The sequence below is a fragment of the Bacillus sp. AY18-3 genome (assembly GCF_008042305.1).
GTDB lineage: Bacteria > Bacillota > Bacilli > Bacillales > Bacillaceae_G > Bacillus_A > Bacillus_A wiedmannii.
On the sequence record NZ_QKQR01000035.1, the window covers coordinates 1 to 115,343 of the forward strand.

100 protein-coding genes and 4 pseudogenes (1 of these 104 running past the window's edge) are annotated in these 115,343 nt (G+C 34.7%); 78 read left to right on the forward strand and 26 right to left on the reverse strand.

The window, feature by feature from the left end:
* The 3 genes from DM800_RS24995 to DM800_RS25010 form a co-directional block, all read left to right on the forward strand.
* The coding region (locus tag DM800_RS24995; RefSeq protein ID WP_303740938.1) for a thiol-activated cytolysin C-terminal domain-containing protein at positions 1–234 on the forward strand (234 nt) is incomplete at its 5' end.
* 322 nt (positions 235–556) lie between these two features.
* Complete coding sequence (locus DM800_RS25005; protein WP_088064021.1) at positions 557–1,786, forward strand: serine hydrolase domain-containing protein; 1,230 nt, start codon at positions 557–559, stop codon at positions 1,784–1,786.
* A gap of 768 nt (positions 1,787–2,554) precedes the next feature.
* The gene (locus tag DM800_RS25010) at positions 2,555–3,304 is read left to right on the forward strand and encodes a DUF7225 domain-containing protein (protein WP_098134390.1); all 750 of its coding nucleotides are present in this window, start codon (positions 2,555–2,557) and stop codon (positions 3,302–3,304) included.
* A 25-nt stretch (positions 3,305–3,329) separates the two neighbouring features.
* Here DM800_RS25010 and DM800_RS25015 read toward each other — a convergent pair whose 3' ends face one another.
* A complete protein-coding gene (locus DM800_RS25015) occupies positions 3,330–3,428 on the reverse strand; it encodes a YjcZ family sporulation protein (protein WP_088064019.1) in 99 nt (32 codons plus the stop codon).
* 43 nt (positions 3,429–3,471) lie between these two features.
* On the opposite strand from DM800_RS25015, the pseudogene DM800_RS25020 reads away from it, so the two are divergent.
* Positions 3,472–3,705 (forward strand): annotated as a pseudogene (locus DM800_RS25020) (DUF5360 family protein); the annotation flags it as partial.
* A 154-nt stretch (positions 3,706–3,859) separates the two neighbouring features.
* Here DM800_RS25020 and DM800_RS25025 read toward each other — a convergent pair.
* Positions 3,860–4,405: a transcriptional regulator gene (locus tag DM800_RS25025; protein WP_088064018.1), complete on the reverse strand. Its 546-nt coding sequence runs from the start codon at positions 4,403–4,405 to the stop codon at positions 3,860–3,862.
* A gap of 127 nt (positions 4,406–4,532) precedes the next feature.
* Here DM800_RS25025 and DM800_RS25030 point away from each other — a divergent pair, with 127 nt between their 5' ends.
* From DM800_RS25030 to DM800_RS25040, 3 genes are read left to right on the forward strand one after another with little or no spacing between them, the layout of a single operon-like run.
* Complete coding sequence (locus DM800_RS25030; protein ID WP_087984180.1) at positions 4,533–4,772, forward strand: PLD nuclease N-terminal domain-containing protein; 240 nt, start codon at positions 4,533–4,535, stop codon at positions 4,770–4,772.
* Positions 4,769–5,674, forward strand: coding sequence for an ABC transporter ATP-binding protein (locus DM800_RS25035; protein WP_088064017.1), 906 nt, complete (start codon positions 4,769–4,771; stop codon positions 5,672–5,674). Before DM800_RS25030 ends, DM800_RS25035 begins: the two co-directional genes overlap by 4 nt.
* A complete protein-coding gene (locus DM800_RS25040; protein ID WP_088064016.1) occupies positions 5,671–6,459 on the forward strand; it encodes an ABC transporter permease subunit in 789 nt (262 codons plus the stop codon). Before DM800_RS25035 ends, DM800_RS25040 begins: the two co-directional genes overlap by 4 nt.
* A gap of 63 nt (positions 6,460–6,522) precedes the next feature.
* Here the strand turns inward: DM800_RS25040 and DM800_RS25045 are convergent, their stop codons facing one another.
* From DM800_RS25045 to DM800_RS25055, 3 genes are all read right to left on the reverse strand, one after another.
* Positions 6,523–7,782: a serine hydrolase domain-containing protein gene (locus DM800_RS25045; RefSeq protein WP_087984183.1), complete on the reverse strand. Its 1,260-nt coding sequence runs from the start codon at positions 7,780–7,782 to the stop codon at positions 6,523–6,525.
* Positions 7,783–7,883: 101 nt separating this feature from the next.
* Positions 7,884–9,083, reverse strand: coding sequence for an MFS transporter (locus DM800_RS25050; RefSeq protein ID WP_087984184.1), 1,200 nt, complete (start codon positions 9,081–9,083; stop codon positions 7,884–7,886).
* A gap of 15 nt (positions 9,084–9,098) precedes the next feature.
* Positions 9,099–9,515 carry a MarR family winged helix-turn-helix transcriptional regulator gene (locus tag DM800_RS25055; protein ID WP_046954781.1) on the reverse strand — a complete coding sequence of 139 codons (417 nt, stop codon included), beginning with the start codon at positions 9,513–9,515 and terminating at the stop codon, positions 9,099–9,101.
* A 174-nt stretch (positions 9,516–9,689) separates the two neighbouring features.
* Between DM800_RS25055 and phaZ the strand changes: the two genes are divergently transcribed.
* The 4 genes from phaZ to DM800_RS25075 all read left to right on the forward strand — a co-directional run bounded on the left by phaZ (position 9,690) and on the right by DM800_RS25075 (position 12,395).
* Entirely contained in the window at positions 9,690–10,607 is a 918-nt protein-coding gene (phaZ, locus tag DM800_RS25060) for an intracellular short-chain-length polyhydroxyalkanoate depolymerase (RefSeq protein ID WP_147787860.1), read from the forward strand.
* Positions 10,608–10,667: 60 nt separating this feature from the next.
* On the forward strand, positions 10,668–10,901 hold the full coding sequence (locus DM800_RS25065; RefSeq protein WP_000546484.1) for a hypothetical protein: 234 nt from the start codon (positions 10,668–10,670) through the stop codon (positions 10,899–10,901).
* A gap of 113 nt (positions 10,902–11,014) precedes the next feature.
* Complete coding sequence (locus DM800_RS25070) at positions 11,015–12,211, forward strand: MFS transporter (protein ID WP_088064012.1); 1,197 nt, start codon at positions 11,015–11,017, stop codon at positions 12,209–12,211.
* A complete protein-coding gene (locus DM800_RS25075; RefSeq protein WP_000166305.1) occupies positions 12,195–12,395 on the forward strand; it encodes an NETI motif-containing protein in 201 nt (66 codons plus the stop codon). The genes DM800_RS25070 and DM800_RS25075 overlap by 17 nt, the downstream gene beginning before the upstream one ends.
* 101 nt (positions 12,396–12,496) lie before the next feature.
* Here DM800_RS25075 and DM800_RS25080 read toward each other — a convergent pair whose 3' ends face one another.
* Positions 12,497–12,907, reverse strand: coding sequence for a DUF4279 domain-containing protein (locus DM800_RS25080; RefSeq protein ID WP_088064011.1), 411 nt, complete (start codon positions 12,905–12,907; stop codon positions 12,497–12,499).
* Between the two features lie 363 nt (positions 12,908–13,270).
* Here DM800_RS25080 and DM800_RS25085 point away from each other — a divergent pair, with 363 nt between their 5' ends.
* Positions 13,271–13,729 carry a VOC family protein gene (locus tag DM800_RS25085; protein ID WP_147787861.1) on the forward strand — a complete coding sequence of 153 codons (459 nt, stop codon included), beginning with the start codon at positions 13,271–13,273 and terminating at the stop codon, positions 13,727–13,729.
* A gap of 129 nt (positions 13,730–13,858) precedes the next feature.
* On the opposite strand, the gene DM800_RS25090 is transcribed toward DM800_RS25085, so the two are convergent.
* The gene (locus tag DM800_RS25090) at positions 13,859–14,959 is read right to left on the reverse strand and encodes an S-layer homology domain-containing protein (protein WP_147787862.1); all 1,101 of its coding nucleotides are present in this window, start codon (positions 14,957–14,959) and stop codon (positions 13,859–13,861) included.
* Positions 14,960–15,356: 397 nt separating this feature from the next.
* On the opposite strand from DM800_RS25090, the gene DM800_RS25095 reads away from it, so the two are divergent.
* Complete coding sequence (locus tag DM800_RS25095; protein ID WP_087984191.1) at positions 15,357–15,689, forward strand: DUF3895 domain-containing protein; 333 nt, start codon at positions 15,357–15,359, stop codon at positions 15,687–15,689.
* A 99-nt stretch (positions 15,690–15,788) separates the two neighbouring features.
* On the opposite strand, the gene DM800_RS25100 is transcribed toward DM800_RS25095, so the two are convergent.
* Positions 15,789–16,496 carry a DNA alkylation repair protein gene (locus DM800_RS25100; RefSeq protein ID WP_147787863.1) on the reverse strand — a complete coding sequence of 236 codons (708 nt, stop codon included), beginning with the start codon at positions 16,494–16,496 and terminating at the stop codon, positions 15,789–15,791.
* Positions 16,497–16,845: 349 nt separating this feature from the next.
* On the opposite strand from DM800_RS25100, the gene DM800_RS25105 reads away from it, so the two are divergent.
* Positions 16,846–17,304, forward strand: a complete 459-nt coding sequence (locus DM800_RS25105; protein ID WP_147787864.1) for a hypothetical protein — start codon at positions 16,846–16,848, stop codon at positions 17,302–17,304.
* 144 nt (positions 17,305–17,448) lie between these two features.
* On the opposite strand, the gene DM800_RS25110 is transcribed toward DM800_RS25105, so the two are convergent.
* Entirely contained in the window at positions 17,449–18,699 is a 1,251-nt protein-coding gene (locus DM800_RS25110) for an MFS transporter (protein WP_147787865.1), read from the reverse strand.
* 224 nt (positions 18,700–18,923) lie between these two features.
* Between DM800_RS25110 and DM800_RS25115 the strand changes: the two genes are divergently transcribed.
* The 5 genes from DM800_RS25115 (at position 18,924) to DM800_RS25140 (ending at position 26,621) form a co-directional block, all read left to right on the forward strand.
* Complete coding sequence (locus tag DM800_RS25115) at positions 18,924–19,505, forward strand: TetR/AcrR family transcriptional regulator (protein ID WP_147787866.1); 582 nt, start codon at positions 18,924–18,926, stop codon at positions 19,503–19,505.
* A gap of 284 nt (positions 19,506–19,789) precedes the next feature.
* The gene (locus DM800_RS25120; protein ID WP_147787907.1) at positions 19,790–20,719 is read left to right on the forward strand and encodes a phosphotransferase; all 930 of its coding nucleotides are present in this window, start codon (positions 19,790–19,792) and stop codon (positions 20,717–20,719) included.
* A gap of 568 nt (positions 20,720–21,287) precedes the next feature.
* Positions 21,288–23,069 (forward strand): S-layer homology domain-containing protein, encoded by a 1,782-nt coding sequence (locus tag DM800_RS25125; RefSeq protein WP_147787867.1) that lies wholly within the window; start codon positions 21,288–21,290, stop codon positions 23,067–23,069.
* Between the two features lie 332 nt (positions 23,070–23,401).
* Positions 23,402–24,151 (forward strand): DnaD domain-containing protein, encoded by a 750-nt coding sequence (locus DM800_RS25135; protein ID WP_147787868.1) that lies wholly within the window; start codon positions 23,402–23,404, stop codon positions 24,149–24,151.
* 79 nt (positions 24,152–24,230) lie between these two features.
* Positions 24,231–26,621, forward strand: coding sequence for a penicillin acylase family protein (locus DM800_RS25140; protein WP_147787869.1), 2,391 nt, complete (start codon positions 24,231–24,233; stop codon positions 26,619–26,621).
* A gap of 223 nt (positions 26,622–26,844) precedes the next feature.
* Here the strand turns inward: DM800_RS25140 and DM800_RS25145 are convergent, their stop codons facing one another.
* The 3 genes from DM800_RS25145 to DM800_RS25155 all read right to left on the reverse strand — a co-directional run bounded on the left by DM800_RS25145 (position 26,845) and on the right by DM800_RS25155 (position 30,853).
* The gene (locus DM800_RS25145) at positions 26,845–28,632 is read right to left on the reverse strand and encodes a helix-turn-helix transcriptional regulator (protein WP_147787870.1); all 1,788 of its coding nucleotides are present in this window, start codon (positions 28,630–28,632) and stop codon (positions 26,845–26,847) included.
* A 114-nt stretch (positions 28,633–28,746) separates the two neighbouring features.
* Positions 28,747–29,325 (reverse strand): sensor domain-containing protein, encoded by a 579-nt coding sequence (locus tag DM800_RS25150; RefSeq protein WP_147787871.1) that lies wholly within the window; start codon positions 29,323–29,325, stop codon positions 28,747–28,749.
* A gap of 202 nt (positions 29,326–29,527) precedes the next feature.
* On the reverse strand, positions 29,528–30,853 hold the full coding sequence (locus tag DM800_RS25155) for an erythromycin esterase family protein (protein ID WP_147787872.1): 1,326 nt from the start codon (positions 30,851–30,853) through the stop codon (positions 29,528–29,530).
* A gap of 360 nt (positions 30,854–31,213) precedes the next feature.
* Between DM800_RS25155 and DM800_RS25160 the strand changes: the two genes are divergently transcribed.
* On the forward strand, positions 31,214–32,095 hold the full coding sequence (locus tag DM800_RS25160) for a CPBP family intramembrane glutamic endopeptidase (protein WP_147787873.1): 882 nt from the start codon (positions 31,214–31,216) through the stop codon (positions 32,093–32,095).
* 742 nt (positions 32,096–32,837) lie between these two features.
* On the opposite strand, the gene DM800_RS29990 is transcribed toward DM800_RS25160, so the two are convergent.
* Entirely contained in the window at positions 32,838–33,014 is a 177-nt protein-coding gene (locus DM800_RS29990; RefSeq protein ID WP_157835323.1) for a SpaA isopeptide-forming pilin-related protein, read from the reverse strand.
* A 752-nt stretch (positions 33,015–33,766) separates the two neighbouring features.
* Between DM800_RS29990 and DM800_RS25175 the strand changes: the two genes are divergently transcribed.
* The 17 genes and pseudogenes from DM800_RS25175 to DM800_RS25255 all read left to right on the forward strand — a co-directional run bounded on the left by DM800_RS25175 (position 33,767) and on the right by DM800_RS25255 (position 58,983).
* On the forward strand, positions 33,767–34,996 hold the full coding sequence (locus tag DM800_RS25175; protein ID WP_147787874.1) for a helix-turn-helix domain-containing protein: 1,230 nt from the start codon (positions 33,767–33,769) through the stop codon (positions 34,994–34,996).
* Positions 34,997–36,351: 1,355 nt separating this feature from the next.
* Positions 36,352–37,671 (forward strand): hemolytic enterotoxin HBL lytic component L2, encoded by a 1,320-nt coding sequence (hblC, locus tag DM800_RS25180; protein ID WP_147787875.1) that lies wholly within the window; start codon positions 36,352–36,354, stop codon positions 37,669–37,671.
* 62 nt (positions 37,672–37,733) lie between these two features.
* The gene (hblD, locus tag DM800_RS25185; RefSeq protein ID WP_002128070.1) at positions 37,734–38,954 is read left to right on the forward strand and encodes a hemolytic enterotoxin HBL lytic component L1; all 1,221 of its coding nucleotides are present in this window, start codon (positions 37,734–37,736) and stop codon (positions 38,952–38,954) included.
* Between the two features lie 36 nt (positions 38,955–38,990).
* Positions 38,991–40,118, forward strand: a complete 1,128-nt coding sequence (gene hblA / locus DM800_RS25190; protein ID WP_000591974.1) for a hemolysin BL binding component B — start codon at positions 38,991–38,993, stop codon at positions 40,116–40,118.
* Between the two features lie 325 nt (positions 40,119–40,443).
* The gene (gene hblB, locus DM800_RS25195) at positions 40,444–41,841 is read left to right on the forward strand and encodes a hemolysin BL regulatory component HblB (protein WP_147787876.1); all 1,398 of its coding nucleotides are present in this window, start codon (positions 40,444–40,446) and stop codon (positions 41,839–41,841) included.
* 411 nt (positions 41,842–42,252) lie between these two features.
* Positions 42,253–43,800, forward strand: coding sequence for a spore germination protein (locus tag DM800_RS25200; protein ID WP_044444144.1), 1,548 nt, complete (start codon positions 42,253–42,255; stop codon positions 43,798–43,800).
* A 4-nt stretch (positions 43,801–43,804) separates the two neighbouring features.
* Complete coding sequence (locus DM800_RS25205) at positions 43,805–44,908, forward strand: GerAB/ArcD/ProY family transporter (RefSeq protein WP_044444145.1); 1,104 nt, start codon at positions 43,805–43,807, stop codon at positions 44,906–44,908.
* Positions 44,905–46,008 carry a Ger(x)C family spore germination protein gene (locus DM800_RS25210; RefSeq protein WP_044444146.1) on the forward strand — a complete coding sequence of 368 codons (1,104 nt, stop codon included), beginning with the start codon at positions 44,905–44,907 and terminating at the stop codon, positions 46,006–46,008. Before DM800_RS25205 ends, DM800_RS25210 begins: the two co-directional genes overlap by 4 nt.
* Positions 46,009–46,199: 191 nt before the next feature.
* Positions 46,200–46,409, forward strand: a pseudogene (locus tag DM800_RS25215) (IS4 family transposase); the annotation flags it as partial.
* A 600-nt stretch (positions 46,410–47,009) separates the two neighbouring features.
* Positions 47,010–49,415, forward strand: coding sequence for a PAS domain S-box protein (locus tag DM800_RS25220; protein WP_147787877.1), 2,406 nt, complete (start codon positions 47,010–47,012; stop codon positions 49,413–49,415).
* A gap of 275 nt (positions 49,416–49,690) precedes the next feature.
* Positions 49,691–51,907 (forward strand): binary toxin-like calcium binding domain-containing protein, encoded by a 2,217-nt coding sequence (locus DM800_RS25225; RefSeq protein WP_098920589.1) that lies wholly within the window; start codon positions 49,691–49,693, stop codon positions 51,905–51,907.
* Between the two features lie 370 nt (positions 51,908–52,277).
* Positions 52,278–52,991, forward strand: a complete 714-nt coding sequence (locus DM800_RS25230; protein ID WP_147787878.1) for a response regulator transcription factor — start codon at positions 52,278–52,280, stop codon at positions 52,989–52,991.
* The gene (locus DM800_RS25235; RefSeq protein ID WP_137015031.1) at positions 52,988–54,046 is read left to right on the forward strand and encodes a sensor histidine kinase; all 1,059 of its coding nucleotides are present in this window, start codon (positions 52,988–52,990) and stop codon (positions 54,044–54,046) included. The genes DM800_RS25230 and DM800_RS25235 overlap by 4 nt, the downstream gene beginning before the upstream one ends.
* A 98-nt stretch (positions 54,047–54,144) precedes the next feature.
* A complete protein-coding gene (locus DM800_RS25240) occupies positions 54,145–54,642 on the forward strand; it encodes a DM13 domain-containing protein (RefSeq protein ID WP_002017161.1) in 498 nt (165 codons plus the stop codon).
* Positions 54,643–55,758: 1,116 nt separating this feature from the next.
* Positions 55,759–56,457, forward strand: a complete 699-nt coding sequence (gene sdaAB / locus DM800_RS25245; protein WP_033716175.1) for an L-serine ammonia-lyase, iron-sulfur-dependent subunit beta — start codon at positions 55,759–55,761, stop codon at positions 56,455–56,457.
* A gap of 22 nt (positions 56,458–56,479) precedes the next feature.
* Complete coding sequence (sdaAA, locus tag DM800_RS25250; RefSeq protein ID WP_002128063.1) at positions 56,480–57,370, forward strand: L-serine ammonia-lyase, iron-sulfur-dependent, subunit alpha; 891 nt, start codon at positions 56,480–56,482, stop codon at positions 57,368–57,370.
* Between the two features lie 293 nt (positions 57,371–57,663).
* Entirely contained in the window at positions 57,664–58,983 is a 1,320-nt protein-coding gene (locus DM800_RS25255; protein WP_088063991.1) for an aromatic amino acid transport family protein, read from the forward strand.
* Between the two features lie 448 nt (positions 58,984–59,431).
* Here the strand turns inward: DM800_RS25255 and DM800_RS25260 are convergent, their stop codons facing one another.
* Positions 59,432–60,745 carry a condensation protein gene (locus DM800_RS25260; protein WP_088063990.1) on the reverse strand — a complete coding sequence of 438 codons (1,314 nt, stop codon included), beginning with the start codon at positions 60,743–60,745 and terminating at the stop codon, positions 59,432–59,434.
* A 516-nt stretch (positions 60,746–61,261) separates the two neighbouring features.
* Here DM800_RS25260 and DM800_RS25265 point away from each other — a divergent pair.
* The 7 genes from DM800_RS25265 (at position 61,262) to DM800_RS25295 (ending at position 67,301) form a co-directional block, all read left to right on the forward strand.
* On the forward strand, positions 61,262–61,459 hold the full coding sequence (locus DM800_RS25265) for a hypothetical protein (RefSeq protein ID WP_255447050.1): 198 nt from the start codon (positions 61,262–61,264) through the stop codon (positions 61,457–61,459).
* Between the two features lie 289 nt (positions 61,460–61,748).
* A complete protein-coding gene (locus DM800_RS25270) occupies positions 61,749–62,816 on the forward strand; it encodes a glycoside hydrolase family 113 (RefSeq protein WP_147787879.1) in 1,068 nt (355 codons plus the stop codon).
* 89 nt (positions 62,817–62,905) lie between these two features.
* Positions 62,906–63,097 carry a DUF378 domain-containing protein gene (locus DM800_RS25275; protein ID WP_000670803.1) on the forward strand — a complete coding sequence of 64 codons (192 nt, stop codon included), beginning with the start codon at positions 62,906–62,908 and terminating at the stop codon, positions 63,095–63,097.
* Between the two features lie 210 nt (positions 63,098–63,307).
* A complete protein-coding gene (serC, locus tag DM800_RS25280; protein WP_147787880.1) occupies positions 63,308–64,390 on the forward strand; it encodes a 3-phosphoserine/phosphohydroxythreonine transaminase in 1,083 nt (360 codons plus the stop codon).
* A gap of 12 nt (positions 64,391–64,402) precedes the next feature.
* The gene (locus tag DM800_RS25285; protein ID WP_087984206.1) at positions 64,403–65,575 is read left to right on the forward strand and encodes a 3-phosphoglycerate dehydrogenase family protein; all 1,173 of its coding nucleotides are present in this window, start codon (positions 64,403–64,405) and stop codon (positions 65,573–65,575) included.
* 15 nt (positions 65,576–65,590) lie between these two features.
* Positions 65,591–66,838 (forward strand): DUF1015 domain-containing protein, encoded by a 1,248-nt coding sequence (locus DM800_RS25290; RefSeq protein WP_147787881.1) that lies wholly within the window; start codon positions 65,591–65,593, stop codon positions 66,836–66,838.
* An 85-nt stretch (positions 66,839–66,923) separates the two neighbouring features.
* A complete protein-coding gene (locus DM800_RS25295) occupies positions 66,924–67,301 on the forward strand; it encodes a hotdog family protein (protein WP_048544764.1) in 378 nt (125 codons plus the stop codon).
* A gap of 219 nt (positions 67,302–67,520) precedes the next feature.
* On the opposite strand, the gene DM800_RS25300 is transcribed toward DM800_RS25295, so the two are convergent.
* Together DM800_RS25300 and DM800_RS25305 are read right to left on the reverse strand one after the other, a co-directional pair.
* Positions 67,521–67,931, reverse strand: a complete 411-nt coding sequence (locus tag DM800_RS25300; protein ID WP_088063988.1) for a DUF3224 domain-containing protein — start codon at positions 67,929–67,931, stop codon at positions 67,521–67,523.
* A 126-nt stretch (positions 67,932–68,057) separates the two neighbouring features.
* Complete coding sequence (locus DM800_RS25305) at positions 68,058–69,089, reverse strand: S66 family peptidase (RefSeq protein WP_147787882.1); 1,032 nt, start codon at positions 69,087–69,089, stop codon at positions 68,058–68,060.
* Positions 69,090–69,359: 270 nt separating this feature from the next.
* Here DM800_RS25305 and DM800_RS25310 point away from each other — a divergent pair, with 270 nt between their 5' ends.
* Both DM800_RS25310 and DM800_RS25315 read left to right on the forward strand, forming a co-directional pair.
* Positions 69,360–70,001: a hypothetical protein gene (locus DM800_RS25310; protein WP_147787883.1), complete on the forward strand. Its 642-nt coding sequence runs from the start codon at positions 69,360–69,362 to the stop codon at positions 69,999–70,001.
* A 177-nt stretch (positions 70,002–70,178) separates the two neighbouring features.
* On the forward strand, positions 70,179–70,448 hold the full coding sequence (locus DM800_RS25315; RefSeq protein WP_147787884.1) for a 2TM domain-containing protein: 270 nt from the start codon (positions 70,179–70,181) through the stop codon (positions 70,446–70,448).
* Between the two features lie 312 nt (positions 70,449–70,760).
* Here DM800_RS25315 and DM800_RS25320 read toward each other — a convergent pair whose 3' ends face one another.
* Entirely contained in the window at positions 70,761–71,633 is an 873-nt protein-coding gene (locus DM800_RS25320; RefSeq protein ID WP_147787885.1) for a LysR family transcriptional regulator, read from the reverse strand.
* Between the two features lie 183 nt (positions 71,634–71,816).
* Between DM800_RS25320 and DM800_RS25325 the strand changes: the two genes are divergently transcribed.
* The 9 genes from DM800_RS25325 to DM800_RS25365 all read left to right on the forward strand — a co-directional run bounded on the left by DM800_RS25325 (position 71,817) and on the right by DM800_RS25365 (position 81,762).
* Positions 71,817–72,545: a (Fe-S)-binding protein gene (locus tag DM800_RS25325; RefSeq protein ID WP_147787886.1), complete on the forward strand. Its 729-nt coding sequence runs from the start codon at positions 71,817–71,819 to the stop codon at positions 72,543–72,545.
* On the forward strand, positions 72,542–73,954 hold the full coding sequence (locus tag DM800_RS25330; RefSeq protein ID WP_147787887.1) for a LutB/LldF family L-lactate oxidation iron-sulfur protein: 1,413 nt from the start codon (positions 72,542–72,544) through the stop codon (positions 73,952–73,954). Before DM800_RS25325 ends, DM800_RS25330 begins: the two co-directional genes overlap by 4 nt.
* Before the next feature lies 1 nt (position 73,955).
* Positions 73,956–74,648, forward strand: a complete 693-nt coding sequence (locus tag DM800_RS25335; protein ID WP_147787888.1) for a LutC/YkgG family protein — start codon at positions 73,956–73,958, stop codon at positions 74,646–74,648.
* A gap of 40 nt (positions 74,649–74,688) precedes the next feature.
* Positions 74,689–76,041 (forward strand): MFS transporter, encoded by a 1,353-nt coding sequence (locus tag DM800_RS25340; protein ID WP_179955712.1) that lies wholly within the window; start codon positions 74,689–74,691, stop codon positions 76,039–76,041.
* A gap of 568 nt (positions 76,042–76,609) precedes the next feature.
* Positions 76,610–77,449 (forward strand): YitT family protein, encoded by an 840-nt coding sequence (locus DM800_RS25345; protein ID WP_088063984.1) that lies wholly within the window; start codon positions 76,610–76,612, stop codon positions 77,447–77,449.
* Positions 77,450–77,629: 180 nt separating this feature from the next.
* Positions 77,630–78,307 (forward strand): response regulator transcription factor, encoded by a 678-nt coding sequence (locus DM800_RS25350; RefSeq protein WP_002013739.1) that lies wholly within the window; start codon positions 77,630–77,632, stop codon positions 78,305–78,307.
* A gap of 1 nt (position 78,308) precedes the next feature.
* Complete coding sequence (locus DM800_RS25355) at positions 78,309–79,685, forward strand: sensor histidine kinase (RefSeq protein WP_088063983.1); 1,377 nt, start codon at positions 78,309–78,311, stop codon at positions 79,683–79,685.
* Between the two features lie 341 nt (positions 79,686–80,026).
* Positions 80,027–81,091 (forward strand): ABC transporter permease, encoded by a 1,065-nt coding sequence (locus DM800_RS25360; RefSeq protein ID WP_147787890.1) that lies wholly within the window; start codon positions 80,027–80,029, stop codon positions 81,089–81,091.
* The gene (locus DM800_RS25365; protein WP_147787891.1) at positions 81,091–81,762 is read left to right on the forward strand and encodes an ABC transporter ATP-binding protein; all 672 of its coding nucleotides are present in this window, start codon (positions 81,091–81,093) and stop codon (positions 81,760–81,762) included. The genes DM800_RS25360 and DM800_RS25365 overlap by 1 nt, the downstream gene beginning before the upstream one ends.
* A 49-nt stretch (positions 81,763–81,811) precedes the next feature.
* On the opposite strand, the gene DM800_RS25370 is transcribed toward DM800_RS25365, so the two are convergent.
* Together DM800_RS25370 and DM800_RS25375 are read right to left on the reverse strand one after the other, a co-directional pair.
* The gene (locus DM800_RS25370) at positions 81,812–82,930 is read right to left on the reverse strand and encodes an LPXTG cell wall anchor domain-containing protein (protein WP_147787892.1); all 1,119 of its coding nucleotides are present in this window, start codon (positions 82,928–82,930) and stop codon (positions 81,812–81,814) included.
* 150 nt (positions 82,931–83,080) lie between these two features.
* Positions 83,081–83,662, reverse strand: a complete 582-nt coding sequence (locus tag DM800_RS25375; protein WP_147787893.1) for an ATP-binding protein — start codon at positions 83,660–83,662, stop codon at positions 83,081–83,083.
* A gap of 220 nt (positions 83,663–83,882) precedes the next feature.
* Here DM800_RS25375 and DM800_RS25380 point away from each other — a divergent pair, with 220 nt between their 5' ends.
* The 5 genes from DM800_RS25380 to cuyA all read left to right on the forward strand — a co-directional run bounded on the left by DM800_RS25380 (position 83,883) and on the right by cuyA (position 89,628).
* Positions 83,883–84,797, forward strand: a complete 915-nt coding sequence (locus DM800_RS25380) for a class I SAM-dependent methyltransferase (protein ID WP_142293507.1) — start codon at positions 83,883–83,885, stop codon at positions 84,795–84,797.
* Between the two features lie 553 nt (positions 84,798–85,350).
* Complete coding sequence (locus DM800_RS25385; RefSeq protein WP_098134431.1) at positions 85,351–86,892, forward strand: serine hydrolase domain-containing protein; 1,542 nt, start codon at positions 85,351–85,353, stop codon at positions 86,890–86,892.
* Positions 86,893–87,088: 196 nt separating this feature from the next.
* Entirely contained in the window at positions 87,089–88,321 is a 1,233-nt protein-coding gene (locus DM800_RS25390; protein ID WP_088063976.1) for a DUF4073 domain-containing protein, read from the forward strand.
* 78 nt (positions 88,322–88,399) lie between these two features.
* On the forward strand, positions 88,400–88,633 hold the full coding sequence (locus tag DM800_RS29380) for a hypothetical protein (RefSeq protein WP_179955711.1): 234 nt from the start codon (positions 88,400–88,402) through the stop codon (positions 88,631–88,633).
* Complete coding sequence (gene cuyA / locus DM800_RS25395) at positions 88,633–89,628, forward strand: D-cysteate sulfo-lyase (protein WP_088063975.1); 996 nt, start codon at positions 88,633–88,635, stop codon at positions 89,626–89,628. Before DM800_RS29380 ends, cuyA begins: the two co-directional genes overlap by 1 nt.
* A gap of 169 nt (positions 89,629–89,797) precedes the next feature.
* On the opposite strand, the gene DM800_RS25400 is transcribed toward cuyA, so the two are convergent.
* The gene (locus tag DM800_RS25400) at positions 89,798–90,088 is read right to left on the reverse strand and encodes a hypothetical protein (RefSeq protein WP_088063973.1); all 291 of its coding nucleotides are present in this window, start codon (positions 90,086–90,088) and stop codon (positions 89,798–89,800) included.
* 102 nt (positions 90,089–90,190) lie between these two features.
* Here DM800_RS25400 and DM800_RS25405 point away from each other — a divergent pair, with 102 nt between their 5' ends.
* From DM800_RS25405 to DM800_RS25420, 3 genes are all read left to right on the forward strand, one after another.
* A complete protein-coding gene (locus tag DM800_RS25405) occupies positions 90,191–90,613 on the forward strand; it encodes a YhfM domain-containing protein (RefSeq protein ID WP_147787894.1) in 423 nt (140 codons plus the stop codon).
* Positions 90,614–91,557: 944 nt separating this feature from the next.
* Positions 91,558–93,003, forward strand: coding sequence for a L,D-transpeptidase family protein (locus DM800_RS25415; protein WP_147787895.1), 1,446 nt, complete (start codon positions 91,558–91,560; stop codon positions 93,001–93,003).
* Between the two features lie 325 nt (positions 93,004–93,328).
* Positions 93,329–93,544 carry a hypothetical protein gene (locus DM800_RS25420; protein WP_001104093.1) on the forward strand — a complete coding sequence of 72 codons (216 nt, stop codon included), beginning with the start codon at positions 93,329–93,331 and terminating at the stop codon, positions 93,542–93,544.
* A 192-nt stretch (positions 93,545–93,736) separates the two neighbouring features.
* Here DM800_RS25420 and DM800_RS25425 read toward each other — a convergent pair whose 3' ends face one another.
* Together DM800_RS25425 and DM800_RS25430 are read right to left on the reverse strand one after the other, a co-directional pair.
* A complete protein-coding gene (locus DM800_RS25425; protein WP_088609342.1) occupies positions 93,737–95,110 on the reverse strand; it encodes a sensor histidine kinase in 1,374 nt (457 codons plus the stop codon).
* Positions 95,107–95,781, reverse strand: coding sequence for a response regulator transcription factor (locus DM800_RS25430; RefSeq protein ID WP_088609343.1), 675 nt, complete (start codon positions 95,779–95,781; stop codon positions 95,107–95,109). Before DM800_RS25430 ends, DM800_RS25425 begins: the two co-directional genes overlap by 4 nt.
* 176 nt (positions 95,782–95,957) lie before the next feature.
* On the opposite strand from DM800_RS25430, the gene DM800_RS25435 reads away from it, so the two are divergent.
* From DM800_RS25435 to DM800_RS25450, 4 genes are all read left to right on the forward strand, one after another.
* Positions 95,958–96,428: a hypothetical protein gene (locus DM800_RS25435; RefSeq protein WP_147787896.1), complete on the forward strand. Its 471-nt coding sequence runs from the start codon at positions 95,958–95,960 to the stop codon at positions 96,426–96,428.
* 20 nt (positions 96,429–96,448) lie between these two features.
* Positions 96,449–96,772, forward strand: coding sequence for a PepSY domain-containing protein (locus DM800_RS25440; protein ID WP_147787897.1), 324 nt, complete (start codon positions 96,449–96,451; stop codon positions 96,770–96,772).
* 695 nt (positions 96,773–97,467) lie between these two features.
* Complete coding sequence (locus DM800_RS25445; protein ID WP_147787898.1) at positions 97,468–98,712, forward strand: MFS transporter; 1,245 nt, start codon at positions 97,468–97,470, stop codon at positions 98,710–98,712.
* A 14-nt stretch (positions 98,713–98,726) separates the two neighbouring features.
* Positions 98,727–99,986, forward strand: a complete 1,260-nt coding sequence (locus DM800_RS25450) for an ATP-grasp domain-containing protein (RefSeq protein ID WP_142310450.1) — start codon at positions 98,727–98,729, stop codon at positions 99,984–99,986.
* A gap of 392 nt (positions 99,987–100,378) precedes the next feature.
* Here the strand turns inward: DM800_RS25450 and DM800_RS25455 are convergent, their stop codons facing one another.
* Entirely contained in the window at positions 100,379–100,711 is a 333-nt protein-coding gene (locus DM800_RS25455) for a DUF1904 family protein (RefSeq protein WP_001120967.1), read from the reverse strand.
* A 1,074-nt stretch (positions 100,712–101,785) separates the two neighbouring features.
* Here DM800_RS25455 and DM800_RS25460 point away from each other — a divergent pair.
* From DM800_RS25460 to DM800_RS25475, 3 genes are all read left to right on the forward strand, one after another.
* Complete coding sequence (locus tag DM800_RS25460) at positions 101,786–102,232, forward strand: MarR family winged helix-turn-helix transcriptional regulator (protein ID WP_000817662.1); 447 nt, start codon at positions 101,786–101,788, stop codon at positions 102,230–102,232.
* 32 nt (positions 102,233–102,264) lie between these two features.
* A complete protein-coding gene (locus DM800_RS25465) occupies positions 102,265–103,209 on the forward strand; it encodes an acetyl-CoA carboxylase carboxyltransferase subunit alpha (protein WP_147787899.1) in 945 nt (314 codons plus the stop codon).
* Between the two features lie 326 nt (positions 103,210–103,535).
* Complete coding sequence (locus DM800_RS25475) at positions 103,536–104,195, forward strand: protein kinase family protein (RefSeq protein WP_141555665.1); 660 nt, start codon at positions 103,536–103,538, stop codon at positions 104,193–104,195.
* A gap of 284 nt (positions 104,196–104,479) precedes the next feature.
* Here DM800_RS25475 and DM800_RS25480 read toward each other — a convergent pair whose 3' ends face one another.
* The gene (locus tag DM800_RS25480; RefSeq protein ID WP_147787901.1) at positions 104,480–104,857 is read right to left on the reverse strand and encodes a hypothetical protein; all 378 of its coding nucleotides are present in this window, start codon (positions 104,855–104,857) and stop codon (positions 104,480–104,482) included.
* A 103-nt stretch (positions 104,858–104,960) separates the two neighbouring features.
* Positions 104,961–105,329 carry a hypothetical protein gene (locus DM800_RS25485; RefSeq protein WP_060486482.1) on the reverse strand — a complete coding sequence of 123 codons (369 nt, stop codon included), beginning with the start codon at positions 105,327–105,329 and terminating at the stop codon, positions 104,961–104,963.
* Positions 105,330–105,686: 357 nt separating this feature from the next.
* Here DM800_RS25485 and DM800_RS29385 point away from each other — a divergent pair, with 357 nt between their 5' ends.
* The gene (locus tag DM800_RS29385; RefSeq protein WP_033691926.1) at positions 105,687–105,848 is read left to right on the forward strand and encodes a hypothetical protein; all 162 of its coding nucleotides are present in this window, start codon (positions 105,687–105,689) and stop codon (positions 105,846–105,848) included.
* A 267-nt stretch (positions 105,849–106,115) separates the two neighbouring features.
* Entirely contained in the window at positions 106,116–106,502 is a 387-nt protein-coding gene (locus tag DM800_RS25490) for a DUF1259 domain-containing protein (RefSeq protein WP_097858734.1), read from the forward strand.
* A 342-nt stretch (positions 106,503–106,844) separates the two neighbouring features.
* Here DM800_RS25490 and DM800_RS25495 read toward each other — a convergent pair whose 3' ends face one another.
* Positions 106,845–107,447 carry a hypothetical protein gene (locus DM800_RS25495; RefSeq protein ID WP_088081580.1) on the reverse strand — a complete coding sequence of 201 codons (603 nt, stop codon included), beginning with the start codon at positions 107,445–107,447 and terminating at the stop codon, positions 106,845–106,847.
* A 450-nt stretch (positions 107,448–107,897) separates the two neighbouring features.
* Between DM800_RS25495 and DM800_RS25500 the strand changes: the two genes are divergently transcribed.
* The 6 genes and pseudogenes from DM800_RS25500 to DM800_RS25535 all read left to right on the forward strand — a co-directional run.
* On the forward strand, positions 107,898–109,376 hold the full coding sequence (locus tag DM800_RS25500; protein ID WP_147787902.1) for a DHA2 family efflux MFS transporter permease subunit: 1,479 nt from the start codon (positions 107,898–107,900) through the stop codon (positions 109,374–109,376).
* A gap of 505 nt (positions 109,377–109,881) precedes the next feature.
* Positions 109,882–113,079, forward strand: a complete 3,198-nt coding sequence (gene cypD, locus DM800_RS25505) for a bifunctional P-450/NADPH--P450 reductase (RefSeq protein ID WP_147787903.1) — start codon at positions 109,882–109,884, stop codon at positions 113,077–113,079.
* Positions 113,080–113,907: 828 nt separating this feature from the next.
* Positions 113,908–114,414: a GNAT family N-acetyltransferase gene (locus DM800_RS25515; protein WP_088063957.1), complete on the forward strand. Its 507-nt coding sequence runs from the start codon at positions 113,908–113,910 to the stop codon at positions 114,412–114,414.
* Positions 114,415–114,418: 4 nt separating this feature from the next.
* A pseudogene (locus tag DM800_RS25520) lies at positions 114,419–114,784 on the forward strand (zinc ribbon domain-containing protein); the annotation flags it as partial.
* Between the two features lie 278 nt (positions 114,785–115,062).
* Positions 115,063–115,281 (forward strand): annotated as a pseudogene (locus DM800_RS25530) (hypothetical protein); the annotation flags it as partial.
* Positions 115,282–115,341: 60 nt separating this feature from the next.
* On the forward strand, positions 115,342–115,343 hold a 2-nt sliver of the coding sequence (locus DM800_RS25535) for a monooxygenase (RefSeq protein ID WP_073515595.1). The gene runs 304 nt beyond the window's last position; just 2 of its 306 coding nucleotides fall inside the window; only part of the start codon is in view: it crosses the right edge, with 2 bases visible at positions 115,342–115,343; its stop codon lies beyond the right edge, outside the window.

Genomic DNA, 115,343 nt, shown 5'->3' on the forward strand with positions numbered 1-115,343 from the left:
CTAACACATAAAACATGGGAAGGTAGTGGCAAAGACAAAACGGCTCATTACTCTACAGTTATCCCTCTTCCACCAAATTCAAAAAATATAAAAATTGTAGCAAGAGAATGTACAGGTCTTGCATGGGAATGGTGGAGAACAATTATTAATGAACAAAACGTTCCGTTAACAAATGAAATAAAAGTTTCAATTGGAGGAACAACATTATATCCAACTGCTACTATTAGTCATTAGGTTGGAGTAAAGCGCCCTGGTTATAGGGCGCTTTTTTACTTGTTTGAAAGAATATCGGTGTTTTTAGATGTATCATAATCAATTCGCAAATCTTGTAATCATATTTTTTTATGGCTGTATCAATGTTATTAATGATTGCATTTCCCATTATTAAATCCCCATAAATGTAGCCTATCTTAGGTTGATAGTGATGCATGGTGCCTCCATGTATATAAATGCATTTTGTCGAAATTATTAAAAAGGGGAATTTTTCTATTTGAAGAACTAATAATTGATTGTCAATATGTATTAGAAATCTCAATCTAAACTAAAGGAGAACAAAATGGGACAAAACAATAAGGGCTTTTCTGAAACAGGATTGCGCAAAATGCGCAATATATTGGCGCGGCATGTCGATTCTGGAAAGATTCCTGGGCTCGTCGCCTTAGTCAGCCGAAACGGCGAGACGTATGTCGAAGCGCTTGGAACAATGAGGCATGATGGTGGTGCACCAATGCGTCGGGACACGATTTTTCGATTGGCGTCCACTAGCAAGCCAATCGCAGTTTCACCAGTAATGGTTCTGCTCGATGAGTGCAAACTGCATTTAGACGACCCAGTAGACAAATGGCTACCGGAACTCGCCGACCGGCAAGTGTTGAAACAGCCCGATGGCCCGCTAGAAGAGACCGTCCCAGCACGACGTCCTATCACTGTACGAGACTTGTTGACCTCCACATTCGGGCTCGGAGTGGATCTCACGTTGATGGGTTCTCCAATCATGAACGCGTTCTTCGAGAGTGGGATATTCGACACGCCAGGTCAGGATATGCCCGATCCAGATGAGTTTATGCGTCGCCTAGGTGCACTTCCGCTAAGCTATCAGCCCGGAGAGCGGTGGCAGTATCATATCAGTATAGAAGTAATCGGCGTTCTTGTTGCCAGGGTCACGGGTCAGACGTTCGAGTCGTTCTTGCGCGAACGCATATTCGATCCGCTAGGAATGAAGGACACTGGATTCTACGTACCTCAGCTCAAGATTGATCGGCTTCCACCAGCCTTCAACCCCAATCCGCAGACAGGTGAATTCATCGTGTGGGATGAGGGGGCGGGTGGACGTTACAGCAAACCTCCAGCATTCCAAGCAGGCGGTGGTGGACTGCTTGGAACCGTCGACGATTATCACGCGTATTTGCAGATGCTTTTGAATAAAGGGGTGCACGGTACTAAACGGATCTTGTCTAGGCCCGCAGTCCAGCTGATGACCACCAACCGTCTTACTCCGGAACAACAAGTATACCGAGACGATTTGGCCAAAAATAACGTCCATTTGTCGTTCGGACAAGGGATCCAAGGTGGCTGGGGCTTTGGGATGGCGGTGCGTACCTATCTTGGAGACTACGCGTCTATTGGTCAATTCGGCTGGGATGGTGGAACCGGTACTTCAGCTTACGCTGATCCAGATAAACAGTTTATTGGAATTCTGTTCACCCAGGTTGGGATGTCCACTCCGGCCCCATCGCATCTTATCCAAGACTTCTGGACCACGACCTATCAAGCGATCGAAGACTAGGGTATCGTTTAAAGGAAAACGCCAAGACGGATAGATAATCATAGGCTTGATGGCCACGATCAACACCATGGTTAAAAGCTAGGATAGGACCGTGTTGGAAGTACTGCGGTAATAGTTGGGCATTATTAATAATAGCACAACAAAAAATCCCCTTGGATGCAAGAGGATTTTTTTATTGGGAATAGTAAGGACGAGAGGAGGTGCATTACATATGGGAAAAGGTAGAAGTAATAATGCTGGTAAAAAGCAACCGAATTTCAATGATTCATCTAATTTCGCTAAACAAAGCCAACCGACAGAAAAGAAGAAGAAGTAAAAAAAGGATCTCTCTTGATAAAGAGAGATCCTTTTTTAATATATTGACGTTTCGGCACAACATATCGATTGCTCAACCAAATAGTCATTATAGTCATTCAGGCAAGGCTTAAACTCCTTCGAATGGAAGTTAATTTAATATTATTGCCCTGCTTTTTATAATGCTTCTTCACGTTTACCTTATTTAAAAAGCCAATAAAAAAAAGACACGTTTCCTAAATAAACGAGCTCTTAATGGAGTATTATCTTTATTTTGAGCATTTAATAAAATTCTCCAATTTATATTTTACTCTAATAGTCTATGAAATTTAATTAATTAAATGTAAAATTTATATAGTAAGTTATAAAAAATTATGAAGAACTTTAAATATATTATTCTACAATTAGGCCAAATTATAGAGTGCAAGTTCTACTAGGCTTAAAACTATTGACAAACATGAGGAGAGGATTACATTGACTATTTATGAGCAATTTATAGAGGCTCTTAAAGAAAAGATAGGCGATACTGTAACATCTGCAGAGATAAAGGACAGATTAATAACAAAATTTAATACAAAACCGGGGAGTATTAATCCTGCTGATTATTGTTATAACCGTTATAACAAAGGGAGAGCTGTTAATGAAAATCTGTTTATATATATAAATAAAAAAACTTTTAGATATGTAGGTGGAAATTATCCTTATACAGGATTAGTTTTTCACAAACCTAAAGGGACAGATTGTGAATCTGTTGTAGGTGAGTGGGATAATGGGAAACTTCTTGTCTATGGGGATAAGGATAAAATAGGAATCTCACAAATTAAAAAGTTATATGAGGCATATTTTGAAATGTTACGATTTGAAATGAATGTTCTTGGTTGTAAGGCGACTGAATTAAGGCATCTTATAGGTCGTCTAGGTGAATTTTTTTGTGTTATTTATACGAATGGTGAGCTATCCAAAGTGACGAATCAGCATGGATATGATGTCATTAAAGATGGACGAAGAATAAGTGTTAAAACAACTGCCCAAGAAAAAGGGTTTATCACGATCAATCAAAACACATTTGACCAATTTGATGACTTCTTTGTAGTTCAGTATAAAGATGATGAGTTGAAAGTATTATTTTATGGGCCAAAGGAAGAACTTTCGGCGCTTAGACCATATGGGAATAATTATGAGGTCGATATAAATTCTTTAAAGAGAATAGAAAAGACACTATGATAAGAGTGTCTTTTCTTATAGTTTTTTAGCAGAAGCAAGCAGCTCCAACGATGATTAATAAAATAAACAATACAACTAATAAAGTAAAACCTTCAGCAAAATCGCAACTACCACCAAATCCCATAATAGTTCCTCCTTTAATAAGAGGGAACAACAGGGGTATGCTCATGTATTTACATTCTAAACAAAAACATATTTGGAGCCACTTGGCGTTCGTATCATTAATTTTAACTTTTTGTTCAGGAATACAAGCTCTAGCATTTTGGACAATCCGTTTAGATTTCGATATTTCTTGGTGGATTCCTAATTTATATTTATTAGTTTACCCATGCTTCTTTTTAAAAAGTGTTTGGAGAGAGTGTGGATGGTATGAGAGTAGCATGAGAAAAGAATTCATTTAATACAAGAAAGACAGGATCTTTAAGCATATTCGAATTTCTAAATCAGTTTTTTCGATAGCCATACAGTAGAAGTCAAAACAATTTCCGAAATGAAGATAGCCGATGTTTCCTATGGTAAGGAAACATCGGCTTGTATTATTTATATTGAGTTAGTTTACGTTTCTGGAATAATTGTAATAGCGACGGTCCGAACAGGAGCCTCTTTTTCGTCACCTTTACTTTGGGTATGGTAGTATTTATTCATTAATTCATTAAGTTCGTTTTGAAAGTTCATAAAGTGTTCTTCATCTAGCTTTAATTCCACTACAGAAAAAGTAGCATTATCTTCTTGACTGTTTTGTTCCTCTAATTTTTTAAGGTAACTTTGATATTGTGTCATAAGTGATAATTGGTAATAGGAAATGTAATTTAACTTTTCCTCATCACATAATCCTTTCCACTCACTTCCTTCAATTTTTGCATCTTCTTCATTGATTGCGTAATATTTTTCAGAAACAGATTTTACCTTTTTTTCGTTAATTACATGGACGATATCAGAATCAACCATAGTTTGTAGATGTCTATATAGAGTTGCTTGTGGTACATTTTTAATGATTTTTACCATTTCTAATGGTGTTAGTCCATCTTCTTTATTTCTCATTAATACTTGGCAAATTTTCATTCTTACTGGATGCATTAAGATTTCAACTTTATTACTCACTATATATCACCTTATTCATTATTTATTCTCATTATAAATAATGAGAATAATGTTTGCAATGCATCTGCTCTTGATTTATCATTATTATTATCAATAATGATAATGAGTTTAGGAAGGAATGATAAAAATGCAACTACATTATGGATGGAATGATCTTAAAGACATGGATATTATGGCGTTTCTCCCAATCATATTGCCAGTTATTGCAGTCGGGGTACTTTTAGTTTTCATTGCACTAATTGATTTATACCGACATAGAAAAACAAGAAAAAATGTACTTGTATGGGCGCTAATTATTCTTTTTGTTAACGTATTGGGACCTATTCTATACTTTGTTATAGGGAGAAAGGACAGTGAGAAATTATGAAATTAGAGATTAGAAATGTAACAAAATCATTTAAAGGGAAAATTGCTGTCAATACTTTCTCGATGGAATTGCAATCAGGGGAATGTGTAGGGTTAATCGGACCAAATGGAGCAGGGAAATCTACATTAATAAAAGTGATTTCGGATATTATTAATCCAGATGTGGGTGAAGTGTTATTGAATGGGATAAAAATATCAAAAATGAAAAGGGAAATTGGCTACTTACCGCAATACCCTAATTTTTTTCATTGGATGACAGCGCGAGAAACCCTTATGTTTATGGGGCAACTTTCAGGGATGAAAAAAGAAGCATTGTCAAAGTCGATACCAAAAATTTTGGAGAAAGTTGGATTAAGTGGGGAAGAAGATTCGAAGGTGAGTACCTTTTCTGGTGGAATGAAACAAAGACTCGGTATTGCACAAGCATTACTGCATAAACCGGCGCTTATTGTCATGGATGAGCCAGTATCCGCATTAGATCCAATAGGTAGAAGGGAAGTATTAAATCTCATTGAAGAAATAAAAAAAGATACGACTATTTTATTATCAACCCATATATTGAGTGATGCAGAAGAAATCTGTGAACGATTTGTCATGATTAAAGATGGAACAAAGATAGAAGATACAACAATTACTGAGCTTTTACACCGTAATAGCGAAAATAAATTAATCATTGAAATCACAGCTAAAGATCGAGAGTGGATTGACGTTGTAAAAAATTTGCCTTATGTGAAGGATGTAGAAGTGATTGGACTTAAAGTCAAAGTGAAGGTTGAAAGTATCAAAATAAATAAAAATATGTTACTGCAAAATGCACTCGAACATAAAGTGGACATCGTTAAGTTTGAAATAAACAACGATACTTTAGAAGAAATTTTCTTGAAATTGGTGGTGCAAAAATGAATAACTCAATGATATTGATAAAAAAAGAATGTGTTCAAATGTTACGTGATTTTAAGATCATTTGGCTACCAATTGTTTTTATATTTTTAGGGGCAACACAGCCAATAGTAACGCATTACTTACCATCCATTTTAGGAGCATTAGGTGGAGGGCAGGGAATTACCATCGATCCAAGTATGACATCACAAAAAGGAGGCGAAGTATTAGCGAGTACTTTGGGGTCTCAGTTTGATCAGCTCGGACTTATGATTCTAGTGATTTCTATGATGGGTGCTATTCAAACAGATAAAGCTAACGGTATGTTGGCCTTTATTTTAACGAGACCTGTTACGGTTACTTCATATATAGTGGGGAAAATAGTATCAAATTATGTAATAGTAGCGCTTAGTGTAATGATTGGATACTTTACCTCTTATCTATATACAAACTATCTTTTTACTGTTGTTCCGTTTTCGCACATGATTACTGGATTACTATTTTATTTAATTTGGGTTCTTTTTATCGTATCTTTCACAACAATGATAAGTGCTATTTTTCACAGTCAAGGTATTATTGCACTAATTTCAATTGTTGTTCTTTTAGCTTGTAGAATAATCGTCGGTTTGAGTCCAATAATAGATCAAGTTAATCCAGCCAGTATGAGTAAACACGCAATGGAAACGTTAGTCACAGGGGGAGTGAATGCAACTGCAATGGTCAATGTACTACTAACGATTATTTGGATCTTATTGACACTCTTCGTGACAAATTATTGGATTGCTAATAAAAAATTCACGTATGAATAAGAAAAGAATAATCGTGATGAGGGTATTTATTAAAATAAATACCCCAATAAGAAGAAGCTTCCACTACTGTGGAAGCTTCTCTAAATGATGTGCAATATCAATATACATATTTGAGTAGACTGAATGTATTTCATTACTTGGCGTAGCGTTAGAAGAGAAGTGGACAATGACCATATTTGCTTTCGGATCGATGTAAAGTGTTTGTCCGTAACTACCTAACACTTCAAAAGCACCTTGTTCATTGTGCGGAATCCACCATTGATTATGATAAGAAATGGAAGCTCCAGGGCCAACTGCAAGTTCACCTTCTTGGACATTTTTTATATCTTCAGTAATAGAAGAAGGGAGAATTTGTTTTCCATTATATTCCCCGTTGTTTAATAGCAATTGCCCGAATCTAGCCATATCTCTAGCGGTTGCATTTAAACCAGCGCTTGCTTGTTCTACTTTCGTTTCATCTGTAACGTAATACGCGTTTTCTTCCATACCAATTTGAGACCAAATTCGTTCACTAACATTTTCCGCTAATGATTTACCTGTGATCTTTCGAATCACCCAAGCGAGTGTTTCAGCTGATCCGTTATCGTAAGAAAAATCGGAACCAGGCGGTGCAGTTTCTTCTGCTTCTCGTAACATATCATAAATTTTCATCGGACCGTCGTAGTTTTTACCTCTAGGTAAAATATTGCTCGCTAAATATAGTTGTGCATCTTGATTTTCTAACGCTGGATGTTCATATCCGTGAGTAGGGTATTCTACAGAAACTTGCATATCCAATAATTGCTGAAGTGTGGCATTACCGAACGGTGTATTTTTTAATTCTTTTATATATGCGTCAGCTGTTTTTTCTAAGTCAATACGGTTTTCTTCAGCGAGAGATTGTATAATTGCTCCGGTAAAGACCTTTGCTAATGACGCCATGCCATGAGGTTCACTCTCGTTATATCCATTGAAATATCGTTCATAAACAAGTTGTCCATTATGTACAACGACAAAAGCATCCGTTTTGTTATCGTCTAAAAGTTTTTTTAGAGGAGTTGTATTTCCAAATCTACGCTCGACAGCAAAATCGTCTAAGTTTTGTGATGCGGTAGAGAAGTGGGAAACGTGATCCGGGTTATTATTTACCTCGTTAATTAAAGTGAATTCTTTCATATGTGTGTACGACCAACGTAAGTAAGGATCATCTAACCAATTTTTTTTCGTCACGTTATTTTTCGATGGGATTGTTTTATTATGTTTGAAGTATGTAAAACCGAGCCCTGTAATTACAAATATGAATGTGATTATGAGTAAGAGTAGGGGAGATTTTTTAAGTTTCATATCGGTCCCTCCTTTTTTATTTCTATTATAAGTATACGCTTCTATTAAAAGAAATACAAAATAAGGAAAGTAAACGGGGAAGTTTACTTTCCTTATTCATGTTAAGCGGAAACTTTTCCATCTGTATGTTGTTTCTTGAATTTTTGTTTTCGTCCGTGTAATCCATAATATAGAAGTAAAGTGAAGGCAACGATAATAGCTGCGATAAAATACATATTATGGTAACTGGATTTCGCTGCGACGATACCTAAAATGAAAGAACCAAAGCCAATACCACTATCAAAGAATGAGAAGTAAGTAGCTGTCGCAGAACCACGTCGGTGGTTTGGAGCGGCAGAAATCGCAATCGTTTGGAAGCTAGGAATTAATGTCCCGTAGCCTAAACCGATTAGCATACCTGCGCCAAGGAACCAAAATGAAGTTTGTGCTTGGCTTAAAATAAACATCCCAATTGTGAAAATAATGATAGCAGGGTAAACAAGTACATTTTCACCGAAGCGATCAAAAATCTTTCCTGTAAATGGACGAGAAATTACAACAACAAGTGCGTATACAATAAAGAAGTAACTAGCAACTTCTCCTAAACCGATCTCTTTCGCATAAATAGGAATAAAGGATAAAATGCCACTATAAGAAAAGGCTAAAACAAATCCTGTCAGAGCGATCGGAATAGAGGATGGTTCAATTAAGTCCTTCCATTTCATTTTTTCTCGTTTTTGTTTGTTCACTGGTGCTTCATGCGGAATATTTACAAGTAGTCCTAATAAAAATGCAAGCAATGAAAATACGGAACAAACGATAAATAGTACAGTAAATGAAAAATGAGAAATAATTGTTAAACCTAAAAAAGGACCAATTACCATCGGCAGACTCATGAATACGCCGAAATAGGCAAGTGCTTCGCCTCGTCTATGAGCTGGCGCAACATCTGTGACAATCGTACCAGTTGCTGTCGTTGCCATACCGAACCCAATACCATGTAAGAAGCGAAGGGCAAGTAATAAAAATAAACTTTGCGCACCGAAATACATAACAGTAGCAGCTAAAAATAATGAAAGTGAAATAAATAATATTTTCTTTCTTCCTAAATCATCGAGCCATTTACCTGTAAATGGTCTACATAAAACAGATGAAATAAGAAAAACAGTTGCAACTAAACCAATTTCCTCAGGTTTTCCTTTTAGGCCGTCTATTACATAGACAGGCAGAGTAGTCATAAGCATGTAAAATGTTAAGAAGAGAAATAGACTACTAAAACAAGTTCCGAGGAAATCCTTCGTCCAAAGTTTCTCACTTTGCATCGTCATCCCTCCAATTTAATCTAAATTTTTAATAATTTGTTGTAACACTTCAAATGCTTGATGTAAATCATCTTCGTTAATATCTTCTAGTGTTTTTTCTTCGAAAGTATCAACTTCTTCTTGCCATACCGGAATCATTTTTATCGCTGTCTCTGATAAAGAAATGAGCTTCTCACGACGATCTTTTCCTTCTGTACGAATAATCCAGCCCATCGTTTCCATACGTGTTAACGTACGAGTCATCGTTGGTGATTCAACATTTAAGTACTGGCACAATTCTGTTTGCGTACAAGAACCGGTTTGATTAATGCGGAAAATAACAGCCCATTGCGCACTGAATAGCCCAGTTGGAGATACGCGTTCATTAAATTTCTTTGTGAATTTTCGAGAAGTCTGGCTGACAATGTGAAAAAAATGTTGTTTTTCGTCCATGTATTTTGATCCTTTCAAATTAGTTACCTAGCTAACTATATACTTTTTCATTATAATTGTCTAGTAATAGACATGTTGATTTATGTAAAAATTTCGTATAGGTTTTATGTTGCGAACGTATATTCTGCATGCTATTCTTTAAGTAAGTAAAGAATTTTCTTTCTATTAAAAAGAATGGGGGAACTTGTGATGATTAAGCCTGCAACAATGGAGTTTGTTTCACTATCGAACGGAGAAACGATTGCGTATCAGGAAGTTGGAAGGCAAAATGCAGAAATTCTTGTACTCATTCACGGAAACATGACATCGTCACAACATTGGGATTTAGTAATTGAAAAGCTGCAAGACCGATACCATATTTACGCTCTTGATTTAAGAGGATTTGGACAATCAACATATAGTCAATCGATAGATTCATTACAAGACTTTGCAAGAGATGTAAAACTATTTATTGATCAATTAAAACTAGAGAAATTTTCATTAATGGGCTGGTCAATGGGTGGTGGTGTTGCGATGCAATTTACAGCGAATCATCCAACTTTTGTTGAAAAGTTAATTTTAGTAGAATCAGTAGGCATGAAGGGATATCCAATTTTTAAAAAAGATATTAACGGGCAACCGATCGTATCAAGTTTAGTAAAGACGAAAGAAGAAATCGCGCAAGATCCCGTACAAATTGCTCCAGTGCTAGATGCGATAAAAAATATGAATAAATTATATTACCGTACAGTATGGAATCTATTAATATATACACATAATCAACCGGAACCGGATCGTTACGAAAAGTATTTAGACGATATGTTAACGCAACGTAATTTCGTGGATGTAAATTATGCGCTCATTACATTTAATATTTCGGATGAACATAACGGGGTTGTAGAGGGAAATAAGCAAATTCATCATATTAAAGCTCCAACACTCGTCATACAAGGTGACAGAGATTATGTCGTACCGCAAGTAGTCGGTGAGGAATTAGCAAAACATTTGCCGAATGCAGAGTTGAAAGTGTTAGAGGATTGCGGTCATTCGCCGTTTATTGATTGTTTAGATGTATTTATAAAACATGTAGAGGATTGGTTAGAAGAGAAATAATCCCCGAAATGATAAGTATTGCATATACTATAACATTGTAGGTAAAAGGGGAGATTATCCATGCATCATCCGTTCTTAATTGCGCATTCGCCATATAATCATCACTTATATACAAAAATAATGATAGCTCCGATGTATATGCAAGTTTCACCAGCTGTAGTTCCTTTACAAATGCAATACCCGCAGCCACCAATTGCTCATGCACAGCAATACGTGTATGAAACTGCTTTTTATAAACATCCGTATTTCAAGCAATTCCATAACAATGTGAAAGCGCAAGTATGGGAAGGATAAGAAGCTAAAAGATTCATTCTTTTAGCTTCTTTTTTATTCATAATATTCGTACACGCATTTGGAGAAACAGTTTATAATGAAAAGTGGAAAGCGTGAGAAGGAGAGGGAAAAGGATGTCGATGCGTTTTACTTTTTGGATTATGGTTGGAATTGTAGCAATCTCGGGTTTGTCACAAGGGATGCTTTTACCGGCCATTGCAATGATTTTTGAACAAGAAGGGGTAAGTTCAAGTATTAACGGTATTCATGCGACGGCATTATACATTGGGATATTAGTTATTTCACCGTTTCTTGAAAAACCGATGCAAAAGTTTGGAATGAAGCCAATTATCGTTATTGGTGGGTTTCTCGTTATTATTTCATTATTCTTTTTTACACAAACTTTTTCATTTTGGGTATGGTTTATTCTTAGATTTCTAGTTGGAGTCGGAGATCATATGCTTCATGTCGGAACACAAACATGGATTACGACAACATCAGACCCGAGTAAAATAGGGAGACAAGTATCGATATACGGTGTATTCTTCGGAATTGGTTTTGCCGTTGGTCCGTATTTAGCAAGCACTGTGCAGTACGGTCTTGCAACGCCATTTATTATATCTACTATACTTTGCTTAATAGGTTGGCTATTATTACTTCCAACGAAAAATGCATTCCCGGCGCAAGATGAAAGAGAAGTGAAGAGTGAATCATCATTTTCTCGTTATAAACAAGTTGTTGGATTAGGGTGGATTGCATTACTAGGACCACTTGCATATGGCGTACTAGAAGCAATGTTAAATAGTAACTTACCAGTATACGCGCTTCGTAAAGGATGGTCTGTATCAGATGTATCCTTCTTATTACCAGCGTTCGCAGTTGGGGGCATTATTACACAAATTCCACTCGGTATATTAAGTGATAAATACGGAAGAGATCGTATTTTAACGTGGACGTTCAGCGTAAGTACGGGCATTTTCCTACTTGCAGCAGTATTTGATCACTATTACTGGATCGTCTTTGCCTGTATGCTGTTAGCGGGTATGGTCATTGGATCATGCTTCTCACTAGGTCTTGGATTTATGACAGATTTATTACCGAGACATTTACTACCAGCAGGTAATATATTATCTGGAATCGCCTTTAGTTTAGGAAGTATTATGGGACCTGTATTAGGAGGCGTATTTATAGAAAAAATACAGTATACAAGCTTTTTTATTGCGGTTATGATTATAATGGGAATTCTCGCAATGGTATATATGGTCTACATGAAGAATCAATTCGCATCAAGAAAAATAGAAAGTAGGTTAGGGCATGACAAAACAACCTAATAAAAAGAAATTTGAAGTACTCGAAAACGAAACAATTACAGACTGCTTAGCACGTATGGAACAAGAAGGCTATGCACCGTCTCGTCGTATGGAAGAACCAATCTTTCATGAAGTGAAGAAAAACGGCAAAACAGAAGTTGAACCGTGCGGTAGAAAGATTGTCTTTGAGGGGAAATTGAAGTAATACGTTATATAAAAAGAATTTGCTTTTGGGTACAAACAAGATAAAACATAAAGTCACATAAGAAAACGCTATTGATTCCAATATCAATAGCGTTTTTATTTTTAACAAATATATAGATCAAAATGAATTTCTGCTTGAATGGAACTAACAAAATCAATAATGTTTTTTTGTAAATACATCGCGGGTGATTCGTTATTCTCCACTTGCATTACTACCATAAAAAGAAACTCTAAACTATACTTCTTCTTGAGATGTTTTAATTGCTCTGTTTTTCCTTCAAGGGATTTTAGAATAACTTGTAACTGATTATTTATATCATATGATTCTTGATAGCCGGTGCTGAAAGTCCAATTAGTTTCTTTTCTATATAGGGTTTTGGTGGATACAAGATTCGGATTATCACGTTTTGCAACAACATCACCTTTTTTATAAGTTCTTGTAGGCTCGATACTTAGGGCGTCGGTAATTGCTTCAACAGGGAATATATTACCCGTTGCACTAAAATAAGCCATAACTTTTGTTTTATCCAGAATGGCTCCTCCTCTAGTAATAAGATGTTAATCTTATTACATTATAAAAATTTATGAATGTAAATAGAATTTTTATCCTGCTATTTGTGGGCAGTAAAACTTCTAATGGGAGGAAATTAGGTGAGAGCCAATTATCCATAAAAGCATGATTAGTGTGGGGAATAAAACCTCATTAGTTTCATTGTATTGAATTCCGGCGTTGAGGCATTAGTTAAAGATGGATACCTATACATTTGTAGGACAGAACAATTATACAAAAGTAGGATGCTTAAAAATATAAATATTTGTATGATAAAAACAAAATATATTTTAAAAATCAGAATGTAGAGGAGAGGGAAATATATAATGATACAAAGCATATATGAAACTCATTTACATGTAAGAAATTTAGAAAAGGCGATAGATTTTTATCAAAATAAGTTAAGCTTAACAGTAGCAAAAAAATTATCGGAAAGACGAGTTGCGTTCTTTTGGATAGGCGAAAATAAAGAGCAAATGCTCGGATTATGGGAAGTACATACGAATGAAGAGTTTGAGACGAAACACTTCGCTTTTCGTGTAGATTTAGAGTTTTTAAAGATTTCTAAATTATGGCTAGAGAAGCGTGGAATAGAGGTAGTAGGGAGTCAAGGGAAAGGAAATCGAGAACCAATTGTCCAAAGGTGGATGCCAGCTGCAAGTGTATATTTTCTAGATTGTGATGGAAATAAATTAGAGTTTATTTCTATGTTACATGATGATCCAGATAAACTAGAATATGCAACGTATTTAAGTGAATGGAAAGCGGAGCATCAAGAAAAATAAAGTTTAATCAGTAGGAGTTTTATAGCTTTGTATTATGTTAAATAGATAGACACAAATAAAATCCCTCAAGAAAAGGCATGTTCTTGAAGGATTTTTTATGCTTTATATATTTATATTGTTTGTAACTTATTAATTATATTCATGATTAGATATTTCAGCGCGTTGAATATAACCATCAGAGAAGCTGAAATAAAGATAATAGCTTCCTCGATTATATATAAAGCCTTCGCTAGTCATATCCCCTCCGATTTCATCGGGTTCACCAAACCACTCTTTTAATTCATTGATAGTCATATCCATTTTTACCCATATATGTCTTGCGTCCGAAGGGTACATGTCAATATTATAATCGCCGTATACCGCTATATTAGGTGCATCACATTCTGTACATGAAGCTTGCTTCCAAACATCAGGCGCTCCAAATTCTTTTTTCACTTCAGATATATCTTTACCTAGTGCATCTAATTTAAATGGACCAAACGTCCCATTCTGTAAAGCTGTTGTTAACATTTGTTTCATTTCTTCTTTTGTATTGATGTTGAAATTATAAGATCGGTTCTTTGCTATTGCATTATAGAAAAATTGTGCATATTGCTCACGCTTCACAATCATGTTGCCATTAAAATTACCTGATTCGTCACCTTGTGCTATACGGTTACTACGCACTGCATTTACAGATTCATAGGCCCAATGACCTTTTGGTACATCTTTAAAGCTCCCTTGTCCTTTTGATTCTAAATGAAATGCTTTTTGTAACACTACTGCCATTTCATATCGAGTTAATACATCATCTGGACGAAATGTACCTGATCCATCACCTTTCATAATTCCAGCTTGCGCAATGGCTTTAATATCCTTTTCAAACATATGATTTGTAATGTCACTAAACATATTCGCCTGTTTATCATCTGCTATTAAACCTAAATGTCGATTGACTAAAGAAGCTACCTGTCCTCTAGTAACATTGTCCCCAAAACCAAATTTCCCATTTCCGTATCCTTTATAAATTCCTGCTGACGCTAAGTAATCGATAGCATCTTTTGACCAGTGGTCCTTTGGTACATCTGTAAATACAACGTTCGCATTGCTAGCTACCTTATAGCTATTTTCATTACCGTTTGTTTTCGTAGTTGTTTCTCCATTTACTGTACCTACCATCGTTGTAGTTGCTAATGCTGCAGTGATTATGAAACCGAAAAATTTTTTAGCTTTGCTTGTTTTCTTGCCCATTTGCGCAAGCCTCCCCAGTTTAATTTAACTTTATTAAATATACGTATTACACATTTAATATAACTAAATGCATGCATCGTAATTATAACATGTAAATTATAATTATTTGTCATTTATTTCCGCAATATGGATAAATTTTTGATAATATAACTGAAAATGTAATATTTGGATAATGGATATTCAGCTCTATTTAATAATGGTATATACAGTAAAACATTCTGCTTTCCAATCTGTAATAGAAAACAGAACGTATATTTGGTATAATCGAAACATACTATATGAAACGATGTACATGAGTTTGACATTTACGTAATAAGGTAAGTACTACATAATAATAACTACGCTATAGAATTCAGTTCATGTTATACAAATCAATCGTTAGAAAGGAAAAGAAGTAATGAATCAAATTTCATTTGAAGATTTATTTGAAGAAGAAAACAAACCAGAAAAGGTGGAGGTAGCTGATATACCAGTACCTTTATCGCCATTGCAAAAAGATATATTGGAATTAGTGGATTCTGAAGAAATAAGTACACTTGAGCTATGTGAACAATTAATACGATCCGGCAAAATATCAGATGAAAGATTCACAACGAATAAGCCGAAAGCATATGGACAAGTATGCTTAGTATTAGAAGATTTTGTTAAAGAAGGAAAGCTTATTTTTGTCAAAAGCGATGAGAAAAGAGATAGGGTTTATAAATTAAAAGAAGAAGTTTCTAACATATAAGTTGTCCAGAGGTAAATGAATGTTTTCTAAGAAGAGAGTTCAGTAGTCAAAGAAAAAGGTGGTATCAATCAAGAAAGATTGATACCACCTTTTTCTTTTTTAACATCTTACATACTTACGTTTGAAACCAAGTCTGCCTCTATCAAGTTCTTTCTGAATACTCCCTGCAGCATTTAGAAAACTGCTTTTTTTATTATCACGTTTTACTTCAACTATACCAACTTCTTTTGCAATCTCGACTACCTTTTCGTGTAGTGGCACATATGAAATTGCTACAGTGTTTAGAAAATTATTCATAGCGGATTTTGTTCGTTCTGGTGAATCATGAATCGTATTTTTTACCATTTCAAGCATAGTGGAAATTTTGCTTTCAGAAAACTCATTGTCTTTGCGATTTCCTAAAAGCCAGCAGTAGCAACTCCAGCCCGCTGACATTCGTAGCTCGTCTCCACTTGCAATCCATTTATCAGCAACATCTTGTGCAATATTTGATTCTGATAAAGTTACTGCCACCACATAATCGGACAACATATAAAAATATGCTCCGTCTATCCAGCGATCAAAATCAGACTCACTCATAGCTTTCGGATCTGCAATAATGCCTGCAAAATACATAGCATCGTAGTTGCCTGTCGCATACAGTTCTTCAGCTAACTCTTGGTTTAATTTTATTTTTTTAGCGATTGGTTTCATAGCGCCTGTAGCTACGCCGAAAACTGGCTCGTGCGCACCGTTAGATATGTATATTTTTTTCGTTCTTTCCTTACCGAGGGATTCAAGCTCTTGCATAACTGTTTTTAAATCCATAGCTGTGCACTTCCTTCCTTCATATAAAAATCATTTTAATTGCGATCATCTAGTTTAACTTTTTTATCATGTTTTCCATACTTCCTAATTTTAAATCTTATGTGAGTAGGATGTCTACTTTCTATAATTTATCGATAATTCAGTTAGTGATTTTGAAAGTCTAGCTATCTATAATTGTAAGGGTACTATATGAAAGTAGACGGGAAGGAAATACAGAAGTATAGCTTTTTACATAGATTGTTGGGATGAAAATAATATTTTACCTTTGGCTCTTTCTCGGTATTATCATGTTATTATTCGAAAAGGGAATAAATAGAATTTAAAATTAAACATGTGAGGTTGGTTATAAGTGATAAAGAAATTTACTAGAGTAGTATTAACTGCAATTATACCAATTGGTATGGTTGCGGGTTGTGGAAATACTGAAAAAACTGAAGCAAAAGAGCCGAAAGCGGTACAATCGGAGAAAAAGGATTATACGGATTACTCATATGGAAGCAAAGGTATATTAGTAAACGGAAAAGCGAAAGAACGTCAACAATACGAGGTTGGATATATGGATGATAACAAGTTAATTGGGATTGATGAAAATATTGAGGATTGTATTATTTTAGGTAATAAAGATGAAGCAGGTCTCGTTTGGAAACAAATAGAGCGTGGATCCATTATTGAAGTGCAATATGGTAAGGATCGCAATGATATTGTAGGCGTACAATTAGTAGGAGATCGTGAGCCATACGAAATTAGTGATAAGTTTGATCGAAATACGATAAACGAGATTGTTGAAAACGTTAAAGGGAATTTGTAATAGATGTATTTCGATAGTATAGGGTCCCTTATCATGAAATTGTGAATCAACGGCATTTTTTATATGAAAATGCCGTTGATTTGTGTTAAAAAATAAATGCCATTTTATAGTCTTGTAGAAAAACACGTATTAATCATAAATGAATTATTCTTTGTTCAGCTGTGATGATCGCCGTAAGGTTATTATCCAAAATAAAAGAGCACAAGCACTAACAGATACACCTAATATACATACTCCATCCCAACCATATTTTGCATACATATTTGTTGAAAGAATTGCACCTGTTGCACTACCGATGGAATAAAAAATCATGTAACTGGCAGTGAGTCGACTTCTTGCTTCGGGACGCACTGTGAACAGTATACTTTGATTGGTGACATGTACAGCTTGCACAGCTAAATCTAGAAGGATAATGCCGAAAACTAGTAATAATAGAGAGTGGTTTATAAATTTAATTAGGAGCCATGAAAGTACTAATAATAATAAGGCTATGCCAGTTGTTCTTTGGCCTAAACCTTTATCAGCTAATTGTCCAGCTTTAGTAGCAGCTAATGCACCCGCCATTCCAGCAAGACCGAACGCACCAATAGCTGTATGTGAAAGATTATGTGGTGTAGCACTTAGGGGCAATACTAAAGAAGTCCATAAAATACTGAATGAAGTGAAAATAAGCAATGCTAATATTCCGCGAATGCGTAAAAGTCGTTCTTCTATAAATAATAAGAAAACAGAGTATATTAATTTTCGGTAAGATAGAGTTGTCACTTTTTTATGTTCAAGAGTAGGTAAATTTCGGTGTAACAAAAAAGTTACGCAGAGTAAAAGGATAGCAGAGGTGAGATAAACGGATCGCCATCCAGCTAAATCTGTTAATGTGCCTGCAAATGTACGAGCAAGGAGTATACCTATTACAACGCCACTTGTAACGAAACCTACTATGCGTCCACGTTCTGCTGGATTAGCTAAAATTGATGCATATGCGACAAGTGTTTGCGTAACAGTTGCAAGAATTCCTACTAAGGCCATACCTATAAAAAGTACGGTGCTTGAGGAAGCGCATCCGATTATAATTAAAGCAAAAACGGATAAAAGCATGTGAGCAATAATAAGTTTCTTTTGGTTTAATAAGTCACCAAGTGGAACTAATAAAAGTAATCCAAGTGCATAACAAACTTGAGTAATAGTAATTACACTACCGATAGTTGAATGACTAATCTTAAATTCATTTGATAAAGAATCAAGAAGTGGATGAGCGAAATATATATTTGCCACAGCCATTCCGCAAGCTATTGCGAATAATAGAGTCATATAACGAGACATTGTTGCATGAACAGGTGAATGTATATGAGTGTGAGTATGTTTTCGAATGGTCATCATTTTTTCTTTACTATTCATAAAATCAGCTCCTTTTTGTATTGTTAAAAATAACGTACCGAACGGTATGTTATTTTATAAGTAAAATATAATCTTGAAGAAACATATATGTCAAGTTTATTTTGAATTTAATGTGATTTTTTGACACATCGTTTATAATTTAATACGATATATACTATACTGATTGGTACACAAATGGTGATGTGTAATCTTAATAACTAGATGTAGAAAGGAGATTGTTTTAAATGGCACGACTACGCGAATTTGATGAAGAAAAAGCTTTGGATGCTGCTATGCAACTTTTTTGGGAGAAGGGATACGCAGCTACTTCATTAAGCGATTTAACTGCAAAAATGGGAATACAAAAGCCGAGTTTATATTCAGCCTTTGGTGATAAAGAGGGGTTATTTGAAGCAGCATTAAGGAGATACACAAATTTACATGCGGCTAATATACGAACAAAACTTCAAAACGAACAATCTGTAAAAGAAGCAATTCGGACGTTTTTTGAAAATATAGTGGAAGAGGAATATAAAAAAGAGTTCAGTAAAGGTTGTTTTTGTATTAACACAATGGTTGAACTTGCTCCTCATAATGAAAAATTTGAAGTACTGACTAGAGAACATCAAATGTATCTTGCAGTTATTTTTCAAGAATTAATTACGAAGGGAATACGATCAGGTGAACTGCAAAATGATTTGAACGCTAAAGCATTAGCGCAAACATTAGTCACGTCCTTAATTGGATTAACAGTGTTAATGAAATCACGCCCAGAACGTTCCGTTATAGATAATTCGATATCGATAATAGTATCGTTAGTAAAATAATAATTGTAGAAGTATGTTTCAATGTAATACATTTTAAGGTTTTACGTGGCGTGTTATTTGAGAAGTAAGAATGAATTCATCAAAAAAATCCATTGGAGATCCAATGGATTTATATATAATAATTTTTTTGAGACTTCATTCAACATCATAACAAATTATTAATAAACAGTCTATATTTGGGGTTAGATTTTTTATATAGTTTGGTTGATAGCAAAACTATATAAAGGGGGTGTTATTCATTGGGAAACACTTGTCACCTTGATCAATCTGATTTACAGGAGTATATGCAAAAGGTATTTGGTACTAGTTATTTGGTTTCTAATGTAACGAAAATGCATGGCGGTGCACAAAAGGTAGTCTATAAGATTGACTGCAGCAATGGATTTTCCAGCGTTCTATATGTGTGGGATCTTACCATGAATTATTTTCAAGAAGAAATAGCAAACGGAGATATACATGAGCAATCCTATAGTAGTGATTTATTTGAATTAAATAACAAGTATTTAATCCAACAGGGAATTCAAACCCCCATTCTATATGATCTGAATAAGGAAAGAAGCCGTTATCCTTATGATTATGCTCTCGTTGAATATGTAAATGGACAAAAGGCAGAAGTGTATTTTCAACATACGGATTCATATGTAAAAGATAAAGTGTTTCAGCGGATAGGAGATATGCTGACAGGTATGCATGCCAATGAGAGAAATACTTATGGGAAAGCGAATCAAAGTGGAGTCAACACGGAAAAATGCCATCACTTGCAAATGAAGCATGCAAAAAAAGATTTAGATTACGCATCCCAACATATTGACAGCATCAAGGCAAGTCATAGCAAGCTACTCGATACATTGTACAAGCTTGAATCAAAAATTGAGCCAAGAAATCGATATGGATTTATACATGGGGAATTAGGCCCAGATCATGTATTAATTGATGACAAACTAGAACCTTATTTGATTGATATCGAAGGAGCCAAGTTCTTTGATATTGAGCATGAGCACAGTTTTTTACAGTTTCGATTTGGGGATTATTATCGATATTTAAAGAATGATACTCTTGATCCCAACAGGATGTTATTTTATCGGTTCCATCATCATATATCTTTAACTTCAGGCGGCTTGAGATTGCTTCACAGAGGGTTTCCAAATCAACAATTTGCAAAAGATCTAACTGATCACCATTCCCATTGTACACAGCGTTTTATTGAAGGGTGATGTCTTTAAGTTAAATATTATCTTTCCTTATAACGACAAAACTACCATGTTAGAAAGTGATTTTCTTACATTTCCTGTGGTGAAACTCTGTTTCATGGTTGGCTAACAGCATGTTTCTTTAAGAAAAAAATCTTTTAAATACAAATGTAACTAGAAATGATCTTCCGCAATCCAGCGATATTGTTGAATAAAACTTACAGTAATTTAATAGATACATGATAGTTATGAAAAATCATAAAGGTCCTTCTTGTTGAAGAATCAGTAAAAGGTATCCTAATTTATTTTTTGAGAAGTAGTGGGCGAAGGCGGATTTTCTTTTTAAAGTAAAGGGGATAAGTGTTTTTGACGGCGATTGCAATTGGTTATAAAATAATGTCTGTTAAGGGATTTTATAGAAACTATCATTCACCTGCTGGGATAAAATGAAAGCATGTATAAAAGGATGAATATACATAGGTGATGAAAAAGTTTTGTTACAAGTACATAGTAGATTCATAGTCTTTCACGAGTGAGAATAGAAAGGGAGGTTGAGGTATTTACACGAACAATGTAGATATCGATTACAGCAATGAATAAAATTATAAAAAAAAGAGTAATTGCACTATCAACAAGTTTAGTAATGTTAGGGAGTGCACCTTTAGCGATATCAGCAGAAGAGAGCAAAAACCTTCAAACAGATCAACTTCGTATCGCACAAGGGGAACGTGGAACGAGCGGATTAAGTTATTCGAATTTCAATCTAGAAACTCCTGATCACATGCAAATTAACGAAGCAGAAGTATCAGAAAACGAGAAAATACTTCTAGAAGAATATAAGCATAAACATGATGAAACAGAAGAACTAAATAAAATGAAGGAAGCTAAAAAAGGTCAAGTAGCAGAAGATGAAGCTATTTCAAACATTGAAAAGGCATTTGAACATGTAGACGGTAAAAATGATGGCTCTACTCGTGAAATGAAGCCGGTTGAAAAGCCAAGAGCCATTCAGTATAGTGCATCGATGACTACAAAGAAATATGGAACACTTGCAGGTACTCCATTTGTAGAGTGGATTGTTCCAGCAGGAAATCCTGATATTCGCCCTGCTAATCCGATGAAAGCACGCTACATTACAATTCATGAGACTGCAAACACAGCCCGTGGTGCGAATGCTGAAAATCATGCGAAATATTTGTATAAACAAGCAACGGAAGGTACGTTCCGAACAGCTTCATGGCATTTTACTGTAGACGACAAACAAATTTATCAGCACTTACCAACAAATGAAAATGGATGGCATGCAGGAGATGGCGATGGCTCAGGAAATAGAGAGTCTATCGGTATCGAAATTTCAGTTAACCAAGATGGAGATTACAATAAAGCGTTAGAGAATGCAAAGAGACTTGCAGGTTATTTAATGAACAAAGAAGGTATTAGTGCGGATCACATTTACAGGCATCAACAATGGAGCGGAAAAAACTGTCCTGATATTTTAATTTCGCGTGGGAATTGGACTGGCTTCGTACAAGGTATTCAATGGTATGCAAATGTTAATGCGCAAATTGACTCGCCTTTACAAGAAAGAGATGAGCTATTTGATTCAAATGAATATAATCCAGCTGAACCTAATATGGAGCTTGTAGTGAATGGTGACGGTATAAACGTACGTAGTGGCGTAGGACTTGAGCATCATATTGTTCGTAAAGCTTCAAACGGAGATCGTTACAAAGTGTTAGCAGTTAAAAATGGTTGGTATAAAATAGGTAATGATGAGTGGATTTTCTATAACCCAAGTTGGATTAAGATAAACTATAATGTGCCAAATAAAGAAGTGCAACAACCAAAAGATGATATTACAGGTGGATGGTTTGAAGGGCATATTCGTAAGCTGAACAGCCTAGGAATTATGCACGGTGAAGGAAATGGTGTATTTGCGCCTTATCGTAATGTAACGAGAGCTGAGTTTGCGACATTAATCTCAAATGCTCTAAAGCTACCAGAAGGAAATAAGTCATTTGTAGATATTAACAAAGCGCATCCATCACTTCATAGCGGTATTAAACGTAGTGCAAGTGCAGGAATTATTAACGGTCGTGGCGGAGGGATTTTTGATCCTAACGCATCTATCACACGTGAAGAAGCATCTATCATGATTGACAACGCATTACAGTATAAAGGTGTTACAGGTAAATTAGTCGCATTACCATTTACAGATCAACATTTGATTACATACAAACAGCCAGTTCAGCGGTTATATAGCTTAAAGGTAGTTACAGGTGTTGGAAATAATGAGTTTAATCCTAAAGGGACAACAACTCGTGGTGAGGCAGCTGCCTTTTTAGTGAAGATGTTAGACTCTATGCAAAAATAAAAATGGTATGTAAAAGTTTGTACTGATGCAAGAAAAAGTAATAAGGATGTTAAAGGAGCTATCCAAAATGAAAATTTGGAACAGCTCCTTTTTATTTTAGCCCCTATGAAGCCCCTTCCAAGCCCCTCATAAGCACCTACCAAGTAATAAATCACTAAGAAAAAACAAAAACAAAAACAACTACAAGAACAAAAAAGCGCGAAAAAATAAAACCGGCGTTGTAGTAGTTAAAAAAATTTGGAATTCAAATGCAAAAACAAAGCCCTCATTCCTATATGTATATTGAAGGGGTGAATTCTGCCTTTTTATGAATAAAAGGAGGAGGGAAATATATGGCGGTGTACCGTAATGTGCAGGTGAACTTTTGGCAAGATGAATTCATATTAGATTTAACGCCAGAGGAGCGTTATTTTTATATATATTTGTTAACTGGTACGAAAACAAAGCAATGTGGAATTTACGTATTGCCGAAACGTTTAGCAGAACTGGAAACAGGGTACAGTATGGAGACTGTTGAGAAGCTATTAAATAGATTTGTAGAATACGGTAAGATTTTATACGATGCGGAAACGAAAGAGTTATACATACTAAATTGGCTACACTATAACCCTATTTTAAATATGAATGTAGAAAAGTGTGTGTTACGTGAGTTAAAGACTGTAAAAAATAAAGAGTTCATACATATGTTTTTACGTAAATGTCTTGAAGAAGAATGGAAGATTCCATTGTTATTGCAGCATTTTGGTATGCCGAAAGAAGAGGAAAATAGTAGTTTACAAGAAGTTGCTGAGGAGAAGGAAGAAGAGATAGAAGAAGAGATAGAAGAGGATACTTCGCATAGTGAAGTTTATAAGTTTTACGAACAACATATAAGTAATCTATCTCCATATATCGTGAAGGAATTGAAAGAGTGGATACAAAAAGTTTCAGGAGAGAGAGTATTAGAGGTTCTGAAGGTTGCGTTTGAACAGAATAAGCGAACGTTTGCTTATGTGAAGGGGATTTTGAGGAATTGGTGTAAGAAAGGGCGGGGAGATTTCAGTGGAAGAAAGGAAGGAGAAGTCTGTTTACATGATCCATAGCATAAGAAAAGATGGATTTTTCCTATTCTAAAAGGTTCTTTCAAAATAGAAGCGAATAGTTTGAGAAAGGAGGGGTTATATGGAAGTCGTCATAAAGAAGAAACGAACTAGAGGTAAGAAAATTTTTATTTGGTCTAGTAGTATCGTTCTTTTGTTAGTTATTTGTACAGTGATTTTTTTGAACATATATACGCTGAGTTCTGTGCCAAAGATAGATGGGACGATAAAACTAGAGGATTTACAACATGCTGTTCAGGTAAAGCGGGATAGTAAAGGGGTACCGCATATTAAAGCGGAAAATGCACATGATTTATATTTTTCGCAAGGGTATGTACAAGCGCAAGATCGTTTGTTTCAAATGGATTTAAGTAGAAGGCAAGCTTCTGGGATGTTGAGTGAAGTTGTAGGGGAAGCAGCTGTTGATCGAGATAAATTGTTTCGAACACTCGGTTTACGACGAGCAGCCGAAGCGTCTGTTAGTCAATATGACGGGGAAGCGAAATATGCCCTGCAGTCATTTGCTGATGGGGTGAACGCTTTTATACGCGAGGCGAAAGAGGAAAAGAAATTGCCAGTTGAGTTTACTATATTAGGATATGAGCCTGCTGAATGGTCTATTGTTGATACGTTAACGATTGGAAAGTATATGGCGTTTGATTTAGGTGGACATTGGCACGGACAGGCGTTTCGATATTGGGCGCTGAAAAATTTGCCGAAAGAGCAAGCAAATGAGCTATTTCCTACATATCCGAAAGATGCGCCTAGATTGCTAGCTGAACTGAAAAATACAAATGTGGACGTAGCACAAAGTTTTGCAAAAACGATCATTCCTCCAGAGTTTAATGGTAGTAATAATTGGGTCATAAGCGGTGAGAAAAGTGCGTCTGGTAAGCCAATCTTAGCGGATGATCCTCATTTATCTCTTGCGACGCCTTCAATTTGGTATCAATCGCAACTCGAAATGAAAGATTTACATGTGAGTGGTGTTATTTTCGCTGGAGTACCGGGTGTTATATTAGGTCACAATGACAAAATAGCATGGGGCGTTACGAATACAGGTCCTGATGTGCAAGATTTATATATTGAGAAGCGAAATCCTAATAATGAAAATGAATTTTTGTATAACGATAAGTGGGAAAAAGCTACAGTTGTTGATGAATCTATTAAAGTAAAAGGCGGGAAAACAATTCCGTATAATGTGACGGTTACGAGGCATGGTCCAGTTATTTCAGGGTTTGCGGATAAAGGGAAAGAGAAAACGAAAACTGTATTCGCTTTGAAATGGACTGCTTTGGAGCCTTCCGCTGAATTAAAGGCTGTATTAAATATGAATAAAGCGAAAGATTGGAATGAGTTTGAAACGGCACTTCAAGATTTTCATACTCCAACTCAAAACTTTGTATTTGCATCAAATGACGGCACAATTGCGTATAAAGCGAATGGAAATATACCAGTGCGTAAAAAAGGTGATGGAAGTTTGCCAGTGCCAGGGTGGACAAATGAATATGAATGGGAAGGGTATATCCCATATGATCAACTTCCAAAAGTAATAAATCCAAAACAAGGGTTTATTTCAACTGCGAATAATAAAATTGTGGATGATAATTATCCGTACCATATTAGTAATACGTGGGCACAGCCATATAGGCAAATGCGTATTCAAGAATTTTTACAAGAGAAAGAAAAGTATACGGTGAAAGATTTAGAAGAGTTACAGATGGATCAAAAAAATTTATACGGGAAAGAATTTGCCCCTATATTTTTAAAAGAGTTAAATAAAGCATCTTTAAATGAAGTAGAGAAAGAAGGCGTAAAACAATTAACAAAGTGGAATTTTTACGATAGTAAAGATGAAGCGGCACCATTAATATTCCATTTGTTAATGAAAGAGATTTCAAATACGTTATTTTCAAAAGAAATACCGAAAGATGTGATGGAGTTATTTGAAGGGAAGTCACAAGTTGTTGATGAATTGATTCGAAAAGAAGTAGCAGGAGAAAACGGCGCTTGGTTTACGAAGTACGGAGGATTCACGAAAGTTGTGCATACATCGTATGAAAATGTAATGAAGAAATTACAGAAGGAATATGGCTCTGATGTTGCGGAGTGGAAGTGGGGCGATTACCATCAACTGGCGTTCACACATCCAATTTCAAAATCATCTAGTATGCTAGCACTACTTGCATTTAATCGTGAAAAACCAATTCCAATCGGCGGAAGCCAAGTTACCGTTCAAGCAGCGAGTTACGGAGAAAATGGTATTGTAAATCACGGAGCTTCTTGGAGATTTGTTATTGATACAAAAGATATGTCAAACGGTTATCATATTGTAGGACCGGGACAATCGGGACATTTTAGAAGCGATTGGTACCATGATCAAATAGATGATTGGGTAAATGGAACGTATCATACGACTACATTGAATACGGAGGGGATAGAGGGGAAAGTGTTAACTTTAGAGCCGAAGTGATAATATTTCCACTGATTAAAAATTATAAATTAGAATATAACCCAGTTCTTAAATGATTTTAAAAGCCTACTATCAGTTAAGTGGATAGTAGGCTATTTTATAGGATAAGATTCAATAATTTTATTATGACAAAACAGTAAGTGTTTTAACATTTACTTATACGATAACGGGCCTTATTTACTCTGTTACAGTTGCTCATTTTTATACACCGCGAAACATTTTGTTATTCAATAATTCCAATTTCTAGAGCCTTTTGAACGGCTTCTTCTTTGTTACGGACTCCTAGCTTTGTATAAGCTGTGGAAGCATAATTTCTGACCGTACCACTCGATAAATATAACCTTGATGCTATGGTAGTGTATCGAAGGCCTTTTGCTACTAGCTGCAATATTTCTATCTCCCTAGCTGTTAGCTCATAAGCGGTTGCTTTTGATTGTGGTGTCTCTTTTTGCACATCAAACTTCTCAAATATTTTGTGAGACATTCCCTGATCAATTAGTGTCCCACCTTTGTGAATAAGTCGGATCGTATTAGCTAGCTCCAACGTTTCAATAGATTTAAGTAAAAAACCATCCGCACCGTTGCGAAGTGATTCCAATGCCTGTTCGGTATCTTGAAACGTTGTAAAAATCAATACGCGGATATGTGGCCATTGTTGCTTAATCTTTTTGGTTGCTTCGATTCCATCCATGTGCTGCATATCTAAATCCATAAGTATAACATGGGGTTGAAGGCGCCCACACAAATCGATGGCTTGATTGCCATCCTCAGCCAAGCCGACTACATGTAAATCTTCATATCTATCGAGTAGTGTCCTCAAACTTTCCCGAACAAATGGCTGATCGTCTACAATTAACAAACGAATAAGTCCATCTTTTATTTCAGTTTGTCGCGGTATGGTGCATGTAACAAGCATTCCTTCCTCTGGCTTTGTATATACAGACAAATGACCTTGCAAATTCATTGCCCGTTCTTTCATCGCATTCATACCGAAGCCTTCCTGCCATTCTACATTTTCTTTTCCATTATCTTGAACTTCTAACCTCGTATATTGTTCGTCAAACTGCAATGAAACTATAATTTCAGTCCCCTGACCATGACGTACTGCGTTCGTAAGGGACTCTTGTAAGCAACGAATGAATGCGATCTTTGCTTGCCGAGATAGTTGATATTCCTCTCCGAATGTCCTAAAACTTACATTTACCTGAGCGTGCTCCTGAAATTCGGCTCCAAGATTTTGTAGAGATTGAATCAAGGAAGGCGATTGACACGGAGAATCCATTTGATGTAGGTAACCTCTCACGTCCTCGATGCTTTTCCGTCCCATTTCAAGCAGAGAATCTAGCCTCTGTATACCCATTTCAGTAGCAAGTTCGGTACGCAACGTTTCCATCCCCATAATAATAGAAGTATAAGCGTGACCAACTGTATCATGAAGCTCACTCGACAGTCTGTTCCGTTCTTCTGCCAGTGTAATGCGTTCAATCTGAGACATATATTGCTCAAGTACCGCGTTTTGTTTACGAATCGCTTCATTTTGCTTATGATTGACGATTAATAAATGGAAAGCGAAGCCCATTACATAAGCAAGTCCATAGTAGGTAACCATAATCCAATAGCTATTACTTGGCGCAACCGCATAGAAAATTCCAGTTGTTATAAAAACTGTTGTTGGAGCTGTCCAATAATAGGATAAATGCTGACTATTCGCAGCAATCAGAAAAGCCGATATAAGAAATGTAACGTTAGCTCCCGGAAATAAAGAAGTTAAATATATACACAGTCCACCATATAGCAGTATTTCTGTGAACAAATAATATTTATAATTGAATAGTAAGGCTACCCATGGAACAGAGAAGGCAATAATTTCCCAAAGAATAATAATCCAAAGTGGCAATGTTAAACTATCCTGAAAATCTAATGTGGTTATGGCGATAGAGACACTAACAAGTATACGGACTCCTAACATAATCCAATCGTACCAAACCCAATACTTAACCATATCTAACAAGTTATTTACCCCCTAAATAGCCTACCTTTTTACTTCCTATATTATAAATTAATCCTTCATACATTGTTAAACTTTTTAATTTTACACTGCAATTCTCTTACAGAAGGCAAACTTCTATCGATTTAGTTGCCGAATCATGCTACGTGTATAGCCCCCAATTTTCTTTGTTAAACCATCTACTATTTTAATACTTATGGCGGTAAATACTATACCCATAAACATTACAAAGAGTGACTTGGCAAACGTATCTATCTGTATGAATATGATATTCATTTCAATGTAGCGATATAGTAGTGGTGCTAACAGGAACATAAGTGGCATTACATAAAAAATGGTTGCACTAATGAGACTAAAAATGCCAATCGCAAATTTCTGCATTAACCAATAGACAGCAGACCAAGTGCGACGATCAGTAAGCACTAATTTCACCTGAGTCCAGTTCGATGTATCTATTGTTATACTTTTATCATAAGAGTCTGTTGAAATATCTGTATAAATTTTCGTCTGTATGCGCTCGAATTGGATAAAAGGTGTAGTAGTCTGTAGTACACGTATAACTAGTGGAATCCCAATTACCGTAAATGAAAGGGTGAAACTGAATAGCAGAGCTATTAGATAAAAACAAAAATAAAACAATCCTGTAACGAAAGTTAGCAATAAAAAATAACCATTCTGGATGAATCTTGATTTCATAAAGTTCATCGCTCCTATCTATGTAATAACCGAATTGTACTGCTTTTTTTGTCATTCTCACTAGTGTAAAAGTGTCATATGACATTTCTAAATGATGATAAAAAGGGGAGAGTAACCTACTTCTGGTTAAAAAAGATGCTTATATTAATCTCCATAAAACAATCCCGTTCTTGCAGATGCAAGAAGGGATTGTTTTGTACTTTTATTTAATATGAGATGGACTTGTTTTTCGAATATGAAACATAATATCAAATTGCTCAAGCAATGACGTATCAAAGTATGCCGATTCGTTCGGTAAGAGTCGTGCTCCTATACTTAGTAATGGTCTTTTTGCTTGAACCCATTTCTCTGCTGGTCCTTTAAGGTGACGGTTATCCAATAAAAACATTTTATATGGTACTTTTCCGAGGGTATAATTGAAACTATTTACATCTTGTGGAATCGGATCCGTTATAATCTTATCTCCGGTGTCGTTGTATAAGGTGAAATTCCCCTCCGTAGTTGTACTGCCAATTGTGACATAATTATTGTCTAAACGTTCCTTTAAATACTGCCCCGCAACGTAAGGGTATAATTTCTCATCGATAATTCCTTTAGCTATATGAATATTGTGTCCCCATACCATCGTTTTACCACCCAATGTCTCTTGTACCCACATTGCATGATCGGCCAAGTATTGCTCATGTAGCTTTAACATACTTGGATAGTCGTTAGGAATTAGCATTGTGGTAAATTTCTCTATTACACTTGCCGTTGCTTTCGCCCAGATGTACTCGGGTGAAACTAATTCTGTTTTGGCTTGCCCATTCTCATCTTTTAGTAATTGGGCTACTCTCTCAGCGTTTGCTTTGAACTTTTCCTTTATTTCAGGAGCAAGGTCCATATATTCCTGTAAACCTCCATTAAAAGCCGACAATTCTTTATAATTTTCTTCTACTTCTGCCAGCAAATCTGGTCGATGCAGCCTTACATAATCAATTACTTTATTAAAGCAACCTTGGTCCAACTCCTTGAAGTCGAGCCCAATAAATTGGATCTTTTTTTTATTGGATGGATCAGCATTATAATCTTTCATCCACTCAATCATGGCTATAATTTCATCAGTAGGATATAACAAGTTTAAAAATTCCCTAGGGTTTCCTTTTCCTGTTTGGATATATTCATTTAGTTTTAAGCCGTTTCCCCAATCTTCTTCCATTGTGAAATTTGTAAAACCCATCTCAGTAACTAAATATTTCACAAGGCGAAACTTCATAGTGAAAATTTCAGAGCTTCCATGAGTATTCTCTCCTAAGCCTACATATTGTGCGCTCCCAATCATTTTCTTAAGTGGTTTTAAATCCTCAAATGATTTTGACGGCTCTATCGTTTTTAATGGGTAAGCCTGTGATTGTATTGATTTAACTATATTTTTTTGTATTGATTGACCTGAATTTTCGACTGCTACTGTTTGAGCCTTTCCTACTTCTACACATCCTGTGACTAATAAAGCTGTACTAACCATTGCAATTATTCTTTTCTTATTCATTTTTTCCACCTCAATTGAATTATTTGTAAAAGCAAGATTGATTCATTGTACTTGCACGAATCAATTGCCTTAATCCAATTGTTATTTATTCCATATCATATTTTCTAGTTACATATTGTCATAAGGTTAATTGACACAGGTCATATGCTAATCATTACACTTCTGTACTATCGGCTATGACAACTTATAAATAATAATTACCTTGATGAGTCGTAAGTAAGACTAGACTATAAATTGGGGAGGGGTTTTAAAGATGAATGAATCTGTATACAAAAATATTTTTATTCTAAGTTGTGTCTGTGGAAATGACAAGAAGTAAATTCGATAAACAAGTGAATGAAAGGGGAAGGGCGGATTACAATGATATTACACGCAAAATCGTTCCACAATAAAGATAAAATCCAACGTGCTAAAATAGGACTTCAACTCTTTCTGAGTATTTTAATCATTACTTCTATTATCTTAAATGTATTAGTAATAATTACGAAAAGTATGCCGCTTATTGTGGTATATATGTTTACCCCAGCAATTTCTTCTATTTTGACTCGCATAATACTGAAAGAAGGGTTTAAAGATGTATCTTTTAGTCTCGGTAACTTAAAGATATGGAAGGGGATCGGTTTTGCTCTGCTAATTCCTATAATTATTTGTGGAATTACTTATTCCATCGCCTGGTTGAGCGGAATTGCGAGGTTTCAGCATCCCGAAGGTGGTATGTTAGAACCAATCTACAATATGCTTGGACTTCAGTATGTAACGGCACCATTCAGTTTCATTTATCTAGTAGTATTGAGCGGCATTTTCGGAAGTTTGCTTAACTTAATCCCAGTTTTGGGAGAAGAAATGGGTTGGCGAGGTTATATGCTCACAAGGCTAGTCGATGCAGAGTTTTCACGGCCTATCCTTATTAGTGGATTGATTTGGGCAACGTGGCATATTCCAATAGTTGTTGCTGGCCTATATGTAGAGGGACCATCTGCCGTTCTTTCAGTACTGGGTATCTATCTTTGTATTGTACCATTTGGTTATATTACAGCTTGTTTACGACTTATCACAGGTAGCATTTGGCCTTCGGTTATTATCCATGCTACTTGGAATGCTATTATTCAAGGACCTTTCGCACGTGCAAGTACAGGGTATCAAACTGAGATTTGGATTGGAGAATCTGGCTTGATAACCGCCCTTATTATCTTGATTACGGCAATAATTGTGTCTCGGATAATAAGATTTACTAAATATTGATTTTTCACATAAATTTTTAAAAAATGATTGTGAATCAGAAAAACGGACTCTCAGATTGTTTTTTAAGGGTTTTTATCGGACGTGCGAATGTCATATGTATCGATAAGGATTAAATTTCACACGATTGAAAACAGGGTGTTTAAACGTTATTTTGTTTTTATTCGTAATTTTAAATCTGAAATACTGAAGCCAATGTAATACAATTTCATTGGCTTCAGTATTTTGATTCTTAACTAAAAATAGAGTGGAAAATTAAGGGTGTCATATATATTAATTAAAAGTAGCATACAAAGAATGCTTAAGTGACATTTCTTTTGTTATAGAATAAACAAATCCTGATATTGCAGTAACTATTATTTTGAGGTCAATTTACTGTGAAATAAGTGTCTAATGTCTACTATTAATTTGGATCTATGTGACTGCATCTCTTAATTAGGGGTGTTGTTTTTGTTAAGTAATAGCCATTGTACTTAGAAAATAAATAATATGTTTATGTGATGGAGTAATAAAGCTAGGTAGCATAAAGATTGATACTACAAAGATTAACAACATATAAAAAAATATTTATATGTTGTGTCACCGCTGCTATCCCTAATAATTTTTGAATCTATTTATTTCTTCCGCTTTTGCGGAAACTAAAACTAATGTTGCGACCAGTAATATAGTGCCAATTAGATAAAAATAGTTGGCACTATATCGTCAGTATTTTTAATATTCCATTCGCTTTTTGTGTTTTCTATTTTTATTTTTGTACTGATGATAAGACCTTTCCCTCAATTAGATCTTTAAATAACGTAGACCTATTTGGTGCTTGAATTTCTTCCAACGTGAATTTTCCGAAGCACAGTGGTTCAGAAATAGCTTTATCATTTTCATCTGCTGTTAAATTTTCGACTTCTTTATTATCTTTGTCAAAAATTTGGAATACAGCAGTTTATCAGTTTTATATTCGAATTTGCAGCATCCACTTTTTTAATCTCAGTTTGTCCAAGTGATTGAATTTTTGGCTGTTAGTTCTTACTGTGATACAGTATCTCCTTGGACTTTCACTGTATTTTTAATCTTTTTTCCAGCTTGTCCCTCGCATGGAGTACCATTGTATGCCACTCTGTATGTGTCACATCCCAAAATTCTTCGTTTTCTTTTCCTACATTAAATTTACTTTTGTCTGTATCGAATTGTATCTGTCACTGTTTAGCCTACTATTTGTAATGTACCTGGGGCATATTCTAGTTCGTCTGGCAATGTATCCGCAAAGGCTAGATTTTTCGCAGGATTAGCAAGAAGCTATTACTTACTAGAGTTGTATACTCCAATCATCCCTTGTTTCTGTATTTTGTAGGTTCTTCACTGTTTTCCCAAGTTCTATGATTAGATCTTGGAGAATTAAGAAACGACCTCAGCTCATTTCATTGTCGTTTAGAAAATTATAAGAAAAGAATCTATTTCTTTCACACTTTTCCTAACTACTCTGATATTTAGATGCTACTTACAAATAAATAATATATGATTTTCATAAAAAAAATATAGTAATATTTTGTCGTGAATTGTACTAATTTGATATTTTATAGTAATATTTTGTCTTGAGTTATACCTGACGGAAAATAATTTATGAATTTATACAGGAACGATGTAAAAATTTATCAGTAATCTAATTAAGAGGAGAAGGTAATGAATAATTCAATCGATATACAACACTTGTGTGATCTCGCACATAAAGCCTTTAATGTACCTGTTCACATTTTATCCACAGACAAAAAAATCTTATATCATTCTAATTCTGAGGATATTTGTAGTCCTTTTTATTCTTCTAAAGAAGAATATCTTAGTGACATTTATCAAGAAAATGATCCCTATAATTTGCCCCTTTTCAGATGTAACAGTTATCTTGAAAATTTCATCCTAATTCATATAGAAAATCATGATTATATAAAAGGGACTATAATAATTGGCCCCACTATACATCCAAAGGGATCGGATGATGTAACCTTTAAACTTCGAAAAGAATTTAACTCAAATGATAATATTCAAGAAAGACTAACCTATTTTCAATCCCTACCTGAGGTTAAAAAAACTTCTTTAATTGATATGGGAATTTTATTGCATTACATGATTTTCAATGAAAAGTTAGATGTTGATATTGTGGTAGAAAAAAATAAAGTGTTAGAGGAAGTTCCCTATAAAATTGTGAAACCTGATCTATATATTTTAAAACGTCAACAAAATAAACCAAAAACTCACAACATGGCATTAGTACATAATTATTTTTCAGCAATCAAAGAGGGAAATAAAAAGAAGTTGTTGCAATATATGTATGCAGTTTCGCAGGAAGATACGGAATTAATTTTAACAGCGGATCCACTCAGAAACCAAAAAAACCATGGGATTATTGCGATTACTTTAGCAACTCGATATGCGATAGAAGGTAATCTCCCACCAGACATTGCTTTTGCTCTTAGTATTTTGTATATCCAAACCATGGAACAACTAGAGAACGTGGACTCTGTAAGGCGATTGTCAGGAGATGCTTTACGTACTTTTGCAGATCGGGTGAAAGAATTCAATGCGCAAAAATTTTCAAATGCGGTTACTACATGTATGAATCATATTAGTAAAAATGTTTACGATGGAATATCTCTCAATGAACTCGCTAATCATTTGGATATTACCCCTACTTATTTATCTAAATTATTTAAAAAAGAAGTGGGGATTCCTTTAAGTGAATTTATTCAAAGGGAACGAGTGGAAGAAGCAAAAAAATTATTAACACTCACTACATATCCACTATCAGATATTTGTGCCTGGCTTAATTTTAACGACCAAAGTTATTTTACAAGGGTTTTCAAAAAAACAACTAACATGACACCTAGACAGTATCGTGAAAAATATACCGTAATATAAGCTTAGTATCAGTTTCTTGTGAAAAAACTTTAATATACGCGCAAGTAAATCTAAAACTTGAGCATACTGTTTCTTTTACTCTAGAAAGGGTATGTGATTGATCTAGAAAAGGAATATGTATTCAAATAGATCTTGAAGAGTCCATGAAACATTTAGTGAAGCCAAAGGACAAGGGTAAGATTTATAACATGTTGTTAATTTTAAAGAGTACACTATCCGTTATTTTTCTAAGGAGACAAAAAAACAGAAGGCCGCCAAGGTTCTTTTCGAGAAAGCTTTGCGGCTTTTTTTATATTTTAAAACCCATGGTTATAACGAGGAATAAGTTTATAGATTAATATCTTCATGTTAAGTATTTAATAATGGTGATATTAGGGACTATTACATAAAGTTTAACAATATAACATATATCACTTGATATATCTATAGTATATGCAATTATACATAACCAAATAAAGGGGAAAAAGTATAAAAAAACCTATTAAATTATTCTATAAGTATTTTTTTAAAAATAAAATTGCTTGGTTGAGCTAAAATGGTTATTTACTAACCGTATACACTTTAATTTGTAATCATTACAATTACAGAGCTGTAATTCCTAATTAATTATATTGGTATAATTAATTAGACTCGTATTTTTACTTAATAGTTAAATTATCGAGCTCAATCGACAAAATTTTGCTATTTACGCATTGGAAATTTAATGTTTTAATGAACAACATAACTGGTATGACCACACAGAAGGGAGAAGAGCAAGCTAATAGAGATAGAGGTTATTAAATTTGCAAGTAACATTATGTTGTGAATAATTTTCTTAATAATCAGTTTATTTTTAAGGTATTTAGAATCTCAAAAGTAGTATTTTTGTAAAAATGGGTTTTAAGTTTCTACATAGCAAAAGTGAATTTATTCCGCAATAAAAGTATAAGCAATGTACAGTATAATTTCATCTTTTGTAGTCTTGTAAGGCTATTGCTGACAAAACTAAAAACCATATTATGAAATTGATATTAAAAAAAGGTCATGACAGGATTAACTCTAGAAGCAATGGTTATCTATCTTCACGGATCTGTAAGTTAAACAGCAGCTCTAAGGGGGAAATAATATTTTACTACTTATTGGGCAGCTAATTCAAATATAGCTGATGAATTTTTATCGTTTACTATTTGAAAAATAGAGTATCTAAATGAGAGGGAAGTAAAATCCTTAGATCCTCTTAGAAGTAAATAATAACGATAACACCCTATCCGAAAGACTTCCCATTCCCCATGCGTGTGCAAGGAGAGAGCCTAGCGCTAGGGCGTACAAGTTATATGAATCAAGTTATAAAAAACAATGGTAAAGGAGTGTACGGAATGAAAAATAAAATAATGACAGGATTTTTAATAACATCCATTGTAACTGGAGCAACTATTCCTATCAATACTCTCGCAGCACCAATCGTTCAAGCAGAAACTCAACAGGAAAGCATGGATATTTCTTCATCATTACGAAAATTAGGTGCGCAATCTAAATTAATCCAAACGTATATTGATCAATCTTTAATGAGTCCTAATGTACAGCTAGAGGAAGTCCCAGCTTTAAATACCAATCAATTCCTAATTAAACAAGATATGAAGGAATGGTCATCGGAACTCTATCCACAGTTAATTCTATTAAATTCAAAAAGTAAAGGATTTGTAACGAAATTTAATAGCTATTACCCGACATTAAAATCGTATGTAGACAATAAAGAAGATAGAGAAGGGTTTTCGGATAGACTTGAAGTTCTTCAAGAAATGGCTATGACGAATCAAGAAAATGCGCAACGACAAATTAATGAATTAACAGATCTTAAATTACAGCTTGATAAAAAATTAAAAGATTTCGATACTAATGTGGCAACTGCGCAAGGCATATTAGGTACAGATGGAACAGGAAAAATAGATCAGTTAAAAAATGAAATATTAAATACCAAAAAAGCAATTCAAAATGATTTACAACAAATTGCATTAATACCAGGAGCTTTAAATGAGCAGGGATTTGCTATATTCAAAGAAGTTTATAGTCTTTCAAAAGAAATTATTGAACCGGCTGCTCAAGCAGGGATGGCAGCGTATAACAAAGGAAAAGAAATTAACAACTCTATTCTAGAAGCGGAGAAAAAAGCGGCGCAAGAAGCGACAGAACAAGGTAAAACTGCTCTAGAGATTAAATCGGCCAAAAAAGCAGCTCGTGAAGCAATTGAGAAAAGCAAACAAGGTGAAATAGCTGCAGCTGCAGCCGCAAAAACGCAAGAATATGACCTGATGAAAGCCATTGATACTGAAAAGATTAAGAAAACATTTGGTGTCTTCGCAGAAGTAAATAAACTAACAGCAGAGCAGCGAGCATATTTAGATGACTTAGAGAAACAAAACCAAAAAATATATGATTTAACAACGAAACTATCAATAGCAGATTTACAAAAATCAATGCTTCTTCTTTCACAAAATGATTTGCATACGTTTGCAAACCAAGTAGATGTAGAACTTGACCTACTAAAGCGCTATAAAGAAGATTTGGATCTAATAAAAAATAACATTACAAAATTATCTACTAATGTTGATGCAACTAACGAGCAGTCTCAAAAAGATACATTAAGACAATTAAAAAATGTAATAAGTTACCTTGAAGAACAGGTATATAAATTTTGATATTACGTTTTTCAAAAAAACTATAAAGATTATAAGAATCTAGCGAAAGAAGGAGAATAGTTATGAAAAAATTCCCATTCAAAGTGCTAACTTTAGCCACTCTGGCAACGGTTATAACTGCTACTACTGGTAACACTATTCATGCATTTGCACAAGAAACGACCGCTCAAGAACAAAAAGTAGGCAATTATGCTTTAGGTCCCGAGGGACTGAAGAAAGCATTGGCTGAAACAGGGTCTCATATTCTTGTAATGGATTTGTACGCAAAAACAATGATTAAGCAACCGAATGTAAATTTATCTAATATCGATTTAGGATCAGAAGGAGGGGAGTTGCTCAAAAATATTCACCTTAATCAAGAACTGTCACGAATCAATGCGAATTATTGGTTAGATAAAGCGAAGCCACAGATTCAAAAAACAGCTCGTAATATTGTAAATTACGATGAACAATTTCAAAATTATTACGACACTTTAGTAGATACTGTACAAAAGAAAGATAAGGCAGGTCTAAAAGAGGGCATAAGTGATTTAATTACTACAATTAATACAAATTCAAAAGAGGTTACAGATGTAATTAAGATGCTACAAGACTTCAAAGGGAAACTATATCAAAATTCTACAGATTTTAAAAATAATGTTGGTGGTCCAGATGGCAAAGGTGGATTAACTGCAATATTAGCAGGTCAACAGGCAACGATTCCGCAACTTCAAGCTGAAATTGAGCAACTTCGTTCTACTCAGAAAAAACATTTTGATGATGTATTAGCATGGTCAATTGGTGGTGGATTGGGAGCAGCTATTTTAGTTATTGCAGCTATTGGAGGAGCAGTTGTAATTGTTGTAACTGGTGGTACAGCAACACCAGCTGTTGTTGGTGGACTTTCAGCTCTTGGAGCAGCTGGTATCGGTCTAGGAACTGCGGCGGGTGTCACGGCATCTAAGCATATGGACTCCTATAACGAAATTTCTAACAAAATCGGAGAATTAAGTATGAAAGCAGATCGTGCTAATCAAGCAGTTCTTTCGCTTACTAACGCGAAAGAAACATTGGCATATCTATATCAGACTGTAGATCAAGCGATCTTGTCTCTAACAAATATTCAAAAGCAATGGAATACAATGGGCGCAAATTATACAGATTTACTGGATAATATCGATTCTATGCAAGACCACAAATTCTCTTTAATACCGGATGATTTAAAAGCTGCTAAAGAAAGTTGGAATGATATTCATAAAGATGCAGAATTCATTTCAAAAGATATTGCTTTTAAACAGGAATAGAACTGAAAATTAAAACCTAAATTGGAGGAAAATGAAATGATAAAAAAAATCCCTTACAAATTACTCGCTGTATCGACGTTATTAACTATTACAACCGCTAATGTAGTTTCACCAGTAACAACTTTTGCAAGTGAAATTGAACAAACGAACAATGGAGATACGGCTCTTTCTGCAAATGAAGCGAGAATGAAAGAGACCTTGCAAAAGGCCGGTTTATTTGCAAAATCTATGAATGCCTATTCTTATATGTTAATTAAAAATCCAGATGTGAACTTTGAAGGAATTACTATTAATGGATATGTGGATTTACCTGGTAGAATTGTACAAGATCAAAAGAATGCAAGAGCACATGCTGTTACTTGGGATACAAAAGTAAAAAAACAGCTTTTAGATACATTGACTGGTATTGTTGAATATGATACAACATTTGATAATTATTATGAAACAATGGTAGAGGCGATTAATACAGGGGATGGAGAAACTTTAAAAGAAGGGATTACAGATTTACGAGGTGAAATTCAACAAAATCAAAAGGTTGCACAACAACTAATAGAAGAATTAACTAAATTAAGAGACTCTATTGGACAAGATGTTAGAGCATTTGGAAGCAATAAAGATCTCTTGCAGTCGATTTTAAAAAACCAAGGTGCAGATGTTGAAGCCGATCAAAAGCGTCTAGAAGAAGTATTAGGATCAGTAAACTATTATAAACAATTAGAATCTGATGGGTTTAATGTAATGAAGGGTGCTATTTTGGGTCTACCGATAATTGGCGGTATTATAGTAGGAGTAGCAAGAGATAATTTAGGTAAGTTAGAGCCTTTATTAGCAGAATTACGTCAGACCGTGGATTATAAAGTAACATTAAATCGTGTAGTTGGAGTTGCTTATAGTAATATTAATGAAATGCACAAGGCACTTGATGATGCTATTAACGCTCTTACTTATATGTCCACGCAGTGGCATGATCTAGATTCTCAATATTCGGGCGTTCTAGGGCATATTGAGAATGCAGCTCAAAAAGCGGATCAAAATAAATTTAAATTCTTAAAACCTAATTTAAATGCAGCGAAAGACAGTTGGAAAACATTAAGAACAGATGCTGTTACATTAAAAGAAGGGATAAAGGAATTAAAAGTGGAAACTGTTACTCCACAAAAATAGGGAAATATTAATTCTGTTGCAAAGTGAACCATAACATAGAGAGTCTATGATTACACTGTTAAACAGTAAAGCGTTAATTAATAAATCCTTATATATTAAAAAGGCGGAGTCTCATTAAAGACTTCGCCTTTCACTTATATATAAGTTATATCCAAATAAAAAGATAGCCATGTAGTTTACTTGTTTTTAAAAATTTGTAACAGAATCGATTAATAGGGGACAGGTTATATAGATTTGCTTAATAATATTGAATCTATGCAACTACATCGTCTTTTAATAAGAATAGGACTTGAAATCAAACTCTATACAGGAGGAATAAGAAAAGATGAAAAAAAAACCTTATAAAATACTGGCTGTATCAGCATTTTTAATTATGACAACTACCTATGCAGTCACACCAGTAGCAACCTTTGCAATTGAAACTGAACAAACGAACACTGGAGATATGTCTCTTTCAGCAAATGAAGAAAAGATGAAAAAAACTGTACAAGATGCTGGGTTATTTGCAAAAGCTATGAATGAATATTCTTATTTGCTAATTAATAATCCGGATGTGAGTTTTGAAGGAATTTCTATTAATGGGTATGCAGATTTACCTAGTAAAATTGTACAGGATCAAAAGAATGCAAGAGCACATGCTGTTACATGGAATACAAAATTAAAAAAACAGCTTTTAGATACATTGACCGGCATTATTGAATACGATACAAAGTTTGAAAATTATTATGAAACATTAGTAGAGGCGATCAATAATGGAAATGGGGATACTTTAAAAAAGGGGATTACTGATTTAAGGGGGGGAATTCAACAAAACCAAAAGTCTGCAAAAGCATTAATAGAAGAATTAACTAAATTCAAAAACGCTATTGGAGAAGATGTTAGAGTATTTGGAAGCCATAAAGAGACCTTGCAATCGATTTTAAAAAACCAAGGAGCTGATGTGGAGACTGATCAAAAGCGTTTAGATGAAGTTTTAGGACAAGTAAACTATTATAAGAAATTAGAATCTGATGGATTAATAATGGTGAAAGTACCTTTTATCCCCACGCTTATTTCTGGTGGCATAATGATAGGTGCTGCTAGAGATAATTTAGGTCGATTAGAGCCTGCTTTAGCAGAATTACGTAAAACTGTAGATTATAAAATTACATTAAATCGTGTAGTCGGAGTTGCATTTCATAATATTAGTGATATGCATAGTACGATTGATAGTGCTATTACTGCTCTTACTTATATGTCCACACAATGGGATGATTTAGATTCTCAATATTCGAGTGTACTGGGGCATATTGATAAAGCAGATGAAAAAGCTGATCAAAATAGATATAAATTTTTAAAGCCTAACTTGAATTCAGCTAAAGATAGTTGGAAAATATTAAGAACAGATGTTGTCACATTACTAGAAGGCATAAAAATTGCAGAGAAGAAAGAACAGGATTTTATGAATCTACTTCGTCCATCAAACGTTTTTTACTTTTATAAAAAAATCCATAACGCATACACTTTTGAAATAAAGACTGGAACAAATGCACCAAATGCGTCTTATAAAGTTATGAATTTAACTAAAAACACTGTTCATCATATGTGGAGTGGAGGTGCTAATACAAGCATGTGGGCTGACTGGCTTTCATTCAATCCAAATGATGAATTTGCGGTGGTAGCAGTAGTGGATGGGAAAGAATATGTTGTGTATAAAGACAAAGTAGAAAATATAATGAACTGAACCCAAAAAATGCATTAATTGGGGATGGTACACATCGCTATCAAGCTAAGAAAAACAAATACCCCCAGAACGAAATTTTGTGCTAATTTTTAACAGAAAAGCTCATTTTTTCGTTTGGGGGTGAATCTATTTTCTTAAGTTGATGGGCATGGGGGGTATCTCAAAATCTTAGCTTGATGGGCATGTGGCGGTACCCCACATCCATCAAATTAAGGATTTACACTATTCTTGAAGTTAAAAGCAGGTTACTATTTTCTTATGTTAATGAGAATTGCAACCTGCCTTTATGAAATATGCACCAAAAACTTTATAGTAATAAGTCTGGCGTTATCTCTCTAATTATTAGGATATTTTTTCTTCATATATGCATACTAAACATACTATAGAAGGTGCATAGAAGGTGAGGAAGCCATGACTAAATTTCTGAAATGGTTAAAATATAGAGAAAATCCTAAATCATGTTCAATACGAGACGATACTCCTGTTCCCCAAAAAAATATAGAAGACTCTCTCTTAGAAGCTAGTTTATCGAAGAATATAGCTGAGCTTCAGAATGTATTTCATCAATCACCTGATCTAGTGATTCGACGGTTTCAAATGACAGAAGCTGGACTAGAAGCCGCTTTAGTATATTTGTCTGGATTAACAGATAAAGAATTGATTCAAAATCATGTTCTAAGTCCTTTGATGAATAGTGATTTTGATACCAATACAGAACTTCCCATTACATTAGGACAAATTAAAATTATTAATACGTGGAGTCAGAGTGAAAATGCTATTTTAGAAGGGGATAGTGTTTTATTAATTCACGGTCGAACTACAGCGTATCAATTGGACACAAAAGGATGGCCGCAAAGAAGTATTGAAGATGCTCATAACGAAATATCTCTAAAAGGTGGGCATCAAGGATTTGTAGAAACCGGAGCTCAAAATATCACAATGATTCGAAGGTATATTCCACATCGCCAATTAATGATAAAAGAGATAACAATTGGTTTACGAAGCAAAACAAAGATTTCTATTTTATATTTAAAAGATGTAACTTCTGAGGATGTGCTAAAGGAATTAGAAACACGGATTCAAAGTATAACAGTTGATGCTGTTACTAGTACAGGTGAACTTATTGAATTCATTGAAGATAACCCGTACTCACCATTTCCACAATTTATGTTAACAGAAAGACCTGATTTAGCCGTATCGCACATTCTACAGGGCAGATTTGTGACTGTAGTGGATCATTCGCCAAATGTATTAATTGCTCCAACAAATTTCATCTCTTTTTTTCAAGGGGTGGATGATTACGGTACAAGATGGCTAGTTGCTTCGTTTATTCGTATACTTCGTTTTATCGCCTTTTTGGTTGCTCTATTTTTGCCAGCGAGTTATGTTGCGTTTATTTCCTTTAATTTCGAAGTTATTCCTGTAGAGCTTTATTTATCTATTGCAGAGTCAAGAACAAGCGTACCTTTTGCTCCAGTAATGGAAGCATTACTTATGGAAATAACGCTGGAAATGATGAGAGAAGGGGCCTTACGCCTGCCTACCCCGATTGGTCAGACAGTTGGAATGGTAGGAGGTATTATCATTGGACAAGCAGCTGTTCAGGCCGGAATTGTAAGTAACATTATGATTATTGTTGTTGCTGTTACAGCCATCTCTTCTTTTATTATCCCTAACTATGATATGGGATCTGCAGTTAGACTTTTACGATTCCCCATGATGATCTTAGCTGCATTATTTGGAATTGTAGGACTGGTTATCGGGTGGATGACATTAATTGGACATCTTATCAGTCTTGAATCGCTAGGAACTCCTTATGGAACACCGTTAGCACCGTTTCGCTTTGCAGATATGAAAGATACTTTTATACGCTTTCCTTTATGGGCAATCAGAAGGCGTCCTAAGGGTACAGGAGCTATTCAATCTATTCGACAAGGTAAGAATCATAACAAAAGGTGAAATTATGAAAAAATATGCCTATAATGACATCACTCTTATGCAGTATATTGTTTTAATCAATGGAATGCAGGTCGGCACTGGCGTTCTATCTCTTCCACGTGTGCTTGCAGAAAAAGCTGGAACAGATGGATGGATAGCTATATTGATTGGCTGGATATTCTCCACAATATCAGGTGTTTTTATTGTGAAAACAGCTGCAAAATATCCCGAGGACACACTTTACGAAATTCTTATACGATTTTTCGGGAAAATAATAGGGAAAACACTTGTTGTTATTTACATGATGTACTTCGCTTTTTATTCTTGTACTGTTCTTGTGAACGCTATGCTTTATCTTAAGGGATGGCTTCTTCCAAAAACGCCTGATTATCTAGTTATCTTTTTGTTTTCGATTCCTACCTTTCTTGTCGCACGTAACGGCCCTCGTATTATAGGGCGGTACTCCGAACTTACTTTTTATATGTTGCTTTGGATTCCGTTATTTTTTTTGGTACCTCTTAAAGAGAACGGAAGTTGGATGCCATTCTTTCCGCTCTTAAAAGAGGGGTGGAAGCCTATATTAACGGCTGTGCCGACCACTATCTATGCTTATTTAGGATTTGACATTGCGTTCTTTTTATATCCCTTTTTACGAAAAAAACAGTATGCAGTCCATGGAATGGTTATTGCAAACACTTTAACGATGTTATTTTATTTATTCGCTACTATTGTTTGCTTTGCCTATTTTAGCCCTGATAGCATTACGCAATTTAACCAACCGGTACTAAATTTACTTAAAGTAATTGAATTTCGGTTTTTAGAACGTTTTGACATGATTTTATTGGCTACTTACTTGCCCGTTGTTTCTACATGCTGGATTCCTGCAATATTCTGTTCTGTATTTTGTTCAAGCCGATTACTTGGGAAACAAGATCACAGCTCTCATGTAGTTATTCTCTTATTACTCATTATCGGCTTCGTATTCTGGATTAGTCCTAGTTGGAATCAAGCCGAAACGGGACTACAGGTGTTATCGAATGCTGGGATTGGGTTAACCTATATATTACCTATCATTTTATGGATGTATGGCTGGCTATATGAGAAGTCTCATTGGGGGAAGATACATTGAAAAGAAAAGTACTATGTTGTATTTTGTTATCGGTGTTCATGATGACTGGATGCTTTGATCAAACAAATATTGAAGATGTTTCCCTTACTCTTGTACTTGGTATCGATTTAGATCGTAATAATAATCTATTGGTGTACATGTCAAGTCCTGTTTTTAATAAAGAAGCCAAGGTAAAAGAAGAAGTTACGGGTGTGAAATCTGCTACGATTCGAAATTCTAGAGACAAATTTGATGCTACTGTTATGGCACTTACCTCGGGAAGTAAAACACAGGTGATTTTAGTTGGAAAACGGCTATTGAAACAAAAAAATTGGATGAAATATCTCGATCCATTTCAACGAGACCCCAAAAATACAGTTACTACAAGGGTTGTTGCTGTTGATGGACCTGTTTCGGACGTCATCTTTTATAACCCAAAAGATAAGCCGCGTCTTCCTCTATATTTAACAAAACTAGTTGATACAGCCTCTTTAAGAAATATCACAGTAAAAACAAATCTTCAAGAACTACATGAACAAATGGCAGACAAAGGGGTAACAGCGAATATTACTGAAATGAAAAAAACGAATAAAATATTTGTGGCAGGTACAGCTTTGTTAGATGAAAAAGGAAGGCATAAATTAACGCTAAAACCTGATGAAAACAAACTATTACGCATTTTGCAACAAGGAACTACAGGTGATTTTTCATTTACAATCCCAATTAAACTAAAGTCGGATAGCCAGGATAAAGATTGGATAAGCTTTGCTGCCTATAACATTAAAGTAAAGACAAAGGCAAGATATGATAATAAATTTATATTTAATACAGATATAAAGATGAAGGTCGGCATTACAGAACAGCTTTTTTCGTTCAATACAAGAAAGGATGGAGTAAAATTACAAAAGGCGATTGAAACTAAGCTGGAAGCTGATTTCAAGCAATTAATAAAGAAAATACAAACTGCCAATATTGATCCTATTGGGCTTGGGAGATATGCAAGAACTTACACATATCCAGAATGGAAAAAAGTCCAAAATAAATGGAATAATGAATTAGCAAAGGGCGATGTAAACGTCAAGGTAAATGTGAAAATTGGTGGGATGGGGACAATTAAGTAACAGGAGTTCAACTGAGATTCGTACTAAATTTACAAGTATCTTCAATTTTAGAATGGGAATTTTCTTTAATAGGAGTACCCCCCCCGTACCCATCAACTTAAGGATTTAGACTATTCTTAAACTTAAAAGCACGTTACTATTCTCTTATGTTAATGAGAAAGGGTGACGTGCTTTTTATGAATATGCATCAAAAACAAGAGCGATTAGAATGCCACCTTTATGGACAACTCATTAGTATCCTATTATGTTCTTCTACTATGTTTAAAATGAGAGAACTCCTGTTACGTAAGAAACAAAAAGAACTAAGTGAATATAAAGCGATGTACATAATTAAAGATTATTTCTTACTTTTTCATCAAGCACTACATAAAAACACCCTAAGCAAAAAATACAATAGGCTGCCCATATGGACAGCTCATTTACATAATTCTCGTTATTAATAGACAACAATGGATAGAATTTTCGTTTTGGGGTGAATCTATTTTCTTAAGTTGATGGGCATGGGGATGGTACACGAAACTAGACACCAAGTTAAGTGAAAAATTGAACGGCATAAGGCTCCTTATTTCCTAGAACACCTAGCTAAAGCAAAAGAATTTGTACAGCAAAAAAGTGAATATTAAATCAAGGTGCTGGTTGCTTTATGTGTATGGCTTAACCAAAAGATTGCAAATACATTAAAAGAGCAACTTGTAATAAAGATATTGCAATATTTTTAAAGCGAAAAGCCGAAATTGAGGAATTTGAAGAATTGTAATAGTGAAGGAATTGATTAATTTATAAAAAACATTTAAATAAAAAGAGAGAATAAATACCTTATTTTTGGGGTGTTTGAAGGTTCAAATGGAAGATTCTCTGGTTTTCGATTTGAATCAAAATGATACTATTTACATGTACTGTCATGTAGGGAATTATATTTTTTACACCTGAACTGTTTGTACTATTTGTAGGATTTTCAGTTTTTTTGTCGAATATATCTTTAATGCAAGGAGGGACATTACATGATTATTAAAGACTATTTTATCAATCTTTCTATTTTTTCTTTATTAGTTAGCGCAGCGATATTTATTCAAGTGTTTTTGATTCATTCCAGGCGATATTTCGAAAAATTCTATGGAGGGATTATTGCAGTTACTTTGATGCTCTTTTCTTTTCCATACATGGGATTTTCCTACGATCTTCGAGTTGTTCCTCTTATTCTATCTTTTATTTACTTTGGTCGCATTGCTGGTTGGATTACATTAATTAGCATTATTATAATGCGTATCTTTTACATTGGAGGTTACTGGGAACCTCCTGTGATTGCTTATTTAGGTTTGAGTATCCTATTTGTTACTTTTAAAACATATTTTAAAAACCTTCATCCTTTTAAAAGTGCATCTTTATATTTTTTTGTTTTTGTCGGAATAAAGTGGTTAGTTGGTGTATTCTTTAATACTAAGTTACTTTACACTGGAGGCTTATTATATATAGCTTTAGGGCTTTTAATTGGGCTATTTCTTATGGAAGCCTACCAGAGATTATATTATTTAACACAGGACTTATCTAAAATGAATCGGGAATTAAAAAAATCCAAGCAAGAACTCACAGATACCGTACATGAGCTTCAAGGAGGGATTTTTAAATTTAAAAAAGTGGGTAAGCACTTTATACACACTTTATGTGATGGACAGTTTTATTATCAAAAAGGATTTTATTCTGAACAGGTGGTAGGGAAAAGCTTACGGACTATTGATGCTTCTATTGTTCCACCACATTTAGTTCCACAATTGATGAAGTATTATCTTCAGGCATGGGAAGGGAAAGAAATTATATTCGAATTACCCTGGCCAGATGATAAAACGATTATTCTTATTGCACTTAGGCCGATTAAACGAAATGGACAAGTTATGGAAGTTGTTGGTTCTATAGTCGATATAACCGAAAGGAAAAAGGTAGAATCAGAATTAAGGGCTACCAAAGAATTACTAGAATCATTTATAAAGCATAATGTAGATGCTATTACCATTTCTGATCGAGAAGGGCATATTTTACAAGCAAATAAAGCTTATGAAAAGATATTTGGATGGTCATTACAAGAAATCATAGGTAAGAGATTACCCTGTGTACCAGATTTCTTAATGGAAGAATCACTTGAAAATATCCAGAAAATTCTAACAGGTGAATCCGTAGTTACCAGATTAGAAACTGTTAGACGACGTAACGATGGAAGTCTTCTTGATGTCAGTCTGACAGTTTCTCCTATACTAGACGTAAGAGGAAATGTGATAGCTTTATCTGCAATATGTAGAGACATCTCTGAAAGAAAACAAGCAGAAAGAGAACGACAGCGATTACACCAACAATTAAAAGATAGTGAAATGAAGTACCGTGCACTAATCGAACAAGCAACTGATGCAGTATATGTAGTAGAGCTGAATGAAAATCATGTTCCAAGTCGATTCATTGAGGTAAACCCTGTTGGTTGTAAAAGATTTGGATATAGTAGAGAAGAGCTGCTCTCGTTACCATTTCCAAATGTAGTACCACAAGATTCTAAAATGATTGTAAGGTTGTTAGAAAAAATTAGAGAGGGACAAACTTCCTTCACTTTGCAAGATGAATATGTTTTTCCAACAGGAAAAATAATAACAACTGAGTTTAGTGTCCGTGTTTTTAACTTAAATGGTAAAAAAGTTTTCCTAAGTATTTCTCGTGATATCACTGAACGGCTAAAAACAGAAGAATTACTACGGAAATCTGAAAAACTTGCTGTCGTAGGACAATTAGCGACTGCAATGGCTCATGAAATTAATAATCCATTAACCGCAATGAAAGGGTTTATGCAATTACTAAAATCAACGGAAACTGAGAATAATCGGGGTTATATAAATATAGTATCATCAGAGATTGAGCGTATAGAAAGTATTACTAATGAATTTATGGCGGTAGCCAAACCACAGGTGGTAAAGATACAACCTAATGATATTAGTGTGCTAATGGATCAAGTTTTAATGCTACTGCAACCTCAAGCAATGATGAATAATATAAAAATTAGAATTGATTTTACACCTGGTATTCCACTGATTCCATGTGAAGGAAATCAATTAAAACAAGTATTTGTTAATATTATAAAAAATGCAATTGAATCCATGCCAACAGGAGGAGAAATTTTGATTCAATTTGATAAACTTGATAATAATCAAATAAGGATTCGCTTTATCGATCAAGGATGTGGGATTCCAAAAGAACGTATACCATATTTAGGAGAACCTTTTTACAGTATTAAGGAAGAGGGAATCGGCTTAGGATTAATGGTCTGTTATAAAATTATTGAAACACACCAGGGGAAGGTATTTATTGAGAGTGAAGTGAATAAGGGGACTATAGTTGAAGTCACTCTCCCAATTTGCACACTTCAAAATTAATACATTCTTTTACTGAAATTTTGTAAGTTAGTGAGCAGTTAGCTTTGGCTAGCTGCTTTTTTGTATATATTGTAATCGATTCTTCATATTACGGCTTTTTGATGTTTCATATATAGATTTTATGGCTTTTAAAAACTCTGTAAGTGTTTTGTAATATTTACGAGAGACTTTTTTAACAGTTATGAGAGAGAAAAGAAAGATTTGTTATATATCATGAAATTAATCTTACTAGTAGGTGTTCTAATGGATCTAGAAACAAAGGAGGAAAAATAACAATGAAACAATTGAAGCCAGCAATTAGTGTATTAGGTAGTGTATCGATGGCACTGACTTTAGCATCTCCTGCTTTAGCAGATGTAAAACAACCGAATCCAGGAGGTACAGTTGAAATATTCAAAGAGAATGCAGATGTAAAAAAAGAAGATAAGAATTTCACGCTCGGATCTGATGGAGAAATAGGTTCACTCATTACACAAAACATTGAAATGGCAAACAACGATTGGGATAAAGATGGTATTTCCAACGACTTAGAGATTAATGGATATAAAATTGAATTCAATTCACAAACTGGAAAAAATGAAGCGAAAGCATGGGATCCCGAGAAGGATAAAGGGAAACCAAAATTTATATCGAATCCTATGAATGCAAATACGGATGGTGATCCTTTTACTGATATGTATGAGGTTGAGAATTATAACAACGATTCTGATACTAATTTCAATCCGATAGTTGCCAACATGCCGAATTTGCAAATTGGTGTCAAACGAATTGAAGTAATTCCTATTGCAACCATTACGGATAATAATGGTGGATCAGTTAGTAGAGGATGGGAAAAAAGTGTATCTACACAACATTCATTTAATGTAGGTTTAAGTGGTTCAGGTGGTGTAGAAGGCTCAGCAGCCGGTCCTGTTCCTTCCGGAAGTGTTTCAGCAAATGTGGGATACGGATATTCAAAAACAACTACGGAAACGGAGAGTTATACAAATAATTTTGATTGGTCTACTGCAACAACTGTGGATACAGCGAACGCAGCAAAATTACGTGTACATTTGGAATATAAGAATGTAGGAACAGCATCCGCTGAAAATGTTTCGCCTCATTTTAATATTCGTTTAGGAAACAAAATTATTAATACTGTAAAGGCAACACAAGATCGTTATAAAGCAAACTATTTAAGTACAGAAAAAGGTGGACGGAATAAAACAGAAGTAGTAATTGACAGTTTAGAAGGACAAGCAGATGCGAATATTGTCTTATCTTTGGATGAATTGAAAGCTGTTGAACAAGGGGAACTTCTTTCGATTGAAGTTTTACCTACAAGTACAATGGATTTATCTATTGAAAAAGGTGAAGAAATTATGCATTTGGGGGATTCAGGGAGATATGAGTCTAGAGTAAATGCAGCTACTGAACAATTAGAAACAGATATAGGAAATATACCAAAGTTTAGGGTATATACTCCTAAAGACAAATCTCTTGCTGATAAGCCAGTTTTATCCTATAACGAAGTTTTTCAACAGGTAAATATAGATACGAAAAAAGTAAATCATATTGTAAACAAGGCTAAAAGTACTAATAACGTATCAGTGGTTTCAGCTAATAATGGAACTGATGCATTGAACGATTTAAAAGCGGGACAGGGAGATCGCGGTTATTTACATAAAGACTCTGTACACGGAGCTTTTGCAAAACTACAGCAACCAACATTAGTAGAAGGTAGTTATGATTCTGTGACGCAAAAGATTAGGGCAACAATTTTACCTGGTTTATTTGGAGTGAGTAAAGATATTCCTACTACTTATAGTAAGAAATGGAATGCTCCGTCACAAACAGTAACACTGGTTAAACGTGAAAATGGATTTACATATGAGTCTAGAGAAAATATACACCCTATTAAATCTGAAATTGCTGCGCACAGAAAAGTTACATTTGAAATCAATGACGCACACAATCTAACGCCTACACAAAAGATTGATACTGAAATTAAAGCTAATAAAGAATTTGAAGATTATGTAGTAGATAATTCAGGTGAATTTGTTACAGAAGGAGTTCCTTATACCGTGGCTTCATATGGAAATACAGCTTATTTGGGAAGTCATCATGCAGGGAATAAATGGGAGTATCTTTGGGCTGAAAAATCTAGCGATGAAAAAGTGAATGTAATTATTGAAAGAGTAGGTCAACCTAAACCTGGAAAACCAATTAAAAAGGATGAAGAGGTATTAATTAAATTTCAAAATCCTATTTATTCAGATTATGCATATTTAAAACTTCAAGATAGTTATATCCATTTAGATCAAAAACAGAACGCAAGTACTTTTAAATTTAATCATGCATATCCAAAGAATTTCACTGGACACCATAAGCAATGGAACATACTATCTAATGGTAATAAGTTAAAGGTAGGATATTTAATCGATTATATGAAATATGGTAATGGAGAGAATGGGACTGATACTATAGCATGGAATCTATCAAGAGTTCAGTAATAGGTAACAGTTCTGTTGCTAAGTTTGAAAAGAGAACCGGAAATGAATTGTATCTGAAAAGTTAGATACAAAAATTTAGCTTACTAGTAAGGAATGAGTTCGATGTTGAATCGGACTCATTCCTTTTAATTTATATATGATTTAGAAACTACTATTTTAAATACTTATCTAGTCATATAAGTAATCAAATGTTAAGATTACTATCTGTACTACATGATTTATTTTCCGAATTTTCATTCGTTTCGAAGGTGAAATGTGGAATTCTGATTTATTTATGTGATTAGTTTTTATATCTTTACCTATAAAGATATTTTTATTGGATAATAGAAAAAATTTTTTGTTATTGGTGAAAAAGAAGTGAGGATAGTATATGAAGAAAAGAATTTTAATCGTAGAAGATGAAGAAAATATTCGAGAAGTATGCAAACGGTATTTAGAAAGAGAAGAATATGAAGTTTATACCGCTGTAAATGGTAAAGAAGGTTGGGATTTATTTCTTACATATCAACCAGATTTAATTATATTAGATTTGATGATGCCAAAAAAAGATGGATGGGAATTATGCGAGGAAATTCGTCAACAATCAAATGTCCCTATTATTATGTTAACTGCTAAGGGAGAGGAAAGGGATCGAATTTTAGGCTTAACAATGGGGGCAGATGATTATTTAACAAAGCCATTTTCCCCTCGTGAATTAGTATTAAGGGTTCAAATTATACTAAGAAGAGGAAGCCATGTACAAATACAAGCGAAAGAATCCTTATTGGAAGTGATAGAGTTTCCAGATTTAAAAATATATCCAAAGACAAGATATGTACTTGTTTGTAATAAGGAAGTGGAGTTAACGGTGAAAGAGTTTGAGGTACTTTATCTCATGGCAAAGCATCCAAAACAAGTATTTTCTCGCTCGCAGCTTCTTGAATTAATTTGGGATTTTGGACATGAAGGGGCATCAAACACAGTTACCGTGTTAGTGAGTCGTTTACGTGAAAAGCTCGAGAAGCATACGATAAAGAATCGTTGGATTCATACGGTTTGGGGTATAGGATATCGCTTTGAGCCAAATGCAGGAAATGAAACATGAGATTACGTATTCAATTGTTACTCATGAATCTATTAAGTACTAGTATTATGGTAATTGCTATATGGTATAGTGATACGAAAATGTTACTTGAACCGGAACAAACACGGTTATTAACAGTAATTGCATTTGTGGCATTTATTATTTCAACGTTTATTTATTGGTTAATGACACGTCCTATCATGAGATCTATACAAAATTTAATAAAATTGACGAAACAATTTAGTGATAGACACTTTGAAACGATGTATATAATTGGGCAAGAACCACGTGAGTTTAAAGAATTGGCAACAGCCTTTCAACAGATGGCAAAAAAATTAGAAGAAGGGTTTACTAAGTTAGAGGAACAGGAAAACTCTCGTAAGGAGCTAATTACCAATATCTCACACGACTTACGAACACCTATGACTAGCATGCAAATGATGATAGAAGCATTACAAGATAACCTGATTGAAGATCCTGAAATGAAAAAGCAATACTTAGCAACGGTTTTAAAAGAAATAGAAAGATTAAATGGATTAATTAACGACTTATTTGATCTTTCAAAGTTAGAGTTTGAGCAAGTAGATTTTCACCCAAGTTTCACACATTTAGATAAAGTTCTATTAGATGTATTAGAGTCACATTCTGTCTTATTAGGAAACAAACAAATCCATGTGCAATTGGATGTCCCTGATACATTACCTCGACTTTTGATTATGCCTTGTAAAATAGAAAGGGTCATAGGTAATTTATTACATAATGCAATTCGATATTCTCCTATCTCTGGAACAATTGAATTGACTGTAGTGGAAAATAAACCAACTCAACAGGTCCAATTCACTTTGCGGGATGAAGGAATGGGAATTTCTCCAAATGATCAATTACGCGTATTTGAACGTTTTTTTAGAACAGATCGATCAAGAAGTTCACAATCTGGAGGTTCCGGACTTGGATTAGCTATTGCAAAATCATTGATTGAAATGCACAAAGGGGAAATTGGTGTAAGGAATCGCGCAGATGGTAAGCAGGGAAGTGAATTTTGGTTCACTCTTCCCATCACATCAGTAAAAAAATAAGACGGCTGAAAGACTTTTGTAACATTTACGTTAGAAAAATGAAAGACCTTCTTGTTAACATACTACTACACAGTATGTTACAGGAGGTTTTTTACTTTATGAAAAGAAAATATGTATGGCTTATAGGTGGTTTGATAATTGTATTGGGGATTTTATGGTCATTGTTCCGACCAGAGAAATTATTTATTGATAAGCACGTAAATGAATCATTGCCACAAGCAGAGATACAATCAACTGAAGTAAGGCAACAAAGTGATCGAGTAATAAGGGAAGGTCAGTTTCAAAACGGTGTCCATGAAACAACTGGAACGGCAAAAATTTACCAATTAGCGGATGGAAAACGTGTTTTACGACTTTCTGATTTTGCAACATCTAATGGGCCAGATGTACGAGTTGTATTAGTTCCTACAAATCGCTTAAAAAATAATGAAGACGTGAAAAACTATCAGTATATTGAATTAGGAAAATTAAAGGGAAATAAAGGAGACCAAAACTATGAAATTCCTGAAGGGATAGATGTAAGTGAATATGGTTCGGTTTCTGTTTGGTGTAAAAGATTTAATGAAAACTTTGGTGCGGTTTATTTTAATAATTAAATATGAACTTAAAATTTCCTCTTACAGGCAAAATTCATCGGGGGAATGATAATAGTTGCAGCGGACTTAGTTGCTAAGAAGGGCACTCATAAGAGTGTTTTTTTCATATTCTTCAATTTTTGTATATTTTAGAGCTATTGGACGTTTACGGAGAGATTTTATTTAGTGTGGAAGCGTACTGTCTGTGAATAGAAGGATGAATAATATGTTACAGGAAAACATTACTCTTTTATAACTTAATTTTGAAGGAACATATACTTTTTTCATTTATCGGCTTGTAAAGAAGTATGGAAATTAAAGTTTATAATTTAAAAGTCAGCTTAAAGATGCAATAAGCAATTTGAATAATAATCTTAAGTAAATAAAAAAGAGAGAGGAGCATCGATGAGCTCTTCTCTCTTTTTAAATCTAATTAGGGTTTCCATAACTGTAAAGGGTATGGTGTAAACTGTTGGATATTACCATTTAAGTTAAGATTATAAAAAAAGAAGTTCCTTTTTTCTGAAAAATGAATATTAATACAAAATTAATGATTAATATTCAAAAATTATTTTATAGTTCATTAATTTATTACTTGCTATCTATATTAATCATTTATTACAACAGCTTTCATGTCCAAAATTAAATGTTTCAACAAAGGATAATATAAGTATCATTATAATGATTTTCCAATATAATCAATGTGTTAATGAAAGGAACTCTGTGTTATTTTTGCTTTTCTACTAACTAATACAGCTTCAAACAAAGGACACAATTGCTACATGCTAAGTGTAATCTATTACCCATTCAAGATTCTGTTTATTCAATCTTTCTAAAAATAAAAAAATATTGTACTCATAAATATACAAGCTATAATGAGGGCGTCGAGAAAGAATTTATTACCTCTAGAGAAATTATCAAACCTAGTTTTTTTGCAAAAATCCTAATGACATTGTAAGTAACCTTTTAAATTTGGACATACTGACATGATTACTCTAAGAAAGGTATGTGATCAAAAGGAAAAGTGTATTTGACACGAGAATGAAAGCGTATTCAATTAGATCTTGTTTTGAATCAGTCATTTTAGTAATTTAGATTCAACTGCAATTAAAAATAATAAATTATGGGGGTGCTTATATGAACATGAATGTAGCATCTATTAAAGAAAAAAAGGTTGTTAAATACAAAAGTTGTTTTGATGTGATTGGGCCCATAATGATAGGTCCTTCAAGTTCACATACTGCAGGTGCTTTAGCTATTGGAACAGTAGCCAATAAATTATTTCAAGGTCTTCCAAAAAAAGTCGTGGTAAGGTATTATGAATCATTTGCTGAAACCCATAAAGGTCACGGAACTGATTTTGCAATTATTGCTGGGATATTAGGATTTGCTGCCGATGACAGCAAAGTGCCAGATGCTATTGAAATAGCAGAATCTAAAGGAATTGAAATTACCTTTATTGAAGAAGCAGGTGATAGTCCTGCTGGCCATCCAAATACGGCAGATGTATATTTAGAGGATGAAAATCGAAGTATTAGAACGATGGGGATTTCGGTTGGCGGTGGATTAATTGAAATCAAACATGTTGAAATCGACGGATTTAGCTTAGACCTGCAGGGGCCATTGCCAGTTATTATTGCGATTTCTGAAAGAGCTGACTTTGAATTTGTCTTACGCAGGATCTTTAAACAATATGATGTGGAAATAAACAACTTTCATAGTTTAGAAGAAAACAGGAAATATTTATATGCATTCGCTTTGGATACGCTATTGCCTGGTAATGTCCAGGAGGAATTAGGAAATTTAAGCAATATAGCTAAGCTCATTATTCTTTAGTTACATTAAGGAGTGAAAAAATATGTATATGGCCATAAAAGAAATTGTGGATGCAGCTAATAAAAGCCAAAAGACAATTTATGAATTAGCAATTGAACAGGAAATTGAACAAACTAAATCTACTTATGAAGAAGTTTGGAGTAAAATGGAACGAAATTTAGCGACTATGCAAAATGCTATAAATAAAAGTATCGAGGGCGACGGTGTATTTTCTCCAACTGGTTTAACCGGAGGTGATGCTGTTAAAATTAAAAACTATCGAGAAAATAGGAAAACCCTTTCTGGAGATTTGATGGTGTTAGGGATCCAAAGTGCTATCGGTGTTAATGAAGTAAACGCTGCATTAGGAGCTATTTGTGCAACTCCAACAGCAGGTGCGAGTGGGACGATTCCGGGAGTCCTATTTAGTATTAAAGATACGTTGCAGTTAAGTCATGAAGATATGATTCATTTTCTATTTACTTCAGCGTTATTTGGAACGATAGTCGCAAACAACGCTTGTATTTCAGGAGCGTACGGAGGATGTCAAGCTGAAGTAGGCAGTGCCTCAGCGATGGCGGCTGCAGCTGCGGTAGAAGCTGCAGGTGGAACGCCACAGCAATCTTCTGTAGCTTTTTCGATTGCATTACAAAATTTACTCGGTTTAGTTTGTGATCCGGTCGCTGGTTTGGTAGAAATTCCTTGTGTAAAGAGAAACGCCATTGGAACGGCAAATGCTTTAGCAGCAGCGGACATCGCATTAGCCGGCGTAAACAATATCATCAATGCTGACGAAGTTATTGAAGCGATGTATAGAGTTGGAAGACAAATGCCTCGCGAATTAAGAGAGACAGGTTTAGGTGGAATTGCAGCTACACCTACAGGGATTGCCATTAAAAATAAAATCTTTGGAGAGAAACAATCAAATCAATGAACAATTACCGGATATATTGTGAAAAAGTTAACAATCTATTCTCTATTGTTCGCCTAAGGATGTCTGTATATTGGGGGAATTACTAATAAAATATACCACTATATAATTGGGATATTTTATAATTTGTAACAACCCCGTCAGGTTGATGCTTCGCCAATTTTTTGATTTTGATTAACTTAGAAGAAGGATATACGATGTGGCGCACTTTATAAGCAATTCATTTTTCAAGAACGGTCTATATTCCGATGCCTTAAATAGAGAAGTAAGAATAGAAAACTAGGAGGAATTATTATATGAATGGGAATACTGCAAAAAACATAGAATTTCAAGTTGATAATACTGCAGTAAAAAATGAGAAATATCTAGACCCTAAAAAGTGGCATAAACAGGATACTACCTGGGCATTGAGTCTATTTGGAACAGCAATTGGAGCAGGAGTACTCTTCTTACCTATTAATGCAGGTTCAGGTGGTTTATTATCATTGCTGTTAATTACCATACTTGCATATCCTGTTATGTATTATTCACATAGGGCACTTGCTAAAATGATATACGCTTCTAATTCTGCCGATGAGGGGATTACAGGTACAATAAGAGAGTATTTCGGAAATAAGGCAAGTATCATTTTTAACATAGTATATTTCGTTTCAATTTATACGATCGTGCTGATGTATTCGGTTGCACTTACAAATACTGCAAGTAGTTTTATTGTGCATCAATTGCACATGCCGGAGCCTCCAAGGGCCATTTTATCGCTTGTATTAGTACTCGGTCTTATCACTATACTAAATTTTGGTCAAGATATTACTGTAAAGATAATGAGCATGCTAGTATATCCTTTCATTGTTTCTCTACTTTTTATCGCAATATCTTTAATTCCACAGTGGAATACGTCAATGCTAAGTTTTTCAAGTGTTTCTACTGCTTCAACTGGAACAGGATATTTTGGAACAATATGGATGATACTACCAATCATCGTATTCTCGTTTAATCATTCTCCTATGATTTCGTCATTCGTTATGAAACAGAGAGCTACGTATGGAATAGATGCTACTGATGCCAAGTGTGCTCAAATACAAAAAGTTTGTTATATCATGACATTCGTTGTTGTTATGTTCTTTGTTTGGAGCAGTACTTTAAGTTTGACTCCAGATGATCTTAAGGTGGCAAAAGAACAGAACTTGTCAATCCTATCATATCTTGCTAATGAGCTTAATTCGCCAGTAATTACTATTGCGGCTCCTATCATTGCGTTTGTGGCTATTACAAAGTCTTTCCTTGGCCATTATATAGGAGCGTATGAGGTAATGCGTGACATGATTATTAAGTCCGGTAAAAAACGTGGGAAAGATTTAGGAGAGAAAACAGTTAAGACAATGATTCTTACTTTTGTCGTATTAACATGCTGGTATGTTGCTTATACAAATCCAAGTATTCTTGGAATCATTGATGCCCTTAGCGGTCCGTTAGTTGCTGCTATCTTATGTCTATTACCGATGTATGCAATCAATAAAGTACCAGTACTGGCTAAATACAAAGGGAAAATGAGTAATGTATTTGTAATTGTTATAGGAATACTTACTGTTCTAGCAAGTATTAAGTCATTATTCTAAGTCTCTATTGTTCGTTCGGATGCAAAAATAGTAGGATATGAAAAGAGAATAAAAGACTTTTAGCGGAACTGAATTATATATTGTTAAACCATAGAGTTTATGGTTTTGGACAAACTATTCACCTTGGATAGTTTGTCCTTTTTTGATTATATGTATAACTTCTATTGCAGCATTTTTTTTAAGCTGTTTGTAATGATTTTAATCCAAGCATTTGAGGGCGCCTAACCATGTGCATCAAGCTAATATTTTAAAGTATCTCACATCTGTTTTCTTAGGTTAATGGGAATGGGCCGGTACCCCATGTATGGCGAACAACTAAACTGGCTTCCTTATATCCTATGTCCGAAGCCAGTTCATCTCTCACATACTCACTTCGCGTTCCTTGAGGAAGGAATCTTCTTGGCTAGATTTATAAACTTAACTTATTGAGCTTAGGGTGATACTCCCGTTACAATTTTGATAGTTCATTGACCACACTTTCTAAAAATTGCTCTACCTTTTCTTTTGTAGTATCTGGCGAATGATAACCAATTGTAAATGTAAGTCTCCCATTATAAGAGCTTGCCCCCATTGTAAAGAATGGTGCATACATAATTGGTGATGTTATATACCCGTCCTGAGCTTGAACTTCACCAAACTTAATAGGTTCATCAGCTATCGATCCGAAATTAGTAAGTAACGGTAAAGCCATTCCCATTTGTAAAGCCCATTCATATTGCTGTTTATACATTTCCTTAACTTCAGATAGCTTTTTACTTGCCAGTAACTCCATTCCTGCGGCTGAAGAAAGACCTGGATTTTGAGATTTTATTGTATCCATTGATTCTTTGACTCGAACTAGAGTTTGATTAAATGAGTCATCATTTTCCATTTTAATCACTGGCATTTCCATCCCGGATAAGTTGCAAATTGAACCAGTTGTATGATTAGGGAGATATCGGCGTAAATCAATTGTTAAACCAACCATTTTTTCTGCGGTACGAGGTTCTGCATACACAGCGAAATGTGATAAAGAGCGGAAGTATGCAGTCAGGATTGCATCATTTAAGGTAGCTTGTTGTGCCTTTGTCCATAGGGTTAAACGTAGAGTTTGCTCACGGCTTAACCGTCGCACAGCCATTTTTGGATAAGTATTTTTGTTAGGTTGAGATGGAAAAGACCATAATGCTGCTTGTTGTTCTTGGCTGGGACGATACGCACTTTTTATGTCTGTTATTCCAGTATATTTGAATACAGGTGATTGATCGCGAAAACCCTCATTTTTTGCATTAAATCTCTTTATAATTTCATCCTTAGACTGTCCCAGAGAAAGGTGAGTATAAATTGCTCCCAGCAAATTAATATATTCCTTGACTCCAGCACCATCTGAACAAAGATGAGATAATTTAACAACTAATATATTTGTTGAAGTGCCTCGTAATAATTTTGTCTGAACCATAGGCCCTTGAATAGGATCTCCAGATTCCTTTATAAAATCTATTGCCATCACTTCAAGATTTTGATCATCTCCTTCTGCAAAAAAACAAATTGGTGAGTTAGTACTAGATGAATGTTCCTCCCAGTAAGGCATATCACTTTCTACAAAACGGCTGTTTAAAACGGGCTGTAATTGTAACGTTATTCTTACTGATTGTTCAAGTACTTTTTTTGATATACCTATAGGAAAATAAAGAACGGCATTAATTTGTTGATTTGCGGAATAAAGACCAAGTATATAATTCATTCGATCTTGAGGTGTTACTGAATATTTCCTTTGTTCCATAATTTTCTCCCTCTTTTCAAGCTATTTTTGGTTACAATCTTGTTTTTCATAGGGTTGTAACTTTTTTAAAGGATCCATATTGTTTTATTTTCAATTTTTTAGTATTTCACTTATGAAAGTATGATTTCTGTATTGGTTCATGTTGTTATTGGTATTAATAATATTCATCAATTTTGTTTGGTTTTTGTATAAAAAGTAGATAAATTGTATTTTCGTTTGATTATATATAAACATTTTACATAAATGTTTGTGTATAATCTACAAAAAATAATCGAGTCATTTTTATCTTTTTTCGACAGTATCTCCCATCTATTTACTAACGCTATCCCAACATCAAACAAATTAAGGAGAGGGTCTTCTGACATAAAATATACACGTTGTAACTTCTAATCTTACAATATTGTAAGATTAGAAGTTAGATAGAAGTCATTAACTTATGAAAAAATCACATCTATAATCCAGATATAAATCATTAATTAAAGGAGTATTCTAGTAAAAAAAATTATAAGTTATGTGGTGGTTATTGCTATTTTTATAGGAGTAGGATTAGGAGTAAAACGTTATGTGCAAGGTCCAGGACAACCAATCGATGGGATTCTAGTTAGTGGTACTGCAGCTGATATAGAAAAAGTCAAACAAGAATTTAAAGATGATATTAAACAATCTAATGAAGTAAATATAAAAGTAATACAAACAAAAAGCGAATATAGATAAAAATTTTTTGATACATTTATGAGTATGAAAATTTATTTATATAAAAAATTAGATGTGGTTAGGTTATAAGAAAAAATCCAATAACTTCAATTTTAAAAAGATAAAAAAAGAGCGGAAATACGCTCTTTTTTTATTTACCTTACTATTTTTAGGAGGTTAGTATGAATAAGATATGGATAAAGGGTGAATAGCATTTTTATTGATGAAATTTCATTAAATATTCTTGTGGAATATATGTGAAACATTGTATAGAATAAGCAAGAATGCCAAAAATTATAGGGGGAAAGTTGTGAAGAAAAATAAGAGTTTAATAAATTTTTTAGGAGTGTTTATTATGTTGTTTTCTTTTTGTTTTCAAGGAAATGTACAGGCAGATGTAAATACTGTTCAATCTGGAAAAATAAAATCAGGAAACGTAACGGTATGGGAAGTTGGAAATGTAGCGAAAGTTTTAGCTGATGTAGAGCGCTTAAATTTAAATACAGTAAATGTACCGATTCAGGTAGATATTCCGAATGTAACTTCTACGAACATGGTAATTAATCAAGCGCAAAAGCAACAGGCTATTCTTTTAATTCAAGAATTATTAAAGCGTAATATTCAAGTTATTGTGGAACCGTTCCCATATATTCAGCAAGGAAATGTTGGGGAAACGGAATGGAATCCGAGTAATATTAATGATTTCTTCTGGAATTGGAAAACGGTTATTCTACAAGATATTTTTAATTCGATTACAAGTAAATACAATGTGTACGGGCTCAAGATTGCCTCTAATTTCGTGAATATGGAATATGCAGAAGGATATTGGAGCGATACGATTGATTTCGTCCGTCAGCAATATAAAGGAAATGTTTTGTATCAAATGAATTGGTGGTTAACAGCAAGCTTTGATCCATCTTATGAAGCGAAGTTTATAGAAAAAATAAATCGTCCATATTTAAAAAAGGTGGATATTGTTAGTATTGATAGTTGGTTTGAAGTTTCAGGAAAAAGAAATCCATCATACGAAGAAGTGAAGCAAAGTTTATTTGCCACAACAGTATATAATCGTGGGCAAAATGTTGTGCAGCAGTTAGAACAATTACATAATGCAACAGGAAAACCGGTTTATTTTGGTGGATTTAACGTTCCAGCACGTGAACTTGGACTACAAAATCCGTGGAATCCAGATGTATCTAATGTGTTTTCAAAGGACGTACAATTAAACGGATGGCGTGCTTACCGAGATATATTAGAAACGAAACCGTATTTTAAAGGTTTTTCAATTTGGTTTATTGGCTCTCATAATAGTACGCATGCGTATCAAATACATAGTAAAGAAGCAGAGGCAGTTATTAACGGCTGGTACCGAAAATAATTTTTATTAAATAGGTAAGTTTTGAATTTTACCACATATATTTCTAGTGAAAGGCCTTTCACCATCTTATCACCTAGGGGGCAATCATAATGAAATTTTTGTCTTACCTTACAGTAATTTTGGTGATTCTTGGCGGTTTGAATTGGTTGTTTGTAGCGTTAGATTACAATGTAGTTGAGAAATGGTTTGGTTCTATGCCGGCGCTTGTGGACACTATTTATTGGCTCATTGGTCTTTCTGCTATTTATCAAATTTTTGATCGGTTCTTCACGGACAATTAGCAATTATACTTTATTACTAGAGTGTTAAGTACGATTATGTACTTAACACTTTTTTGTATGTTTATAAAAAGTAGTTTGCACATGCGAGCGATTCCATTGCGTCTTACGCCGTAATAATAGAAAACAAATTGACCACGTATTATATTTTAGGTTATAATTCAGAAAGTTTAAAAATTAATAAAAATAAGAAATAGGGAGGTTATCAGGGTGATGGAGAGAGTATATAATTTTTCAGCTGGACCATCAATACTCCCTTTGCCAGTTTTAGAGAAAGTGCAAAAGGAGCTTGTAAATTATAACGGGACAGGCATGTCTATTATGGAAATGAGTCATCGATCTTCTTATTTTCAAAGTATTATAGATGAAGCAAGTAGCCTAATTCGTGAATTAATGAACATTCCTGATGAGTATGAAGTACTGTTTTTACAAGGCGGTGCGTCATTACAATTCTCTATGATACCGTTAAATGTAATGAATACGTACAAAAAAGCAGGGTACGTATTAACTGGCTCATGGTCTAAAAAGGCGATGCAAGAAGCTGAAAAAATAGGGGAAGTACAAGTGCTTGCTTCTTCTGAAAAAGAGAAGTTTACTACAATTCCTAAACTGGATGGTTTACCAAATGATGAAAAACTAGATTATGTACATATTACAACGAACAATACAATTGAGGGTACGAAATATGTGGACATTCCACGTTTAGATAGAGTACCGCTCGTTGCGGATATGTCCTCAAATATTTTATCAGAACAATATGATGTTACGAAGTTCGGCCTTATATATGCGGGAGCGCAAAAGAATTTAGGACCAGCGGGCTTAACGATTGCAATTATAAAAAGAGATTTAATTGGGGGAGCAGATCGCTCTTGTCCTACAATGTTAAACTATGAAACTTACAGCAAAAATAACTCCTTATATAATACACCGCCATCCTTTAGTATTTACGTAACGAAACTTGTACTAGAGTGGTTGAAAGAGCAAGGCGGGGTATCTGCGATTGAAGAACAGAATAGAATGAAATCTTCACTTCTTTACAATTTCTTAGATGAATCAAAATTGTTTACTTCACCAGTTGATCCTACGTATCGATCACTTATGAACATTCCGTTTACAACACCGTTAGAAGAGCTGAACAATGAGTTTTTACAAAAAGCGAAAGAACGCGGCCTTGTTACGTTAAAAGGGCATCGCTCAGTCGGTGGTATGCGTGCAAGTATTTACAATGCGATGCCAGTACACGGTGTACAGCAATTAGTAAATTATATGAAGGAATTTGAGCTTGAGAATAGATAGGGAGATGGGGATATGTTTCGTGTTCAAACGTTAAATCAAATTGCGGAAAAGGGTTTGCAAGTACTTAGCGGAGAGCGTTATGAAGTAGGGGATAGAATGGACCACCCAGATGGTATTTTACTTCGTAGCTATTCTTTACACCAAGAAGAATTTTCAAAAGACTTAAAGGCGATTGCAAGAGCTGGTGCTGGTGTAAATAATATTCCTGTCGAGCGATGTACAGAAAAAGGGATTGTAGTATTTAATACACCAGGAGCGAATGCCAATGCAGTAAAGGAACTTATTATCGCCAGCCTTATTATGTCTTCACGTAACATTATTAACGGTGTAAGCTGGACGAAAAATTTAGAGGGTGAAGAAGTACCGCAGCTTGTTGAATCAGGAAAAAAACAATTCGTTGGATCAGAAATTGCAGGGAAACGTCTAGGTGTAATTGGCCTCGGCGCAATCGGTGCTTTAGTTGCGAACGATGCGTTAGCTTTAGGGATGGACGTTGTCGGATATGATCCTTACATTTCAGTTGAAACAGCATGGCGCCTTTCTACACATGTACAAAGAGCATTTAGTTTAGATGAAATTTTCGCAACATGTGATTATATTACACTTCATATTCCTCTTACGAATCAAACGAAGGGGATTATTGGTGAACACGCTGTAGAGAAGATGAAAAAAGGTATGCGTTTATTCAATTTCTCTAGAGGAGAACTTGTAGATGAAAATGTTCTTCAAAAAGCGTTAGAAGAAGATGTTATTACGCATTACGTAACAGACTTCCCGAATGAAAATGTGATAAAGATGAAAAATGTAACAGCGACGCCTCACCTTGGTGCATCTACATCTGAATCAGAAGAAAATTGTGCAATCATGGCAGCGCGCCAATTACGTGAATATTTAGAGACAGGAAATATTCGTAATTCAGTAAACTATCCAAACGTCGAACTCCCTTATATCGGAAAGAAACGTATTACAATCATGCATCAAAACGTTCCGAACATGGTAGGACAAATTACAGGATGTTTAGCAGAACATCATATTAATATTGCGGATATGATTAATCGTAGTAAACATTCTTGGGCGTATACAATGATTGATATTGATAACGGAATTGATGATATAATAAAAGAGAACATTGTGGAAAATATAAGCAAAATTACAGGTGTTGTAGCCGTTCGAATGATTGTGTAAAGGAGAGAGGAAAACTTGGCAAAAATCCGACCGTTTCGGGCCATTCGTCCAGTAGAAGAAAAAGCAGCGGAAGTTGCAGCTTTACCGTATGACGTATTAAATAGTAAAGAGGCAAGAGAGGTTGTAAAAGGGAATCCGTATTCTTTCTTACACGTTGATAAAGCAGAAATTGATTTAGACCCGGCACTTTCACCGTACGATGATCGTGTATATGAAAAAGCGGGTGAAAATTTAAATCGATTTATACGAGAAGAAGTATTCATACAAGATGAAGAGCCATCACTGTACATTTATGAACTGACGATGGAAGGAAGAACGCAGTCAGGTCTTGTCGTTTGTACATCTATTGATGAGTATGAAGATGATACAATTAAAAAACATGAAAGAACGCGTCACGAAAAAGAATTAGATCGTATTCGCCACGTAGATGTGTGTGATGCAAATACGGGGCCTATCTTTTTAACGTATCGTACGAAAGAAGATGTGAAACGTATCATTGCAAGCTGGAAAGAAGAGCATGCGCCAATCTATACATTTACAGCAGAAGATGGCGTGGAGCATGTTGCCTGGAAAATAGTTGATGAGGATGTAATTGCTACTTTAGTAAACGCATTTGAAGATATTTCTAATCTTTATATTGCAGATGGGCATCATCGCTCAGCATCAGCAGCAAAAGTAGGGCTCATGCGAAGAGAACAATATCCGAATTACACAGGAGAAGAAGAGTTTAATTTCTTCCTATCTGTATTATTCCCTCACGATGAATTATCCATTTGGGACTATAACCGAGTTGTAAAAGACTTAAACGGCTTATCAGAAGAACAGTTTTTAAAGCAAATTGCACAATACTTTTATGTAGAAGAAGCAGCTGTTTCTCCGTATAAACCAAATGAGCCAAAAACATTTGGTATGTATGTAAACGAGAAATGGTATAAACTCACAGTGAAAGAGGAAACGTTTGATGCGAATGATCTCGTTAAAGGTTTAGATGTATCTATTCTGCAAGATCATTTATTAAGCCAAGTACTTGAAATACACGACCCGCGATCTGATTCACGCATTGACTTTGTCGGAGGAATCCGCGGATTAGAAGAACTAGAACGCCTTGTAAATAGCGGTGAATATAAAGCAGCGTTTTCATTATATCCGACATCAATGGAAGCTTTACTATCAATCGCAGACGCTGGAGAAATTATGCCGCCGAAGTCAACGTGGTTTGAACCGAAACTGCGTAGTGGGTTGTTTGTACATTCTTTAAAGTAAATATAGACTTCTTTAGATTGAAAAACCGAAATGATTATAGTTTCGGTTTTTCTTATTTATAAAGTGTTTTTGAGGAGGGGTATAGATGAAATTGCAAGTAGGCGAAAAAATCACCTTTGAGCGAACTTTTACGAAAGAGGATGTTGTTTTATTTACGGAAGTATCGAAAGATGAAGGTGTTCATCATGTTACACCAGATGAGCAGGGGAGATTTGTTGTACAAGGACTGTTAACATCAACGTTGCCTACAAAAATTGGCGGTGATTATAACGTACTAGCTCGCAAGATGGATTTTGAATTTGTACGTCCTGTTTTTAGCGGTGATACGATTCGTTGTGACGTAACTATTGAACAATTTGAGCCCGATGAAAAAAATCGTACAAAAATTATTGCGATGTTTATATGTAGGAATCAACTTGAAAAAGAAGTTATGCAGGGGAGTTTTTCTGGGATTATTCTTTAGTTAGTAGGAAAAGTAATGAATAGGTGGGGGGCACATGCCTCTCGGGCTTAGATTTTTAATTCCCCCCATAACGAAAATTTTATGTATCGTTGAATACTGATAATAAGACGTTATGTAATATACTCTGTTCTTTTCGTAACTAATAGAAGAATAGTTGAATAAGCTTGTCAACAAAAAAAGGACATTCCTAGTATTACAAGAAATGTCCTTTCCACTAAATTATAGGATATTTTGCTGAAATTCAAACTCTAAAATCAGTTTACTGGTTTGACCTGTAAACTGATAATTATAGGACCCTCTCAGATTTTCTAAGTTACCAGTAGCTTTAATAATTGTTCCTGGGGAATTTAGATTTCCTTTATCGAATATTCCTTGCTCTATAGCTGTAAATGTCCCTTGTTGCCCCTTATAAATTCCTTCAAAGTGTAAAAATCCAGAAATTTTAGCAGTAGCCAAGTGACCATCATTTATATTTGAGTCTAAATAATATAATAAGTATTCAACAAAAGCTTTTCCTTTTAATTCACCATCAATATCATATTCAACATGGGCAATATTAATAGGGAAATCTTTTCTAGTATCATCAATTAGTTTTTCATCCCATTTACTTACTGTAAATGTTGCTTCCATACACGTAAATCCCCCTTTATCATTAGATAAGTAATCTCCCTAAAATGAAAAAATACGCTATTCTTCCTGTAGGATCAGGAAAACATAATTATAAAACTTATGGCTATACTTATTTAAAGTTTTCCTTTATTCCACGCCACTCTCTAAAATAGAGAAAGCCCCATTTTCACAATCAATTTCTGCCATCGCACCGTAAGGTAAAATAAACTTCGGCTCGGTATGACCAAAATTTAAATTATAAAGAATCGGCAAATCTTCTAAGTTATGTTCTTTCATAACTTGCAGTATTTCATGTTTATATTCTTCATAATACATTTCGTCTTTTGGTTTACCAAAGATGATACCCTTTGCTTTTTGGAGAATGCCTTGCGCTGCGTAATTTCGTAACCAATACTTTATATAGCTTGGTTCTGGATGGTCTTCAGAAGTTTCAAAGAAAAGGATACTATTTTCCCAATGTTTTTTCTCAGGCCAAAGCTCCGTTCCTTTTGCAAATTCCAAGACTTCTATACAACCACCAATTAAGCGGCCTTGTACGGTAGTAGAGCCTTGAAGTAGTTCATAGCCATTGTTTTGTTGCATCGTACGCCTTGTATCTTTATTTACCTCTATCCATTCTAAACGCTCACTCGTCCATTCATGAGCTGGTTGAATCTCGCCAATTGTCTCATTTGAAAAGAGAGTCCGATTTACCATTTCAACTGTATATGGATCCATCTCTACATTTTCGGCAAAATCAGTTAAAATTGCTGGACCGTAAAAAGAGGAAACTCCTGCTTTATGACAAAACAAGTGTGAAACGGTAACGTCAGAGTACCCCATAAAAATTTTCGGATTTTCACGTATTACATTAAAATCTATATAAGGAAGTAAGCGGATGCTATCTTCACCGCCAATATTCGCAATAATTGCTTTCACGCGCGTATCTTTAAAAGCTGTCATTAAATCTTCCGCACGAGCCTGTGGATTGTTATAAATGAATTCGCTACCTTTTAAACTATTTGGCATTGGGATAACCGTAAGACTGAAAACTTCTTCTAATCTCTTTACCCCTTGTTCATAACGCCATCTTATCTCAGAATCACCTGCGCCTCCCCATGAAGGGCTTACTGTTGCCACGATATCACCTGGCTGTAATCTTTTTGGTTTCTTTAACATGTTAACTCCGCTCCTACATAATGTAATAGACTACGACTATACATGTAGCTTTGAAAAAATATGATGCATCACATTATTTTCTTCATCATCAATCTGTTTACCTGCTGTGATTCAAGAATTTAGTATTCGTGTTGAATATATTTAAAAGTTACAGTATGCAACATTGCATAAGAAAGATGGTTGCTATTTTATATAACCTGTAACTATAATAGTTACAGGTTGGTCGTATCCAATCAAAAAATATAATCATCATGAATGGAGAGGTTACATATGGGTATGAAAAAATTAATTTTAGCAGGTGCTTTAGGGATCACAGCATTATCAGGAACGAATTTACCAGGATTAGAACTATCAAAAGCGAGTGCAGCTTCTATTGAATCGAATTTCTCGACGGTAGAAGGACGAGTAGTAGAAGTAGATAACGGTGTAATTGTCGTAAAATCTAAGCAATATGAGGAGCCTGTAAGTGTATATATAGATTCTCTTTCAAATGTGAAAGTAGGAGATGAAGTAAAAGCTACTGGATCTATGATGCGTAATTTTACTGAATATATGGTTGCAAATACAGTTGAAAATACGTCAAATAAATTAGGTATGCACATGAAAGAAGATGGTTCTCCTGATTATGTGATTGGGGAAGTATCAAAAGTAGGAACGAGGGAAGAGGAGGGAGACGGTGATACTAAATATGTTGTAGTTGAGTATCCATCGCTAAATGGGAAGAAAGGTATTATTGATGTTTTCTTAACAAAGGGACAAGTATTTAATACGGGTGAGAAAGTAAAAATTGATATGAAGTATGTGGGCTGGGGCGGTATTTCTATTAACTGGAACACGGTTGATCATATCGAAAGAGTTTATGAAGCAAAGACGAACGCTGAAAATAATGATGATGTATGGATTTGGTCTTAATTAAAATCCTGTAAATAACAAATGTATCATGTAGTATCCAGCAAATGGTCATGTGTATGACCATTTGCTGGATACTTTTTTGCTTTGTATTTTTTGAGAATAAGGGATATCCGACTAGAATATGATGTTTAAATCGGAGCGAGTTAAAAAATACAATAATGAAAGAGGTGTTTATATATGGAGCGAGATGAGAATTATTTACGAGCTAAAAAAAGAGTGGAGAATTTAAAAGCGTTTTACATTCATTTAACGGTGTACATACTAGTTAACTTAATGCTTTTTTTCATAAATATAAGCTCTGATTCAAGTAAATTATGGTTTTTATATCCACTTGGAGGTTGGGGGATCGGTATCATTATACACGGTTTGACAACTTTTCCATTTGGGATATTCGGAAAAGAGTGGGAAGAACGAAAGATTAAAGAATATATGGAGAAAGATAAGTAAATCCATTTTGATTATTCGATTTTCAAAATAATTACTGAGGATGGGGTAGTGTTCTACGCCCGTTTAGAAAAATGGAATATAAAGAAGTAAGGTGTGACGTTCGGTGTAAAGACCTTACTGAGGATTACAATTCATTTAAAAAAACAAAGATGTGAAGTCCCTTCTATGACTTCGTGTCTTTGTTTTTTCTGTTTAGAAGGATTACTGAGACATATAACATGTTCAATGATAATAATAGAAGAAATAATTTGATAAACGAGGTAATAGTGGTGAAGAATTGAAGAAATACATCGCTACACCTCTAAATTTAATTCATGTACATTCTATAAATCGTTGAGCTCTTTTAGAAAGCTTCCGATCTTTCAGCCATATAATCGATGATTCAGACTCATAAGGGAAATCTATTAAATCTACTATTTTTATAAATTCTTGCGGGATATGAGATACAGCACTTTTCGGCAAAATAGAGGCGCCAATTCCAGTCATGATAAGCATAAGAATAAATGCTGAGTCAGGACATTCACATGCTATATTTAATGTTATACCAAGGTGCTTGCATTCATCGATGACGAGCTGATGATAGCTGTTTTCTTTATCTTTATGTAAAAGTAAAAGGGGAATATGACTTAATTCGGTTAGAGGGATTGGAAGATGTGAATGATATAATTCCCATTTAGCAGGCATGACTAATACGAAAGGTTCTTTTGATAAACAAATACTAGAAAAAATATCTTTATTAAAGGGTGTACGTAAGATAGCAAGTTCGATAAACCGATTTTCTAATTGCTCTATTAAGTATAAAGGGCCACCTTCCCATATTTTTAAGTTCACATTTGGATAGTTATCTTGAAAATAACGGATTTTTTCAGAGAGAAAAGGAATGCAAGAATGAAATGCTCCAATAGATAGATTGCCCCTTAGCCCTTCACCGATATCTTTAATTTCCGTAATAGTTTCTTCTAATTGATGAATAATGTTTTTGGCTTTCGTATATAAAATTTTTCCTTCTTCAGTCAAATGCATATTTCGGCCGTTTCTTTCAAAGAGGTTTACTGATAATTCTTGTTCTAGTAGCGATAGTTGTCTACTTAGAGGTGGCTGTGCCATATGAAGTCGTTGGGCAGCACGGGTAAGCTGTTTTTCTTCAGCGATTACAATAAAGTAACGAAGTTTTCTTATATCCATGTCAAAGTCCCTTTCTATACCATTTTTGTATGGGAAAACAACCTTATAGATAGTTTTCATATAATCTCCCACATGATATCATAAACAAAAAGTTTTAAAAATAGAAAATTCAAAAAAATTAAAATAATGTTCAAGAAATTAATAACTTGAAAATAGATCATATCGTTTTGAGGGGGGATTTTGATGAAAGTTTCGTTATTTATTACTTGTTTATCAGATGTGTTTTTTCCTCAAGTAGGTAAGAGTGTCGTAGAAATTATGAATCAATGTGGAGTGGAACTAGATTTCCCAGAAGGACAGACTTGTTGCGGGCAACCAGCTTACAATAACGGATATCAAGAAGATGCAAAACTAGCAGCAAGGCAAATGATAAAAGTATTTGAACATAGTGAATATATTGTGACTCCTTCAGGTTCTTGCGCTAGTATGGTTCATCATTATTATAAAGAGATGTTTAAAGATGATAGTGAATGGTATGAAAAAGCGGTTCATTTAGCGGATAGAACGTATGAGTTGACGGATTTTTTAGTGAATGTACTTGGAAAAAGTGATTTGAAATCTAAGTTGGTTGAGAAAGCTGTTTTCCATCAATCTTGTCATATGAGTCGGGCGCTTGGGATAAAAGAGGAACCACTGAAGTTATTATCGCAAGTAGAAGGTCTAGACATAAAAGAATTACCATATTGCCAAGATTGCTGCGGGTTTGGTGGTACTTTTGCAGTGAAAATGAGTTCGATTTCTGAAACGATGGTTGATGAAAAAATAAGACATATTGAGGGGACAGAAGCAAATCTCTTAATTGGAGCAGATATGGGATGTCTTATGAATATTGGGGGAAGATTGCGCAGGAAAAATAAAAATATTCAAGTGTTACATGTAGCAGAAGTACTGGCGAAGGGGCTGAATAAATGAGTGCGGCGGGGGAACAAGTTTTTTTGAATAGAGTAGATAAAGCGTTGCACGATCCGCAGATGAGAAGCGCGGTTCCGTTTACACAAGATAGGCTTCGGATGGGACGGGAACAAGCTACACATGAATTAGGGAATATGGAAGAATGGCGTGAGGCAGCATCTGAAATTCGGATGCATACAATTGAAAATTTAGATAGTTATTTGGAACAATTAGCTACTAATGTTCGAAAAAATGGGGGACATGTTCATTTCGCTTTCAAAGCAGAAGATGCCGTATCGTATGTTTCTGAAATCGCAAGAAAAAAAGGAGCGAAATCAGTAATTAAGTCAAAGTCTATGGTTTCAGAAGAAATACACCTTAATAAAAAATTAGAAGAGATAGGGGTGAAAGTAGTAGAGTCTGATCTTGGAGAGTACATTATTCAATTAGCTGGAGAAGCTCCATCCCATTTAATTGCCCCAGCCATTCATAAGACGAAGGAACAAGTAGCAGAGCTTTTTTCTAAGGAAGCTGGAAGAAAGATACCGGTTGATACGAATCAACTACTACAATTTGCTAGGGAGCAATTGCGCAAAGAGTTTTTAGAAGCTGATATTGGTATTTCTGGTTGTAACTTTGCGGTAGCGGAATCTGGATCCGTTGTTCTTGTAAGTAATGAAGGAAATGCTCGCCTTACTACGACATTACCAAAAGTTCATATTGCGATTATGGGGATGGAACGCCTTGTTCCGACATGGAAAGATCTTGATGTAGTCGTTTCGATGTTAACAAGAAGTGCTACAGGCCAAAAGATTACATCTTATGTAACTGGAATTAATGGGGCGCGTTTACATGAAGATATGGATGGACCTGAAGAATTTCATTTAATTATTTTAGATAATGGTCGTTCTGATATTTTAGGAACTGCTTATGAAGAAGTATTAAAGTGTATAAGGTGCGGAGCTTGTGTAAATGTTTGTCCTGTGTATCGTAATATTGGGGGGCATGCTTATGGAAGTGTTTATAGTGGGCCAATTGGAGCAGTATTAGCACCTTTATTAGAAGGATATGAAAAGTTAAAAGAATTACCTTTTGCCTCAAGTTTGTGCGGAGCGTGTACAGATGTTTGCCCCGTGAAAATTCCATTACATGACCTTCTTATTGAACATCGTAAAGATGTGGTGGAGCAAGGGTTTATAACGAAATTTGAGCAACTGGCCTTTAAAGGTTTTACGTTTATGGCTAGTCATCCATTCGTTTATGAGAAAGCAATTAAACTGGCACATACAGGCTTATCGATATTTGCAAAAGATGGCTATATTGCGAATGGACCAGGCCCATTAAAAGGGTGGATAGAAAGTAGAGATTTTCCAAAACCTGCGAAACAATCATTCCGTGATTGGTGGAAAAAAGAAAAGAGGGATTCATAATATGAATACGGATGTACAAGAGTCTTTTTTAAACAATATCGCACGGAAATTAAACCGAGAACGTCGCTCGGGAGTCACTCCTCCCAGGTGGAAAAACAATCCGCTTAGGCACTTTTCTAATGAGATAGATCACGAAAGTTTAATAGAGCAGTTTATTGCAAACTTGCATACGTTACATACAGAAGTAAGTCATATACACCGTTCAGAAATAGGGAGTGCACTTCAGTATGTTGTACATAAATTTAATGTTCAATCTGCGGTGTATTGGGATGATGATAGATTACATCAACTTGAAATAGGAAAGCATTTAATAGGAAATTTCGTTTCTCATCGAATTTGGCAAAGGAAAGAAGGTGAAAGAGAACTACGGGATTATGCAGCTCAGGTTGATATGGGAATTACATATGCCGAAATGGGACTGGCTGAGACGGGAACGGTTGTTTTATGGAATGGTGGCGGACGTGGACGTTTAGTTAGCGTTTTGCCAGCAGTTTATGTTGCAATTCTCTCAGAACATACAATTTATAGACGTTTAACAGAAGGAGTAACTAGCATTCACGAACAGGTTTCGAATGGATTACCTGCCTGTATTAATTTTATCACTGGGCCTAGCCGGACAGGTGATATTGAGATGGAATTAGCTTTTGGAGTTCATGGTCCTGGAAAGGTTCATGTCATTTTATTAAAGGATTAGAGAGAAAAACAAAAGAATACGAGGGGGAGTGAGGATTTTGATGAAGAATAAATTTCGTTATTATGTCTTTACAATGCTCACGTTTATTACGATGGTAAATTATATTGATCGAGGGGCCATCGCTTATGCACAGTCTTTCATTATAAAAGAATATGGCTTTGACCCGAAGGAATGGGGCGCTATATTAGGGTATTTTGGTTACGGTTACATGATCGGTTCTTTATTAGGAGGTATTTTTTCAGATAAAAAAGGACCGAAATTTGTATGGATCGTAGCAGCAACCGCTTGGTCTATTTTTGAAATTGCGACCGCTTTTGCTGGAGAAATAGGGATTGCTATTTTTGGAGGGTCTGCTTTAATAGGATTTGCTATCTTCCGCGTTTTATTTGGCTTAACAGAAGGGCCATCTTTCGCGGTTTCGAATAAGACAGCAGCAAACTGGGCAGCTCCAAAAGAAAGAGCTTTTCTAACATCCCTTGGTTTTGTTGGTGTTCCGTTAGGTGCAGTATTAACGGCGCCTGTAGCGGTTCTGTTGCTATCTTTCACTAGCTGGAAAGTAATGTTTTTTATCCTCGGTACAATTGGGATCGTATGGGCGATTATTTGGTATTTTACATTTACGAATATGCCTGAGGATCATCCACGAGTGACAAAAGAAGAACTAGCTGAAATACGAAGTACAGAAGGTGTACTTCAATCCATAAAAGCAGAGAAAGAAATTCAAAAAGAGCCATGGTACTCCTTTTTTAAAGTTCCGACATTCGTTATGGTTACGATAGCATATTTTTGCTTCCAATATATCAATTTTTTAATATTAACTTGGACACCGAAATATTTGCAAGATGTATTCCATTTTCAATTATCCTCCCTTTGGTATCTTGGGATGATTCCTTGGCTTGGGGCTTGTATCACATTGCCGCTAGGGGCGAAGCTATCTGATCGTATTTTACGTAAAACAGGGAATCTTCGTTTAGCTCGAACAGGGTTACCAATTATTGCTTTATTACTTACAGCAATTTGTTTTAGCTTCATTCCCGCGATGGACAATTATGTAGCTGTATTAGCGCTTATGTCGCTTGGAAACGCCTTTGCCTTTTTACCGAGTTCATTATTTTGGGCGATTATTGTCGATACGGCTCCTGCATACTCAGGAACATATAGTGGAATTATGCATTTCATCGCTAATATCGCGACAATCTTAGCCCCGACTTTAACTGGATATTTAGTTGTAAGTTATGGTTATCCTTCTATGTTTATCGTAGCTGCCATTTTGGCCGCTATTGCAATGGGGGCAATGTTATTTGTAAAACCAGGGCAGCAAATGAAGAATGAAAGCTTATTTAACTGGAGTAATAAGAAGGGGTTAGAGGAACCTCGTGCTAATTTTGAATGAGTAATGAAGTGAACCCGAATAGTGGCATATGAAAAACTCCTGAATTTGCATACTAGGTATGCAAATTCAATGGAGTTTTTTGTTTGAAGAAAAAAGTAGAAAGTGAAATGATCAATGAAACAAAAAGCATATAAATGAATCTTTTTTTCGAATATACATGAAAAAAGTGCGAGGAGACAGAATGTAGAATTCAATTAAGAGGATATCAGTTATAGTAATCAATAATGAGGTATAAGCCGGGATAAAGTGACATATAAATCTCTATGATCACACGCTTGATGCGAAGTCTATTCTATAGCTTCGCCTATTTGTTTTGTATTCGAAGTTTGTACGAGTGAGTGTTCATATTCATTTTTTAGCATCAACTGCATGTGAAATCAAAACTTTACTTGTAGTACATAATAAATACAGTTGTTTTACTTTTTAAATTACATGTGGATATAGGATAAAGTTGTTTTATCATCCTATATTAAAATAAAAATAAACCACTGTTCGATTTGAATATTCCACGATATAATGGTGAGAGTTTATGACAGAATAAATATTTACATAAGAAGTGAGGTACTGTATGAAAAAAAGAACGACAGACATTATTTTTATTATTATTGGTGCATTTCTTTTTGCGTTAGGTGTCAATTTGTTTGTTATCCCGAACGAGTTTGGTGAGGGTGGAGTAACTGGTATCACGATTATTACGTATTATTTATTTGAATGGTCACCAGGCTTAGTTAACTTAATTTTAAATGCGATTTTGTTAATAGCTGGTTATAAATTTTTAAATAAGATTACAACAATTTATACGATTATCGCTGTAGTTACGAACTCGCTATTCCTTCATTTGACAGAAGGTTGGACGGTTGCTTCGGATGAAATGCTCGTAAATGCCATTTTCGGAGGAATATTTATTGGGTGCGGGATTGGTCTTATTATTCGTGTTGGCGGAACAACAGCAGGTACTACCATCTTAGCAAGGATGACGCATAAATATTTAGGATGGAGCATTAGCTATGGTTTACTGTTCTTCGATTTAATCGTTGCGTTTTCATCTTATTTCATCATTGGTGCAGAAAAACTGATGATAACAATTATTATGCTATATGTAGCAACGAAAGTGATGGAATTTGTAATTGAAGGTTTAAATCCGAAGAAAGCCATTACGATTATTTCTGATAACCCGAATGAAATTGCGGGAAAGGTAACTACATTAATGGGCAGAGGGGTTACTGTGTACTCAGGTCATGGCTATTACACGAAAACGCCGAAGGAAATTCTTTATGTTGTTATTAATAAGCAAGAAGTAGTCAAGCTAAAACGGATTGTTCAAACTACAGATCCGGCTGCGTTCATTGCTATACACGATGTTCGTGACGTATTTGGAGAAGGATTCGTTGATATTTCTAAAGCATAGAAATTACTTTTCATTAAAATAATCTTAATACTAAAACGTAAGAATCTATTTTGAATAATCTTTTTTCAAAATAGATTCTTTTTATTTATCTTAAAATGTTGGTTTGTTTTTCTTTTTCTTGCAAAAAATCCAATTGTTTCTTAAGGTAAGGATGTAGAAGGATGAACAAGAGAGGGTTTAATGAAGATGATACATATTTTATTAGCTGATGATGATAAGCATATTAGAGAATTGTTACATTACCATTTGCAAAAAGAGGGGTTTAAAGTTTTTGAAGCGGAAGATGGAAAGGTAGCGCAAGGCGTTTTAGAGAAAGAAAATATTCATCTTGCGATAGTAGACATTATGATGCCGTTTGTTGATGGCTATACGTTATGCGAAGAAATCCGGAAGTATCATGATATACCTGTTATTTTATTAACTGCAAAAGATCAGCTAGTCGATAAAGAAAAAGGATTCATTTCTGGTACGGACGATTATATTGTAAAACCATTTGAACCAGCTGAAGTAATTTTCCGTATGAAAGCTCTATTGCGCCGTTATCAAATGCTTAGTGCTGATATTATTACATTACACGGAACGATAATTGACCGAAAAGGGTTTGAAGTGAAGTGTAACGGTCAGACGATTTTGCTTCCATTAAAGGAATTTGAATTATTATCACAACTTGCTAGTTATCCTGGAAGAACCTTTTCAAGAGAAGAATTAATTGAATTAGTATGGGGAATGGATTTTGAAGGAGATGAACGAACAGTTGACGTTCATGTGAAGCGACTTAGAGATCGTTTTTCAAAACGAACAGATGATTTTCAAATTACGACAGTACGCGGACTCGGTTATAAGTTGGAGTTGAAATAAAATGAAATCACTATACTCTAGATTTGTTTTTATGACGGTTGGAATCATGCTACTTAGCAGTATTATCGGTTTTTTATTAACAAATGTGTACTATCAAGTGAAGTTAAAACCGTACAATAGTGAAAAGATTTTAATGTATGCGGAAGAAGTAAAATCGTTATATGAAAAGCAAAGTGAAGAAAATCAAGAGGCATACTTACAGTCTATTGCGAAGTTAGGATATGAAATTTATATTGTCGATGATAAAAAGAATGGAAAACGTATCGGCAACGCGTTTCGTAAGACAACAATAAGTGATGATACCGTTCATAAAGTATTGAATGGCGAAACGTTTAATGGTGTTTCTACGTATCCAACACGTCTCTTTATTACAGGTTTTTTCGATAATGAATTAATAAATAGTGTCGGTGTACCAGTGCAACACGGTGATAAACAGTACGCTTTATTTATTCGTCCTGACATTCAGAACCAATTTGGCGAGATGCGAATTTTCTTAGCGGTATTACTTGGGTTTATCGTACTATTAAGTATTATCTTTATAGCGATTGCAGCAGGTTATATCGTTCGTCCCATTCGAACATTTACGAAAGCGACTCAAAAGATTGCAAGTGGTGAATATGATATCGAATTAGATGAAAATCGAAAAGATGAAATTGGTACATTAGCAACTAATTTTCAAAAGATGACGAAAAGTATAAAAGAATTAGATGAGATGAGACAAGAATTCGTTTCAAATGTTTCTCATGAATTTCAATCGCCGCTTTCTTCCATACAAGGGTTCTCAAAAACGTTACAGTCAGAAGAGATGAGTGCGGAAGAAAGAAACCATTACTTACAAATTATTGAGGGCGAAAGTAAGCGAATGTCTAGTTTATGTAAACAGTTACTTACGCTAGCTTCACTAGATAAAGAAGAAAAAGTATTACAAATAAAAGAATTCAATTTGCAGAAGCAAATTAAAGACGTTATTTTTATGCTCGAATGGAAATGGCGTGAAAAAGATATCGCCGTTGAATTTGATGTACCGGATATTACAATACAAGGTGATGAAAACTTACTTCATCAAGTATGGAGTAATATTTTTACGAATAGCATTAAGTTTTCAAACGACGGCGGAACGATTGAATTTGTTGTAGAAGAATTAGAGTCGAGCGTGATGATCTCTATATCAGACAACGGAATCGGTATGGAAAAAGAAGAAATGGATCGTATATTTGATCGTTTTTACAAAGTAGATACGGCAAGGGCAAGAAACGTAGAAGGTAGTGGTTTAGGATTATCGATTGTGCAGAAAATTGTTGAACTGCATAACGGAAACGTTTCAGTATATAGTACGAAAGGGGAAGGGACTACTGTTCAGGTGGAGCTTCCGAAATAGATGGAAGAGGCTGCTTGGGAACAGCCTCTTCTTTTTGTCATTTTTTGTCGATAAATCGATATAATCGGAAAATCGCTGATATAATTTGAGTTGCGCCGATATATTATGAAAATCGCTGATATAATCCGAGTTGCGCTGATATATTTGAAAAATCGCCGATATAAATTTCACGTACTACCTTCCTGTTATAAAGCCGCATCTTTCCCGGGCTCTACTTTAAATCGAACTTCAAAAGTATCCGCTGTAATTAAATCTCCCCCTCTGTAATCTTCTGTTCATATTCCGTTCATATTTCTTTTTTATGATAAGTGCATAGAAAGAAAGAGGAAGGAGCGAGCGAAATGTTTTTAGCTCTGCGTGAATTAAAACAATCAAAATTAAGATACGGATTAATCGGACTGATTATGGTGTTATTATCATTTTTAGTTCTTGTTATTTCAGGATTAGCAAATGGACTATCATATGATAATGCTTCATCGATTCAAAATATGGAGGCAAATAAGTTCGTTTTAGCAGATGATGCGGAAAATAAATTACTTCGTTCACAAATTAAGAAAGACGATGTAGATAACGTAGTAAATCAAGCAGGCGAGAAAGAGGCCGTTCCGTTTCGTGTGAAAGTTTCAACGTATGAAAAGAAAGATAGTTCGAAAAAAGTAGATGTTGCTATTTTCGCAAGTGAACGTGATTCATTTTTAGAACCGAAAATTGTAAAAGGTGAGAAATTAGGTACAGCAAATAACGAAATGGTTGCTGATGAATCAATTAAAGAAAAAGGAATCGATATTGGCGATACAATTATTGATCCTGTTTCAAAGAAAGAATTTAAAATTGTTGGATTTACGAAAGATCAAATGTTTAGCCATACACCAGTCGTTTATGTAAATGAAGATGTATGGGGATCTATTTCACAACCAAACCAAAAAGATTATAGTGCAATTGCACTGAATACAGATAAAGAAATTAAAAATGCACATGTTATCGACAAAAAAGAAGTACTGCAAAGTATTCCAGGATTTAAAGAAGAGCAAGGAACATTAACGATGATCATTGCATTCTTACTTGTTATCGCTGCGTTACTAATCGGTGTATTCTTCTACGTCATTACATTGCAAAAAACACAGCAATTAGGTGTATTAAAAGCAATTGGAACGAAGAATTCTTATTTAGCAAATAGTTTAGTCGTGCAGGCGTTATTCTTATCAGTCGTTGCGATGGTAATCAGTATTGTTCTTGTACAAGGATTAGAACAAATTTTACCAGCGGGTATGCCGTTCTTATTAACAACACCGATGATTGCACAATATGCAGCAATCTTCATCGTAATTAGTATTTTAGGAACACTTATTTCGTTATACCAAGTATTAAAAGTTGATGCATTAGAAGCAATTGGAGGCGGGATGTAATGACTTCATTATTAAAATTAGACAAAGTAAGTAAAGTGTACGGAGAAGGGAATACGGAAGTAACAGCCCTTCATCCGATGTCGCTTGATGTGAAAGCTGGAGAATTTATCGGAATCGTCGGTCCTTCTGGATCAGGGAAAAGTACGTTATTATCAATCGCGGGTGCGTTATTATCACCATCAAAAGGGGATATTTACATTCGTGAGCAAAATATTACGAAGTTATCAGAAAAGGAAATGACAGACATTCGTTTAAAAAAAATCGGCTTCATTTTCCAATTCGCAAATCTTGTTCCATATTTAAATGTAAAAGAGCAATTGCTTTACATTGCAAAGCTTAAAAAAGAAAACAAACAAGAATCAGAAAAGCGTGCGGATCATTTATTAACGGCATTTGGATTAGGAGAAAGAAAAAATCATTATCCAAATCAACTATCTGGCGGGGAAAAACAAAGGGTAGCAATCGCTCGCGCGTTCATGAACAACCCAGATTTAATATTAGCGGATGAACCAACTGCAAGCTTAGACTCAAAACGCGCACGTGAAGTTGTAGAAATGATGAAACGTGAAGTGAAAGAGAGCCAAAAAGCAGCAATTATGATTACGCATGATGAAAGAATGCTTGATGTATGTGATCGTATATTGACACTGAGAGACGGGAAGTTAATATAAAGAAAAAAGACAATCGCACAAGTGTGCGGTTGTCTTTTATATAATTGCTTTATTTTGAGAATAACGCTTTAATTTTATTTCGTGTAATTAATAAAACGCCGCCTAAGACAGATAACATACCTAAAGCCATATTGTTTGATTGCTCACTACCAGCGTTAGGAAGTTCTTTAGCGTTATTGTTTGTGTTTGTAGTACCAGTCTTTGTTTCTGTTTGTTTCGATTGAGATACTTCATTAATTTTGTTATCTACATTTTGCTTCGTTGTATGTACCTCAGCTAATTTGTCCTCAATTTTTTTCTCAGTATGTTTAAAGTCGTTGATTTTAATATCTAAGTCTTGTTTTTTCTTTGTTAAATCATCTGAAACGGTTTGTTTCGCTTGTTTTATTTCGTTAATTTTATTTAGTAATTCTTCTCTAGCTTTTTGTAATTCAGCAAGTTTGTTTTTTACATCTTGTTTAGCTAGTTCTAAGTTAGCGGAAAGACTATCTAAATTGCCTTTAATTTTCTTAAGTTCCTCTAACGTGTTCCCAGTATGCGGCTTATTTTCTTTTAGCTCAGCAAGTTTGTCCTCAGCAGTTTGTTTCGCTTTCTTTAACTCAGCTAATTTTTCATCTACCTGTTTTTTAACTTCCTTAAGTTCATTAACCTTTTGATCAATGTTCTCTTTATGTTGCTTCATTTCATTCACTTTTTCATCGACAGTTTGTTTATGTTCTTTAATCTCATTCACTTTGTTATCGATATTTTGCTTATGTTCTTTCACTTCAGCAACTTTATCTTCTACTTGCTTTTTATGCTCTTTAATTTCAGCGATTTTATCTTCGGCGATTTGCTTGTCCTGCTGAAGTTTTGCATCTAGCTCTTCTTTACGTTGTTTTATTTCGTTAATTTTTTCATCAGCAACTTGTTTACGCTCATGTAGTTCATTAACCTTCGTGTCAACATTTTCCTTAACTTGGTTAAGTTCATTCAACTTTTGATCCACGTTTTCTTTGTGCTGCTGTAATTTCGCATCTAATTCTTGTCTATGTTGCTTAATTTCAGCTAATCGATCTCCTGTACTTTGCTGAGGAGTAGCATCAGTTACTTCCGCATGAGCAGAATTTGCGCCAGCAATCATTGCTAAAGCTAGTGTAGACGCAGCGATTGTTTGTTTTGTTTTCATATGTTTGTACCTCTTTTCTTTCATATGCATGAGTTGTTTTGTGTAGAATTGAGCATATAGAAGTAGATTATCTTATCATTATATACCATGTAGGATGTCTAGAGGAAGTATTTGCATAATAATCTATCATTATGTAATTCTTATAGTCTATTATTTTTGGGTAGGGGAGAGATCTTTAGCTAGATGAACAATTTCTTCTATAGTAGAGTTTACATCCTTACGATTACGAATAACAAACAAATAATCAGCCTCGTTTTCTATCGGATCGACCACATCTTCATGTTGCAATTCAGCTTGTTGTCGATCGAGTACTTCTTTGAAATTAGAATATCCACCTCTAAAAATATTGGTACTTCGCGTGCTTCGAGCTACTCTTTCATAAAGTACATCATTTGGAATGTCAAAATGAACGAGTATACGTACATATTCCTCTTTCTGAAACAATTCATTTAGCAAATACATCCGGCCGTTTCGGCTTCTATTTGAGTTGCAAATAATAAGATGTAAACTTGTATGTTCTTTTGCATAATCAACAATGAATTTCGAAAGACCGTGTTTAAATGTATTTGGGCCTTCGTCCGGCTGTAATTTTTCATAATGCGTGTTAATGAATTCAGCTTGGTTATCTTGATCCATAACGAAAGCGTGGGGTAACTTTTTTTCTAGTTCTTTAGCAAATGTAGTTTTTCCGCTGTGTGTTTTACCTACTGTAATGATCACTAATCGTTTCATATTGTCCTCCATATATATTGTTATCATTTGGGACATTCGATGTGAATTGACAATTTTCCTGCTAGAGAATATACAAAATGTCGGAGTAGTAGTAGGCTGAAAACTTGACAAAAAAACTTATTTATGCTATAATTTACCAATATAAAAATAAAGTGTATAATAGGGTTCTCCTGGCCAGGGGAACCCTATTTTTGTTGTGAAAATGAAGGAGTGTATGTGCGTGAAAAAAGGTGAAGCGAGTGTAACGTCGCTAGTATCAGCTTTCGGAAGGGCGTACCATAGTGAATTTGATAGTCCTAAAATCTTTGATGATTATGTAGCTAAAGATTTCATTTCAAAAAAAGAACGTAACGATATTGAAACAAATATGGTCCAAGGAATCCATTTTTTCAATACAGACATTGCACAAAAGTTTCAAGACAATCCACAAGAAATATTAAAATGGATTACACAAGTTCAATTATCACCAACACCTTTGGCACGTGCGGCATATTGTGAAAGAGTATTGCTACATGAAATTACATTAGGCGCAAAACAATACGTCATACTCGGTGCAGGCTTAGATACGTTCAGCTTTAGACACCGAGAATTAGAGAATGAAATAGAAATATTTGAAGTAGATCATCCTTCTACACAAAGGTTTAAGAGGGGGAGAATAAAAGAAGCAGTACTTGAAACTCCAAACAACCTTCATTTTGTTTCGATGGATTTCACGAAAGGGTTTTCCAGTGAACAGTTACGGAATGAAGGATTTGAAAATAAAAAGACTTTCTTTAGCCTATTAGGTGTTACGTACTATTTAACGAAAGAGGAGCTTTCTAGTTTAATAGAAAATTTATTCGAGATGGTTCCAGTGGGGAGCTCTATCGTATTCGATTATCCGGATGAAAACTTATTTACGGAAAAAGGATTGTCCAATCGAGTTGAAAATATGGTAAAAATGGCTGCAGTAGGCGGAGAACCGATGAAATCGTGTTTTTCTTATGCTGAAATGGAAGCACTGTTAGAGAAGGTAGGCTTACTCATTTATGAGCACTTATCACCAGAGGATATTCATACATTATATTTTGAAGGACGAAACGATTATTTAAAAGCTTTTGAGACGGTGCATTATGTGCATGCGGTGAAGAAGTAGGAATTAGTAGGCATGGGGAGAAATCTCTGTGTCTTTTTTTGGGGGAGAACAAGGAGGTATTAATAGGAAGAGAAATTCGATAATGTAAAGAATATGAAGTATGAATGTAATAAATTAAGTAGCAATGATAAAGGAGAACATAATGTACACAATTGGACAAGTTGCTAAATTTTTAGATGTATCTAGAGATACTTTGAAGTTTTAATCAAAATGTGTGGGGTTCTTCTTTTTATAGAATAAATATTTGCAGCAATACTTTGGTCAAATTCTAATTAAAACTAAAATCCACCTTTTCTATTATAAATTTTTGTAGTTTGGAATATATCTATTTGATTAACCAAACTAGTATTTTAGGGGCCTTAACTGAAACAATAGATATAACTTCATATCAATCTTGTTAATGAATTTCATTGCCCTCAGATAAAGGACAATAGTAGATCTTTGATTTTTATTACAATTTTGTAAGGTTAAGTAATAAAAATCGATAGAACAGGATATTAGAATGGGATACTCTGATTGATGGATAGAATATTCTGAAAAAAAGGTGGAGCAAATGAAGAATAGACAAAAAGCATCGATAATATGCAAAAGTATTTTATGTTTAATGATTTACATATTTATTACGAATGAAGCATGGTTTACAAATGTGGTGAGGGCAGAATCGGGCACGTTGACTGATAGGAGTATAGAGGATTTCAAAAAAAAGCTGGATGAACAGGTACCAAAATGGCAAGAGAATTATGAGGTACCAGGGGTTGCAATAGGGATTGTACATGAGGGGCGTATTGCTTATACACTTAACTACGGTTATGTAGACAAAAAGACAAAAAAAGCGGTGAGTGACGATACATTGTTTCAAGCTGGTTCCATATCTAAAAACCTTACAGCGTGGGGAATCCTACATCTTGTAGATGAAGGGCATTTATCACTAGATGATCCCGTTGGAAAATATCTGACCAAATGGAAATTACCTAATTCAGAGTTTAATAATAATGAAGTCACAATAAGAAGATTGTTAAGCCATACAGCAGGGCTGTCTGCACATAAAGGATACCTCGGGGTTACACCAGGGAAACATCTTGACTCTATTGAGGAGTCTCTGTCTGGAAAAGGATGGCTTAATGAACCAGTGGAGGTTACCAATAAACCAGGTTCAGAAACAATTTACTCTGGTGGCGGATATACAATTTTACAACTTGTAATTGAAGAGGTTACCGGAATACCGTTTGATCGTTATATGGAAGAACAAATTATGAAACCTTTAGGAATGAAATCTAGTTCATTCTTACAACGTCCTGAAAACCATAACCTTTCGAAAGCTTATGGATATTTTGGAGAGGAGCTCCCTAGTTACCAATTTACCGAACAGGCTGCTGCAGGTCTTAAGACAAATGTTACCGATATGATGACATTGATACTTGCAAGCATGGATGCACATAATAAAGGGAATGGTGTCATCAAAAGTGAACGTGTTACGGAAATGCAAAAGCCGGTATTAGGGGAGAATGGTTTAGGTATATTTGAAAAAAAACTATCTAATCAATGGAAATTAATTTATCATTCTGGTGATAATCGAGGGTGGCATTCTTTTTATGGTTTCATTCCTAATACAAAGGATGGATTGGTAATCCTCACGAATAGTGAAGGTGGTATAGACTTACGACAGGATATTTACCACGCATGGATTGAATATGAAACTGGAAAATTACCTGAAAGTTACTTCTCTCTAGCTGAGCAGAGAAAAAACAACTCTATTACATCAATTGTTATTGAAGCCACACTTGGTTTATATTTGCTGCTATTTGTGATTAGATTGTACAAAGGTAGAAGAACTTTCATTTTTAAGCAAGAGAAGAGATCCTACATCGGATTAGTAGTTAGGACATTTTTACTTATTAGTACTGCTATCCTCGTTTTTTGTGCTGCCTATTTTTGGAGAGTTTTCAGCTTGAATTCCGGTAATACAATAAATTTTATTCTAATAATGGTATGGATTATAACATTATTAATTAGTGGATTTTTCCCGAAAATTAGAAGTAATAAAAAACAACGTATGAAACGAAAAGATTTAACATCAAAATTTACATGTATGTAATGTTAAAAGCTAGAAAGCTAGATTGACGTAAATCGCTAATTGTGGTTTGCAAAAAACGACAAAATCTCTTAAAAAACACTTAACTTTTAACGTCATCTATCTTTACAATCCCTCCCTATAATGTGAATTGGACAAGCATCTAAGAGAAAGCAGAACATGGCAGTTTGTACATTCTATTATTAGGGGGAGAATTTGTATGAAAAAGACAGTTGCTTCGTTAGCAGTTATGGCGGCATTATTGCCGACGTTTTCAGTGTATGCAGAAGGGAAAGAGCAAGTTCGAAAATCAGCTACAACTTTTAATGTTATTAGTGACATTCAAGGGGATTTAGGAGACTTTGATCATGTGTTAAAAGATATGAACAAAGTGACGCCACTTTCTAGAGCGCTTATTATGAATGGGGATATAACGCCAACTGGACAACAGTCACAATACGATGATGTGAAGCGTGTGTTAAACAAAAATAAGCATCCAGAGAATGTATGGTCAACTGTTGGGAATCATGAGTTTTATGCTGGTAAATGGACAGCTGATGGAAAGCTCTCTCAAAGTACATGGCCAAATGGTGTAACGGAAGAAACGCTATTTAACCGCTACTTACAATTTAGCGGGCAAGAAAAGGTATATCATAAAAAAGAATTAGACGGTTATCCGCTTTTATTTTTAGGAACTGAAAAATATATGAAATACCACGATTCAAAAATGTGGGATGAAGTATTTATGAGTGATGAGCAATTAGGTTGGTTAAAACAAAATTTAGAAGAATATAGCCAAAAAGATAAAAATAAGCCCATTTTCATTTTCTCTCATCACGTTTTACCGGATACAGTATCTGGATCAAGACAATCACCGTATTTAAATGACTATTTAAACGTGGATAAATTGTACGATATATTAAAAGATTACCCGCAAGTTGTTTTCTTCACGAGTCACACGCATTGGGATTTAAACTTACCGGACTGGGCTGGAAAAAAGAAAATTGCAGGCGGAGATGAAAAAGGATTTACAGTTGTAAATACGGGCGGTATTGAAACTGGATGGATGTCGGCTGGACCAAATGGCGGAGAGAAGACTGCTCCTGATGGCTATTCATTTAAACAAGGATTACAAGTGAAAGCATATGGTAACGATGTAATGGTAACAGCTTACGATTATAAACGTGATAAGGATATAAAGAAGCTATTAATTAGTGATGCGAAAGTCGCACAAATGGCACCAAATGTAACAGCTGACGATAGTAAAAATGTAATTGTCGGTGCAACGGAGTATATGGAGTACTCTGTAGAAGGAACGAACGAATGGTTGACGTATAATCCAGGGAATGCTCCGAAATTTGATGGGAACAAGGTTGTACACGTACGTCATAAAGGCGAAATGAATTTAGAGCCAGGATTAACACAGCTTCTTCGATTTTCGGCAAATAAGTGATTAGTAAGGGCCTACTTTTTAATAAGTGGGCTCTTTTGTGTTGTCGTTTTTTATCGGTAAGTCGATATATTTCAAGTTATGGACGATATATTTGAAAAAATCGTTCATATAAACTTCATGTACCGAAATAAAGTGAAAGTTATTAATGTAATTTCACGTACCGTATTGGAGTTAAAATTATTAATACAATTCCATTCACAAAAACCGAATTCCAACACATTTTTCACCCAGAAAGATGACTTCATCATTTTTACATGTAATAATAGTATCGTTACATACATTGTGAAAGAAGTACAAAAGGAGCGTTATTAATGAATTTAGCTAAATTCCCGAGAAAAAAATATACAGAGTCATATACTCCAATTGAAAAATTAAACAATTTTTCTGAAGCACTTGGTGGGCCGACTATTTATTTTAAACGAGATGATTTACTTGGTTTAACAGCTGGTGGTAATAAGACGAGAAAGTTAGAGTTTCTAGTTGCAGATGCACAGGCAAAAGGTGCAGATACGTTAATTACAGCTGGTGGTATTCAGTCAAATCATTGCCGTCTAACACTGGCAGCTGCGGTAAAAGAAAAAATGAAATGTATCCTTGTATTAGAAGAAGGGCTTGAGCCAGAAGAGAAGCCAGACTTTAACGGAAACTATTTCTTATATCATTTACTAGGTGCTGAAAATGTAATTGTTGTACCAAACGGAGCAGATCTTATGGAAGAGATGCATAAAGTAGCGAAAGAAGTAAGTGAAAAAGGTAATACACCATATGTAATACCAGTTGGTGGATCAAATCCTACTGGTGCAATGGGATACGTTGCTTGTGCGCAAGAAATTATGGCACAATCATTTGACCAAGGAATTGATTTCAGTACAGTTGTTTGCGTAAGTGGTAGTGCTGGTATGCACGCTGGTTTAATTACTGGTTTTGCTGGAACACAAAGTCACATTCCTGTAATCGGAATCAACGTAAGTAGAGGAAAAGCAGAACAAGAAGAGAAAGTAGCAAAACTTGTAGAGGAAACGTCAGCTCACGTTGGTATTCCGAACTTTATCCCGCGCGAAACTGTTACATGCTTTGATGAATATGTAGGACCAGGTTACGCGTTACCAACACCAGAAATGGTGGAAGCTGTTCAATTACTTGCGAAAACTGAAGGTATTTTACTCGATCCAGTATATACAGGTAAAGCAGTAGCGGGACTAATCGACTTAATTAAAAAAGGTACATTTAATAAAGAAGACAACATTTTATTCGTACATTCAGGTGGTTCACCAGCGTTATATGCGAATACGTCTTTATTTGCGTAAGTGTGAAAAGCATTGGGTATCCAATGCTTTTTTGTTATATAATGGAATTATTATGAAGTGAGAAGGGGGAGTATATGAGTACAAATGCAAAATGGACCATATATACGGTACTTAGCATTTCTATGTTACTAATTTTATTTGTGGCTTATGGAGTTTATTTATATTTCAATTAAGTGAAATGGTAACCAAACCAAAGGAAAAATAAAATAATTACTGTGTTAAATAGAGTAAAACATAAACCGATAATGGCTAAAATTTTCTTCTCAGATCGGCTACAAAAAGAGATAACTGCTAATATTATTACTATAACAGCAGAAGCTAATATGAAATAGGCGAAAGGTACAACATATTCTACTCCAACTCTGTCTAAAATAGGTGAGAAGAGAAAGAGATTAATAGTAACGAATATACTTACAATGAGAAACGTATAACTTTTCCAAGTGTATGTTTGTAACTGCATGGAACGATACTCCTTTCTCTTTATTATGTATATTTTTAAGTTTAAATTAATTACCTTTATTTTACAAATTAAAATATTTTGTATTGAAAAGAGGGTATGAATATGAAAATTAGAAATTGGTCTCTAGTCTTTATTGCGATCTGTATACTCATAATAACCGGCTGTTCAAATATATCAGGCAATGAAGGTCAAAGAATCCAAGTGCAAAAACATATTGGTGATAATGAATATGAAGATCTTAAGGTAGTGAAAGATAATAATGAAGTGTTGCAAGTAAAGAAAATATTAAATGATATTACTTTTGAAAATAAAAAAGTGGAAATGTCTCGCCCAGCTGATTATCACTTTATTTTTCAATTTAAAAATCCGAAAATAGAGGCGAAAGCTGTGTCGTATCAAATTTGGGTAAGCCCTAATAAGGATAAAATAGAAATCAAGACGGGGGAAAATCGGTACGCTCAATTAGAAGGGAAACATGCAGCCACTTTGTTTCAGATTGTTACAGGGGAGAAACTAGTTGAATAAACGTATATAGGGTTATAGGAACTCAGCTCGTATTGTTCATTTTGGAGATAATTAGTATTCAACAAAAATAGCTATCTTTTTATATTGGAATAAATATTGAGAATCGGATAAAATGGAAATTGGACATTGACTTGATGAGCATGAGGTTCTCCGCTTATAAGCAGATTAATGAACATTAAGGTGTCCATTAATCCGCCAGTGAATAATAATGCTAGGAAATATATTGTTTTTACAAAGATTCGATGTTATGTTTAATTTTCTCAATATAATATTTTCCTTATATAGGAGTGGCTATTTGAAGAAGTTAATATTATTAGTTTTATTGGCTACATGCTGTCTCACCATTGCAGGATGTTCTAATAATAGGATTACACCAAAGAATGAGTCTAAAACTTCAACATCTGTAAAGATTAAACGTATCAACAAAGCGTGGTACAAACATATTTAATAGTTTTAAGAAACTTGAAATTGTTGATGATAAAGGTCATAAGGTGAAATTCGTTAGGCTGATAGTAGAGGTTGTGAAACCTGGTGAAAAGCGGGAAGCATAGTTTGCATTTGAATTTATAAAAAATGCGACATTAAAATATTCACAAAAAAGAGTCTACATGTAGTCCTTTTTTTGTGGATATTTTTCATAAATAATAGACATTCTATGGTGCCTTCCTCTGATTTGAACCATCCGGAAATTATTTTACCAAGTTAAGTAGTGTCGCCCTTCAAAATTCGGCGAATGCGAGGGACCCGTAGTAGCTCGATTGATATGGTCCTTTTTTCACTTTATCTATCATCTTAATGTATCTGTCTATTAAAAAATCTAACTTTAATCGATTAAATGAGATGAAATCTGTTAAAAATAATGAAATTTCAGGAAAAATAAGGTACACTATTCAATGGTTTTGGTTTAAAATCGATTGACGTTAATGTATACGGGGGAAAGATTAATGAACAACAATACAGTAAATGAATCTGTTGAAGAAGTTGAGAAAAAACGGGTAAGATCAAAAAAACGCTTTACAAATTGGAAGCTTATCGCAGCGGGTGGCGGTTTAATTGCACTTCTTATTGGAGGAATGAGTTATTATCAAGCAACTAACTTCAATTCGAATGTTACGATTAACGATACAAAAGTCGGTGGTTTGAGCGCTGATCAGGCAATACAGAAATTAAAAACGTCTGGGCTAGCAAATAAAGTCTATATTGATCAACAAGAAATTTTAGATGAACAAGATACAAAAACGGAACTGACGGAAAAAGATTTGCCACAAGTTAAGAAACTATTAAAAAGTCAGTGGACATTTTTCCCTTCTGCAAAGGAAAAAGATTATTCATTGCTACCGGAAAAAGCGGATCAGTATCGTAGTGAAACGATGAAAAAACTTGTAGAAGAAAAGCTCGTTTCTATGAATGAAAAATTAAAAGCACCTCAAGATGCTATGGCGAAGCTTGAACAAGGGAAAGTTGTAATTTCGAAGAGCGTTGATGGAAAACAGTATGACGTTACAAATCTACTAAAAGATTACGACAAGCAGAAGCATAAAAGCGAAATTCATCTGAAGTCTGCATACATACAGCCTATTAAAGAAGACGATCCAATCATCAAAAAAGAAGAGAAAGCATTACAAAATCTTCTTACGCAGTCTGTTGATTATAAAGTGCAGGATGAAGTGTATTCATTAAAAGCGAAAGATCTAATTCAAAATGCTACTATGTCAAAGGATATGAAAGTAAAAATCGATGCGAGCGACATTAAGAATAAGGTTGCTGAAATTAATAAGGCTAAATCTACATTACATAAAGACTTTGCTTTTAAAACACATTCTGGCTCGGTTATTTCAGTAAAGGGACAAGGATACGGCTGGGCACTAGATGTGGAAAAAGAAACAAAACAAGTTCAACAAGCCTTTGAGAAAGGCGAGAAATCGCTTTCTGCTTCTAATATTCACGGGAATGGTTGGGAGAAGGAAGGGATCGGCTATAAAACAACATCGAATAATGGCATTGGAGACACATATGCAGAAGTTTCTATTGCAGATCAACAAATTTGGATTTATAAAGATGGGAAATTAGTTGTCACAACCAATGTAGTAACGGGTAAACATAGCACGAGTGAAGATACATCACCAGGTGTGTGGTACGTTCTATATAAACGAACACCATACACGCTTAAAGGAAGCGCAGTAGGTAAAGCTGATTATGCAGTGAAAGTAGATTACTGGGTTCCATTCACAAATAGCGGTCAAGGATTCCATGATGCAGGCTGGCGAAAAGACTGGGGAAATAATGCTTATTTAACAGGAGGATCAGGCGGGTGTGTAAACCTTCTTCCTAACGTTGCAAAAACTGTATATGATAGTTTGAACACGTATGACCCAGTTATTGTTTACTAATAGCTATGTATTAAGACCATAAAAGAATAAACAAAGCAAGAAATCTTACTTGATGTATATGAAAAAAAACCTCTTGAATTCGCATGCAAATTCAAGAGGTTTTTTTGTTTGAAAACAAGAGTTCATTGCTTATAAGAAACAAAGTAGAAAGAGATTGAGATGAAGAAACAGGTATTCAAATAGTCAATAAAATTGACATTGAATATCATTTTCACTTATTATAGAATCATTGCATTTAATTAGACATGACTTTTTTATTAATATAATAGATTTTTAATAAGGTGTCCCATTAAAGAATTTAAACGTAGGAAAGGGTAATATAAAAATGAACTGGAAAAAAGGCGGATTATGGATCATTATTTTTTTCATTGTAAAAGGTACGATTTCTACACTGTTAATCGTTACAGGTGCTAAATATTTTAATTTATCATTTATGCAACTTTTCGCACTAGTACTGATCTTATTACTGATTTCTCTCATAAGCCGAAAATTGCTGTATAAACATAAACAAAACAAAAAGCAAAAAGAGCTAAATATATAATGAAGCCCCAGAGACCTTTGGATTTCTGGGGTTTTATTTCTATAGTTTTTTCTACATGTATATCAACTTAACAGAAAAGGTTGTCCAAAATGATAAAATCGATGTTGTTTAAAATGTGGCAATTATTTTTACATAAATATTGAAGAGAGCTTTTGAATCAATCTTTATTTGGAAGCTACAGATGCGCATAAATTATGCTTGTTTTTCCATTGGTAGTTTAAATGTAAACGTACTGCCTTCTCCTAATTTACTTTCAACTGTAATTTCTCCTCCGTGTAGTTCGACAATCCATTTTACCATCGACAATCCTAAACCTGTGTTTCCGGTGCTTGAAGATGTTCGTGCTGCGTCAACTCGATAGAAGCGGTCCCATATTTTCGTAATATGTTGCTCGCTGATGCCTATGCCATTATCGGAGACTTTACCTATTATGTTGGTTTCATCACGGAACAGTTGCATATGCACAGTGCCGTTCGCTTTGCTATAAGCAATCGCATTCGTTAGTAAATTCATTAATAAACGCATCATCAATGTTTGATCTGCTTTCATAAACAGGTCTTCCTCTATATGAGTTGTTATATCAATCGAAGCTTCTTGAACCATTAATGAAAGCTCTTCTACAACGATTTCCGTTAATTCACTCATATTGATACATTCAAATTGGAAAGTATTATGCTTTCCTTGGTCAGCTCTTGCTAATAATAAGAGTTGTGAGATTAGCGCGGACATTTTACGTGATTGCTTTAAAATTACTTCTAACGATTCTTCCATTTCTTTCGAATTATTCCTCAGTGATAAAGCGTATTCGCATTGTGAAATAATAACAGATGTTGGTGTTCTTAATTCATGAGATGCGTCAGATGTAAATTGTTTTTCACTTTCGAATGATGTCTCCAATCGCTCAAACATTTTGTCAAAGGTTTGTGCTAAATGATACATTTCGTCTTTCGGTGAACCTTGTAAATTAATTCTCTTCGAAAGATCTTTACCATCACCAATTTTACTAGCTGAATCACTCATTTGTTGCACAGGTCGAAACGCTCTTTGCGTAATAAAATATCCTCCCACTGCGGAAATGAGAATAAGTAATGGAAATGAGATGAGTGTTACCACAATAAGCGTATTCATCGTTGATGATAATTGGCTCATAGTCATTATTCCACGAATCCAGACTTGCTCATCGCCGCCTGCATTGTGGAGAAAATCATATACAATCCATTCTTTATTACCGTCTTTAATGGTTTGTATTTCATCGGATTTAAGCGATATCTTTTTATTAAAGCTTGTTGGACTATTTCCTGCCAGCATCTCGCCTTGTTTACTATAAATGATGATATTTACTCCATCTTCTAAGGGTTCAAAATCATCGTCCATCTTTAATTGTCCATGATTATATTCAATATCTTCCATGCTTTCTTTTACTGTGCTCTTCAATTGATCTTTCATATTAAAAAGCAAAACTTTATCTGAAGAAGTTAAAATAAAAGCTAACACGAGTGCCATAATAATTACAATTAGCCCTGTATACCACAGGGTTACTTTCATTTTAATTGATAGTCTTTTCATGATTCTACTCGCAATACGTAACCAGTTCCTCGTATTGTATGAATTAACTTCGTTTCAAACTGGCTATCAATTTTTTTACGAAGATAGCGGACGTAAACATCAATAATATTCGAGCCACCTTCATAGTCGTAATTCCACACATGTTGTTCAATTTTATCTCGTGTCAGCACAACTTCTTTATTACGAATCATATATTCTAAAATAGCAAATTCTTTACTGGAAAGAGTGATAACTTGGCCTCCTCTTGTTACTTTATGCATATTGCAGTCTACCACTAGGTCAGCGATTTCAAACACATTAGATGTGCTTCCTGTATTTCTTCGCATTAACACTCGAATTCTTGCTAGCAGTTCGTCAAAAGCAAACGGCTTTACTAAATAATCGTCCGCACCTAAGTCGAGTCCTGTTACGCGATCATCAATTGAATCTTTAGCTGTTAGAAGCAAGACAGGGGTTGTATGATTATCCGCGCGTAATCTTTGTAATACTTGTAAACCATCTATTCCGGGAATCATAATGTCAAGCACAATCAAATCGTAGGTAGCCATGTTTATATAATCCAAGGCATCTTCGCCATTCCCACATGCATCGACACTATAATGTTCTACATTTAATCGTTTTACTAATATATTTTGTAAGTCTTGTTCATCTTCGACAATAAGAACTCGCATTACCATTCTCCTTTTCTTCTTATTAATATGTATCACTATAATTCAAAAACATTAAAGAAAGATTAGAAACTATTTAATTATATCATTTTATTTTTTTGTATATTAATCTTCCTTTAATGTTTGTTCAGTAATATAAAGGCAAGGATAAGATGCACATGTAAAGGGAGGAAAAAAGAATGAGAAAGTGGATGTTGATTGGAGCAATGTCTTGTTTATTCTTAACAGCTTGTTCTACTCAAGCTGATAACAATACAGAAGTACAACAACTGAAAGTGGAAAATGATACATTGCAAAAAGAAAGTGCTCAACTACAACAAGAACCACACAAAACAGGGCCTGCTGCGAATGATACGAAGCAAATACAAGATTTTAAAAATGAAGTCACATCTATCGTTGAAAAGGCAAATAATACGAAACCAGTTGGAGCAAAAGAAGAAAACTTAAATACGTACTTAGCAGCAAAAAAAGAAATTGATCAATTAGATGACAATATAGATCTATCTGATAATCAGCTTGAAGCAGATTATCGTGCTGGAACGATAACTGTTGAACAATATGAAACGCAAGAAAGAGAACACGATATACTAGAAGATCAATTAGAGCAAGCAGAAAATGCACTTGAAGCAAGATTCGGAATAGATGATTAATCATGAAGGAGTGGATGAAAATGTTAAAACATAAAAAGAAAATAATTATAAGTGTAATTGCTATTTTAGTAAGTGGTATTGCTATTGTTGGGGGATATTATGGTATGGGTTACAATTATGCAAAAAAGAATGAAAACTACACAGAGAAACAAGTTCGTGAAATTTCTTTATCTCATACAAAAGGAGAAATTATGAATGTGAAAAAAGAATTCGAATTAGAAGATGACAACTTAACACAATCTACATTTGAATATGAAGTGGAAATCAAAACACCTGATAATCTGTTAAATAGTTTAAAAGTTAGTGCTAGAACAGGTACAATAGAAATCAATAGTGAAGATTAAAAAAATATCGCATATTTGAAAAAACTCCTAACAAAATTTGTTAGGAGTTTTTTCATGTTTATACTCTATTATTTTAAAAGGGGGACCGCTACATCGCCATTAAGCTAACAAAATAAAATACCATTTAATATGAAAAAATACGCTATTCTTTCTGAATAATTATAGGAAAGGTATCGGTCCAATCCAAGTGTATATTTGTGACGAGTTGAATTCAAACTTGACCTTAGATTCACAGATTTTTCTTTTTCTCTAATCGTGCGAATTTGATTACGTATAATTACATAACAACTCGTTATTGTAACTTCGTTATCTTGCTGTTACATTCCAAAATGCGTACAACAGCGTGCCTTCAAGGTTATACTGATGCTGGAGGTGATTCAAAGTGACATACGATCGGAAAATGAATTCGAAGAAAACTAATTAACAACTAAATTATTACGGGTAAATTCAAACTGTATATTGATTGGTTTATAAACGAATGTGCAGTATTTTTAGGAAGTTGATCTTTTCATTAGCCAGAAAGCTTTTGAGTCCTAATAGTAAACATCAATTCTTCATTTTGAAACTAAAATTGCTTTTATATTAGGTTTCAAATTTTATGTGGTACAGACATTAGTTGAAAGGTAGGTTTTGCCTGCTCTGACTTATATCGTAAAATTGATAATTTATAAAGATGGATTTAACGGGGGGATAATATGAAAGATAGCAAACATTTTAATTTTCATAAGCTTTGGCTAGGGCAGTCTATAAGTTTGTTAGGTACTCAGTTTACAATAGTAGCTTTGCCACTTTTTGCATTAGAGGTGTTACAAACAAGTGAAGCAAATGCTGCTATGCTTCGTGGGGTTATATTCGTCCCGTACCTAATTTTCGGATTAGTAGCCGGTGCTTTAATAGACATTTTTCGTAGGAAAAATGTCTTGCTAATTTGTAGTATATGTCAAGGAGTATTGTTTTTATCAGTATTCATACTGACTGTAACAAATATTATAACGTTCCCCTTATTGGTATGTATCATGTTTTTAAATGGAATATTCACCACGTTTTACAACATCGCTATTCCTTCTTTCTTACCGGAAATAGTAACAGATAAAGACAACTTAAAAAAAGGAAATGCGCAACTAGCACTTTCGGAGTCTATTTCTATAGTAATTGGTCCTATGCTAGCTGGAATTGTCATTACTCTAGTTGGATTAACAGGCTCATTCACTGTTGACGCAGTAACGTATTTTGTTTGTTTTATGTTTGTATTATTCATTTCAAAGTTTAAACCGCATACAGAAGCTTCTTTAAAAGACGTAAATGTAAAATCCATATACCAAAACATATATGAAGGTTTGATATATTTTAAAAAACACCCTGTATTGGAGCCGATTGTAACTTGTGGTGCTGTTTACGGTTTTTTTAAATACATATTAAATAGCATTTTAGTAATATTCCTTTATAAAGTAATGGGGCTATCTGAAATTGAAATAGGGTTTGTTGTAGGTTCAGCAGCGGTGGGATTTTTAATAGGTAATACGGTTCTCATGAAAAAAAGTCAACAAATTAATAATACAAAAATGCTTATTTATAGCGCTACTGTATCAGTTACCGGTTTGGCTTTTATACCGATAATGGGCTATATGGGAACAGTTTACGGTATAGTAGCCGCAAGTATTATACATGGTATGGGAGAAGGTGTATTTGGCCCTTACGCTGCAACTATACGACAACTTGCCTCACCAAACCACATGCTGGGCCGAGTAAATGCTGTACAGCGCACGCTTAATTGGGGAGCTTGGGCATTGGGAAGTTTTGCTAGTGTATTTTTAATTTCTATATTCGGGCTTCAAACTACGTTATTTATAGGAGGTTTCGGAACAACATTGTGTTTAGTGGCGTTGTTAAGACGAGGCGTATCAAAAGGAACTGACATTGAATATACGAGTTCATTTTAGAGGGGATGATTATGATGCATAAGGTATTAAAAGGAACTGACATAGAAAATAAACCACACATTTTATTTATAGGGGGATGGACAAAACCTATACAAGATGCATTAGACAGTGGGTTTACTGTTTCGTATATAGGGTCTTATGCTAAACACATATATTTTGATGGGGCTATCTTAGAAAAATGTTTCTATAAAAAAGATATAGACACAACAAACAGCCCATTGTCTATATACTATGCTGAAGAATTATTCAAAGAGAAACCTTTTGATGTTGTTGTATCCTTCAACGAAACAGCATTAGATACGGCTTGTATAATTGCAAAGATTTTTAATGTTAAAGGGCCTTCTTACAATGCTAATATGATAACTCGCAATAAAGACATGATGCGTGAAATTCTAGCAGGCAAAGACTTTTCGATAGATTCGACAGTTTGCAATAACATTGAAGACATTAATGAATTTTTGAACAAAAAAGATAGAGTTATAATAAAGCCATCGATCGGGGCAGGTGGTAAAGGGGTATGTAAGCTAGACACGGAAGATGAAGTAGGGGGATTTATAAAAGAAAATGGTATTCAACTACCTGTTTTAGTGGAAGAGTATATTGAAGGTGATATCGTTTATACAGTTGAAACCGTTTCTTATAACAAAAAACATTCTATATTAGCTATATCAGCTGAAGTATTTAAAGAAGATACATTTATAATAAACTATACGATTATGCCGGCACCTATAGATGAATCTCAAAAGCAATTCATTATGGAGAAAGTAATGCTATTTTTGGACGACGTGCAAATGGAAAATGGCATTACTCATACAGAAATAAAGTTAGACAAACAAAATAAGCCAATAATTATAGAATCTCAAGTTAGAATAGGTGGAGGAAACATCTGGAAGATGGTGGAGCTAACAACCGGTATATCTCAATTTGGATACTATTATGATGCGTTAGCTACTGAGACTATAGATGAATTTAGATGTATACCTTCAAAATGTCAAGCTATGTCTTTAAGTCTGATTCCAAAGCCAGGTTGCATAAAAGAAATCAAGTATAAAAAGTTAGCTAACATATCCGAAGTCGTATTAATTGATCTATTAGTAAAAGAGGGCGATACCATACCAACTATTGTAGATAGTACTCAACGCAAGGGAAGTATATTATTTACAGCTAATGATTTAGAACATATGTATGAAGTTGCAGAGAAAATATGTGACAATATAACGTTTGTTTATCAGGATTTATCAGAATGGAAACCTTCTTTTAAAAAATATAAGTAAAAAGAAATGTAGCAAATGACTGGTCCATATAACAAAGGACAATTTAAATCACATGTGTATGTTAATCAACAATTGGATAAGAGTGAGGCCAATGCATTAGCTAAAGCTATATTTTTCGATGAAAATGGCGAGTTTATATAACGAGTCCTGCAATGGTAATTACAATTCGGCTTTTTTGTATTGAAATATGCTTAGCGTGGTTTTTTCTGAAATACTGGCGATACCCCATCAAGCTAATATTTTGATGTCCCCCAAACAAAAAAAATATTTCTTCACAGTTAGTTGTTTATGAGAATAGAGTTCATTTTTTGTGTTTGGATATTCGCTTTTCTTAGCTTGATGGCAATGTGGCTCTACCCCTTATAAAACGTACAAAAATCTTTCAAATAGCTCTAACTTGCACAATGCTTCCCATTAATATAATAAGCTGATTCTGTGAAAACCGTAAATACAACCTCTACTTCTGGAAGTCCAAAATCCATTACATATGTAGTAATGGCCTTGGCAAATCGATCACGAATTTCCTGTCCACGCTCGAACCATTTCACTTCAATAAGAGGAAACGCTTCTATTTCTTCTCCATTGAATACAAACGTAGAACTTGGTAGTTCCAACGTAAAATTATCCGTACCACACTCACAAATCTCTGCGAGCTCTTCAACTAATGGCTTGCTTATGCGTTTTAATTGTTCAGTAGTAATTCCACGAAATACAACATGCGGCATATGAATCCCTCCGTTAAATAGCTTTATATTTGCTCACATCATAACACAATTTATTTTACTGCACTAATATCTATTGGTACATTTCAATGACATTCTTAAGAATGATCATATGTTATTGAAGCAATACATGTATTATAACTATTTAAAACATTTGAGAGCTCGGTAATTGGGTAAATAAAAAAAGCCCTATCATTCTCCCTGTAAGGAGGCATGAGGGGAGGACTCTGTTAGGAAAGGGATAGTGCGCTTATATATTTTAAAAAGAAAAGACACCCTAAGGTGCCTTCCTCCGACTTGATAACCACTTTAATTTTAATAACATTGGATTCGCATCCGAATACTATTTTACTATGTTAAGTAATGTTGGTCATTGAGAAAGTCAAATACGTAGTGTTCATATATAGTGACACCTAGGAGGATGCAAGATGTAATACAGTTTTTTATTTATACAACAACAAAAAAGAATCCTAAAACCGTGCCGGGATAGGAATGTATAAAAAAATGCATAGATCGATAGAACAAAGAAAGGGGGTTCCCTTGTAAGGGGAAGATGCCTCCTTGTCCTTGCTACCGATAATAAAGTGTTATGTAGACAATACTTGTATAGATAGGATATATAGCCCATACCCATCAACTTAAGAAATGTATTGTCCCCCAAAACGAAAAAATGAGTCGAATTCTTATAAATAATTGTAAAAAGGTAAATTTCTCGTAATGGAGATGTCTCAAAATGTTAGCTTGATGGGCATGTGGTGCTACCCCATGCCCATCAACTTAAGAATTTAGAACTCCCCCAAAAAATTATGAGTTTTTTGTTACAAGTTATCACAAAATTTTCGTTTTTTGGGTAGTTTTATTTTCTTAGCTTGATTGCGATGAGCGGTACTCCATAAAGGCCCCTGATACATAATTGATGTTCTGCCATTTGTAGAAAACAATCCACTTATACCATTTTAACAAGAAGAAATATCTCGTCCATGTTGTAATATTGGCTTACGTTAAGCTTGTGAAAAAAACATATTCATGTATAATACAATTGATGTATGATACATTAGCTGTAGGAGGGTGACCTATTTGAAAAGAGAAGATGCCTTAAAACTAAGAACAGATATTAAGAAAATGATTATAATAACTGGGGTTTTTGAATCTCAAAATTTGCCCAATGGACCATTTGAAAAACCTTTACCAACTTCTCAAATGATGGCGTTAGAGGAACTAGAGGTGGAAAAATTAACTGTTTGGCAACTATCCAATAAACTTAGATTAGAGACTTCAACTGTAAGTAGATTGGTAGATAAGTTAGTAAAAAAGGGGCTTATTTATCGTGAAGTAAATGAAAAAAATAGAAGAGAACTTTTTCTGCACCTCACAGAAAAAGGTCACATAACTGTTAATTGCTTAAGAGAGCAATCCATTACATTTTATCAAAGTATTCTCAATAATTTATCAGAATCAGAACAAAAAATAGTTGTGGATGGTTTTGAATTATTTATTGATTCTATTTCTAAGCCTTTTGATTAGAGTGAGGTAAATCATAACATTTGGAGGGTAAAATGAGTTTGGGTTTTGAACGTCCTATTATTGAATTAAAAGAGAAATTTGATGAATTAAAGAAAATTATGAAAGAAAATAATGTAGATTTATCGCCAGAAATTCATGTATTAGAAAAACGTTTAAATAAAATGCAAGATAAAATTTATTCTAATATTACACCTTTTCAACGAGTTCAAATTGCAAGGCTACGTAACCGGCCCACGACATTGGACTATATACCTTTATTGTTTACAAACTTTCTCGAACTTCATGGTGATCGATTATATGGTGATGATAAAGCAATGATAGGTGGTATTGCAAAATTTAAAGGGATGACCGTTACGGTTATTGGTCATCAAAGAGGTAGAAATACAAAGGAAAATATAGAAAGAAATTTTGGAATGGCACATCCAGAAGGTTATAGAAAAGCGCTAAGACTTATGAAACAAGCTGATAAATTTAATCGCCCTATTATTACATTTATTGATACAATAGGCGCCTATCCAGGGAAAGGATCTGAAGAACGTGGAATTTCTGAAGCGATAGCTCGAAATCTATTTGAAATGGCTACACTTAAAGTGCCAATTGTTTGTATTGTAATTGGAGAGGCATCAAGTGGTGGAGCTCTTGGCATTAGTGTCGGTAACCATATCCATATGTTAGAGTATTCATGGTACTCGGTAATTTCGCCAGAAGGAGCAGCATCTATCCTATGGAAGGACGCTAAGTATGCTCCAGAAGCTGCCGAACATATGAAAATTTCAGCAAAAGATTTAAAACATTTAGGAATTATTGATGAAATCATTCCTGAAATTAAAGGTGGAGCACAAAATGATATAAAATCACAGGCAAAAGTGATTGAATCTGTAATCGAATCATCTCTAAAAAAATTAATACTATTATCCTCGGAAGAGCTTATACAACAGCGGTATGAAAAGTATAGACAAATAGAGAATTATAAATGAAAATATTTAAAGTCCGTATTAAATTTCGGAGGATTCTCGCAAAAAAATTCTAAATATTTTGCAAGTAACCTCTTAAACTGGGATATGCTGATACTATTACACTACAAAAGGTGTATGATCGGTATGGAAAAGGAAAATTTGTTCAAATGGAAGCATTATCACATACCCATCAACTTAAGAAATTGATTGTTCCCCAAAACGAAAAAATGAGCTGAATTCTCATAAATAACTGTAAAAAGGTGAAAATTTCGGTATGGGGGTATCTCAAAGGCTTAGGTTGATGGCAATGGGGTGGGCCCCCTTTTAGCAAAACCGGAGTGGAAATGATGAGTATAAACAGTTTTGTGGGATTGATAAAGGACGAATTATTAAAAGAGGTAAGCATTAGAAGTGAGGATGAATTCGAGCCTGTAGTAGTTAAAGATATTCCTAGACTTTGGAAGTGTTTAGGGATGGGTAATTATGCCGCAGTATTTATGCATCAAGAATACAAAGATTGGGTAGTGAAAGTTTACGCGCGAGAAGGAGAAGGAATTGAAAAAGAGTCAGAAGTATACCGAAGAATTGGAAACCATCCTTCTTATTCGAAGCTTATATATAAAGGAGAAAATTTCATAGTATTGAAACGTTTAAAAGAAATTACCTTATACGATGCTATTCATAAGGGCATTAAAATTCCTAAGCAGGTGATCTTTGATATCAATGAAGCTTTAGAGTATGCAAGAGAACAAGGATTAACTCCTTGTGACGTTCACGGGAAAAATGTGATGATGGAAAACGGAAGAGGGTATGTAGTCGATGTATCTGACTTCTTAAAAACAAAAGAAGATAGTAAGTGGAGAGACCTAGAAAAGGCATATTTTACATTTTATTTGCCTTTTATTTATAAATTTCCTTTCCCTATTAAAATACCATATTTTATGTTAAACATTGTTAGACATTCGTATAGAAAATATAAGAAGCTTAAAATGAAATTCAATTTGTAAAAGGACCACATACTTATCTTTAGGTTAGATAGGTGAACCACTAGTAAACAAAAGGACCGTACATTTTAGATATGTCTAATATGTACGGTCCTAATTTTATAACATCATGAAGTAATCAGTAAGCTTTACCTTTCCTTTTTCGCGCAATTACTTATTTTCTTCCTCAAATCCTCTATTCTTTTTCTTGTTTATTTCGCAAGAATTGATGCGTTATTTGAGCTCTGTTTGGTTATACAGTGTGGCTTTACTACTCCGGATTCTATTTGCCACACTCTTGAAGTTAATTATATTTTTCGACGTACTAAATAAAAAGCTAAGGACCCCATAATTACAGGTGCAACGAAGTCAAAGAAATGCGAAAAATTAAAAGGAAAAAGAACAAGAAATGGTATAATTGTATAGAGAACTGCTTGTCCTATAAATACAGGGATTCCAAATTGAAATTCTCTACATCGCTTGATTTTCCTGTATAACACTTCCCCGATTAGACAAGCTATAAGAGCTGGTATACTACCATAAGTGAAGATCGTTTTAATGAATCCTAATACAACGTTCGGGTGAATAAAGCTAGGATGAGAAATATATGAAATCAAGAACCCTCCAAAAATAAAAGCAAACAGACTTGCAGCATAACTAATTACAAATTTTATCAACGTAATCATCCTCACAGTTTTCTAATATTAACTCCATTATATTACATGAAATCCTATTATTGGTAGCGAGAAAAAAGCGGATCCCTACTCTAAAAAGTATCCACTCATCCTTCTATACTTGTTTTATTTTCTTTGCTCTAGCAAACTTCCAAAAAGCTGCAAGTAGTATGAGCAGCGGTATTCCCTGAATAAAGAGAAATCCTCCCAAAAAATAAAGTGCACGACTAACTAGAGGAGGAGCTGTTGCCGACTCACCCGCGAAATAAGCCCCATAATTAGCCGCTACACCTGCATAATCAGCTATCCCACCTATAAGAAAAGCCGCTGGAATTATGATTAAATTTATCCCTAAACAGATCATTATTGAAGATAGGTTTTTAGCCTTAATTTTTGGTGAAACAGACAAGAAAAATAAGAATATTGCAGTGCCGTTTATAAGAAGTAGTGTTATTACAAAAAAATTCCCATAATATCCCTCCATGATTTTAATTGTACCATCAGCAAGGATAACTTTGTATAAATTTGGATGGATAGGGTCTTCATGTGAGGTTAACGTAACGTCTCATTAACAGTAGTCAATGATGCATATAATTTTCGTTTCTGCTTTCTTATCTGATCTAGATAGCGGTGGGGTGAGTCAGAAATTGTGAAACACACTCTTAAGTTATTTAATATGAAAAAATGAAATTCTCCTTCTGTAATTTATTCAAATGACTCAATCTCCGCATCTTTTGAATGCCCTGAAAGTGCTAAACATATGCAAAATAATTAACTATCCCATGCAAGAAAGTTAGGCTAGTTAATCGCATATGTTTTATGGAAGGGGTGTGATTGAACTATGGAACGACCGAATTGGGGAATTGGAGGATTAGTATTTGTTGGCTGTATGTTTCTTGGTGGAGGAGTGGGATCTATGTTAGGTAATGCTCAAACTGGATGGCTCATAGGAATGGGTGTTGGATTTCTTGGGATGGCTTTAACGAGACTGATCAGAAAGTAATATAACGGAGATTCTTAATACCATAAGAGCTCGATACATTACAGTTAGAAGCTTTTTTTTTATATAGGTCTCCATACATAGATAGGATTTTCAAGTCGCAGGATGGCACCTTAGGGTGTATTTTTTATGCTTTCTAAAAATGTCTTACCATATAATAGAATTCATTAGGTTCTGATAATCTTTTTTGTAATAGAATAGATTCATTACCGTTTCAGACCTTTGTATTCATTCATAACCTAATAGTAAAAGGGGGGGATGATGGAAGGTATGGCGTGTAATGATGAATTAATTTGTCAACAGTTTGCAAGAATTATTGGTGGTCAAGAAGGATTTGCCGGTGGAAAATGCGTGGCAACGATAAACCGGGATGAAATAAAGGCAACAATCTTAGGGAAACGTTTTAGGGTAACAAGTTCTTTCTCATTCGAATCAAGAGATCAAAAAACTGGACGGGCATTATGTTTAGGACGGGTAGCGCTCTTACAAAAAGAAGTCAATGGATTTGTTGCTACAATTATTAAACAAGGAATAATCGTTTCGTCTATACACAATGAGTGGTTATGTGATGATCCAAATTTAATCTACGTTAATATTGAAGACGTTGATGATCCGCTAAGCTTCGCAAGGAAAGTTAGAATAGCGTTATGTAATTAATTAACAAGTTTCTTTCGTTAAATGAGATGCTATTACATGCGGATTTTCAGTCGACTTTGGATGAACAGGAAAAAGATTCTATAAAGATTTGAATACTTTTCAAATAAATTAAAATTAAAAACCCGGTTCTTTCGTAAAGGAACCGGGTTTTTGCGTTTTGTTGGTGCTACCACACCTCTATAAAGTTATTAGATACAAGATAATAGATGTTTTTATAATTTGAAAGACGAGGAAAAGAATTTGGAGGGAGTATTGAAAGCATGTTTAAGAAGATGAAATCAATGGAGAAAAGGAACTGGTTTTTAAGTCGGGGCTATGGACCTATCCTCTCGTTCTAATCCACTAAAAGAAGAACTTCCCCATACCCATTAGACTACTAAGCATTCCAATTCCATTCATAGTGCCTTTTCCTACTGTAAGTAAGTTTCCAAGCATTCCTGGCTGGCCGTAACCTCCGTTATTGCCCCATCCCATGGGACTTATCTGTCCTCCCCATCCTGGAGAGTTTCCGAAAATACCCCCGTTATTGGTATTAAATTTAAAAGCCTTAGCTGGCGGCGATAGTAAAGCGGCAAGATGTCCTTGTGCAAACATCCCTGTATGATTGAATGGTTGGGCCCAGGGGGTGGGAGGTTTTTGATAATTAAAACCTGCATGGCCTGGTAATGGAGTCCAATTAGCAGGATGTCCTTGGGGCATCATCCCTGCATAATGGATTGGTTGAACCAAAGAGAAGGGAGGGGGCTCGGGATTGAAAGTCGTATAATTGGCTGGTGAATCCCAACCAACTGGATAGAAGCGACAACTCCAATTCTCAGAAATCTTCAAACCACTCATTTCGTTAGCTTTAGTTATTTGGGGCTGTGAATATAATGATGACATTGAATTTTGGGTATTATATTGTTCCTCGTTTCCCTTTGAATTCACATACCAATATGGGTGCATAAGCTTATTCCCCTTACTTTAAAAATGTAATGTTAGATTTAGCCTATGTAATATTCCTTTTTATGGATGGTTACATAACTAGATTTCCAAGCCTGTATTTTAAGGAATGGGTGTGTGGTCTTGTTGATGTATCCCGCAATTTGTGGGCCATAAGACATCACCACCTCAAAATTCAGTGAAAGCGGCTGCCTGTAAAAGCACCACTGATTAAAGTTTCCCTTTATTTTCGAAGGGTATTTTCATTTGCTCCTTTTGTTTATTTCAGCCTAATGTAATTTCGGTTAATAAACGTGTTTACATATTCATTCAAAATCTTAAGTAGAATTGCTAAAAAGAGAATATCCATTCGAAGAGTTTGGCAAAATACTGCAAGGGTAATATATTCTCGTGCAAATATGCAAACGAGTTAAATTAATCAATGGAATTGATAATGAAGGGGCAAATAAATATATGAGTGAAACGTTACATAAAAGAAAACCACCATATGTAATGCTTGTAATCCTTTTTATTGGGGCATTTGTTTCATTTCTAAATAACTCACTTTTAAATGTAGCCTTGCCATCAATAATGAAGGATTTAGACATTAAAGATTATTCAACGATTCAGTGGCTTTCTACAGGGTATATGCTTGTAAGTGGTATATTAATTCCGGCATCAGCATTTTTAATAACCCGCTTCTCCAATAGGAGCTTATTTATTACATCTATGTTGATTTTTATTCTTGGTACGGCCTTAGCGGCTTTAGCACCAAACTTTAGTTTATTACTTACTGGCCGGATGGTTCAAGCAGCAGGTTCTTCAGTCATGGGGCCTTTGTTAATGAATATTATGCTAGTAAGCTTTCCAAGAGAAAAAAGGGGAACAGCGATGGGGATTTTTGGATTAGTTATGATTACAGCTCCAGCAATTGGACCGACACTATCGGGTTATATTGTAGAGTATTATGACTGGCGTTTGCTTTTTGAGATGATTTTACCGTTAGCAATCATTAGCTTACTGTTAGGGGTTTGGAAATCGGAGAATGTCATGAGGCAAAATAAAAATGCAAAACTTGATTATCTCTCATTACTATTATCTTCTGTCGGTTTTGGCGGTTTGTTATATGGATTCAGTTCTGCAAGCTCCGACGGTTGGACGAATAAAGTTGTTTTAACAACCTTAATCATAGGCGCTATTGCCCTAATTACTTTCATTATCCGTCAATTAAAAATGAATGAACCGTTATTGGATTTACGTGTTTACAAGTACCCAATGTTCGCACTTGCGTCTGTAATTGCGATTGTTAATGCAGTGGCCATGTTTTCGGGTATGATTTTAACCCCAGCTTATGTACAAAACGTCCGCGGTATTTCACCGCTAAGCTCTGGGCTGATGATGCTTCCAGGTGCGGTAATAATGGGGATTATGTCACCAATTACAGGTAAACTATTTGATAAATATGGCCCTCGTATTCTTGGTATAGTAGGACTTTCCATTACAGCCGTTTCAACTTATATGCTAGCAAACCTGCAACTCGACTCTAGTCACACACATATTATTCTTATTTACACGCTGCGGATGTTTGGGATGGCGATGGTGATGATGCCACTTATGACAAATGGCCTTAATCAATTGCCAACTCGCTTAAATCCGCATGGTACAGCTGTTAATAATACAGCTCAACAAGTATCCGGTTCAATTGGTACTGCTATTCTTGTTACGATTATGAATTCGGTAACAAAAACAAAAGCTGAAAGTCTAATGGCTGATGTAGATCCAACAACCTTCACAGAAGCTACGAAGGCAATGTTAACTCAGAAGGCTTTATTATCTGGAATTCAATATTCATTCTATGTAGCGCTTGGCATGAATATTGTTGCACTACTATTAGTTTTTTTCGTTAAACGTGTAGATACAAGCGCGGAAGCTGTCGAGAGGTTAAATCGGTAGAGTAAAATAAACCTTTAGATCATGACTCCTATAAGTTTTTACTGTTTAGTTAGACTATGAAGAAATGCGAATTTCTGCTGCTAAGGCGCTGGTATTTAAATCTGGAAAAGAACCAGTGAAATAATTATATATAGTAAAAAGGATCTGATATTCATATCAGATCTTTTTTCATTAGCAACACAGTATACTTACTTATCGTATTTGTTTGAATTGACATTAGAAACTACTGGTTTTCCCAATACTACAATCTTTAGCTCTCAATTTCTGATAAACATTATCATAATACACTTCATTTTAATTTAGTATTTTTTCTGCAAGTTATAAATGTAATAGCAACAAACAACTTAGAATAACAACCTGATAAGCAATATCATAATCGTGAATAGTTAGGGAAAAGATAAAATAAGGTAATCAATTACATATCTTTATCCCAGGCGATTCATTGCTATCTTCTTTTTATTGAATGGGATATTTTATTTTATGCTTTTTTGAAAGGGTGTTTTTAATGGATAAAAAAGTATCTGCCATTCCTCAACCGAAAACATATGGATTGCTGGGGAATCTCCCATTAATCGATAAAGATAAACCGACCCTATCCTTTATCAAGATAGCGGAAGAGTATGGTCCCATTTTTCAAATTCAAACTTTAAGTGATACCATCATTGTCGTTTCTGGGCATGAACTGGTAGCAGAAGTCTGTGATGAAACAAGATTTGATAAAAGTATAGAGGGTGCTTTAGCGAAAGTTCGCGCCTTTGCTGGAGACGGATTATTTACAAGCGAGACTCATGAGCCTAACTGGAAAAAAGCTCATAATATTTTGATGCCTACATTCAGCCAACGAGCAATGAAAGATTATCATGCTATGATGGTCGATCTTGCCGTACAACTCGTTCAAAAATGGGCACGGCTTAATCCGAATGAAAGCGTAGATGTACCGGAGGATATGACTCGCCTTACATTGGATACAATTGGTCTATGTGGTTTTAATTATCGATTTAATAGCTTTTATCGTGAGACCCCTCATCCTTTTATTACTAGCATGAGCCGTGCTCTAGATGAGGCGATGCACCAATTACAGCGGCTGGATATAGAAGACAAACTCATGTGGAGAACGAAACGTCAATTTCAGCATGATATTCAATCTATGTTTTCCTTAGTGGATAATATTATTGCTGAACGTAAAAGTAGTGGAAATCAGGAAGAAAATGATTTACTTTCCCGTATGTTAAATGTGCAGGATCCGGAAACTGGTGAAAAATTAGATGATGAAAATATTCGTTTCCAAATTATCACTTTTTTAATAGCTGGGCATGAAACAACAAGTGGATTATTATCTTTTGCAATCTATTTTTTATTAAAGAATCCGGATAAATTGAAAAAAGCCTATGAAGAAGTAGATCGGGTTTTGACAGATCCTACTCCAACATACCAACAAGTTATGAAACTTAAGTATATACGGATGATTTTAAATGAATCGCTACGTCTATGGCCTACTGCTCCAGCATTCAGTCTCTATGCAAAAGAAGATACAGTGATTGGTGGGAAATATCCAATTAAGAAAGGAGAAGATCGTATTTCTGTTCTTATTCCACAGTTACATAGGGATAAAGACGCGTGGGGAGACAATGTGGAAGAATTCCAACCTGAACGATTTGAAGATCTGGATAAGGTTCCTCATCATGCTTATAAGCCATTTGGAAATGGTCAACGGGCATGTATCGGTATGCAGTTTGCACTTCATGAAGCTACACTTGTAATGGGAATGCTTCTTCAACATTTTGAATTCATTGATTATCAAGACTATCAGCTGGATGTAAAACAAACATTAACGTTAAAGCCTGGTGATTTTAAAATTAGGATTCTACCCCGAAATCAAACTATTAGCCATACTACTGTTCTTGCGCCTATAGAGGAGAAACTGAAAAACCATGAAACCAAGCAGCAAGTTCAGAAGACTCCTTCTATTATTGGGGCCGATAATCTTTCGCTTCTTGTTCTATATGGATCGGATACAGGGGTAGCAGAAGGTATTGCCAGAGAACTAGCAGATACAGCTAGTTTAGAAGGTGTTCAAACGGAAGTGGTAGCTCTTAACGATCGAATTGGAAGTCTGCCAAAAGAAGGGGCGGTTCTTATTGTAACTTCTTCTTATAATGGAAAACCACCAAGTAATGCAGGGCAGTTTGTGCAATGGTTGGAAGAATTAAAACCGGATGAGCTAAAAGGTGTTCAATACGCAGTTTTTGGTTGTGGAGATCATAATTGGGCTAGTACTTATCAGCGAATTCCAAGATACATTGATGAGCAAATGGCTCAAAAAGGAGCAACAAGATTTTCTACACGTGGAGAAGCGGATGCAAGTGGTGATTTCGAGGAACAGCTCGAGCAATGGAAACAAAGTATGTGGTCTGATGCGATGAAGGCATTTGGATTGGAACTTAACAAAAACATTGAGAGAGAACGCAGTACATTAAGTTTACAATTTGTTAGTCGTCTTGGAGGATCTCCTCTGGCGCGAACATATGAAGCAGTTTATGCGTCTATACTAGAAAATCGTGAACTTCAATCATCTAGCAGTGAAAGAAGCACGCGACATATTGAGATATCCTTGCCAGAAGGCGCTACGTATCAAGAAGGTGACCACCTTGGTGTGCTGCCAATTAATAGTGAGAAAAATGTCAACCGAATTTTAAAACGCTTTGGATTAAATGGGAAGGATCAAGTCATACTGAGTGCAAGTGGACGAAGTGTAAATCACATACCTTTAGACAGTCCTGTTAGTTTATTTGACCTTCTTAGTTATAGTGTAGAAGTGCAAGAAGCAGCCACTCGAGCACAAATACGAGAAATGGTGACATTCACAGCATGCCCTCCTCATAAAAAGGAATTGGAATCATTATTGGAAGAGGGAGTTTATCATGAACAAATATTAAAGAAACGTATGTCAATGTTGGATCTTCTTGAAAAGTATGAGGCTTGTGAAATCCGATTTGAACGCTTTTTAGAACTTCTTCCTGCGCTCAAACCGCGTTACTATTCTATTTCAAGCTCTCCACTCGTTGCACAGGATCGTCTGAGCATTACGGTTGGGGTTGTTAATGCACCTGCATGGAGTGGGGTAGGGACATATGAAGGAGTCGCTTCTAATTATTTAGCTCAGCGTCATAATAAAGATGAGATTATCTGTTTCATTCGAACGCCACAATCGAACTTTCAATTACCTGAAAATCCAGAAACGCCAATTATCATGGTTGGACCAGGTACTGGAATTGCACCATTCCGTGGATTCTTGCAAGCGCGTCGTGTTCAAAAGCAAAAAGGTATTAACTTAGGACAAGCACATCTATATTTTGGTTGTCGTCATCCTGAAAAGGATTATCTCTATCGTACAGAACTAGAAAATGATGAAAGAGATGGATTAATCTCGTTACACACAGCTTTTTCTCGCTTAGAAGGACATCCTAAAACATATGTACAGCATTTAATAAAACAAGATAGAATCAATTTAATTTCGTTATTAGATAATGGGGCGCATCTTTATATATGTGGTGATGGAAGTAAAATGGCTCCTGACGTAGAAGACACCCTTTGTCAAGCATATCAAGAAATTCATGAAGTCAGTGAACAAGAAGCAAGGAATTGGCTGGATCGTGTGCAAGATGAAGGGCGATATGGAAAAGATGTTTGGGCTGGAATCTAAATTCTTCTTAATTAGATAAGTACTATTTCATTCACGAACTTCTTTCGACTAAGTATAATTTTAAACAAAATAAACTGATTTATAAAAACCCTGTATTTTTTATTGAATATGGGGTTTTCTTATTTTTAAATAAAAGGGATGTATATGTTGATTCAAAATCCAATAATCTTTATGCTTTATATACACAACATGGTAGATTTGACTTAATAAAAAGGGGAACCATCAGGGAGAAGTAGACTTTAATTTAAACTCAACAAAATCTTCACACAAATCTGGGGGATATGATTTGAAAATGGGTTAAGAAAGGATTCATTTATGAATGAGTAAGTAAGAAAAGCAATCCAACATTTTTATGTAAATGGGGCTGTAAATGAATATTTACTTAGGTGTGAAAATGAAATTGAATTACCTAAAGAATTAACTGTATTTATTCATAATGCAGACATTCAAACAATGCCTGTCAACATTGATGATATTTGGCCAGCAGAAAAATATGTATTCGATTTTAAACCATATAAGAATGAAGTTAATAGTAAACGAAATTAAGAATAGTTAAGAAAAAGCTATTTCCACTCTTAATTGACACAATTTTCGAAATACACAAATGTTAATATTTGTTATATGATATATTTGTCAAAGTACTGTTCCTGTAGTTTCTATAATGTACTGTTCCTGTAGTTTCTATTGAATCTGTAAGATAGTTTGTTTGTCTCATATATTCACCTTAAACTAAAAAGAACTTGCAGAGATTCCTACAAGTTCTTTTTAGTTTAAGGGTTGAATGTGGATTTGAAATAAAGAGACGATTTTTTGAGAGGAGAAAAGTAAATGTTTATAAGAGCAGAAAGATTATTAATACGAAATTTTGAGTTCAAAGATTGGCAAGCTGTCCATGAGTATACATCAGATAGCAATGTTATGAAATACATACCCGAAGGAGTTTTTACTGAAGAAGATACAAGAAACTTTGTAAATAGAAATATGGGTGAAAATGCAGAGAACTTTCCTGTGATACTGGTAGATGAAAATATTCTGATTGGTCATATTGTTTTTCATAAATATTTTGGTGAGCATACTTATGAGATTGGGTGGGTATTCAATCCTAAATATTTCAATAAAGGATATGCTTCTGAAGCAGCACAAGCTACATTAAAATATGGGTTTAAGGAAATGAAATTACATAGAATTATAGCTACATGTCAGCCACAAAATACCCCGTCATATCGAGTGATGGAGAAAATTGGAATGAGAAGAGAAGGATATTTCAGGAAGTGTATACCCCATGGAAATGAATGGTGGGATGAATATTATTACGCTATTTTAGAAGAAGAGTAGTGTCTCAGAACGCATTGTTCAAATCCCGTTTCATAAACTGATTGCAGCGATTGAGAATAAATGTATAAAAGAAGGTATACGATTTTTAAAACAAGAAGAAAGCTATACTTCAAAAGCTAGTTTTCTTGATAAAGATCCGGTTCCAGTTTGGACTAAGGATGATAAGACGTATTATCACTTTAGTGGCAAACGAATGACTCGTGGTCTGTACCAAAGTAAAGCAGGAACATGTATCCATGCTGATATTAATGGTGCGCTGAATACATTGCAAAAATCAAGAGTTGTAGAATTGGATGACAATCTCACAGTGAAAACGCCGATTCTATTAGAAGTGCAAAAACGTAAGGCTGTTGCTTCGCGCATAGCTTAGTGGGTGCGTCAACCATCCATGTGTACTCGACTTGTCGGGGCTTGTAGCACACGCCGGATTCATCTGAGTGGTGGCTTCTTCCATAAGGAAGAATTGCTCTTTTTCGAAAGGGTGGTGCAAGTGGGAAAACAATAGTTCGTTGCCAGTACCAACCAAAAACATACTTGGGGTGCTACCATAAGGTGGCATGAATGCTAGAGCGTCAACTGTCTAGCGATAGATGAAAAGACCTAGCGTTCTAACTCAAGCCCCCACTGAAACGTGTCACCTCAGTGGAGGTAGTTGACCATAGAACTGTTGCCACATTAATAAATACTTTAATTGAACATGGGCTTTCGCTGGATAAAATAATCGAACCACAATCAAATTTGGCAGGGATAGAGAAAATGCCAGATTTAATAAACGAATCGCGAAGTCCATCTTTTATTATAATCAAGTCAAAAAAAATAATATTTAAAAATATCTACCGCAATCTGGGAGCTTTTATTGAATTATGAAAACAGCCGTTAAACTGTATGCATTCGAATTGAAAATATTGAACTTAGGAGTGAGTGAAAAT

What these genes read in the sequence shown, in the direction of transcription:
- DM800_RS25285 (WP_087984206.1), top strand. Translation starts at nt 64,403, where the DNA reads ATGTTTCGTGTTCAAACGTTAAATCAAATTGCGGAAAAGGGTTTGCAA.
- DM800_RS25435 (WP_147787896.1), top strand. Translation starts at nt 95,958, where the DNA reads ATGAGAAAGTGGATGTTGATTGGAGCAATGTCTTGTTTATTCTTAACA.
- hblA (WP_000591974.1), top strand. Translation starts at nt 38,991, where the DNA reads ATGATAAAAAAAATCCCTTACAAATTACTCGCTGTATCGACGTTATTA.
- serC (WP_147787880.1), top strand. Translation starts at nt 63,308, where the DNA reads ATGGAGAGAGTATATAATTTTTCAGCTGGACCATCAATACTCCCTTTG.
- cypD (WP_147787903.1), top strand. Translation starts at nt 109,882, where the DNA reads ATGGATAAAAAAGTATCTGCCATTCCTCAACCGAAAACATATGGATTG.
- DM800_RS25350 (WP_002013739.1), top strand. Translation starts at nt 77,630, where the DNA reads ATGAAGATGATACATATTTTATTAGCTGATGATGATAAGCATATTAGA.
- DM800_RS25015 (WP_088064019.1), bottom strand. Translation starts at nt 3,428, where the DNA reads ATGGGATTTGGTGGTAGTTGCGATTTTGCTGAAGGTTTTACTTTATTA.
- DM800_RS25175 (WP_147787874.1), top strand. Translation starts at nt 33,767, where the DNA reads ATGAATAATTCAATCGATATACAACACTTGTGTGATCTCGCACATAAA.
- DM800_RS25490 (WP_097858734.1), top strand. Translation starts at nt 106,116, where the DNA reads ATGGCGTGTAATGATGAATTAATTTGTCAACAGTTTGCAAGAATTATT.
- DM800_RS25005 (WP_088064021.1), top strand. Translation starts at nt 557, where the DNA reads ATGGGACAAAACAATAAGGGCTTTTCTGAAACAGGATTGCGCAAAATG.
- DM800_RS25385 (WP_098134431.1), top strand. Translation starts at nt 85,351, where the DNA reads ATGAAGAATAGACAAAAAGCATCGATAATATGCAAAAGTATTTTATGT.
- DM800_RS29380 (WP_179955711.1), top strand. Translation starts at nt 88,400, where the DNA reads ATGGACGATATATTTGAAAAAATCGTTCATATAAACTTCATGTACCGA.
- cuyA (WP_088063975.1), top strand. Translation starts at nt 88,633, where the DNA reads ATGAATTTAGCTAAATTCCCGAGAAAAAAATATACAGAGTCATATACT.
- DM800_RS25420 (WP_001104093.1), top strand. Translation starts at nt 93,329, where the DNA reads ATGAACTGGAAAAAAGGCGGATTATGGATCATTATTTTTTTCATTGTA.
- DM800_RS25275 (WP_000670803.1), top strand. Translation starts at nt 62,906, where the DNA reads ATGAAATTTTTGTCTTACCTTACAGTAATTTTGGTGATTCTTGGCGGT.
- DM800_RS25370 (WP_147787892.1), bottom strand. Translation starts at nt 82,930, where the DNA reads ATGAAAACAAAACAAACAATCGCTGCGTCTACACTAGCTTTAGCAATG.
- DM800_RS25295 (WP_048544764.1), top strand. Translation starts at nt 66,924, where the DNA reads ATGAAATTGCAAGTAGGCGAAAAAATCACCTTTGAGCGAACTTTTACG.
- DM800_RS25345 (WP_088063984.1), top strand. Translation starts at nt 76,610, where the DNA reads ATGAAAAAAAGAACGACAGACATTATTTTTATTATTATTGGTGCATTT.
- DM800_RS25425 (WP_088609342.1), bottom strand. Translation starts at nt 95,110, where the DNA reads ATGAAAAGACTATCAATTAAAATGAAAGTAACCCTGTGGTATACAGGG.
- DM800_RS25095 (WP_087984191.1), top strand. Translation starts at nt 15,357, where the DNA reads ATGAATCAAATTTCATTTGAAGATTTATTTGAAGAAGAAAACAAACCA.
- DM800_RS25335 (WP_147787888.1), top strand. Translation starts at nt 73,956, where the DNA reads ATGAATACGGATGTACAAGAGTCTTTTTTAAACAATATCGCACGGAAA.
- DM800_RS25500 (WP_147787902.1), top strand. Translation starts at nt 107,898, where the DNA reads ATGAGTGAAACGTTACATAAAAGAAAACCACCATATGTAATGCTTGTA.
- sdaAB (WP_033716175.1), top strand. Translation starts at nt 55,759, where the DNA reads ATGAACATGAATGTAGCATCTATTAAAGAAAAAAAGGTTGTTAAATAC.
- DM800_RS25220 (WP_147787877.1), top strand. Translation starts at nt 47,010, where the DNA reads ATGATTATTAAAGACTATTTTATCAATCTTTCTATTTTTTCTTTATTA.
- DM800_RS25515 (WP_088063957.1), top strand. Translation starts at nt 113,908, where the DNA reads ATGTTTATAAGAGCAGAAAGATTATTAATACGAAATTTTGAGTTCAAA.
- DM800_RS25160 (WP_147787873.1), top strand. Translation starts at nt 31,214, where the DNA reads ATGATATTACACGCAAAATCGTTCCACAATAAAGATAAAATCCAACGT.
- DM800_RS25475 (WP_141555665.1), top strand. Translation starts at nt 103,536, where the DNA reads ATGAGTATAAACAGTTTTGTGGGATTGATAAAGGACGAATTATTAAAA.
- DM800_RS25200 (WP_044444144.1), top strand. Translation starts at nt 42,253, where the DNA reads ATGACTAAATTTCTGAAATGGTTAAAATATAGAGAAAATCCTAAATCA.
- DM800_RS25050 (WP_087984184.1), bottom strand. Translation starts at nt 9,083, where the DNA reads ATGCAAAGTGAGAAACTTTGGACGAAGGATTTCCTCGGAACTTGTTTT.
- DM800_RS25365 (WP_147787891.1), top strand. Translation starts at nt 81,091, where the DNA reads ATGACTTCATTATTAAAATTAGACAAAGTAAGTAAAGTGTACGGAGAA.
- DM800_RS25480 (WP_147787901.1), bottom strand. Translation starts at nt 104,857, where the DNA reads ATGATTACGTTGATAAAATTTGTAATTAGTTATGCTGCAAGTCTGTTT.
- DM800_RS25300 (WP_088063988.1), bottom strand. Translation starts at nt 67,931, where the DNA reads ATGGAAGCAACATTTACAGTAAGTAAATGGGATGAAAAACTAATTGAT.
- DM800_RS25445 (WP_147787898.1), top strand. Translation starts at nt 97,468, where the DNA reads ATGAAAGATAGCAAACATTTTAATTTTCATAAGCTTTGGCTAGGGCAG.
- hblC (WP_147787875.1), top strand. Translation starts at nt 36,352, where the DNA reads ATGAAAAATAAAATAATGACAGGATTTTTAATAACATCCATTGTAACT.
- DM800_RS25310 (WP_147787883.1), top strand. Translation starts at nt 69,360, where the DNA reads ATGGGTATGAAAAAATTAATTTTAGCAGGTGCTTTAGGGATCACAGCA.
- DM800_RS25055 (WP_046954781.1), bottom strand. Translation starts at nt 9,515, where the DNA reads ATGGACGAAAAACAACATTTTTTTCACATTGTCAGCCAGACTTCTCGA.
- hblD (WP_002128070.1), top strand. Translation starts at nt 37,734, where the DNA reads ATGAAAAAATTCCCATTCAAAGTGCTAACTTTAGCCACTCTGGCAACG.
- DM800_RS25125 (WP_147787867.1), top strand. Translation starts at nt 21,288, where the DNA reads ATGAATAAAATTATAAAAAAAAGAGTAATTGCACTATCAACAAGTTTA.
- DM800_RS25240 (WP_002017161.1), top strand. Translation starts at nt 54,145, where the DNA reads ATGAAAAGAAAATATGTATGGCTTATAGGTGGTTTGATAATTGTATTG.
- DM800_RS25045 (WP_087984183.1), bottom strand. Translation starts at nt 7,782, where the DNA reads ATGAAACTTAAAAAATCTCCCCTACTCTTACTCATAATCACATTCATA.
- DM800_RS25040 (WP_088064016.1), top strand. Translation starts at nt 5,671, where the DNA reads ATGAATAACTCAATGATATTGATAAAAAAAGAATGTGTTCAAATGTTA.
- DM800_RS25140 (WP_147787869.1), top strand. Translation starts at nt 24,231, where the DNA reads ATGGAAGTCGTCATAAAGAAGAAACGAACTAGAGGTAAGAAAATTTTT.
- sdaAA (WP_002128063.1), top strand. Translation starts at nt 56,480, where the DNA reads ATGTATATGGCCATAAAAGAAATTGTGGATGCAGCTAATAAAAGCCAA.
- DM800_RS25400 (WP_088063973.1), bottom strand. Translation starts at nt 90,088, where the DNA reads ATGCAGTTACAAACATACACTTGGAAAAGTTATACGTTTCTCATTGTA.
- DM800_RS25260 (WP_088063990.1), bottom strand. Translation starts at nt 60,745, where the DNA reads ATGGAACAAAGGAAATATTCAGTAACACCTCAAGATCGAATGAATTAT.
- DM800_RS25390 (WP_088063976.1), top strand. Translation starts at nt 87,089, where the DNA reads ATGAAAAAGACAGTTGCTTCGTTAGCAGTTATGGCGGCATTATTGCCG.
- DM800_RS25465 (WP_147787899.1), top strand. Translation starts at nt 102,265, where the DNA reads ATGAGTTTGGGTTTTGAACGTCCTATTATTGAATTAAAAGAGAAATTT.
- DM800_RS25085 (WP_147787861.1), top strand. Translation starts at nt 13,271, where the DNA reads ATGATACAAAGCATATATGAAACTCATTTACATGTAAGAAATTTAGAA.
- DM800_RS25355 (WP_088063983.1), top strand. Translation starts at nt 78,309, where the DNA reads ATGAAATCACTATACTCTAGATTTGTTTTTATGACGGTTGGAATCATG.
- DM800_RS25430 (WP_088609343.1), bottom strand. Translation starts at nt 95,781, where the DNA reads ATGCGAGTTCTTATTGTCGAAGATGAACAAGACTTACAAAATATATTA.
- DM800_RS25360 (WP_147787890.1), top strand. Translation starts at nt 80,027, where the DNA reads ATGTTTTTAGCTCTGCGTGAATTAAAACAATCAAAATTAAGATACGGA.
- DM800_RS25065 (WP_000546484.1), top strand. Translation starts at nt 10,668, where the DNA reads ATGCATCATCCGTTCTTAATTGCGCATTCGCCATATAATCATCACTTA.
- DM800_RS25150 (WP_147787871.1), bottom strand. Translation starts at nt 29,325, where the DNA reads ATGAAATCAAGATTCATCCAGAATGGTTATTTTTTATTGCTAACTTTC.
- DM800_RS29385 (WP_033691926.1), top strand. Translation starts at nt 105,687, where the DNA reads ATGGAACGACCGAATTGGGGAATTGGAGGATTAGTATTTGTTGGCTGT.
- DM800_RS25450 (WP_142310450.1), top strand. Translation starts at nt 98,727, where the DNA reads ATGCATAAGGTATTAAAAGGAACTGACATAGAAAATAAACCACACATT.
- DM800_RS25305 (WP_147787882.1), bottom strand. Translation starts at nt 69,089, where the DNA reads ATGTTAAAGAAACCAAAAAGATTACAGCCAGGTGATATCGTGGCAACA.
- DM800_RS25030 (WP_087984180.1), top strand. Translation starts at nt 4,533, where the DNA reads ATGCAACTACATTATGGATGGAATGATCTTAAAGACATGGATATTATG.
- DM800_RS25330 (WP_147787887.1), top strand. Translation starts at nt 72,542, where the DNA reads ATGAGTGCGGCGGGGGAACAAGTTTTTTTGAATAGAGTAGATAAAGCG.
- DM800_RS25205 (WP_044444145.1), top strand. Translation starts at nt 43,805, where the DNA reads ATGAAAAAATATGCCTATAATGACATCACTCTTATGCAGTATATTGTT.
- DM800_RS25440 (WP_147787897.1), top strand. Translation starts at nt 96,449, where the DNA reads ATGTTAAAACATAAAAAGAAAATAATTATAAGTGTAATTGCTATTTTA.
- DM800_RS25415 (WP_147787895.1), top strand. Translation starts at nt 91,558, where the DNA reads ATGAACAACAATACAGTAAATGAATCTGTTGAAGAAGTTGAGAAAAAA.
- DM800_RS25320 (WP_147787885.1), bottom strand. Translation starts at nt 71,633, where the DNA reads ATGGATATAAGAAAACTTCGTTACTTTATTGTAATCGCTGAAGAAAAA.
- DM800_RS25315 (WP_147787884.1), top strand. Translation starts at nt 70,179, where the DNA reads ATGGAGCGAGATGAGAATTATTTACGAGCTAAAAAAAGAGTGGAGAAT.
- DM800_RS25495 (WP_088081580.1), bottom strand. Translation starts at nt 107,447, where the DNA reads ATGCACCCATATTGGTATGTGAATTCAAAGGGAAACGAGGAACAATAT.
- DM800_RS25235 (WP_137015031.1), top strand. Translation starts at nt 52,988, where the DNA reads ATGAGATTACGTATTCAATTGTTACTCATGAATCTATTAAGTACTAGT.
- phaZ (WP_147787860.1), top strand. Translation starts at nt 9,690, where the DNA reads ATGGGGGAACTTGTGATGATTAAGCCTGCAACAATGGAGTTTGTTTCA.
- DM800_RS25090 (WP_147787862.1), bottom strand. Translation starts at nt 14,959, where the DNA reads ATGGGCAAGAAAACAAGCAAAGCTAAAAAATTTTTCGGTTTCATAATC.
- DM800_RS25120 (WP_147787907.1), top strand. Translation starts at nt 19,790, where the DNA reads ATGCAAAAGGTATTTGGTACTAGTTATTTGGTTTCTAATGTAACGAAA.
- DM800_RS25075 (WP_000166305.1), top strand. Translation starts at nt 12,195, where the DNA reads ATGACAAAACAACCTAATAAAAAGAAATTTGAAGTACTCGAAAACGAA.
- DM800_RS25135 (WP_147787868.1), top strand. Translation starts at nt 23,402, where the DNA reads ATGGCGGTGTACCGTAATGTGCAGGTGAACTTTTGGCAAGATGAATTC.
- DM800_RS25405 (WP_147787894.1), top strand. Translation starts at nt 90,191, where the DNA reads ATGAAAATTAGAAATTGGTCTCTAGTCTTTATTGCGATCTGTATACTC.
- DM800_RS25455 (WP_001120967.1), bottom strand. Translation starts at nt 100,711, where the DNA reads ATGCCGCATGTTGTATTTCGTGGAATTACTACTGAACAATTAAAACGC.
- DM800_RS25230 (WP_147787878.1), top strand. Translation starts at nt 52,278, where the DNA reads ATGAAGAAAAGAATTTTAATCGTAGAAGATGAAGAAAATATTCGAGAA.
- DM800_RS25070 (WP_088064012.1), top strand. Translation starts at nt 11,015, where the DNA reads ATGTCGATGCGTTTTACTTTTTGGATTATGGTTGGAATTGTAGCAATC.
- DM800_RS25100 (WP_147787863.1), bottom strand. Translation starts at nt 16,496, where the DNA reads ATGGATTTAAAAACAGTTATGCAAGAGCTTGAATCCCTCGGTAAGGAA.
- DM800_RS25225 (WP_098920589.1), top strand. Translation starts at nt 49,691, where the DNA reads ATGAAACAATTGAAGCCAGCAATTAGTGTATTAGGTAGTGTATCGATG.
- DM800_RS25485 (WP_060486482.1), bottom strand. Translation starts at nt 105,329, where the DNA reads ATGGAGGGATATTATGGGAATTTTTTTGTAATAACACTACTTCTTATA.
- DM800_RS25255 (WP_088063991.1), top strand. Translation starts at nt 57,664, where the DNA reads ATGAATGGGAATACTGCAAAAAACATAGAATTTCAAGTTGATAATACT.
- DM800_RS25325 (WP_147787886.1), top strand. Translation starts at nt 71,817, where the DNA reads ATGAAAGTTTCGTTATTTATTACTTGTTTATCAGATGTGTTTTTTCCT.
- DM800_RS25110 (WP_147787865.1), bottom strand. Translation starts at nt 18,699, where the DNA reads ATGAATAGTAAAGAAAAAATGATGACCATTCGAAAACATACTCACACT.
- DM800_RS25155 (WP_147787872.1), bottom strand. Translation starts at nt 30,853, where the DNA reads ATGAATAAGAAAAGAATAATTGCAATGGTTAGTACAGCTTTATTAGTC.
- DM800_RS25115 (WP_147787866.1), top strand. Translation starts at nt 18,924, where the DNA reads ATGGCACGACTACGCGAATTTGATGAAGAAAAAGCTTTGGATGCTGCT.
- DM800_RS25340 (WP_179955712.1), top strand. Translation starts at nt 74,689, where the DNA reads ATGAAGAATAAATTTCGTTATTATGTCTTTACAATGCTCACGTTTATT.
- DM800_RS25035 (WP_088064017.1), top strand. Translation starts at nt 4,769, where the DNA reads ATGAAATTAGAGATTAGAAATGTAACAAAATCATTTAAAGGGAAAATT.
- hblB (WP_147787876.1), top strand. Translation starts at nt 40,444, where the DNA reads ATGAAAAAAAAACCTTATAAAATACTGGCTGTATCAGCATTTTTAATT.
- DM800_RS25375 (WP_147787893.1), bottom strand. Translation starts at nt 83,662, where the DNA reads ATGAAACGATTAGTGATCATTACAGTAGGTAAAACACACAGCGGAAAA.
- DM800_RS25080 (WP_088064011.1), bottom strand. Translation starts at nt 12,907, where the DNA reads ATGGCTTATTTTAGTGCAACGGGTAATATATTCCCTGTTGAAGCAATT.